The following is a 115,343-nucleotide window of genomic DNA, read 5'->3' on the forward strand; positions in this document are numbered from 1 at the left end:
CGGCGGCGAAGTAATGCACCCCAAGCTCGCGCGCCTCGTGGGTGGTCTGTTCCGAGATCTCGCCACTGACATAGGCATCCACCCCCAGGGCCGCCGCCTCGGTCAGTAGCGACTGCGCCCCGCCGGTACACCATGCGATGCGCCGGATCGGGTGATCACCGGCCTCCACGCAAAGGGCCTCGCGTCCCAGCACGTTGCTGATGTGCGCCTGCATATCCGGCGCCGATAGCGGTTGGGCGGGGGTTCCGATCTGGCCGACACCGTCCTCGCGCAGTACGCCGTCGATCGCGAACCCCAGGCGTCCCGCCAGCTGGGTATTGTTGCCGAGTGCCGGGTGGGCATCCAGCGGCAGATGGTAAGCCACCAGATTGATGTCGTGCGCGAGCAACTGCCGCAAGCGCTCCCGCTTCATGCCGGTCACCTCCTGCGGCTCGCCCTTCCAGAAGTAGCCATGGTGCACCAGGATCAGGTCGGCCCCGGTCTCCACGGCCGCCTCCACCAGCGCCAGCGACGCGGTCACCCCGCTGACGATCCGGTGGATCTCGCGCCGTCCCTCGACCTGCAGCCCGTTTGGACAGTAGTCGCGGAAGCGCTCCGGTTCGAGTTCCGCATTGAGTGCCTGCATCAGTTCGTCGCGATCGACCACGGCGGGATCCCCTGTTGAGCGATGATTCGGTATATTCGGCATATGGTGAATTTCTCCCGCTTCCTGCTGCAAGCTGCGCTGACCGGTATCGCCCTGGCGGTGGTGATCGCAGTGTTCTTCCCCGAGATCCTCGGCCGCGGCGACCCAGGTGCCGAGCTGCGGGTCGCCGAGCCGGTGGCTGCGCCTGCCGCAACCGGCGCGCCAGCCAGCTATGCCGACGGCGTGCGCCGCGCCGCACCCGCGGTGGTCAACATCATGACCTCGCGCACCATCGATCGCCCGTCCGGCTTCGGCCTGCACGAGTTCTTTGGCCAGCAACTGCCACCGGGCGAACAGGAACAGTCCAGCCTCGGCTCCGGGGTCATCATGACCGATCAGGGGCACGTGCTCACCAATCACCACGTGATCGAGGAGGCCGATGCCATCGCCATCGTGCTGCCCGGCGGCGAGGCCCATCCCGCGGAGATCATCGGCATCGACGCGGACACCGACCTCGCCGTGCTGCGCGTGCGGGTGCCGGATCTGGCCGTGGCCACGGTGGGTCACTCCAGCGACCTGCAGGTGGGTGACGTGGTCCTGGCCATTGGCAATCCGTTCGGGGTCGGCCAGACCGTGACCCAGGGCATTGTCTCCGCCACCGGACGCAACCAGCTTGGCATCAACACCTTCGAGGACTTCATTCAGACCGACGCGGCCATCAACCCGGGCAATTCAGGCGGCGCGCTGATCAATGCCCGCGGCGAGGTCATCGGCATTAACACGGCGATCTTCTCGCGCTCCGGCGGCTCCCACGGCATCGGCTTCGCGATCCCCGTGGACCTGGCGCGCAGCGTGATGACCGACATCATCGAACAGGGCTTTGTCGCCCGCGGCTGGCTGGGGATCGAGGTCCAGGCGATGAACCGCGAACTGGCCGAATCCTTCGGCCTGGATGCCCCGCGCGGCGTACTGGTGGCGGGCATCCTGCGCGAAGGCCCTGCCGAAGACGCCGGCATCCGCCCGGGGGACGTCATCACCCACCTCGACGACAGCAGCGTGAACACCCCGCGCGAGGCCCTCAACGCGATCGCCCGCACCGCGCCGGGCGCAACCCTGGACATCCGCATCCAGCGTGAGGGCGAGGACATCGAACTCTCGGCGACTGTCGTCCAGCGCCCGATCTAGGCAACACCCACCCGGGGTCTTTCTCAGCCGTTGGCCGGCGAGCTGACCGTGGTCAGTACCGCGGTCAGCAGCAGGATCAACGCCACCAGGGCACCCTCCAGCGCAATGCTGCGCCGCAGACGCCGCGGTGCTCCCGCTTCGCCGCGCTCGAAGGCCGGTACCAGCCGCCACTTGTTCGCGGCCGCCAGCAGCAGGAGCAGTGCGACGATCAGCACCTTGCCGATCAGGAACTGGCCATAGCCGGTGGTCAGCAACGGCGTGATGCCACCCAGCAACCACCAGGCGAGAACCACCCCCGCCAACACCAGCAATCCGACCCCAACCATCGCGACCTGCCCGAAACGGGCCAGGATGCGCGCGGCATCCGCACCCTCGGGAGGATGCCCGGCCAGCCGGTACAGTGGCGCCAGCGACGCAACCCAGAAGGCGGCTGCCAGCAGATGCACGATCAGCAAACCGGCCAACAGAACACGAGGCTCATCCACGGTATGGCCCACCTGCACGAAGGCGAACATCACCAACAGCACCCCGGCCAGGCTCAGGCCATAGCCCACCCCTGGCAGACGCCGGGCATCCAGCAGGATCGCCTGAACCAGTAACAACCCGGTTACCGCGAGGATCAGCCGAGTCCCCTGCGCGCCCTCGAACACCATGCGGAGCAGCATCGGATCCATCGCGGAGGCGACGTTGCCACCCCCGAGGTACCCGGCCTGCAACGGCCACTGCAACATGGCCAGGGCGATTGCCACCCAGGCCGCGACCGCCCCCATCCGGGCGAGCACCCGGCGATCCGGATCGGGCAGATCCGGAAACGCCAAGCGAAAAAGCACCGCCCCGGTCGCCAGCAGGGCCCCAAGGTAGAGCCCGGCCGTCACGAGGATCATCGCGACGGTCCAGGCCTCCACCCCGGCGAGTGCCGACATCCAGGCCATGAATCAGTCCTCCACCGTGAAGCGGAAGCCATCGGACATCATGTGCCCGTCGCGCGCCAGACCGCGCCAGCGCACCTGATAGCTACCGGCCGGAAGCGGCTCCGCAGGCTCCACGAAGTAGCGCTCGGTCGGCTCGTTGCCCGGCCGATTCGCCATCCTCACACGGCCGTTGGGGCCGGTCACGTCGAACTGAGTAATGCGCATCGCGCCATCGAACTCGATGCCGATCGCCTCCGGCGAGCCCTGCACGGTGGCGCCGTCCTCCGGCATGCTGCCCAAATCGCCCTCATGGGCCAGCAACGGCATGGCCAGGGCCAGCAGCAGGGCCGCCAGGGCGGCTCGGGTGGTGTTGTGAATCGCATTCTTGGTCTGCATGTCGTGTCCTCTTGCTGTTTAGCCGTGTGGCAAACGTTGTTTGAAACAGGTGTGGGTAACACGGAGGGTCCGACTGGACCCTCCGGCCGGTTTTCCATACCGGAGACTAGTGGTCGTGACCTCCATGCCCCCCGTGACCACCATGGCCGTTCGCGTCGCGGCTGGGGGTCGGCAGCGCATCCGAGCCCTCGCCGGCCAGCTTGCCGCGGCGAACCGGATTGCCGAAGTCCGGGTCATCGCTGACCATCCAGGCGACCTCGCCCTCCGGATGCCAGTACCAGCCCGGGTCACGGAAGTCGCCCGGCTCCAGGTCGTCACGGACCTTGATCAGGGTGAACATCCCGCCCATACCGATGCTGCCGAAGGGCCCCTGTCCCATGGCCATCGCCAGGGTGTTCTCCGGGCCGGTCATGTGACCACTGTCGGTATGCTCCTGATGATCGGCCATGCCGTGCTCGCCCATCGCCATGTAACCGGGGAGGATCGAGCGGATCTCCTCCTCGATACCGGACTGATCCACGCCTAGCGGGTTGGCAATGCCGTGGCCCATCGGGTTCATGGTGTGATGCGACATGTGGCAGTGGAACGCCCAGTCGCCCGGCGGTGCGACGAACTCGATATCGCGGGTCTGGCCGACCGCCACGATCTCGGTGGTCTCCTTGCGCCACTGGTTGCGTGGCCAGCGCCCGCCATCGGAGCCGGTCACCTCGAACGACACCCCGTGCACGTGCATCGGGTGGTTCCACATCGACAGGTTGCCCATGCGGATACGCACCCGCTCGCCGGTCTTCGCCACCAGCGAGTCGATGGCCGGGAACACCTTGGAGTTCATCGACCACAGGTCGAAGTCCACCATGATCGACGGATCCGGCGTGCGCGTACCGGGATGCAGGCCCCAGTTGTGCAACAGGATCGCGTAGTCGCGGTCCACCGGCTCGATCTCGCCATCCTTCGGGTGGATGATGAACATCCCCATCATCCCCATCGCCATCTGCACCATCTCGTCGGCATGCGGGTGGTACATGTGCGTGCCGTGCTGGTTCAACTCGAACTCGTAGACGAAGGTCTCGCCCGGGTGGATCGGCGGCTGGGTCACGCCCTTCACCCCGTCCATGCCCGAGGGCAGGTGGATGCCGTGCCAGTGCACCGAGGTGTACTCGGGCAGCCGGTTGGTCACGTAGATGCGGACACGATCGCCCTCCACCGCCTCGATGGTCGGCCCGGGGGTGGTGCCGTTGTAGCCCCAGCACTTGGCCACCGAACCGGGCGCGAACTCGTGCTCGATCTCCTCGGCCACCAGGTGAAACTCCTTCACCCCGTCGTTCATCGTGTAGGGCAGGGTCCAGCCATTAGGCGTGTGCACCGGCATGTAGCCCTGCTCGGTGCGTTCGCCCGGCGTGTGATCGCCCTCGTTGTGGTGCTCATGACCCGTTTCGGCCATCACCCGGGTCAGGGTGGTCGCCGGCAGCAGGGCGCTGGCGGCAATCAGAAAGTTACGTCGCTTCATCAGTGATGCCCTCCATGCCCGTGGTTGGAATGATCGCGATGGTCCTGATCCTGCTGACCGTGGTCATCGTGATCCATGCCCTCGTGGCCTTCGTGGCCCTCGTGGCCTTCATGGCCTTCGTGGCCTTCGTGACCTTCATGACCTTCATGGCCTTCGTGGCCTTGGCCATGATCCATATCGTCATGGGCCCCGTGATCCCCGTGGTCCATACCGGAATGCCCTTCATCGCCGTCGCCATGATCCATGCCTCCATGGCCTCCGTGATCCATGGCACCGTGATCGCCATGCCCCATGGACCCGTGGTCCATGGCCGTCGGCTCGTGCTCCAGCTGGGCGGTCGCGAAGGTTCCGGCGCTACCCGGCTCGCCGCCCGGCAACTCGCCGGCCACGGCATGCGCCAGCGCGGCGCGGGCCTGCCAGTAGTCACCCAGGGCCGCGACAGTCTTCTGCCAGGCGGCCAGCTCTTCCTGCTTGATCGCGAGCAGGTCGAACACGTCGTCGAACATGAAGTTCACGCGTTCCTGGAGCCGCTCGGTCGCCAACTCGCGAGCCGGCAGCAGGTCGTCCTGCAGCACGCCGAAACGGTTGCGGTGGTGGGCCAGGCGCTCGAAGTGCTGGTGCACATCATTGGTGACCGCCTGCACCAGCGACTCGCGCCGCGCCTCGCCGTCCGCCAGCCGGGCCTCGGCGCGGCCAATACCGGCCTGGTTCTGGTTGAAGATGGGCAGCGTGAACGAGATGCCCCCACCCCACAGGCGGGTCCCGTCACCCTCACGCTCGAACTCCAGCCCCGGTTCGATATCCCCCATCCAGCGGTAACGCCGCACTAGGGCCACGCCCTCGGTCAGCCCATCCAGGGCATGATCCAGGGCGCGCAGATCCAGGCGCTGTTCCAGCGCCTGGTCCACCAGGGCCTGACGCTCCTCGACCTCTGCCAGCGGCAGCGGCAGCTCTTTCGGAAGCTCCCAGTCATCGACCTCGCCAGGCAGCCCCATCAAATGCGCCAGACGCAGCCGCGCCTCGCGCTCGCGCTGGCGGGCATCCTCGAGCTTAAGCCGTGACTCGGCCGCCCGGATGCGCAGGTGGGCGCGCTGCAGGTCCGAGATATTGCCGGCGTCATAGAAGCGCTCGCCCAAACGTGCGCCCAGATCCGCGGCCCGGCTCTCCAGGCGTTGCACCTCGGCACGCTGGCGCGCGGCCACCGCGTCATACCAGGCGCGTTCGGTGTCACTGGCCAACGCGACCATCCCCTCGGCCAGTTGCAGACGGGTGGATTCCCAGTGAGACCGCGCCATCTCCTGGCGCGAGCCGCGCATCAGCAGCCCGGAGATCCCCCAGGCCAGGCCAACGCCGTACTCGTTGCCACCGCCACCCTCGGGGCGCATGACCGACAGCGACAGCGATGGATTGGAAAACTGGGAGGCCTCGACCACGTCGGCCGCAGTCAGATCCAGCTTGGCATAAGCCTGCTGCATGCGCGGGTTGCGCCAGATGGCCTGGTGAATGGCCTCGTCGAGCGTCAGCTCGCCGGAGGGTCGGGGCATCTCCGACTCGGGCAGGTCGATCCCCTGCACCGAGAGGTCCTCCATCAGATCGGACCGGTCCAGCTCGGGCGCGGTAACCGCACAACCGGCGAGAAACAGTACCGACACCACGGGGAGCAGCAATCGGGTTGCTCGCATCGTGAAAATCTCCTTGATTCCGTACTCGATTCCGAACCGCGCGCAAGCGCACGACACGGCCATACTGCCCGCTGCCGGGGGGCACCCAGGCAGCACACGGGCAGGAACCGGCCAAACGGCCGGCATTACGGGATCAGGAGAGGATTGGAGGGCGGTGCAACGCGGCCGTGGAAGGACCACTCTGGAAGGAATGCAGGCTTGCGCCCGGCGCTTCAGTCGCCACGACACTCATGCCGGTGATGGACGGCATGCCCTGACAGTGGCTACAGGCGGCACATGCAGCCAGACAAGCCGCATCCACGCAATCGGCATGTGCAAGCAGCTCGCTGGCCTGGGAATGTCCCGACGAAGACGCATGGTCCGAACCATGATGAGGCGACGCGGCGTGGCCCGCCCGGTCACCATGCGCATGGTGAACATGGGCAGCGTCGTGCCCGTGATCGTGGGCCCCGTGCTCGGCGTCGCCCTTGGACTGGGCACTATGCATCGTGTGCCCGGCGTGACCGTCTTCCATACCCACGGCCGCGGCCAGCGCCGGCAGGCCGGCAATCGCCAGCACCAGCATCCAGCACAGCAGTCGGTAGAAGACTCGCTTCACGTCGGTCCGAACCTCGTCTCGAGGGGCGTCGCGCCCCCTATAACCTGACATCAACCTACCACAACCCACAGCCCCCGTAGGTAGCGTGCTTGCACGCGAAGCCCCAGCCAAAGCCGGACGCGGGCAGGGGCTTCGCGTGCAAGCACGCTCCTGCATTCACCCCCAACGCGATCGGCTACGGGGCCAGCGCGCGTTCGATCACGTCGCGCAGGTCGCGCGAGAGTTCGAGTGCGGCCAGACGCTCGAGTTCCGCTCGCATCAATTCACTGCGCACGGTGTCGACCTTGCGCCAGCGGGTCAGCGGCTGGGCCAGGCGTGCGGCGGTCTGCGGGTTCATCGCGTCCAGCTTCTCGACGAAGCCGCCCATGCGGCGGTAGCCCTCGCCGTCGTCCTGGTGGAAGTGGCGTTCGTTGCGCGCCATGAACGGCCCCAGCACCGCGCGCACGCGGTTCGGGTTGGTCCAGCGAAAGCCGGGGTGCTCAAGCAGCGCGTCCAGGCGCTCGAAACCGCCGGCGACCTGGCTGCCCGCCTGCAGCCCGAAGTACTTGTCCAGCACCAGCGGGTCGTCGCGGTAGCGCTTTTCGAAGTCCGCCAGCAGCACCTGGCGCGCCTCGTGGTCCAGCTCGTTGACCGCGTTCAGTGCGCCCATGCGCATGGTCTGGCTGCGGGCCTTCTGGTACTGCGCCAGGGCCTCCGGCACCGCGGCCTGGTCGCGCGCGGCGACGCGCAGCGCCAGCAGCCGGTTGCGCAGCTGGCGCCGGCCCATGGCCTCGGCGGTGAACGCACCGTTGTCGACGTCATCCAGCTTCGGCTGGATCTGCTGCATCGCCTCGGTCAGCGGCATGTACAGGCGCTTCTCCAGGTCGTCGCGCTCGTTGCGCAGGCGCACCGGATCCACGCGCTCGAACAGCTCGGCCAGCTCGCGGGTCGGCGGCAGCTGCAGGATGGTCGCCAGCAGCACCGGCTCGATCGCCTCGTCGCGCAACAGCGCTGCCAGGGCATGCTCGATCGCCGCCTCCAGCGCGGTATCGGCCGCATCGTGCTCGATGCGTGACCGGATCGCGCGGCGGAACAGCGTCTGCGCCGCCTCCCAGCGGGCGAAGGCGTCGTCGTCATAGGCCAGCAGGTGGGCCAGCTCGTCCACGCCCTGGTTGGCGTTCAGGATCACCGGGGCGGAGAAGCCGCGCAGCCAGGAGATCGCGGCTGGCGAGTCGGACAACTCTTCGAAACGGAAGGTCTGCTCGCCCTCGCTGAGCTCCAGCACCCACTCGTCCTGCACCTCGCCACCCTTCTGGTGGGCCGTGATGCGCCGTCCTTCGGCATCCAGAAAGGCCACCCGCATCGGGATCACCACAGGCTCCTTGTGCTCCTGCCCAGGAGTTGGCGGCGTCTCCTGCGTGAGCGTGATGCGCGCCTGGCCACCGGGGCCGTCAAACGACGTCGCGGCCGTGACCCGCGGGGTGCCGGCCTGGGTGTACCAGCGCTTGAATGGCGTCAGGTTGCGCCCACTGACCTCGGCCATCACCGCCACGAAGTCGTCAGTGGTCACCGCCTGACCGTCGAAGCGCTCGAAATAGACATCCAGCCCACGGCGGAAGGTCTCGCGCCCGATCAGGGTGCGCAGCATGCGAATCAGTTCCGCGCCCTTTTCGTACACCGTCAGGGTGTAGAAGTTGTTGATCTCGGCGTAGTGGTCCGGACGCACCGGGTGCGCCAGCGGGCCGGCGTCCTCCGGGAACTGGAAGGCGCGCAGCATGGCCACGTCGTCGATGCGCTTCACGCCAAACAGGGTGCAGTCGGTGGTGAACTCCTGGTCACGAAAGACCGTGAGCCCCTCCTTCAGCGACAGCTGGAACCAGTCGCGGCAGGTCACGCGGTTGCCCGACCAGTTGTGGAAGTACTCGTGGGCGATCACCGACTCGATGGCGACGAAGTCGTCGTCGGTGGCGGTGTCGGGGCTGGCCAGCACGTACTTGGCGTTGAACAGGTTCAACCCCTTGTTCTCCATCGCCCCCATGTTGAAGTCGTCCACCGCGACGATCATGTACACATCCAGATCGTATTCGCGGCCGAAGGCCTCCTCATCAAAGCGCATCGCGCGCTTCAGCGAGGCCAGCGCGTGATCGCAGCGATCGGCGTTGTGTGCCTCCACGTACAGCTCGAGCTGAACCTCGCGCCCGGACATCGTGGTGAAGGTGTCGCGCTGGCAGGCCAGATCCCCCGCGACCAGCGCGAACAGGTACGACGGCTTGAGGAACGGGTCCTCCCACACGGCGTAATGCCGGCCACCGTCCAGTTCGCCGGCCTCGACGCGGTTGCCGTTGGCCAGCAGCACCGGGTACTGCGCCCGATCCGCCTCCAGGCGCACGCGGTAGGTGGTCAGCACATCCGGGCGATCGGGGAAAAACGTGATGCGGCGAAAGCCCTCCGGCTCGCACTGGGTGCAGAGGTTGCCGCTGGAGGCGTACAAGCCCTCCAGCGCGGTGTTCTGATCCGGGTGGCAGCGGCTGACAATCTCCAGCCGCGCGGCCTCCGGCAGGCTATGGAGCAGCAAGCCCTCGGCGTCCTGTTCCAGCAAACCCTCGGCCGGCTTGGCGCCGTCCACCGTGAACGAGACCAGTTCCACGCCATCGCCATACATGCGCAGCGGCGCATCCGGCTCCACCGCCTCCGGGTTGCGCCGCACCGCCATGCGCGTCGTCACCTCGGTGGCTGCTGCCGCCAGATCAAAGTCCAGCTCCAGGCTCTCCACCACAAACGCCGGCGGCTGATAGTCGTTCAGATAAACCGCCAGGGGGCTCGCATCACGCATTCCAAACTCCAAATCAAAAGCACTGCACAAGGTTTAACACGCCGGCGCGGCCTCAGCCCCAAACCCGGACCACCACCCCGTCATTGCGAGGCGCCGAAGGCGCCGCGGCAATCTCCCAAAACTGGCAGAGCGATCGGCCCGCCCTTCGGGCCGGCCTGCGGCCGTTCAACGCGCTTCGAGCTTTTTTGCCACGGCACCGACGGCATCTCGCAATGACAGGCCCGGGAACTGGCACCACGCGTCCAATCCGTTAGCATACCGCGCATGGAATGGATCGATATCTGCTTTAACCTCACCCACGAATCCTTCAACAAGGAACGCGACGAGGTCCTCGAACGCGCCCGCGAGGCCGGTGTCTCCTGGATGCTGATCACCGGCGCCGACGCCCACCAGAGCGAAAAGTGCCTGGAGATCGCCGACCGCTACCCGGACTGCTGCCGCGCCACCCTGGGCGTGCATCCACATCTCGCCAAACAGTGGACCGACGCGATCGCCGCCCGGTTCAGTGACCTCGCCCGCGCGGACGCCAACGTGGTCGCCATGGGCGAGATGGGTCTGGACTACAACCGTGACCACTCGCCGCGGCCGCAGCAGCGCAGCGCCTTCGAGGCCCAGCTGGAACTGGCCGCCGATCTCGGCCTGCCGGTGTTCCTGCACGAACGCGACGCCCACCACGACTTCGCCCAGATCCTGCGCCGCTGGCGCGACAAGCTACCGGCGGCCGTGGTGCACTGCTTCACCGGCGAGGCCGACGCCCTGGCCGAATACCTCGACCTCGACTGCCACATCGGCATCACCGGCTGGGTCTGCGACGAACGCCGCGGCCACCACCTGCACCCGCTGGTCCCGCGCATCCCGCGCGGCCGCCTGATGATCGAGACCGACGCCCCGTACCTGCTGCCGCGCAGCCTGCCCAAGGGCACCGGCAAGAAGATCGGCAACGGCCGCCGCAACGAACCCGCCTTCCTCCCCCACATCGGCGAATACGTGGCCAAACTGCGCGACGAAACCACCGAAGAACTCGCCGCCCACACCACCGCGACCGCCCGAGCCTTCTACAACCTTCCGCCGGCATCAGGCGAGTAATACGGTGAGAGCATCCACCCGGCCAGCTGGTGACAGGAAACACAGCCAGGAACAAGCTATAAAACAGCAACCCCTCAAGGAAGAGGATCCGACATGACCCGGGAAGACGAAACCCCGATCGTCATTTACGAAGATGATGCCGACCACATCGTGGAAGTCCGACTGGACACCGGACGCGATACCGTTTGGTTGACGCAGCGGCAGATGGCCGAGCTCTTTGACACCTCAACCGACAACGTCGGTCTGCATCTCAAGAACATCTACAAAGACGACGAACTCGATGAACCGTCAACTACCGAGGATTCCTCGGTACTTCGACAGGAAGGCGCTCGCCAGGTCTCACGACGCATCAAGCACTACAACCTCGACGCCATCATCTCGGTTGGCTACCGGGTCAACTCCCGCCGTGCTGTGCACTTCCGCCAATGGGCCACCCGCGTGCTGCGCGAACACCTGACCCGGGGCTGGACCCTCAACCGCCAGCGCTTCGAGACCAACGCCCGGGAGCTGGAAGCCGCACTGGAGCTGGTGCGCCGTACCGCCCGCAGCCCGGAACTGGGCGTCGAAGCCGGTCGTGGGCTGGTCGACATCGTCACCCGCTACGCCCAGACCTTCCTGCTGTTGCAGCGCTACGACGAGGGCCTGCTGACCGAGCCCAGGGCCGAGAGTGGGGGCACACTTCCAACACCCGACGAGGCGCGCAGCGCCCTCGCCACGCTAAAGAAAGACCTGGTCGCAAAGAAACAGGCAACCGAACTCTTCGCCCAGGAGCGCGGCGACGGCTTCGAGTCGCTACTGGGCAACCTGGACCAGTCCGTATTCGGCGAACCGGCCTACCCCACGGTCGAGTCCAAGGCGGCGCACCTGCTGTACTTCGTGATCAAGAACCACCCGTTCTCCGACGGCAACAAGCGCAGCGCCGCCTACCTGTTCGTCGACTTCCTGCATCGCAATCACCGTCTCATCAGCCCCGCCGGCGAGCCCGTGATCAACGATGTAGGCCTGGCCGCCCTGACCCTGCTGGTGGCGGAATCCGACCCCGACAACAAGGAAACGATGATCCGCCTGATCATGAACATGCTCGCGCACGAGACCGAAACCGCATGACTCATGTCGCCCCGCCTATCGCGCCAGCCGTGGGCAGCAAGGCTCACCCGTGACCTTGAATGTCTGAGCACACGCCCCGTCAAAGTCATTCTCGGGTCGCGCTGGTCACCGGCGCGGCGCGCGGCATCGGCCTCGGCATCGCCGAGCGCCTGGTGCAGGATGGCTGGAAGGTCGTGCTGGCCGATATCGATGGCCCCGAATGCAAACAGGCGGCCACGCGCCTGGGCCGCGCCGCCCGGGCCATGACCCTGGATGTCCGCAACGAGGATCAGGTACGCGCAGTGATCTGCCGCACGGATGAATGGCACAGCGGCCTCGATGCCCTCGTCAACAACGCCGGCATCAGCGACCCGCACTCCGGCCCCCTGGAAGAACTGGAGCTCGTCGACTGGCAGCGCTGGCTGGACACCAACCTGACCGGTGCCTTCCTGCTCGCCAAGCACGCCCTGTCCCTGCTGCGTCGCCGCCATGGGGCCATCGTGAACATCAGCTCCACCCGCGCCCTGCAGTCGGAACCGGATACCGAGGCCTACGCCGCCAGCAAGGGCGGCCTCGACGCCTTCACCCACGCCCTGGCCATCAGCGCCGGGCCGGACGTCCGCGTGAACGCCATCCGCCCCGGCTGGATCGACGCCCGCAGTCCCGACCATCAACAGGCCGAGCCCCTGTCCGCACAGGACCACGCCCAGCACCCGGCCGGGCGCGTCGGCCAGCCCGCCGACATCGCCGCCCTCACCGTCTTCCTGCTCGGGCCGGACGCCGGCTTCGTCACCGGCCAGATCTGGACCGCCGACGGCGGCATGACCCGCCGCATGATCTACACCGACTGACCGTTTTTTGGGCAGATACACAAACCCTAAGCCCGTAATCGACCTTCCACGCACGCCGTTTCTCCGGGATATTCGGCAATTACCGCGGCCCGACCCCGTTATGCGGCTCGCGCTGGTCTCGAGAGACTTCCACCCGAGTCAGCTCGGACCGCAGGCTGGAAGCGGGTACCTCGAAACGCTCGAGCGAAGCCCCCCAGCGCAGGTGCTCCGCAAAATCCACGTCAGTTAGCCGATAGGCCCGCCCGAATCGTTCGGTCGGCATCACCCGCTCGCCAACCTCAAGCTCGTTATCCAGCACGGCCAGAACCTGCATCAACGCGTCGCTCGTCGCGTCTCGAAATATGTAGCCCTCGCGGAAACCGAAAAGCTGACGGGCCTGCCCCTGGCTGCGCGCTTCCCAGATATCGACCGCCCGATCGACATACGCCCGGCGATGCACCGCATGCTTCGCCCGTTCCTTGGGGTCGGTCATCCCCTCCGCCTTCAGGCGATCCCGCAGCGCTTTCGTCTTCTCGCGGTGCACGAGCAACGTGCTGACCACCCCAAGGTTCTCCCAGTGGTGCCGGCCGATCTGATAGGCCCAGTCGGCAAAATATTTCCACGGATCCTGAATTTCTTGGGTCTTGGCCATCAGTACGTTTCCGGTATCAGGTGTTCCATGTGTTGGAGAAACGCCTCGACGGCCGCAGATGGCCGTACAAAACGCTTCGAGAGGTTCGGGCCGGCAATGGTCCAACGCTTCGGGCGGGGTGGATCAACACAGAGGACGTAGACCGGGTTCTTCCTTGGAGCACCGTTCTTCTTCGACTCATGCAGCCCCACACACCCCCCTTGCGGAATCACATGCCAAGGCGCGCGGGTTAGTCGAGATCCAATCACCAGGCCGGCTTCCTCAATCGCCACTTCCGGCCGCATACGGTCCAGCGGGTGAAGATCCGGGTCGTGCGACTCATCGGGAGACTTGAGCCACCCCGCATCAATGCTATCGAGCCCCAGCATCTGCTCACGTGGCCACAACTCCCCCGTTTTCACGCTCACCACGTCCGAGCGGATGTTCGACCCCCGAAAGCATCGGTGCTGATTGCGCAGAATCGACCACCCCTCCACGTACAGCACCGCGTCTTTCACGAACAGCCTCTTCGCCACCAGGTCCCGCTCGGTGATCGCGCCATGGGCGTCCTGGTACATGAAGCGTAATCGATGATCCCCCACCCACAAGTCCATTTTCGCCTCCGCACGAAACCTCGGCTCTACGCCCGAGCATGACCCGGATGTACGCCAGGGTCCACCTTCGGATTTTGAGTCGCCTTCGAGGATCAGACCTTGCCTTTTCCCTTCCAGAAAAGAACATCGGACTAGACGAGGCAACGATGGATCGATTGTGCATTCAGCGGGCCTGGCGCGCGAACGCTCCTGGCCGAACTTGGGCACCCCACCGTCCGAGCGTTGGAGGATCATTCATTCGGTACGAAACTCCCAGCGGGCGCGTTGCCTCGGGCGGCGAGGGCGCGCAGGATGATGGGTCTGTTTACGATTGGAGGGCTGTGCGTATGAAGACTTCGATCATTTTGACGGTGATTGGGCCGGACCGGCCAGGGCTGGTCAGCGCGGTGGCGGCGCGGGCGCGGGCGGCGGGCGGCAACTGGCTGGAGAGCCGCATGGCGCAGCTGGCCGGTCAGTTCGCCGGGGTCGTGCTGCTGGAGGCCGAGGCGGATGCCGCGGACCAGCTGGAGGCCGCACTGCGCGAGCTGGAGGGGGACGGTCTACAGGTCCAGATCCAGCGCGGGAGTGAGCTTCCGGCACCGCCCTGGCACCGGGTGATGCTCGATCTGGTCGGACACGACCGGCCGGGGATCGTGCAGGACATCACCGCCATCCTCTCGCGCCACGGCGTCAGCGTGGAAACCCTGGATACGGCCTGCAAGCCGGGCTCAATGACCGGCGAACCAATGTTCCACGCGCAGGCGCAGCTCGGCGTCCCCGAGGACCTGGATCTGGACACCCTGCAGGACGCCCTCGAGGCACTGGCCAACGAACTGATGGTCGACCTCGAACTCCACGACCCGCAACACGAGCCGCCCGAGGCAGCCTGACCTGGAATCCGAGCAAGCTGGATCCCCCTCGCCCGTAACGAGCGCGCCGGAAAGCCGCATCAGGGGGCGGCGCGGTGGCGACGAGCGGCGTCGAGGCGGCGGACGAAGTCCTGCATCAGGGTGGTGTAGAGGGCTTCGCCGAGGACCTTGTCCTCGATGCCGGCGTCGAGGTTGGGATTGTCGTTCACCTCGATCACCATCACGCCGCGCGGGGTCTGCTTGAGGTCGACGCCGTAGAGGCCGTCGCCGATCAGGTTGGCGGCCTTGACGGCCGTCTTGACCACCGCGGCGGGCACGTCCGCAAGGGCCTGGGTGCGAAAACCGCCTTCGCGCGGGCCGCCCTTGGCGTCGTGGTTGACGATCTGCCAGTGCTTGCGCGACATCAGGTATTGCGAGCCGTACAGCGGCTGGCGGTTGAGCACGCCGATGCGCCAGTCGAACTCGGTGTAGACGAACTCCTGGGCGAGGATCAGATCGCTCTCCTTGAGCAGGCGCCGGGCGATGGATTCCAGCTCGCCGCGGTCGTTCGCCTTGAATACGCCGCGCGAGAAGCTGCCGTCCGGGATCTTGAGCACCACGGGATAGCCGATCGACTCCTCCGCGCGCAGGATGGTCTCGCGGTTGAGGATCACCGTCTTCGGTGTGGGCACGCGATGAGCGGCCAGGCGCTCGGCCAGGTAGACCTTGTTGGTACAGCGCAGGATGGAGTCGGCATCGTCGACCACCACCATGCCCTCGGCCTCGGCCTTGCGCGCGAAGCGGTAGGTGTAGTGGTCGATCGCGGTGGTCTCGCGGATGAACAGGGCATCGAACTCCGCCAGCCGCGGCAGGTCGCGCGCCTGGATCAGCTCGACATCCATCCCCTGCTCCTGTCCAGCGCGGACGAAGCGCTTGAGCGTCGCCGGCGTGGACGGGGCCAGGGCCTCGTCCAGGTTGTGCAGGATAGCCAGCTCGTAGCGTGCGCTGCGGGCCTCGCGCCGGCGGCGCCAGGGCTTGGAGAGGTAGCGCTCCAGGGCGGCAAAGAAGGCCGGCTCCTGCTCGGGCTCGAGCGCGTTGAGCGCGAACGGGCGCAGGGCTTGGATCTGCCACCGCCCCTGCAGCCGGAACTCCACCCGGAACATCGGCGCGGGGAACAGGGCGAACAGCTGCCCGGCGATCTCCTGCAGCGCCGGCTCGGCGCACTGGCCGAACAGCACGGTCAGTTCCAGCCGTTCCGGCTGCGTGCCCTGGCGGCTGCGCCCCAGTACGCGCGCCACACGTTCATCCAGTTCTTCGGTGTCCAGGCTATAGATCGACTTGCGCGACAGGTCCTGCAGGGTGCGCACGCTGGGGATCACCCGATGCCCGCGCGCCTCCGCCAGCAACGAGCCGTAGTAGCCCGCCGACAGGTAGCGCTGGCTACGGCACAGGTTGATCACCCGCAGGTTGGCCGGGTCGTCGACGGCCGGGCCGCGCAGGTAGTCGTCGATGGCCATCACCGGCAGGTCGGGGAAGTGCGGCTTCCAGTCCGCCCGGCGCTCGACCAGGATGCGATGCTCAGGCATGCGCCACCCCTGGCGTCTTGCGTGGGCCGACGATCACCGCCGCCTGCAACCCCGCGCGCCCATAGCGCGCCATGCGCTCGAAGTCCGCGCGCGCGATCGGCATGTTGACCGAATCCAGCGCGCGCTCGCCCTGCTCGGTATCCACGAACGGGTCGTGCACGTAGACAAAACGCTCGTCGAACCCGGTCACCGTGACCCAGTGCGGGAAGCGTTCGGCATACAGCCGCACGCTGCTGATCAGCACCACCGGCACCCCGCCCTCGGCAGAACGTGCCGCCAGCTGGGCCACGTTCACCGGACCATGCACCACGGGGACCCCGAGCTGCTCCAGCTCCTCGATCATCTCTTCCTGCACCAGCTGCATGACCGCCTTCTTCTCCGCGCTGCGCACCGAATCGGCGAACGCGACGCCGCGATCGCGCACCAGCAGCTCCACCTTGAAGCCGCGATGGGCGGCCGCCAGCGCCAGCCCGTAGGGCCCGCAACCGCCGTGGCCGGAGGTCATGAATATGGTGGTGGCGTCACGCCACAGGCGCAGCTCCAGGCGCCGGTCCAGCTTGAGTTCGGGGTCGATGGCGCGCATCGCCATCATCAGTGCAGCCGGGCCGCAGGTGAACTCCAGCGTCTGTGAGTAGTACGGCGCGCGCACCAGCGCCGGATCGGGGCCGGGCGCCAGCGACTTCTGCAGCCGCAGCGCGTCCATGTGGTCTTCGTAGTAGTCGTCGAGGGTGCCAAAGTCACGGTACCCAAGCCCGCGGAACAGGGCCAGACTGGCGGCATTGTCCCGCCGCACCTCCAGGCGCAGGTCGGTCCGACCGTGCGCCCGCGCCGCGTCCTCCGCGGCCTCCACCAGGCGCCGCCCCAGCCCCTGCCCGCGCGCCCGCGCGCTAACCGCAATCGAGTACAGCCGCGCCAGCGACGTGCCCCGGCTGAACAGCAGCATCACGTAGCCCAGCAGGCCGCTACCGGTCGGGTCCTCCGCCACCAGCGTGGCCGCATGCCCGCGCGTCAACAGGTAACGAAACTGCCGCCGGGAGATACGGTCGATCTCGAACGACGCCTGCTCCAGCGCATCCAGGTCCTCCAGTATCGCCGGACGGATCAGGGGCGTTTCCGTAGCGGGCGCGACCCGTTGCTTGACCTGCTGGCTAACGCTCATCTCCCGGCGGCTGCCCGATCCCCATCGTACTCCACGGCCACGCACGGAGTGACGGCGAGCACCGAGAAAAAGACTACTCAGATCCAGCCGTTCTCACTGCCTGGAGCTGCGCGATGACCTGACGGATGCGCTGACGAACCTTGCGGTAGTCGATCTCCCCCCAGACCTGCAGCAACGGGATGAAGTCGGGATCATGGGAGGCTTCGACGAGATCCAGTAAGCGCCAGATCATCGACCGGTTGCGATCGCGCAGCATCTCCACCTCGAACGGCGGGCCACGCCGGGCGTTCTCGGCCAGCTGATCGAACAGCTCCCGAGCGCGAACCTCCCGCTCGATGGCCCAGCCGCGGTCCGTAAAGATCAGCAAGGGCAAGCGGCCGTCGTACTCGATCGCCAGCCAGCCGTCCACAATGGCCCGATCGATCCGCGCGAGGGTCGCGTCTTCGGAAAGGGAGCGGTAGAAACCATGCGCGGGGTTGTCATCCAGGCCGAGTTCCAGGACCTTCTTCGCCCGTGATCCCTTCAATACCTTAGCCAACAGGTTCCGCCCACCGGATATGATCAGGTCGTCCGCCGCGCGGAGGATGGCGCGCAACTCCTCATCCGAGAGATCATCCGGGCAAGGACGCAGTTGCAAGGAGACGCGTTGACGGGAACGGCTCATGTCGCTACACCCTCGAGAGACGCCCCGCTTCTCACCGATCTCAACCGAGCACTTTCCAGGCCACGGCCTGATCGTAAAACACACTCTTGCGGACCTCGCGGGTGCGCTCGAACGGCAGGAGGGAATCGGGCTCGTCCGGGTCGTCGCGCTCTTCGATCAGGCCGAAGGGGTGAGCAAACCGCATGAAGGTTCGAAGGGACCAGACATTGCGCAGCACCTCCTGGGCGTTGAAGGGGCCGTCATACTCATATGCCTCGTCCAGCACCATCGGGAAGGCCCGCGCGAAGGCGTCGATGTAGAACGATACGGGGCGCCACTGATCGCCATAACGTGCAAGCAGATAAAGCGAAAACATCGCCCCCTGCTGGACGGTCGGAAGGGACGGATACCCGTCCTGGTAGGCCCAGTTGAACTCGCGGCTATGCCAGCGCAGCATTTCGCGATAGATCGCCGCCCAGTCCCCACGCTCCAGTTTCTGTTGCGTCGGGCGCACCAGTTGCAGGCGTCCGCGGTATTTCCGCCCAAGCCCGCTCATCTGCACCAGCAATCGGGTCACATGCAGTTCCGGGAAGTCATCCTCCTTGCGGCGCGACCCGGGGCGCCATTCCGGTTCCAGCCCCGCGGCTTCCACCGCGGCCCACGCATCTGCCACGACTCGAAGCGGGAGATTGCCTTTTGGAGTCAACGGGATGCCGTCCTCGGCACGAATGGCATCCGACAACACGCGGAACAGCACACTCATCACGGTGATCGGGCACTCCGCTACACCCTCGGCAAAACTCACCAGATCCGGATGCTCGAACGGCGAATAGAGAAGCGCCCCCATTTGCTCGGGCGACAGACCCGAGAAATCCTCCAGCGCCCGGGCGTTCACCTCGGCGACCGCCGCGGCATCCAGGTCGGCCCCGTCGTCAATGGGCCCCTGCCCCAAAGACCGTTCGATGGCCGCAACAATGGCGTTCACTGCATCCCCACGCGGTCGGTTCGAACCGGATTTCGCCATGGATGGATACCTCGCGACCGCAGATACTGCTCGGCAGTGTTTGAATCAACCTGGAAGACCGACCCTAAACCAGATCACCCCATCCAATCACCCTCCTGATCAGCAACGAGCGTCCGCCCGTCACGGGGGTCATCCGGACGAGGTACAAGGTCCGCACCGGGCCATTTTAATCCGGGCCATTCCGGGAACACCATCTCCCCCGGTCCTGTCATCCCGGCCGGAGCGAAGCGACGAGCCGGGATCTTCCCCGTCAGTGCAACCCCACCGCAGAGACCCCGGATACCCGCTACGCAGTTTCCGGGATTACAAGGCAGGAGGCGCGGTACAACCCCCTTCAGCCGCCGGGCGCTGTACAACCGGGCCCGTACGGTACCGGGTCTGGTGGACGCTTGATGCCAATCAGGATCATCCATCCTTGCCTCGCGAATCACTCAGCGCCGCGGCCAGCCCGCCCAGACCCCGTATCGTGGTCGTGGGCGCCCCACCCCAGGGGTCGAACAGCCTCTGCGCCGACCGGTCGAGCCAGGCCGTGCGCATACCCGCGGCCTGCGCGCCGATCACGTCGAACGGGTTACCCGAGATCAGCCAGGCATCCGCCGGCAAGACATTCGCCCGCTGCAGGAAATGTCGATAGACCCGTGGATCGGGCTTGAAACAGCCGATCTCGTCCACGCTGACGACACCCTCGAAGCGATCCTCAAGCCCGGCGTGGCGCAGCAACCCACTCACCGTCTCTGCCGTCCCGTTGGAAAACGCGAACAGGCGGTACCCGTCCGCGCGCAGGCGATCCAGGGCCGGAGCCGCATCGGTAAAGGCGGGGAGTTGGCGATAGCGCTGCAACAACTCCACCTCCTGCTCAGGGTCGAGCTCGATATCCAACGCCTGGCAGCAATAGCGCAGCGCCTGCTCGGTACAGGTATCGAAGTCCGCATACGCCCCCATCAGCCCGCGCCGGAAGGTGTATTCGAGCTGCTTCTCGCGCCAGGCACGCGCCAGCACAGGTGCCCGCTCGCCGATCCAGCCTTCGAGCGTCGCCGCAATCCCCTGCGTATCAATCAGCGTCCCGTACACATCGAACGCCAGTGTAGTCTGTCGCATGGATCCCCCCTTCCTCCGGTCGCGAGCATGGCGCATCCCGTCCACCAGATGGCAGTTCTGGACATCGCTGCCTGGCGGCGAAACACTGCGCGTGTCGAGTTCAATTGTCGGGAAATATCCATGACCATGCAGGAGACCATTACCCGGAAGCTGGAGGAACGCTTTGCGCCCGAGCATCTGGAGGTGGTGAACGAGAGCCACATGCACAACGTGCCTCCGGGTTCGGAGTCGCACTTCAAGGTAACCGTGGTATCCGAGGCCTTTCGCAACCAGAAGCTGATCGCGCGGCACCGGCTGGTGAACCAGGCCCTGGCCGACGAGCTGGCCGGCGGCATCCACGCCCTGGCGCTGCACACCCTGGACCCGGACCAGTGGTTCGAGCGCGCCGGAAAGGTCGCGGATTCCCCGCCCTGCATGGGCGGCGACGGCGGCGCGAAGGCCTGAGGTCTTGTCGGTCACTGCCACCCCCACGGCCCACTCGGCCGTGGACGCCATTCTGCGCGCGCGGCTGGAATCCCCCGGGCTGATGGACCTGCTCGGCCAGATCGAGGCGAGCCTGAACGCGGCGGCCTCGCACCCGCCGCTCGCGGGTGTCTCCGAGCACCTGGGCCCGGACCGCCATATCGTGCTGTGGCTCATCGACGGCTTTGCCGCCCGTTACCGCCGCCACACGCCGCTGTTGGGCGCGGACCACGTGACCGATCTGGAGACTGTGTTTCCCAGCACTACGGCCACCGCGATCACCAGCATCCTGACCGGGCGCCACCCCGCACGGCATGGCCTGCTCGGCTGGCATACCCGCCTGGCGGCCGCCGAACGCACCCTTACGGTACTGATGGGCCAGGAGCGCGGCGCCGACGACCACCCGGCCACGCTCGGCTACCGCGAGCTGACCGGCCGCGTGCAGCCCGACCGCCTGGGCGACCGGCTTGACTGCGGCATGACCTTCATCGGCCCGGAATGGATCGGCGGCACACCCTACAACCGCATGATGAACCGCGGTGCCGACTTCATCGGCTTCGAGGACCTCTCCGAGCTGCCGACGCGGGTGGCCGCGCATGTGAACGCGACACCGGGACCCCACTTCACCTACGTCTACTGGTCGGAGCTGGACCATCTGGGCCACGAGTACGGCCCGGACAGCCCGGAGGTGGAGCGCCACCTGAAACAGCTGGACCTGGCCTACACCGCCACCTGCGCGCAGATCCAGCGCCCCGAGAGCGTGTTCCTGACCACCGCCGACCACGGCATGCGCACGGTCGAACGCCGCCTGGACCTCCGCGAGCATCCGGCGGTACAGGCCTGCCTGCGCCACCGTCTGACCGGCGAGCCACGCGCCGCCCTCGCCCACATCCGAACCGGACAGCACGCTGACTTCCTGCAGGCACTGGAGCGGGCGTTCGGTGACGACGTCCTGGCCATCCCGCAGGCCGAGTGGCTGGGCCACGGGACCCTCGGCCCCGAGCCGCAACACCCGGAACTGCGCGCGCGGGCCGGCGACTACCTGCTGCTGCCGGTCGAGGACGCCTACCTGGTGGACCCGCCGGCCGATGACGAGGGGCCGTTCTTCGTTGGCGCCCACGGCGGCCTGTCCCCGGAGGAGCGTCATATTCCCCTGTTTCTTCGGAATATCGGCCAGTCGCGGTAAACTGCCGGGTTCTGTGTCAGTCAAACCGACTGGCGCTGGCTAAACAAGACTGTCCCGAGACCCCATGAACGACACCACCGACCAGACCTACAACAACGCCGCCCAGCACCTAATCGAGCTGGCCAACCGCCTGGCGGATGACGGCCAGGCCGACGAGACCGGTGATGTTGCCGACGGCCTGCTGGCCGGTGCGATCCACTTCTGGCTGTACAGCCGCCAACCGTGCGGCGACCCGTTGTGCGAGGACTGCGCCCCGTTCGCGGATGCCGAAAGCCGGCTGGCCATGCTGCACGAGCTGATCGACGAGCTGGCGCGCGACAGCGACTACTTCCATTCCACCACCGACAGCACCGTCGGCCACGCCTGACCCGCCAGCTCGGGGCCCCAGCCGATGCCGGTCACGCCCTTTCGTCCCGCGACCGACACCTGGTTTCGCGAGGCCTTCGAGCAGGCCACTCCCATCCAGTCCCGCGGCTGGCCCGCGATCCGCGCCAGCCACCACTGTCTGCTGATCGCTCCGACCGGTAGCGGCAAGACCCTTGCCGCGTTCCTGAGTGCAATCGACCGCCTGACCGGCGAGCCGGCCCCGAAACCCCGCACCGGCTACTCGGTGCTCTACATCTCGCCCCTGAAGGCACTGGCCACCGACATCGAGCGCAACCTGCGCGCCCCGCTGACCGGCATCACGCGGACCGCCGCGCGCCTGGGCGACCAGTCGGCCCGCGAACCCGTGGTGCACATCCGCACCGGCGACACCCCGCAGGCCGAGCGCCGCGCCCAGGCGCGCGAACCCGGCGACATCCTGGTGACCACGCCGGAGTCGCTCTACCTGCTGCTGGGCTCGAAGGCCGCGGAGAACCTCGAATCCGTCCATACGGTGATCATTGACGAGGTGCACGCCCTGGCCGGGAACAAGCGCGGCGCGCACCTGGCCCTGTCGCTGGAACGCCTGGCCGAGTGCTGCGGCGAGGACCCGCAACGCATCGGGCTCTCCGCGACCGTGCATCCGATGGAGGTCGCGCGAGGCTTCCTCGGCGGCGACCGCGAGGTGGAGGTGATCGACGCCGCCGAGGCCCCACGCCTGGATCTCGAGATCCTCGCTCCGGAGGAGCCGCCAGCGGCACACGCACCTCCCACCCTCGAAGCGTCCGAAGGCGCGGAAACCATCCCGTCCGGCTCTATCCTCGGCGCGGTCTACGGCCAGGGCACCGGACCACTCCCGGGCGGGGGCGGCGACCGCGCCGCGCGCCTGGAGCCGCGCCTGCTGGCGGCGATCCTGGAACACCGCTCGACCATCGTGTTCGTCAACAGCCGCGGGCTGTGCGAACGCCTGGTCCAGCGCATCAACGACGCCTGGCGCGAACAGCATCCCGAGGACGCCAAAAAGCCCGAAGACCTGGTCGCCGCTCACCACGGCAGCGTCTCCCACGAGCGCCGCGCGGAGATCGAGGGGCGACTGAAGACCGGGCGCCTGCGCGGCATCGTCGCCACCAGCTCGCTGGAACTGGGCATCGACATGGGCGCGGTGGATCTGGTGATCATGGTCGAGTCGCCGGGCTCGGTTGCCCGCGGCCTGCAACGCGCCGGACGCGCCGGGCACGGGGTCGGCCAAGTCTCGCGCTCGCTGCTGCTGCCGCGCTTTCGCGGCGACCTGCTGGAATGCGCGGTGATCGGCGAGCGCATGCAGGTCGGCGCGCTGGAACCAATCCATGCCCCGCACAACCCGCTGGACGTGCTCGCCCAGCAGCTCGTCGCGATGGTCTGCGAACGCCCGCGCACGGTGGACGAGCTGCACGCGCTGATACGCCGCGCCGCACCCTGGCGCGAGCTGTCGCGCCCACTGTTGGAGGCGACCCTGGACATGCTCTCCGGCCACTACCCCAGCACCGACTTCGCCGACCTGCGCCCGTGGCTCGCCTGGGACCGCGCGCGCGACGAATTGACGCCGCGCCGGGGTGCGGCACTGGCCGCGCGGCTGAACGCCGGCACCATCCCCGACCGCGGCCTGTACGGCGTGCATGTCGGCGAGGGCGGCCCGCGCATCGGCGAGCTGGACGAGGAGATGGTGTTCGAACTGAAGACCGGCGAGAACGTGACTCTGGGCGCCAGCACCTGGCACGTGGAGGCGATCACCCGCGACCGCGTGCTGGTCTCCCCCGCGCCTGGCGAGGTCGGCAAGCTTCCCTTCTGGCACGGCGACGGCCCCGGCCGGCCGATCGAACTCGGGCGCGCAATCGGCGCGGCCACCGAACGCCTCGCGCGCATGGACCGCGCCGAACGCGCGACCTGGCTCAAGGAGCATGCCCCGCTGTCGGAGGCGGCGGTCGAGACCCTCGGCGACTACATCGACGAACAGCGCGAAGCCACCGGGCAGCTCCCGTCGGACAAGCGCATCGTGGTCGAGCGCTTTCGCGACGAGGTCGGCGACTGGCGCGTGTGCATCCTGACCCCGTTCGGCGCCCGCGTGCACGCCCCCTGGGCGCTGGCCCTGCAGGGGGCGCTGACCAGCACGTCCGGGTTCGAGGTGCAGGTGATGTACACCGATGACGGCATCGTGCTGCGCCTGGCGGACAGCGAGGACCTGCCCGAGCTGGACAGCCTGTTCCCCGACCCGGAGGAACTGGAGGAGACGGTCACCCGCGAGCTGGGACACTCCACCCTGTTCGCCAGCGCCTTCCGCGAGAATGCGGCCCGCGCCCTGCTTCTGGTGCGCAACCGCCCGGGCCAGCGCACGCCGCTGTGGGCCCAGCGCCTGAAGTCGCAGCAGCTGCTCGCGTCGGTGCGCGAGTACGCGAGCTTCCCGGTGGTGCTGGAGACCTACCGCCAGGTGCTGGCCGACGTGTTCGATCTGGACGCCCTGCGCGGGATCCTGCGGGGGGTGCAGGAGCGCCACATCCGGGTGCACGAGGTGGAAACGCCACGGGCCTCGCCGTTCGCGCGCAGCCTGGTGTTCGCCTACGTGGCGGCCTACATCTACGAGCAGGACGCGCCGATGGCCGAGCGCAAGGCCCAGGCGCTGACCCTGGACCGCGGCATGCTGGCCGAACTTCTGGGCCAGGCCGAATTGCGCGAGCTGATCGACGCCGATGCCCTGGCCGAGCTGGAGGCCGAGCTGGCGCACACCACCGAGGCCACACAGGTCCGCGACGCCGACGAACTGCATGACCTGCTGCGCCGGCGCGGCGACCTGACGCGGCAGGAGATCGAAGCCGCAGCGGCCGAAAACCCCGCACCCTGGCTACAGACCCTGGCCGACGGGCTGCGTGCGGTCGAGGTCCGGATCGCCGGCGAGCCGCGCTGGGTCGCGGCCGAGGACGCCGCCCTCTTTCGCGACGCGCTCGGGGTCGTGCCACCACCCGGCCTGCCCGCCGGCTTCCTCGAGCCGCCGCAACGCCCGCTGGAACAGCTGCTGCGCCGCTACGCCCGCACGCATGGGCCATTCCGCGTCGAGGACCTGGGCGTTCGCTACGGCCTCGCGCCCGGCGCGCTGCTTCCGGCGCTGGAGACGCTAGAGAGTGCCGGCGTGCTGCTGCGCGGCGAGATCCGCCCGCAGGGCCAGGGAGAGGACTGGTGCGAACTGGACATCCTGCGCCGGCTGAAGCGCCGCACCCTGGCGCGTCTGCGCGACGAGGCGGCGGCGGTGGACGCCCGCGCGCTGGGCCGCTTCCTGCCCGCCTGGCAGGGCCTGAGCGAGCCCGGGTCGGGCATCGGCACCCTGCGCGAAGTGCTCACGCAGCTCGAAGGCGTCGCCCTGCCCTGGTCGGCCTGGACCACCCATGTGCTGCCGATGCGGGTGCGCGACTTCTCGCTGGACGCGCTGGACCGCATCACCGCCTCCGGCGAGTTCGTCTGGGTGGGCAGTGGCGCGCTGGGCCAGCGTGACGGGCGCATCCGCTTCCTGCGCCGCGAACAGGCGATGGTGCTGCTGGAGCCGGACACACCCGAGGCGGAGACACCGGCCCGCGACGACCCACTGGCCGAAGCCATCCTGGAGACGCTGGACCGGCGCGGCGCCTGCTTCTACATGGAGCTGGAACGCGCAGCGCGCGAGGCGCAGCCGGACGCCCGCCAGGACATGATCGAGGCCGCGATCTGGGATCGGGTCTGGGCCGGGCAGATCACCAACGACACCTTTGCCCCGCTGCGCAGCCTGGGCCAGCGTAAGCCCAGCTCGCGCGGCCGGCGGCGCCCGGGCCAGGGCCTGGCCGGCGGGCGCTGGTCCCGGGTGGCCGACCTGATCGATCCCGGCGTGTCGCTGACGGAACGCGCCCGCGAACAGGCCGAAAACCTGCTGGCGCGCTACGGCGTAGTCAGCCGCGAGATGGCCCGCGCCGAGGGCCTGGCCGGCGGCTTTGGCCGCGTGTATCCCGTCTACCGCGCGATGGAGGACGCCGGCAAGCTGCGCCGCGGCCACTTCGTCGAGGGCCTGACCGGCGCCCAGTTCGCGCGCGCCGGCGCGGTGGACCGCCTGCGCGCGCTGGAACGCACGGCCGACGCCACCCCCGAGCCGCAGTGGCTGGCCAGCGTCGACCCGGCCAATCCCTGGGGCCAGCTCCTGCCCTGGCCGCAGCCGCCGGAGGCCGCCGAGGGCCGCCTGCGCCGCGTGGCCGGGGCCCTGGTCGCGCTGGCCGGCGGTCAGCCGCTGCTCTATCTCGCCGCCTCCGGCCGCCAGCTGTTCGTCTGGGAGGCGTTCCCCGGCATCGACACCGCGGAGGAACACGCCACCCTGGTGACCGACGCCATCCGCCAGCTCGCCGGCAGCCGCTGGCTGCCCAAACGCCGCGGCATCACCATCGAGAGCATCAACGGCGAACCCGCCCGCCAGTCCCCGTTCGCCGACGCCCTGCGCACCGGCGGCGCGATGGGCGAGGTCCGTGGCCTGCGTCTGGAACCGCCCGCCGGCCGACGCTGACACGCCTCGCCGGGAAACGGCCAGAAAAGGCTTTTTACCAGAGAGGGCACGGAGGACACGGAGAAATGCGCAGGGCTGTCAGGGGCTACCGCCGCTCTTGCGCACCGGCCCGGCAGCGCCCTCCTCGTCATCCCGGAAACCGCACAGCGGTTATCCGGGATCTCAGCGGTGTGGCCGGCCGAACACTGGAGGGCAGGATTTACGTCGGAGATCCCGGCTCTTCGCTACGCTGCGGCCGGGATGACCTCCGGTTTTCCGAGGTCGGGACAGGGTGAACGAAAACCGGACCTGGTGCCCCGCCTTCATCCGATCTCGCCGCGGCGTACGCGATGGCAAGACCCCGTGTGCGCTCCACTTAACCCGTTCCGGAAACCACTCCACGAATTTCTCCGTGCCCTCCGTGCCCTCCGTGCCCTCTGTGCACTCTGTGGTGCAACCAAAAGGCGTGGCGCCGGAAAAAACGTCAGGCGGCGAGGACCTGCCCGAGCGCGGCGAGGAAGGCGTCGTTTTCGTCGGGGCGGCCGACCGTGACGCGCAGGCAGTCCACCAGCAGCGGATGCGCGCGGCCGACGTCCTTGATCAGGATCCCGGCATCGCGCAGGGCCGCGAAGGTCGCGTGCCCCTGCCCCGTGCGCACCCGGAACAGGATGAAGTTCGCCTGGCTGGGAAAGACCTGCTCGACCCCCGTCGTCCCGGTCAGACGCTCGCTCAGGCGGTCGCGTTCCTCGACGATTCCGCGCGCCTGCGTGTCCAGCGCCTCGCGGTGCTCCAGGGCGAAGGCCACCGAGCGCTGGGTCAGGGTATTGATGTTGTACGGCAGACGCAGGCGATCCAGCGCATCGATCCAGGCCGGCGTGCCTGCCAGATAGCCAAGCCGTGCACCGGCCAGCCCCAGCTTGGAGACAGTGCGCATCACCATCAGGCCGTCATCCTCGCCGACGCATTTGAGGAAGCTGTGCGCGGCGAACGGGGCGTAGGCCTCGTCGACCACCGTGACCCCGGGGTTCTCGTCGACGATGGCCTGTACGGTCGCGGCATCGTCCAGCGTCCCGGTGGGATTGTTCGGGTAGGCGAGGAACACCAGCGCCGGGTTGTGCTCGGCCATCGCCGCGCGCATCGCGTCGAGGTCCAGGGTGAAGTCCGCGTTCAGGGGGACACCGATGAACGGCACCCCCAGCGCTCGGGCCAGCACGCCATACATCACGAAGGTCGGCTCCGGCGCCAGCACCGGACGCCCGGAACCCGCCACCGCAGTGATCAGGATCTGGATGAGTTCGTCCGACCCATTGCCGAACATCAACCCGGCAGCCTCGGGCACGCCGTGGGCGGCGCGCACCTGTGCGGCCAGACCCAGTGCCTGGGCGTCGGGATAGCGGTTCAGCTGCGGATCGCGCAGGGCCGCCAGCCAGGCGTCTTCCAGCTCCCCCGGCCAGGGATGCGGGTTCTCCATCGCGTCCAGCTTGATCAGGCCCGTCGCGTCGGCCACCTGGTAGGCCGGCTGCGCCAGCACCTCCGGGCGCATCAGGGCGTCCGGGGTCCGGGTCGCGCGGGCGGTCATCGACTGCGCAGTTCGGCGGAGCGCGCGTGGGCGGTCAGGCCCTCGCCATGGGCCAGCGCCGCGGCGGTCTCGCCCAGCTTGGCCGCGCCCTCGGCCGAGCAGTGGATGATGCTCGAACGCTTCTGGAAGTCGTACACGCCCAGTGGCGAGGAGAAGCGCGCGGTACGTGAGGTCGGCAGCACGTGGTTGGGACCGGCGCAGTAGTCGCCCAGGGCCTCGGAGGTATAGCGGCCCATGAAGATCGCGCCGGCGTGGCGCAACCCGGCATCCAGCATCGCCCGCGGGTCGGCCACCGACAGCTCCAGGTGCTCCGGGGCGATGCGGTTGGCGACCGCGACGGCCTCGGCCGAGTCGCGCACCTTCACCAGCGCGCCGCGCTTGTCGAGGCTGGTGCGGATGATCTCGGCGCGCGGCATTTCTTCGAGCAGACGGTCCATGGCCTCGGCCACGCGATCCAGGAACGCGTCGTCCCAGGACAGCAGGATGGACTGGGCCTGCTCGTCGTGCTCGGCCTGGGAGAACAGGTCGGCCGCGATCCAGTCGGGGTCGGTCTCGCCGTCGCAGACCACCAGGATCTCGGACGGACCGGCGATCATGTCGATGCCGACGGTGCCGAACACCTCGCGCTTGGCCGCAGCCACGAAGATATTGCCGGGACCAACGATCTTGTCCACCGCCGGGATCGTCTGCGTCCCATAGGCGAGCGCGGCCACGGCCTGGGCGCCCCCCACGGTAAACACGCGATCCACGCCGGCCACGGCGGCCGCGGCCAGCACCAGATCGTTCAGCTCACCGCCCGGGGCGGGCACGACCATGACCAGCAACTCGACGCCGGCGACCTTGGCCGGGATGGCGTTCATCAGCACGGAGGACGGATAGGCCGCCTTGCCCCCGGGGACGTACAGGCCCACCGAGTCCAGCGCGGTCACGCGCTGGCCGAGAACGGTGCCGTCCTCGTCAGTGAAGTCCCAGTCCCGCATGAGCTGGTGCTCGGCGTAGCGGCGGATGCGTGCGCTGGCCATCTCCAAGGCCTTGCGCTGCTCCGCCGGGATCGACTCCAGGGCGGCCTGCAAGCGGTCGTGGGGGATCTCAAGATCGGAGACTGCGGCGCGGTCGAGCCGGTCGAACTTGGCGGTGTAGCGCAACACCGCGGCATCGCCCTCGGTGCGCACCGCGCCGAGGATCTCGTCCACCGCGTCCCGCACGCCGGTGTCGGCAACGGATTCCCAGGACAGCAGGTTCTCCAGGGCCTGATCGAAATCGGGCTGCTGGGTATCGAGTCGGGCAATGGATGGCATGTCGGGCTCCTCGTTCAGGCGGGTACGGCAGCCTTGCGGCGCGCGCGCACGGCATCGGCCAGCAGGCGCAGGGTGGCCTCGCTGTCGTCCCAGCCCATGCAGGCATCGGTGATGCTCTGGCCATATTGCAGCGGCTTGCCGGGCAGGATGTCCTGGCGACCACCGGTCAGGTGGCTCTCCAGCATCACGCCCATAATGCGCCGATCGCCGCCGGCAATCTGTTCGCCCAGCACACGCGCGACCTCGATCTGCTGCTTCGGGTCCTTGCGGCTGTTGGCGTGACTGCAGTCCACCATCACCGACTCCGGCAGCTCGGCCATGCGCAGTTCCTTGCAGGCCTCTTCGATGCTCGCGGCGTCGTAGTTCGGCTGCTTCCCGCCGCGCAGGATGATGTGGCAGTCGTCGTTGCCGGTGGTGGAGAAGATTGCCGAGCGGCCCGACTTGGTCACCGACAGGAAGTGATGCGGGCGCGAGGCAGAACGGATCGCGTCGATCGCCACGCGCAGGCTGCCATCGGTCGAGTTCTTGAAACCCACCGGGCAGGACAGACCGGAGGCCAGCTCGCGGTGCACCTGGCTTTCGGTGGTGCGCGCACCAATCGCGCCCCAGGCGACCAGGTCCGCGATGTACTGCGGGCTGATCAGGTCGAGGTATTCGGTGGCCGCCGGCATGCCCTTCACCGCCAGATCGCGCAGCAGTCCGCGCGCCACGCGCAGGCCCTTGTTGATATGGAAGCTGCCATCCAGATCGGGGTCATTGATCAGGCCCTTCCAGCCGACCGTGGTGCGCGGCTTCTCGAAATACACCCGCATCACGATATGCAGCGCGTCGGAGAGCTCCTCGCGCAGGACCTTCAGGTGATCGGCATAGTCCAGCGCGGCGTCCACGTCGTGGATCGAGCAGGGGCCGACGATCACCTGCAGGCGGTCATCCTCGCCGCGCAGGATGCGATGGCAGGCCTGGCGGGCCTCGAACACGGTGTTGGCCGCCGCATCGGTGATCGGCAGTTCATCGCGTACGGTGTCCGGGGCGGACACCTCCTGGATTTCGCGGATTCGCAGGTCGTCGGTATCGGCGGTCATGGTGTTCTCGATTACGTCGTCGCGGGGGTGACGGCCTCCCGCAGGCCCTCGATGAGATTTTGAATGGTTCTATGTCGCATCTTCATGGCTGCCTGGTTCACGATCAACCGGGAACTAATGGGGGTAATCAGTTCCAGCGGTTCCAGGCCGTTGGCCTTGAGGGTGTTGCCGGTATCCACCAAGTCGACGATGTAGTCGGCCAGGCCCACCAGCGGTGCCAGTTCCATCGAGCCGTAGAGCTTGATGATATCGACCTGGCGGCCCTGCTGGGCAAAGTAGTTCTGCGTGATGTTCACAAACTTGGTGGCGATGCGCAGGCGTTGCTGCGGGTCCGGTTGCTGGCCCGGGCGCCCCGCCAGCATCAGACGACACTCGGCGATATGCAGATCCAGCGGTTCGTACAGCCCGGCCGCGCCGTGTTCCATCAGCACGTCCTTGCCGGCCACGCCGATGGACGCCGCGCCGTGCTGCACGTAGGTGGGCACGTCGGTCGCGCGCACCACCACGATCTTCACATCCTCGCGGTTGGTGTCGAGGATCAGCTTGCGCGTCTCGTCCGGATCCTCCAGCAGTTCGATCCCGGCGCTGGAAAGCAGCGGCAGGGTGTCCTTGAGGATGCGGCCCTTGGACAGGGCGATGGTCAGGGCGTTGGGATCCATCATGGGTCAGGCGTTCGTCCGGTTCCGTGTGAGTCGCAGCTTCAGACCGGCTCGCGACGAATGGTCGCGCCGATCTGGCTCAGTTTTTCCTCGATGCATTCGTAGCCGCGATCGATGTGGTAGATGCGGTCCACCTCGGTCTCGCCCTCGGCCACCAGGCCGGCGATGATCAGGCTCGCCGAGGCACGCAGGTCAGTCGCCATCACCGGCGCACCGACCAGTTTTTCCACGCCCTCGACGATCGCGGTATTGCCCTCGATGGTAATGTGCGCGCCCATGCGCTGCAGCTCCAGCGCATGCATGAAGCGATTCTCGAACACCGTCTCGACTACCGATCCGGTGCCCTCGGCCACGGTGTTCAGCACCATCATCTGCGCCTGCATGTCGGTCGGGAAGGCCGGGAACGGCGCGGTGCGCAGGTTCACCGCCTTCGGACGGCGGCCCTCCATATCCAGCTCGATCCAGTCCGGCCCGGTCTCGATGCGAGCGCCGGCCTCGACCAGCTTGGCCAGCACCGCGTCCAGCAGCTCCGGGCGGGTATTGCGGCAGCGCACGCGCCCACGGGTGACCGCGGCGGCGACCAGGAAGGTGCCGGTCTCGATACGGTCCGGCATCACGTCGTATTCGCAGCCGTGCAGGCGCTCCACGCCCTGCACCCGAATGGTGTCGGTGCCGGCACCCTGGATCTTCGCGCCCATCGCGGTCAGGCAGTCCGCCAGATCGATGACCTCTGGCTCGCGCGCGGCGTTCTCGATCAGGGTCTCGCCCTCGGCCAGGGTGGCGGCCATCAACAGGTTCTCGGTACCGGTCACGGTGACCTGGTCAAACACCACGCGGGCACCCTTCAGGCGGCCGGCGCGGGCGCGGATGTAGCCGCCTTCGACGTCGATCTCCGCTCCCAGGGCCTCAAGGCCCCGCAGGTGCAGGTTCACCGGGCGGGAACCGATGGCACAGCCGCCCGGCAGGGAGACCTCGGCCTCGCCGAAGCGGGCCAGCAGCGGCCCCAGCACCAGGATGGAGGCGCGCATGGTCTTTACCAGATCGTACGGGGCGACGCACTGGGTCAGCGTGGTCGGGTCGACCTCGATGCGCATGCGCTCGTTAACCGTAAGGCTGACGCCCATGCGGCCGAGCAGCTCCATGGTGGTGGTCACGTCCTGCAGATGCGGGACGTTGCCAATGGTCATCGGCCCGTCCGCTAGCAAGGTGGCGGACAGGATCGGCAACACGGCGTTCTTGGCCCCGGAGATCCAGACCTGACCCTCGAGTCGGCGACCTCCGGTAATGATCAGTTTGTCCATGGGATGCCCGGATTGACCGCCGAACCGACCGTGGTTCGGCGAAACGCGCCATGATAACGAATCCGCGCCGGGCTCGCCCGTTCGCCCGCCGCCGGCACGACTCAGGCGACGGAACGGGCGGCGGAGTCGGTGATAATCGACTCCAGGTCGTACAACTCCAGTAACGGGCGCAACCCCTCGGGGAGGGGCTCGAAGACCAGGGTGCGGCCCTGCTCGCGGGCGCGACGCCAGAGGATGACCAGGAACGCCACGCCGGCGCTGTCGATACGACCCGCCTGCGTCAGGTCCACCCGAGCGTGTTCCGGGAGATGCGCCGTCAGCCCGCGGGCCCGTGCCTCCAGCCCGGCCACCGTCGCGAAGGTCAGTGGCCCGTTGACGACCAGACCGCCTTCATCCGCCCGGATCTGTGCGTCGCTCACCGGTCCGCGGCGCCGTTGTCGGGGGTCACGTCGCCCACGGCATCCTCGATCAACTCCTCGTCGCCATCTTCCAGGCGCTCGATCAGCGCCTCCAGGCCATCGCGGTTAATCTCCTCGTTAAAGCGAGTGCGGAAGTTGCCGACGAAGCTGAGCCCCTCGGCCTCGACGTCGAAGACCTTCCATTCGCCGTTCACCGGACGCAGACGGTAGTTGACCTGGATGTTCGACTGGCCGGAGCCCATCACCACCTCGGTGGCGACCACGGCCATGCGCTCGTCCTGGCGCGAGCGCCGCTCGATGACGCGCACGTCCTTGTCCAGATGATCGGCCAGTTGCACCCCGTAGGCCTGCAGCAGCGTGTTCTTGAAGGCCTCGGCGAAGCGGTCTTGCTGCTCGCTGCTGGCATCGCGCCAGTGACGTGCCAGGACCAGGCGGGCCATCCCGTTGACATCCACGCCGGGCAGGATCTCCTCCTCGATCACGCCAATCACGAAGTCAGGATCTTCCTGCGCACGCGCCTCGTTTGCCCGCAGCTTCTCGTAGACCGCGTCGATCGACTGCTTGATGAGCTCGGCGGGGTTTTCTTCGGCCTGGGCGGGAGCCGCCAGGATCAGGACCAGCAGCGCCAGCGGCAGGATCAGGATTCGTTCATGCAACCATTTCATGTCTCTTGCTCCCGGTTTGGGTAGATCAGTCACTACCCATGTTGGTCATGAAGCGACCGATGAGGTTCTCCAGCACCAGTGCCGACTGGGTGAACATCAGCTCGTCGCCTTCCTGCAGGGTGTCGTAGTCACCACCCGGCTCCAGCGCGATGTACTGTTCGCCCAGCAGCCCCGCGGTGTGGATGGCGGCCTGGGTGTCCATCGGCAGGTAGTCGTGCTCCGAGCGGATCGCCAGGGTCACCTCGGCGCGAAAGCGTTCCGGGTCGTAACGGATATCCGCCACTCGCCCGATGCGCACACCCGACACCGTGACCGGGGCACGCGTCTTGAGACCCCCGATGTTGTCGAAGTATCCGCTCACCGTATAGGTGTCACGGTCGTGGTAGTCGGTCACGTTGCTCACCTGCACCGCCAGGTAGAACAGCGCCCCGATACCCAGGAGCACGAAGACACCGACCGCCAGTTCGAAGAAACGTACCTTCATTATTGCCACCTGTCCTGGGTAAACACTGTTTGGTCAGCCCGCGCCGAACATCAGCCCGGTCAGGATGAAATCGAGGCCCAGCACCGCGAGCGACGACACCACCACCGTCTGGGTCGTGGCGCGCGAGATGCCCTCGGACGTCGGCTGCGCATTGAAGCCCTGGAACACCGCGATCCAGGTCACCACGAAGCCGAACACGATGCTCTTGATCACTCCGGAGAGCACATCCTCGTTCCAGTCGGTCACCGACTGCATCTGCGAGAAATAGGCGCCGCTGTCCACGCCGAGCAGCCCCACCCCGACGAGGTAGCCGCCCATCACGCCCACGGCGCTGAAGATCGCGGCCAGCAGCGGCATGGAAAGGAACCCGGCCACAAAGCGTGGCGCGAAGATCCGGCGATAGGGGTTCACCGCCATCATCTCCATCGCCGAGAGCTGTTCGGTCGTCTTCATCAGCCCCAGTTCCGCGGTCAGCGCGGAACCGGCGCGCCCGGCGAACAGCAGCGCGGTGACCACCGGCCCCAGTTCGCGTACCAGCGACAGCGCAACCACCCCGCCCAGGGCCTCGGCCGCGCCGAAGTTCACCAGCGTGATGTAGCCCTGATACGCCAGCACCATGCCGACAAACAGCCCGGACACGACGATGATCAGCAGCGAGCGCACCCCCACCGAATACACCTGAACAAGCGTCAGGCCGAAGCGGCGAAAGACGATATCCAGGCTCGCCAGCATCCGGATCAGGAAGATAAACGCCCGGCCGAATACCGTCAGGGCATTGATCGTGGTCCGACCCAGCGCGGCAATCGAATCAGTCATCGCGGCGCTCCCCCTGCCCCAGCAGGTCATCGCGGTAGGACGCGCCCGGGTAATGAAACGGCACCGGCCCGTCCGGGCGACCCTGCAGGAACTGCGCGCTCCAGTCGGAGGCGCGCGCCTCCAGTTCGTCCGGCGGCCCGGCATCCACTACCCGGCCATCGGCGATCAGCACCACCTGATCGGAGATCGCCATCGCCTCGGTCACGTCATGCGAGACCAGCACGCTGGTGAGCCCCAGGCTTTGATTGGTCCGGCGGATCAGGCTGACGATCTGGCCCATGGTGATCGGATCGAGCCCGGTGAACGGCTCGTCGTACAGGATCAGGTCCGGGTCCAGCGCAATGGCCCGCGCCAGCGCGACGCGCCGCGCCATGCCACCGGACAGGGTCGCCGGGTCCAGGTCGCGCGCCGCGCGCAGGCCCACCGCCTCCAGCTTCAGCAGCACCAGCGCGTGCAGCACGTCCTCCGGCAGATCCGTGTGCTCGCGCAGCGGGAAGGCGACGTTCTCGAATACCGAGAGATCCGTCAGCAGCGCACCGCTCTGGAACAGCATGCCCATGCGCTTGCGCAGCGCGTACAGCCGCCGGGTGGAGAGCCTCGCCACCTCCTGGCCATCCACCCAGATGCGGCCCTTGTCCGGACGCAACTGACCGCCGACCAGGCGCAGCAGCGTGGTCTTGCCACTGCCGCTGGGCCCCATCACGGTCGTCACCTGCCCGCGCGGGATGCGCATCGACAGGTCATCGAAAATCATCTTGCGCCCGCGCCGGAAGCACAGGTTCTCGATCACGATATGCGGACTGTCTTCCACTGCCGGGTCAGCCACGCGCGCTCCTCGCCCTTAAGGAAACACGGATTAATGTACACGCTCGCGCTCGAGCCGCTTTTGCGTGCGAACAAGGCGCGGTGACCGCCGTGCAGTCAATCTGCACAAGGGAGCCGCAACGCCGTGCGCACGCCCGTTTTTGATGACAACGGGCGGCCGAGCCCCTTCGAGGTTGGCACCCCAGGTTCCCCGATCCTGCGTTGCGGCCCGAATCGGTCAAAAACGGGCCGGTAGACCCACTACCGGCTGCGCGCCGCGCCTGGGCTCGGAAAACCTGGGGTACCAACGCGAGTGTGTACATTAATCCGTGTTTCCTTAGGCCCACAGAACCCCGAAGTCTGGGCGCAGGCCGGGAGACCGTCAAACGGGCGGGTGCGGTGCTCATCCCAATCCCAGCAATGCGGCGATGGTGCGGAAATCCGACAGCCGCTCCGGACGCGCGCGCAGGAACACCGGGGTCTCGCCGCTGCCACCGGCCTGCCCGAGGGCCTCCACCAGCGCGCGCCAGCCCGGCGCATCCAGCCCTGCCTCGGGGTTGACCTGCCAGGCCCCGCCCCCGGCGGCCGACGCTGACCTCGACACCGGGGCGGGGTAAAAGCACGCCGCCTCGGCGCGCGCGATCACCCGCTCCTCGCCGGCGCCGTACACCATCAGGCGCCCCAGTCCGGCCGCCTCCAGTGCCGCGCGGATCGCCTGCACCTGCGCCGGCCCCATCGGCCCCGGCGCCACCGCCTGCAGGCCGTCGCCGACAGCCTCGGCCAGCGCGCGCGCCCGCGTCGCACCCGTCTCGAGGCCCAGCTCCACCGGCCAGTCCAGTGTCAGCCGCAGCGCGGGGGGCACGGCCTCGGCCCAGTCACCAAAGGCCGGCGCCCCGGACTCGGTCCACACCGGGGCGGGCAGCAACAAACGGCTGTGGTAATGGGTGTAGTACTCCAGCTGCCAGTCCTGCGGCAGGTCCTCGGGGAAGAAGTCGTCCCACCAGTCCTCGCCCGGAGCCGCAACCCCGGCCGCCTGCAATACCAGTGCCTCGTAATCCTGCGACATGCCCCAACCTCCACGGCGTAACCGCATCTTTGCGCGGATTGCTTGTATCACCTGCGAGCGCGCGGCACAGTTGGCGCCATGCGTTTCGACCTGTTCCACGAGCTCTCGGTACCGGACTTCCTGCAGACCTCCGAAGCGGAGGTGCTGGAGAACACCCTGCGCCTGTGGGAGCGCGCCGATCGTCTCGGCTTCGGCACCGCCTGGCTGGTGGAGCACCACCTGATGCCGGAATTTTCCCACTCCACCGCGCCGGACCTGGTGCTGGCCGCGGCCAGCCAGCGCACCAAACGCCTGCGCCTGGGGCTGGGCGTGGTCCCCCTGCCCTACCACCACCCCCTGCGGGTGGCGCAACGCGTCGGCATGCTCGACCAGCTCTCCGGCGGACGCCTGGATCTGGGCATCGGACGCGGTTTCTCGCCGCGCGAATATGCCACATTCGGGGCCGAGATGAGCGAGTCCCGCGCGCGGGTCGATGCCGGGCTGGATGCGCTGCGCCAGGCCTTCGCCACCGGCCGCATCACCCAGGACGGGCCGTTCCATCACCTGGACGACGTGCCCGTGATGCCGCGCCCGGTGCAGGCCCCGCACCCGCCGATCTGGACCGCCGCGGTCAGCCCGGAGTCCTTCACCTGGGCGGCGGAGCAGGGCATCGGCGCGCTGGCCGGGCCATTCAAGCCCTGGCAGATGATCCGCGAGGACATCCGCCTGTACCACGAGGCCTGGGACGCGACACGCACGGACGTCGCCCACCCGCCCCGGGTCGGCATGACCCTGGGGGTTCTGTGCCTGCCGGACGGCAAGCGCGCCCGGCGCGAGGCCAAGCCGGCCTTCGAGTGGTTCTATCGCCACATGTTCCAGCAGACCCTGCCGGTGCTGGAACGCCTGATCGAGGGCTACGACTATTACCGCTCGCTCGGCCGCTTCCGCCATCTGGTCAAGGCCGGGATCAACCTGAAGGTCCTCGACATGCTGGGCATGACGCTCGTCGGCACCCCCGCCGAGTGTCGTGAACGCATCGAGGGCCTGCGCGAAGCCGGGGTCGACCAGGTCCTGCTCGCCTTCGGCGCCGGGGCCGTTCCGCATGCACTGGCCGAGGAGTCCATGGACTGCTTCGCGGAAGAGGTCATGCCCGCGTTTGCCGACCCCGCCCCGGCCACCGTCGCCCGCACCGCGACCTGAGCGAAACACGGATGCACGTCGCCGTGACCGGCGCCGCCGGGCGCCTGGGGCAAGTCCTGCTGCCCGCCCTGGCACGCGCGCCGACGATTGAACACATCCTCGCTCTGGACCGGGCCGCGCCGGCGCTGCCTCCCCCCGAAAACGGCACCGTTATCGAGGCCCGGGTACTCGACCTGGCGCAGCTCCAGCCGGACGACCTGGCCGGGGTGGACACCCTGGTGCACCTGGCCTTTCAGTTGATGGGCGGTCACGGGGGACGCCGCCGGCATGACCGAACCTGGGTCCGCCAGCAGAATGTCGCCCTGAGCCAGCGGGTGTTCCACGCGGCGGTGACCGCCGGTGTACGCCACATCGTGTTTCTGTCCAGCGCGGCGGTCTACGGCCCCTGGCCGGACAGCCCGCAGCCGCTCCGCGAGGACCATCCCACCCGGCCGCGCTTCCCCTATGCCGAAGACAAGGTCGCCGTGGAGCAGGCCCTGCTCGCGCTCGCCCGGGAATACCCCGAGTGCCAGGTGACCCTCCTGCGCCCGCCCGCGATCGTCGGCCCGAACGCCCACCCGCTGTTGCTGCAGATCGCCCGCGGGCGGCTGTATCCCGCCGGGGGCGAACAGCCAGTGCAGATCCTGTGGGAGGACGATGCCGCCGCCGCGATCGTGCGCAGCATCACAACGCGCACCGCGGGGATCTTCAACCTGGGGGCCGAACCTGCCTGGTCGCTACGGGCGATGGCGCGCCACCAGCGGCGCTGGGGGATCCCGGTGCCACTGCGGCTGATCCGCACCCTGCACCCGCTGGCCTGGCGCCTGACCGCCCGCGCCGGGGACCCCGGCTGGGTCCACGGGCTGGACGGCCCGCTGGTGCTGGACTGCACCCGCGCCCGCGAGCAGCTCGGCTGGACACCTCAGGTGGCGACCGCCGAGTGTCTGGAGCGCCTGCGCCGCTGAAACCGCAACCCGATCGGCTACAATCGCGGGCCTGACCCTCGCCGGACCTGACTGTCCATGGTGCTACCCGTTGTCGCCATCATCGGCGGGCTGATCCTGCTGACCTGGAGCGCCGACCGCTTCGTGTTCGGCGCCTCGGCCCTGGCCCGCGGTCTGGGCGTCAGCCCGCTGATCATCGGCCTGACCATCGTCGCCTTCGGGACCTCGGCCCCGGAGATCGTGGTCTCGATCCTCGCCAGCCTGCAGGGCAACCCGGGGCTGGCGGTGGGCAACGCCATCGGCTCCAACATCGCCAATATCGCGCTGGTGCTCGGCGCCGCGGCCCTGGTCGCGCCGCTGGCGATCGGGCGCGGCATGGTCCGGCGCGAACTGCCGATTCTCCTGCTGGTCAGCTTCGGCGTGCTGCTCCTGCTGGTGGACGGCGAACTGGGTCGACTGGAAGGCATCGGGTTGCTGGCTGGACTGGTCGCATTCACCGTCTGGATGGCCGTCAGTGCGCGGCGCGCCCGGCCGGCCCCACATGACGACACCCCCGAGGTGGTGCGCGGCATGGTCGAGACGATCCCGGAGGGCAGCCACCTCGCCCCCGCCATCGCCTGGCTGGTCTTCGGACTGCTGTTCCTTCTGGCCAGCAGCCAGGCCCTGGTCTGGGGCGCGGTCGAGATCGCCGAGCAACTGGGGATCAGCGACCTGATCATCGGCCTGACCATCGTTGCGGTGGGCACCAGCTTGCCCGAGCTGGCCACCTCGGTGGTCGCCGCCTTCCGCCGCGAGGCCGGGCTGGCGATCGGGAACGTGGTCGGCTCCAATCTGTTCAACCTGCTGGCGGTACTGGCGGTGCCGGCCCTGATCGCGCCGCTGGCAATCGACGCCGACGTGCTGACGCGCGACTATCCGGTGATGCTGGCATTGACGGTGGCCCTGCTCCTGATCGCGCTGGGGCGCCGCGGGCAGATCCTGCGCTGGCAGGGCGCCCTTCTCCTCGTCGCCTTCGCAAGCTACCTTGTCTACCTGGGAATTACGGCTACCGCATGAACTTCAACCCCGAAACCACCCGTACACTGGCGCTGGCCGTCCTCAATGACGAGGCCGAGGCCGTGCGCAACCTCGCCCAGCGCATCGACGATCACTTCCTCGAGGCCTGCCGCTGCATCCTCGCGTGCAAGGGCCGCGTGATCGTCACCGGCATGGGCAAGTCCGGGCACATCGGCAGCAAGCTGGCCGCGACCCTGGCCTCCACCGGCACGCCGGCCTTCTTCGTGCACCCGGGCGAGGCCAGTCACGGCGATCTCGGCATGATCACCCGCGAGGACGTGGTCATCGCGCTGTCGAACTCCGGCGAGACCGACGAGATCATCACCATCCTGCCGCTGATCCGGCGCCTGGGCGTACCGCTGATCGCGATGACCGGCAACCCCGGATCGCGCCTCGGCGCGGATGCCACCGTACACCTGGATGTCAGCGTCGAACGCGAGGCTTGCCCGCTGGGCCTGGCCCCCACCTCCAGCACCACCGCGGCGTTGGCGATGGGCGATGCCCTGGCCGTCGCGGTGCTGGACGCACGCGGCTTTACCGCCAACGACTTTGCCCGCTCGCACCCCGGCGGTCGCCTTGGCCGGCGCCTGCTGGTGCATGTCGCCGACATCATGCATACCGGAGGCGCGATCCCGCGCATCACCCCGGACGCCCCACTCAAGGACGCCCTGTTCGAGATCACCCGCAAGGGTCTGGGGCTGGTGATCATCACCGACGGTGACGATCACATCCAGGGCGTGTTCACCGATGGCGACCTGCGCCGCACCCTGGACGCCGGGCACAGCCTGGACGGCCTGACCATCGGCGAGGCCATGACCACCGGCGGCTACACTGCGCAGCCCGACTGGCTGGCCGCAGAGGCCCTGGAGACCATGGAAAGCCGGCGCATCAGTGCCCTGCCCGTCACCGACGCCGAGCAACACCTGGTCGGCGTGATCAACATGCACGACCTGCTGCGCGCCGGGGTGGCGTGATGAACCTGGATGCCACCACTCTGCGCACCCACCAGCAGGCCGTTCGCCTGCTGATCCTGGACGTGGACGGCGTTCTAACCGACGGCAGCCTGTTCCTCGGCGACGGCGGCGAGCAGTACAAGGCCTTCAACAGCCGCGACGGCCACGGTATCCGTCTGGCCCTGGACGGCGGGATCGAGATCGCCATCCTGACCGGGCGCACCTCCGGGGTCGTCGAACACCGCATGCGCGACCTGGGTGTGGAGCATCTGATCCAGGGCCGCCGCGACAAGGGCGAGGCCCTGCACGAACTGCTGCAGCGCACCGGCCACGACCCCGCCGAAGCGGCCTTCATGGGCGACGACATCGTGGATCTACCAGCGATGCAGCGGGTCGGCCTCGGGATCGCGGTCGGCGACGCCCACCCGCTGGTGTGCCAGCATGCCCAGTGGGTGACCGAGGCCCATGGTGGGCGCGGGGCCGTGCGCGAGGCCTGCGAGGGCCTGCTGGCCGCGCAGGGCCGGCTCGACGCGCTGTTCGAGACCTACCTGAACGGATGAGCCGCAGGATTCGCAGCCGACTCGGATGGGCCCTGGCCGTGCTCGCATTCGCGTCCGCGCCCCTGGCGCAGGCCGAGGTAAGTCCGCCCGAGGGCGAGGTCACGCTGCAGATTGACGGCTTCACCCTGCATGCCACCGGCGACGACGGCGAACTGAGCCATCGTCTGCGCGGCACCCGCCTGCGCGAGTTTGGACGTGACGGCCCCCAATGGGTGGACGACCCGGACCTCGACCTGTTCGCCGAAGGCGGTATCGAATGGCGCTGGACTGCCCCTGCCGCGCTGCATCAACCGGCCGCCGCGACCCTGGACCTGGTGGGCCCCACCCACGGCGTACAGCCGCCCCGCGGCGAACGCGTGGAGACCATCATCGATTCGCGGGATGTTCGCGTCGCCACCGACACCATGGTCGCCACTTCGGATGCCCTTTCCACCCTGAACCAGCCGGGCCTGTTCCAGCGCGGCACCGGTCTGCGCGTGGACTCGCAAGGGGATACCATAGAGTTGTTCCATGACGTGTACTCGCTCTACAGCGAGACGAGCGAGGAGGATCCCGCGCATGACCCCGAATCCCCATAGCCTTCGCCACCGTCCGGGCCAATCGGGTGCCCGCGTGGCGGCGTTTCTGCTGCTCGCCCTGCTGGCCACGCCCGCGTTCGCCCAGCAGGGCTCGGGCCCGGCGCTGCCGGTGGAGATCACTGCCGACCGCGCGGAGATGGACGAACGCCAGGGGCTGGGGACCTACACCGGCGACGTGATCGTGATCCGCGGCGACATGACCCTGGAGGCCGACAAGGTCTACGTGCGCACCCGCGATCGCCGCCCCTACGAAATGGAGGCCCACGGCGAGCCGGCACGCCTGGAATCACCCGATCCGGAAACCGGGGAGATGCGCATAGCCACAGCGCTGCGCATCGACTACCTGCTGAACGAGGACCGCATGATCCTCACCGACCAGGCCCATGTGGTTACCGCCAGCGAAGAGGCGCGCGGCAAACGCATCACCTATGACCTGACGACCGACGTGATCGAGGCCGAACGCGGCGAAGGCGACAGCGAGCGCGTGCGCATCACCATCCAGCCGCGCGACGACGAATGAACGCCACAGCCCCCAGCCCATCCGCCACACGGGCACAAACCAACGACCGCCTGATCGGACGCGAGCTGACCAAGCGCTACGGCCAGCGCACGGTGCTGGACCAGGTGGACGTCGACCTCGCGCCCGGCGAGGTGGTCGGCCTGCTGGGCCCGAACGGAGCCGGCAAGACCACCTGCTTCTACAGCCTGGTCGGGCTGATCCGCCCCAATGCCGGGCGCATCACCCTGGGCGAACGCGATATCACCCGCGCGCCCATCCACGTGCGCGCGCGCGCCGGCCTCGGCTACCTGCCGCAGGAGGCCTCGATCTTTCGCCGCCTGAGCGTGTGGGACAACCTGCAGGCCGTGCTCGAGCTGCGCCCCGGACTCGATCGCCACGAGCGCCGGCGCATTGGCGATGCGCTGATCGAGGAGTTCCAGCTCGAGACCGTGCGCCACAGCCCGGGCATCGCGCTGTCCGGCGGCGAACGCCGCCGCGCCGAGATCGCCCGCGCCCTGGCCGGGGATCCGCGCTTCATCTGTCTGGACGAGCCCTTCGCCGGGGTGGATCCGATCTCGGTGGGCGACATCCAGGACGTGATTCGGCATCTCGCCCAGCGCGGCATCGGCGTACTGATCTCCGATCACAACGTGCGCGAGACCCTCGGCATCTGCCACAGGGCCTATATTCTGAGCGAGGGACGCCTGCTCGCCGCCGGTACACCGGACGAGCTGCTGGCCGATCCCCAGGTGCGCCGGGTCTATCTCGGCGAGAACTTCCGCCTGTGAAAGCGCCCCATATGCGGCCCGGTCGGTGCACAAACCACAAGGCAGGCTTTAAGATTCCATCAATGCCAACCCTCGCCCCGCATACCCGATGCTGAAACCCGGCCTGAATCTGCAGCTGGGTCAGACGCTGACCATGACCCCGCAACTGCAGCAGGCGATCCGCCTGTTGCAGCTGTCCACGCTCGAGCTCCAGGTGGAGATCCAACAGGCGCTGGAGAGCAACCCCATGCTCGAACAGGTCGAGGACGAAGATGCCGAGGCCGACACCGAGCGCCTGAACCAGGACGGCGAGCTGGTGGAAGGCGATCGCATGGAGGCCACCACTACCAGCGACGACGTGATCCCCGAGGAACTGACGACCGACAGCCGCTGGGACGACATCTACGAGCCGGCCCCGACGCCCAACAAGGGCGTGGATGACCGCGACCCGCTGGAAAACACCAGCGACGACGACGGTGAGGGCCTGCAGGATCACCTGCTGTGGCAGCTGCATCTGAGCCATCTGACACCCCGCGACCAGCGCATCGGGGCAGCCCTGATCGACGCCATCAGCCCCGACGGCTATCTCGAGGGTGACCTGGAAACCCTGGCCGAGACCATCAGCCGAGGCGAGGATGAAACCGTCGGCGTCGACGAGGTCGAGGCAGTGCTCCACTGGATTCAGCAGTGCGACCCGCTGGGGGTCGGCGCGCGCGACCTGCGGGAGTGCCTGGAGATCCAGCTACGCGAACTGGCCCCGGACGCCCCGGCCCGCGAGGCCGCACGGGCGATCCTGGAACACGGCATGGACAGCCTGGGCAAGCGCGACTACAAGGCCCTGCAGCGCCAGTCCGGCGTACGCGACCCGGACGAACTGGCCCGCGCACTGGACCTGATCCGCACCCTGAACCCGCGCCCCGGCGCACAGATCAGCTCCGCCACCTCGGAATACGTGGTCCCGGATGTCTACGTGCGCCATAGCGCCGAGGGCTGGCGCGTGGAGCTGAATCCGGAGATCGCACCGCGTATCCGCATCAACGACCTCTACGCCGGCATGGTGCGCCAGGTCTCGGATGCCCGCGACAGCGCCTTTATGCGCGATCAGCTGCAGGAGGCACGCTGGTTCCTGAAGAGCCTGCACAGCCGCAACGACACCCTGCTGCGGGTCGCCGAGGCGATCGTCCACCGCCAGCAGGGCTTTCTCGAGCATGGCGACGTCGCGATGCAGCCATTGATCCTGCGCGACATTGCCGAGACCCTGGAGATGCACGAATCGACCATCTCGCGGGTTACCACGCAGAAATACATGCACACCCCGCGCGGGGTCTTCGAGTTCAAGTATTTCTTCTCCAGCCATGTCGGCACGAACGATGGCGGCGAGTGTTCCGCCACCGCCATCCGTGCCATGATTCGCGAATTGATTGGCGACGAACCCCCGAACAAGCCGCTCAGCGATGCCCGGCTCGCCCAGGTCCTGTCGGACCGGGGCATCAACGTAGCGCGCCGCACCGTAGCCAAGTACCGCGAGGCGATGCACATCCCTTCATCCAGCGAACGCCGGCAGATGGCCTCGATGCCCACCGGCAGCAAGTAACCAAGGAGTCCTGACCATGCAGATCAACCTGACCGGCCACCACGTGGACATCACCGACGCCCTGCGCGACTACGTCAACGAGAAGTTCGCGAAGCTGGAGCGCCACTTCGACAAGGTCATCGACGTCCACGTCGTGCTGACCCACGAGAAGACCCGGAATCAGCACAACCAGGCCGAAGCCAATCTCCAGGTCAGCGGCAATCACATCCACGCCGAGGCCTCTCACGAGGACATGTATGCCGCGATCGACGCGCTGATCGACAAAGTCGACCGTCAACTGATCAAGCACAAGGAAAAGGTCAAGGACCACCACCGCGCCGAAGGTGCCCAGCGCAACCGCGAGCAGGCCTCCTGATCCATGACGATTGCCGAGTTGATCACCTCCGAGCGCATTGGCCTGCAACCCGAGTGCTCCAGCCAGAAACGGGCCCTGGAGGCCCTGGCGGACCTCCTCGCCGGCGGAGGTGACGGCACGGGACCGGGGAGCAACGCGATCTTCGAGGCCTTGTCCGCGCGCGAAAAACTCGGATCCACCGGTCTCGGCCATGGGGTTGCGATTCCCCATGGCCGCCTGGCCGATCTCGAGGCGCCGCGCGTGGCCGTGCTGCGCCTGGAAAAGGGCGTCGACTTCGACGCCATGGATCACGAGCCGGTCGATATCCTGATCGCACTGCTGGTCCCGGAGGCCGCCACCGGCGACCATCTCGACCTGCTGGCCCAGCTCGCCCGCGGCCTGTCTCAGCCAGACACCATCGGAGCGCTGCGCCGGGCCGGGGACGCGGCGGCCCTGGAACAGGAACTCGTGCGCCGCTTCAGCGAGGACTAAGCCCGTGGAACCCGCCGCCAGCCGCGATTCCGGCGCGCAGCGTCTGCCATGAACGAGGCGCTGGGAGAAGGCGGAATCGCCCGCGACATCAACGTGGAGAGCCTGATCCAGGCCATGGGAAACCGCCTGGATCTTCGCTTCGTACACGGCGAACACGCAGCACCCGACCGCAAGCTGGTCGGCGACGACGGGGACGACCTGCCGCTGGCCGGCCATCTCAACCTGATCCGGCCCAACCGCATCCAGATCATCGGCGACTTCGAGGCCCGCTACATCTCCAGCCTCAGCGCCACCCAATGCAACGACCTGATCCTGGAGATGGCCCGCACTGGGACCACCGCGGTGATCTTCGCCGAGGACACCTGTCCGTTCTCGGAGATGCCCGACGCCCCGCAGGAGGCGCTGCCGCTAATCCTGTGCTCCAGCACCAGCAGCCACGAGATCATCTCGCTGCTGCGCTATTTCCTGCAGCAGCGCCTGGCCCATTTCGAAGTGCGCCACGGCGTGTTCATGGAGATCCTCGGGATCGGGGTGCTGATCAGCGGTGCCTCCAGCGTCGGCAAGAGCGAGGTCGCACTGGAACTAATCTCGCGCGGGCACCGCCTGATCGCCGACGATGCCCCCGAGTTCGCGCGCATTGCGCCCGACATCGTGCGCGGCCACTGCCCGGCCCTGCTCCAGGACCTGCTCGAGGTGCGCGGTCTTGGGGTGCTCAACATCCGCGCCATGTACGGCGATTCCGCGATCAAGGGCGGCAAGTACCTGCGCCTGATCATCGACCTGCGCGATCATGGCGAACCCTCGCCGGTCCCCGATGACCGGCTGAACGGGCGCCGCGGCGAGATCGATATCCTCGGCCTGCGCGTCCCCTTGATCAGCCTGCCGATCGCGCCGGGGCGCAACATCGCAGTGATGATCGAGGCGGCCGTGCGCAACCACATGCTGCACATGCAGGGCTATATCGCTGGCGACGACCTGCGCGCACGCCAGCGCCGCCAGATGAGCGGCGAGACGGAGGAGCCGCCCTACCATCGCGCGGTGCCCGCCACTACGGTCCCCAACCCGGACCCGGAGGGCTGAATCGGCCATGCGCCTGCTAATCGTCAGTGGCCTGTCCGGGTCCGGCAAGACCGTGGCCCTGCACACCCTGGAGGATGCCGGCTACTTCTGCGTCGACAACCTCCCGCTGCCGCTGCTGCCGGACCTGATCGATCAGGTCCGGCAGGGCCACTACGACACCGAGACCGACCGCCATCTGGCCGTGGGCGTGGATGTGCGCAGCGGCCTGGAGGCCCTGGAGGGGTTCTACGATCTCCTGGCGCAACTACGGGCGGACGGGGTGCAGGTGGAGGTCCTGTTCCTGCAGGCGGCCAGCGAGGTGCTGCTGCGGCGCTACCACCTGACCCGCCGGCGCCACCCGCTGGCGCGCGACGGCGTGCCACTGGTCGAGGCCATCGACCGCGAACGCGAGTGGCTGGGCCATGTGGCCGCGGAGGCCGACCTGACGGTCGACACCTCGCGCCTGTCGATGCACGATCTGGCCCGCACCCTGCGCGACCGCATAGGCGAGCGCGGAGAACACGAGCTATCCCTGCAATTCCAGTCTTTCGGCTTCAAACACGGCGCGCCGCTGGATTCCGACTTCGTGTTCGACGTGCGCTGCTTGCCCAATCCGCACTACGAAAGCGATCTGGCCGCCCTGACCGGTCGCGACCCGCCCGTGTGCGAGTTCCTTGAGCGGCACGCGGAGGTCGCGGCCATGTTCGACAGCATCCAGGGATTCCTGTCCCAGTGGCTGCCGCGCCTGCTGGACGATCACCGCAGCTACGTAACCGTCTCCATCGGCTGTACCGGCGGGCAACACCGCTCGGTGTATCTGGTGGAGCGGCTTGCGGAGGCGTGGCAGGATCGGGAACATGTTACTGTTAGCACCCGTCACCGCGAGCTGGGGAAACAGTAACCACTGGACGCGGGACGAGGGCCTTCTGGAACCCGCAATCGGAGCAGATCCATGGGCGTTGGTCTCATTCTGATCACGCATCAAAACCTGGGCGATACCCTGCTGCAGACCGCGCAGAGCATGCTCGGGGGCCTGCCCGAGGACTGCGAGTCCATGGCGATGTCCCAGAACGACGACCCCGACGAGGTCCTGGCCCGCGCCCGCGAGCGCCTGGCGACCCTCGACAGCGGCTCGGGGGTGCTCGTTCTAACCGACATGTTTGGCTCCACGCCTTCCAACGTGGCGATTCGTGTCGCCCGGGGTGCAAATGCCCGCGTGATCGCCGGCGCCAACCTGCCGATGCTCATCCGCGTGCTCAACTATCAACACCTCCCCCTGACCGAACTGGTCAACAAGGCCCTTTCGGGCGGCCATGACGGGATTCTCCTCTGCGATCAGGAGTGCAGCGATGCCGCAGCGCGTAGTCCCCATCGTTAATCGCCTGGGGATGCACGCGCGCGCCGCGGCCAAGTTCGTCAGCCTGGCCAGCAAGTTCGCCGCGGACGTCTCCGTCTCCCGCAACCAGCAGGAGGTGAATGGCAAGAGCATCATGGGCGTGATGATGCTGGCCGCCGCCCAGGGCAGCGAGATCACCATCGAGGCCGAAGGCAAGGATGCGCCGGAGGCGCTGGATGCACTCGCAGAGTTGGTTGCCGATCGTTTCGGCGAAGAGGCCTGAACCTCCGAGTCCCGCCCGCACCGGTCAACAACCACCATCCCCCTGCGGGGCTATCCGGGCCACGCTCCCGGGTCGGAGGCCGCGTCACCCAGCCCGTCCAGGCCGACCTGCTCGAGCTTGCGCTCCGCCAGGCGCACAGCGGCCGTCAAAGCCTGCTCCGGGGGCTCCCCGGAGACCAGCGCGTGGATCAACCCGGCATTGAAGGTATCCCCCGCCCCCACGCTGTCGACCACCCGCAGTCCGGGCGTCGCTTCACAATGGTGGATCGCGCCCCGCACGGCCATCCAGGCCCCTTCGGCCCCGGCGGTCACGGTCAGGATGCGATCCGGGAAGCGCTCGGAAAGCTGCTGCAGCGCAGCCTCGGGAGTGCCCGCCACGCTCGCCGCCCAGTCGCGCGAGAGCATCAGGACATCGGCATAGTCCAGGCATGCGTCGAGCCCCGGCCGGGGCTTCTCCAGCTCCAGCGACACCGGCTGGTCAAAGATGCACTCGCGCACCGCGCGCAGGATGGACGCAAGGGCCTCCGGGTTACGCCCCTCGAAGTGCAGCCAGTCATATTCCGGCCAGGGTACGCCCGCGAGATCCTCCACCCCGAGTTCGGGCAGGTCGCGATGATGGACGATGGTGCGACTTCCCGTCGCCCTAGAGCGAAGAATATGGGAGGTCGGCGTCGCTCCGGGCCGGCGTACGCAGTGACGAACATCCAGTCCGTGGCCCTCCAGGGACTCGCTCAAGGCATCCCCGGCCGCACCCTCGGCGATGACCGCGGCCAGGCCCGGGCGGTGGCCGAACTGCGCCAGGATCGTTGCCGTGTTGGTCGCGTTGCCTCCGGGCTGGGTGGTGCTGGCGAGCGCCCGGACCTCGTCGTCCTCGGCCGGGAAGGCTGCAACATCGAGGGTGTGGTCGAGCGTGACAATGCCGGTCGCGAGGATACGTGCCATACGGGCTCCCGTGATGAATGCGCGCCATTCTGGCGGGTCGCGCCCATTACGTCATCTCGCATATTCGTCATCCGCGGATGCTCCTGCGACAATAACCCCTCTGCCTCAGGAGGCCCCGACCGGTATGGCCACGTTCCCTTCTCCCGAATCCGCCGAAGCCGCCTTTTACGCGGCCTTTCAGGCAGGCGATGCACAAGGCATGCGCGAAATCTGGCACGACAGTGCGGAGTGCGTCTGCATCCACCCAGGTGGCGAGCGCCTGCAGGGAACGGACATCATCCTGGAAAGCTGGGACGACATCCTGCCGGGGATGCGCGGGGTGATCGTACACCGGACCCAGGTGACGGCCATCCCGGGCGAAGACCTCACCCTCCACGTATTGCGCGAAAACCTGTATGTCCAGGGTGAACGGCGCGGCGTCATGCTGGCGACCAATGGCTACCGCCATGATGGGGAAAGCTGGCGCATGGTGCTCCACCACGCTAGCCCGGACCCGGAACCCACGCCGGAATGGCCCACCGGGGGCGTGCACTGATGGCGACGGATGCCGATCGCTGCGTCGAGGCGTATTACGCCGCCTTTCGTGCCGCCGATATCGAACAGATGATGCGCCTGTGGGGCGAGCGTCCCGACATCGTCTGCATCCACCCGGGCAGCCCGCGCGCCCACCGGGGCGTGGCAGAGGTGATGGAGAGCTGGCTGCTGGTCTTCGCGCGTGAACTGAATATCGGGATCGAACCGAAGATCGTGGGCCGCCACGAGACCGGGGAGATCATCAGCCTGGTCATCGAAGAGGCGATCACGCGACCGGGCGACGTCGCGCCCACCGGGACGATCCTGATCAGCCAGACCTGGCGCTGGCTGGACACGGGCTGGCGCCTGCTGTTTCACCACGCCTCGCACGGGCGCCGCTCACCGCCATCGCAGGACGGCATGTTCGTCCCCGATGGCGGCGGCAACACCCGCCACTGACGATCAACGCGACCCGGCGGGAACGACACGCAACCGGTCATACGCGGTTCACAGGAAGGCTGGAAGATCGGAAGGATGTTTTGCGGGTGATGCCGGGGGCACAGGCCCCTTGTGCGCATTTTCCGGCTTTCTGTTGGTGATTTTCTCTTCCTGACTCGCAAAGGCGTTCAGCCAGCCGCCGGGTCGTAGGATGGGATGAGCGCAGCGAATCCCATCAAGGGACGGACACGACGCGGGAACTGATGCGTTTCGCTGCGCTCCACCACACCCGACCGCAGCGGAGGGGACCCAACGCTCCCCGCGATTGGCTGAAGCCCGTGGCTAATCCGATTTGTCTTTGCCTCCTGCGTGGAGGAGCCAACTACCCGTCGGGGCGGGGCTGGCACAGGTCGGGGCGCTGCACCTGCAGGGCCGCGCATACGCCCTTGACCGCGTCGCGCACCCGCCGCCCCTTGCCCTCCAGCGTAAGGTCCGCGACCTCCTGATAGAGCGGATCGCGGACCGCGAACAACTCCTGAAGGCGGGCCTTCGGGTCCGCGGCCTCCGCAATCAGCGGGCGCTTGCGGTTGCGGCGGGTCCGCCGGAACTGCTCCTCTACCGGCACCCGCAGGTAGATCACGAACTGATCGCGCAGCTGTTCCCGGTTCTCCGGGCGTTCGACAATCCCCCCGCCGGTGGCAATCACCGCGCCCTCCTGTTGCAAGAGCGACTCCAGCATCGCCGTCTCGCGCCTGCGAAAACCGCCCTCGCCCTCGAACTCGAAGATGGTCGGGATATCCACACCGGTACGCCGCTGGATCTCCTGATCGGTATCGAAGAACGGCCGACGCAGCAGCCCCGCGAGGCCGCGCCCGATTGTGCTCTTGCCGGCCCCCATCGGGCCTACCAGTACGATGTTCTGCATGGGCGCCAAGGCTACTGGCTGGGCCACCCAAAGAAAAGCCGGGGACAGGCCCCGGCTTTCGAGATCGAACCCATCGGGGGCAAGCCCCGACGCTACACCTTGCGCTCAGTCGAGTACGCGCGGCGTCACGAAGATCAACAATTCCGCTTTGGAATTCTCCGTGGAGCGGTTGCGGAACAGGTTTCCGAGGAACGGGATATCCCCGAAGAACGGCACCTTCTCGAGGTTGGTGCGGCTGTCGATCTCGTACACACCGCCCAGGACCACGGTCTCGCCGTTGCCGACGAAGACCTGGGTCTCCACCTCGCGCTTGTTGATCCCCGGCACCCCAAGGATCACACGCTGGCTGGGCTCGTCCTTTGTCACCTTGATGTCGAGGATCACGTTGCCGTTCGGCGTGATCTGCGGCGTCACTTCCGTCGACAGTACGGCCTCGATGAACTGGGTCGAAGTCGCGCCGGATGCAGTGGCTTCCTGGAACGGGATCTCTTCACCTTGCTTGATCGTCGCCGTCTGGCCATTGGCGGTGATCACACGCGGGCTGGAGATGATCTCGCCGCGGCCTTCCACCTGCAGAGCCGAAAGCTCCAGATCCAGCAGGATACCGCTGCGCAGGATGCTGAGGCCGGCACTCCCCGCGTTACCACCAGCAGGCAGCGAACTGTTCAGACGATCGCCAAGAGCAATGCCGCCAATTCCTGCTGCACCGGGACCCGTACCTCTCCCACGGGCGCCAAGACCACCTTCCTGAAGGTCAGATTCGGTTCCTCCCGCCCCTTCTGAGGAACCCGAAACACCAAGACGAGTTCCTCTGTCTCCGCGAGTCCCACTGATTCCGAAGCGGGCGCCCAGCTCACGGTTGAAGGTATCCTCCGCGATCACGATGCGGGTCTCGATCAGCACCTGCTGAACCGGTACGTCCAGCGTCGAGACCAGGCGACGGACGTCCTCGATCCGGCTCTGGGTATCCTGCACCAGGAGGGTGTTGGTGCGCGTGTCGATGGTGATGCTGCCACGCTCCGACAGGAACTGCCCGCCTTCGTCACTCCGAATCAGGGACGCGATCTGCTCGGCCTGGGCGAAATTGATCTGCACGAACTCGGTGCGCAGCGGCTCCAGTTCCTGACGGTCGCGCTGTGCCTCCATCTCCAGGCGTTCACGCGCCGCGATCTCCTCGCTGGGGGCGACGTACAGGACATTGCCGTCCATTCGCTTGTCGAGCCCGCGGGCACGCAGGATGATATCCAGCGCCTGGTCCCAGGGGACGTTGTTCAGGCGCAGGGTGATGTTGCCACCCACCGTGTCACTGACCACGATGTTCAGATCGGTGAAATCCGCCAGCAACTGCAGAACGGAGCGCACCTCGATGTCCTGGAAATTCAGGGACAGGCGCTCGCCGGCGTACTCCTCTTCCTCCCGTGCGCGGGCCTGGCGTTCGGCCTCGGAAATCGGGGCGACCTCGAGGACGAACTGGCGATCACTCTGGTAGGAAATGATCTCGTACTCGCCGCGCGCCTCGACCTCCATGCGTACACGATTGCGCTCGGCGATGGTGTCGATCGTGTGCACCGGGGTGGCGAAATCGACCACGTCGAGGCGACGTTCCAGCGACTCGTCAACCATCGCGCGCGGGAAGGTCATCTCGATGCGGCCGGCCTGCTCGCGAACGTTGATCTCGGCGCCAGAGCGGGAGAGATCCACCTCGACGCGACCTTCGCCCTCGCTGCCTCGCCGGAAATCGATACCCGTGATCTCCATGGGTCGGGCGCTGCGGGTCGTGGCAGCGGGTTCACCCGCACGATCCACGACCTGCTGGGTGCGTGCATCCGCCTCGGAAACCCCGCGGCCCAGCGTAAGGATGAGATTATTGCCCTCGACTCGAGTCTGGTACTCGGAGGCCTGAGTCAGGTTCAGCACCACGCGGGTGCGGTTGCCCGCCTCGACCGTGCTCGCCCGGAGCACCGGGCCCACATTCAGGTCCGTCTCGCGCCGCGGCAATGCATTGCCGACATTGGGCAGATCCAACGCGATGCGCGGCGGTGAATCAATCGCAAAGGCGCGAATATCGGAGGGCGGCGTCTCCGAGAAGCGCAGGTTCACCTGCACCCGGTCACCGCTCAGACTGCCGGCCCGGATCTCTTCCAGTTCGGTGGCAGCCACCCCCTGGGACACCATGAACAGCAGGCCCGCAACGACCGTGCCTGCGAAAGCGCGCATGGAAGAACCCATGTTGAATCCCCTGTTGGTTGTGCCGACCTTGCGGCGAATGCTCGTCATCATCTTCTTCCCCCCCAACCGCTAGTCGGTCAGCGCCACCGAGTTTTCACGTTCCACGTGACCGCCGAAGGCATCCGGCACGATCTCGACCAGCCGGATCTGGGTCGGCGTGATCTCGATGATCTCCCCGTGGTTCTGGCCCATATAGTTGCCCGCAGTGACGCGCTGAACCCCTCGATCCGGGGTCCGGACCAGGGCGTAGCGCACGCCATGCTGCTCCAGCGACCCGACCATCCGCAGCGAATCCAGCGGAAAGCCCTCGAGGAACTCGCGCGGGCGGTCAGGATCAATCTCGGCGTCTCCTGGCTGCCCCTCGGCCGCGGCGAGCTCCGGCTGGGCGATCACCGACGAGTCGAAAGGCGACCGGGTATGCCCCGGATAGAGATAGGGCTCGTGCGGCTCCAGGGTGGGGATCGGCTCGATCCCGCTCCCCGGGCGCTCCTTGACCTCGGCGATGTACTGCTCGAGGTCACGGTTGTCCTGAGTACAGCCCGACAGCAGGATCCCGCCCGTCAGGACCATGGCCAGTCCCGGCCATACCGCTCGCATGGAAGAATGCCTCATCAGTTCTCCTCCAGGTAGCGATAGGTTCGGGCGACCGCATCCATCAGCAGGTCGTTGTCGGAAGCGCCCGGACGGATATGCATGTTGTGCATGGTGACCACGCGCGGCAGGGCCGAGACACCGCTGACGAACTCCGCGAGATCCTCGTAATCGCCCCGGACGCGCAGACGGATCGGGACCTCGGCGTAGAAGTCGCGGCGGTTCTCGCCGCGCGGCTCGAACAGCTCGATCTCGAGACCCGCCTGCAACCCTGTCTGCGAGACATCGACCAGCAGGCTGGGGATCTCGGCGCTGCTGGGCAACAACTCGAGCAGCGAGGCGAACATGCGCTCCATCTCCTCCAGCTGGTCCTCATAGGCCTGTAGGTTGGCAGCCCGCTGCTGCTTGTCCTCGAACTCGTCGCGCAGCTGCAGTTCGCGGCTCTCCGCGCGCTCCAGCTCTGTCCGCTGATCGCCGATGAAGAGGTAATAGGACAGGCCGAGGATGGCCAGGACAATCACGACCAGGATCAGGCCCTTCACGCCCCAGGAGGCTTCCCCGATGTTGTTGAAGTCGACCTGCTTGAGTTCATTGAGATCCATCAGGAATCCCCCTCTTCGGCATCCGGCCGGGTCTGCGTGGCATCCAGACGGAAGTCACGCACCTGGAGGCGACCCTCCTCGCGGGTCTCGATAATCTGCAGGTTGGAGCTACCCAGCCAGGGCGACCCATCGATCCGGCGCATCAGCGCGGAGATCCGGGTGTTGGACTCGGAGCGCCCGACCAGGCGCACATTCTCGCCTTCCTGGCGGACCTCGTTGAGGTAGGTACCATCGGGCAGGGTCTCGACCAGCTGATCGAAGAGATGCACGGCCTCGGGCCGCTGCGCCTGCAGGGTCTGGATGACTTCCATTCGGGCGATCAGGGCCTCGCGCTGTTCGTCGAGATCGCGAATCCGGGCGATCTGACGATCCAGTTCGCGGATCTCGCTTTCCAGCATCTGGTTGCGCGACTGCTGGTGGTCGATCAACGCGCCGATAAAACTGTAGCCAACGAAGGCAAGCAGGACGCCGACCACCGCGGCGCCACCAACCGCGGCGAAGAACTGCTTGCGCCGCTGTTCGCGTGCCTTCTCGCGCCAGGGAAGGAGGTTGATATAAATCATGACGCATACCCCCGCACGGCCAGGCCACAGGCCGTCATCAGCGCCGGGGCATCATTGGCAAAACGTTCCTGGTTGACCCTTTTGGCCAACGCCATCCCGCGGAACGGGTTCGCGATCGATACCGGCGTGCCGGCGGCCTCCTCGAGCAGTTCGTCCACGCCCGGGATGGCCGCACAGCCGCCCCCCAGGAGGATGTGATCGATGGTGTCCTGCGGGCGGGTCACGTAGAAGTACTGCAGCAGCCGCAGGATCTGGTCGACCATGGTCTGCTTGAAGGGCTCGAGGATGGAGCTTGCGTAGTCGGTCGGCAGGTCGCCACTCATCTTGGCGGAGCCGGCCTCCTGATAGTTCATGCTGTAGCGCCGCATGATCTCCTCGGTGAGCATGCGGCCGCCGAAATTCTGCTCGCGGGTGTACACCACGCCCTCGTCCTGACTGACGACATACACGGCGGTCACCGAAGAGCCGACATCCACGACCGCCACGATCGGCTTGCTCTCGCGGTCGGGGACCTGCTCCATCAGGCGCTCGGCGGTATGCTCGATCGCGTATGCCTCGACGTCGATCAGCTCGGGGGTCAACTTGGCCGCCTCGGCGATGGCCACGCGCGAGTCCACGTTCTCGCGGCGCGAAGCGACCACGAGCACATCGACCATCTCGGGGTTCTTCTCGTTCTTGCCGAGGACCTGGAAATCCAGGTTGACCTCTTCAAGTGTGTAGGGGATGTACTGATCCGCCTCCACGAAGACTTGGCCCTCGAGCTCCGCATCGCCCAGCGCGGCCGACATCTGGATGGTCTTGGTGATCACGGCGGAGGACGGCACAGCCATCGCGCAGTGCTTGAGGCGGGTGCCGGAGCGCTTGACCGCCCGGGCGAGGGCATTACCCACGGCCTCGGTGTCCTGACAGACCTTGTCGACCATCACCCCATCGGGCAGCGGTTCGACCGCGAAGGCCTCGACCCGAAAGCCCTTACCCTGTCGCGTCAGCTCCAGCACCTTGACGGCTGCCGAGCTGATATCCACGCCCAGGAGCCCTTGTTTGGATTTTCCGAGACTCAGCACACATCCCCCTGTATACCCCGACGAAAGTAACTGGTAGCGTTACAATCACGTATGCTAGCTGGTTCACAATATACACCGCGACTTCAGGGTTGCAAGTCGCTTTGAAAGCGACTTCTCATCTTGGCCTCACTTTTCTTGCTGTCATGAATCCGCTCCTTAAGATTATTACGGCGCTGTTGGCCTTGATGCTGGCAGCCGGAATCGGCCTGTCCATCGCGGCGGCCGCTCTCTATGTTTACTACGCGCCGAGCCTCCCGGAGGCCGACGCCGTGCGCGATGTGCGTCTGCAGACGCCACTGCAGGTCCGCAGTGCGGATGGCCGCCTTATGGGTGAGTTCGCGGAAGAACGACGCATTCCCGTGCCGATTGACGCGATCCCGCAGCAAGTCCGCGATGCCTTTATTGCGGCGGAAGACGAGCGCTTCTATGACCATCCGGGTGTGGATGTCATGGGTCTTGCCCGCGCCGGACTGAATGTGATCTCCACCGGCGGCGAGCGCAGCCAGGGCGGCAGCACCATCACCATGCAGCTCGCGCGCAATATCTTCCTGACGCGCGAGCGGACCTACGAACGCAAGCTGCGCGAGATCTTCCTGGCCATCCGCCTGGAACAGGAACTCGAGAAGGACGAGATCCTCGAGCTATATTTGAACAAGATCTATCTGGGACAGCGCGCCTACGGGATCGAGGCCGCCTCGCGGGTATATTTCGGCCGCTCGCTGGATGCGCTGGAACTGGACGAGGTCGCCACGCTCGCCGCCCTGCCCAAGGCGCCATCGACCACCAACCCGGTAAGTAACCCGCAACGGGCCGAGATCCGCCGCAACTACGTACTGCGGCGGATGCTGGAGACCGGGGTGATCGACGAGGATGCCTATGCCTCCGCCATCGAGCGCCCGGTGCTGTCGGAACGCCACACCACAGCCACCGAGATTGATGCCCACTGGGTCGCCGAAATGGCGCGCCAGATGGTGGTGAACCTGTGGGGTGACGACGCCTACCGTCGCGGCCTGCAGGTGCACACGACGATCGACTCCCGCCAGCAGGAAGCGGCCAACCAGGCGCTGCGCGAAGGATTGCTGGAATATGACGAGCGTCACGGTTTTCGCGGTCCCGAAATGCGGCTTCCCGACAATACCCTGGAGGACGCCGAGGCACGCGAGCGCGCGCTGATGGCCATTGGGGTGCACGGAAGGCTTCTGTTCCCGGCCGTCGTCCTGGGGCAGGGCGAAGCCGGGGTACTGCGCGTCGACGGCGGCCGCATTGGCGAACTGGAAGTCCTGCCGGAAGACCGCGAATGGGCCGGATCCCCGGCGCTTGAACGCGGCGACGTGATCCGTATACGTCCCTATACCGACGGCCGCTGGCGCCTGGCGCAAAAGCCGGAAGTCACCGGCGCCGTGATCGCCCAGGCCCCTCAGGACGGCGCCATCCTGGCACTGGCCGGCGGGTTCGACTTCTTTGAAAACCGCTACGACCGCACGACCCAGGCACAACGCCAGCCCGGATCCGCGTTCAAGCCGCTGGTCTATGCCCTGGCCCTGCGCGAGGGCCACCGGCCCGAAGGGACCGTGATCGACGCGCCGATGGTCTTCAACGACCCCGCCCTGGGGGCCGAATGGCGCCCGCAGAACTACTCGCGGCGCTTCCACGGCGAGACCACCCTGCGCGAGGCACTCGCGAATTCCCGCAACCTGGCCTCCATTCGCCTGCTCGACCGCCTGGGCACCGGAAACGTGCACCAGGAACTGACGCGCTTCGGTCTGGACCTCGAAAGGCAGCCGAACAATCTGTCCATGGTCCTGGGTACCGGCTCCCTCACCCCGCTGCAGCTGAACAATGCCTATGGCGTGTTCGCCAGCGGCGGCCGCCTGAACAGCCCCTGGATCATCGCCCGCATCGAGACGGCGGACGGCGAGACCCTGTACGAGGCACCGACCGAACGAGCGTGCCCCGCACCCTGCACAAACCCGAAGGGACAGGATCTGCCGCTGGTCGCCAGCAGTGGCCCGCTGCAGTACACCGATCCGGTACCGGTCCTGGATCCCGGTGTCGCCTGGCAGATGAGCGACATGCTGCGCAGCGTCATCACATCCGGGACCGGCCGGCGAGCCATGGAACTGGGCCGGTCCGACCTGGCCGGCAAGACCGGGACCACCAATGACTACCGCGATGCCTGGTTCGCCGGGTTCAACGCGGAGCTGGTCGCAACCGCCTGGATCGGCTTCGACGACAACCGCGAGCTGGGCCGACGCGAAAGTGGCGGTCGCGCGGCCCTGCCAATCTGGACCCGCTTCATGGGCAGCGTGCTGGCCGACCAGCCGGAGCGGCCGGTGGAGCGCCCCAACGACCTGGTGCGAGTCGCCATCCTGCCGAACGGCCAGCGCGCCCCCAGCGACGACGCCCCGGGCGCGCGCAAACAGTGGCTGCTACCCCACCAGATCCCGGAACGCGGACACGTCATTCCGGGGAACGGCGAGAACGGCAGTAGCGGAAACCAGCAACCCGAACTGGTCTTTTAAATGGCCAGCCCCTCGCGCGCGCGCCAGGAGCTGGCCCAGGAAGCCGCTCGCATCATGCTCGACGACGGCATCCGGGACTTCGGGCTGGCCAAGCGGAAAGCCGCGGAACACCTGGGCGTGGACGCCCGACACGACATGCCCGGCAACCTGGAGATCCAGGACGCCGCCATCGAACGCAGCCGGCTGTTTGCCAGCCCCGCCAGCCGCGCCGCCTACCGCGGCCGCCTGGAAGCGGCGCTGGTCGTGATGGAACGCCTGGAGCACCTGGAACCGCGGCTGGTCGGCCCGCTCCTGCAAGGGCTAGTGGAATCGCAACCGCTGATCAACCTGCATGCCTTCGCCGAGACAGTGGAAGAGGTCATCCTGGAGATGGGGGATCGGGGGATTCACTGCGAGACCGGCGAGCGCCGTTACCGCAGCCGGCAGGGGCGCGAACAGCGCATCCCCTTCCTCGCCTTCCGCGGACCGGACGACACCGATGTTGAGCTCACGGTATTCGCGCTGGACGGCCTGCGCCAGGCGCCACCGTCGCCGGTGGACGGACGCCCGATGCAACGCGCAACCCGCGCGGACGTGGAGAGGATGCTGGCGGAGGCCGGCGCCGAAGAGGCGGCGGCCACGGCGGAATAATAACCGGGCCGTACGCTCGCGCCGGCCGGACTAGCGTCGGTAGTTGGTTACGGTATCCACCATCGCGGCGACCCGCTCCGGATCGATCCCCGGATGAATGCCGTGGCCAAGATTGAAGACATGACCCGTGTCGCGGTCGAAACCATCCAGCACCCGCTGGGCCTCTTCGCGGACTACCGCCTCGGGTGCGTAGAGCACCGACGGATCGAGGTTGCCCTGCAGCGCAACGCGATCGCCGACCCGCCGGCTGGCCTCGGCGATCTCGATGGTCCAGTCCAGCCCCAGGGCATCCGCCCCGGTATCCGCCATCATTTCCAGCCAGGCGCCACCACCCTTGGTGAACAGCGTCACCGGGACGCGGCGGCCATCGTTTTCACGGATCAGCCCGTCGACGATGCGCTGCATGTAGGCCAGCGAGAACTCGCGATAGGCCCGCGGAGTAAGCGAACCACCCCAGGTGTCGAAGATCATCACCGACTGGGCGCCGGCGCGGATCTGCGCATTCAGATAATCGGTCACCGCGGTGGCGACCTTTTGCAGCAGGGCGTGCATCGCCTGCGGCTCGCCGTACATCAGACGCTTGGTCTCGGCGAAGTCGCGCGAGCCCTGGCCCTCAACCATGTAGGTCGCCAGGGTCCATGGGCTGCCGGCAAAACCAATCAGCGGGACCTGGCCGTCCAGCTCGCGGCGGATCAGGCGCACCGCGTCCATCACGTAGCGTAGCTCCTGCTCCGGGTCCGGCACCGGCAGGTTCTCGATCGCCTCCAGCGTACGCACCGGCTCGCGGAAACGTGGGCCCTCGCCCGTCTCGAAATACAGACCCAGCCCCATCGCGTCGGGGATGGTGAGGATGTCGGAGAACAGGATCGCCGCATCGAGAGGAAACCGGCGCAGTGGCTGCATGGTGACTTCGCAGGCCAGCTCCGGGTTCTGGCACAGGCTCATGAAGCTGCCGGCCTGGGCGCGGGTCTCGCGGTACTCCGGCAGGTAGCGCCCGGCCTGGCGCATGATCCAGATCGGCGGACGCTCCACCGGTTCGCGCAGCTGGGCTCGCAGCAGGAGGTCGTTCTTCAGGTTCTGGGACATCGAAAGGCTCAAACGCCGAGGTATTCAAGGATGCCTTCGGCGGCCTCGCGGCCCTCGAAGACGGCGGTGACCACCAGATCGGAGCCGCGCACCATGTCGCCGCCCGCAAAGACCTTCGGATTGCCGGTCTGGAAGGCATGCTCGCCCGCGGTCTGCACGCGGCCGCCCTCGTCGATGCCGATCTTGTAGTCGGCAAACCAGTCGGAGGGAGACGGACGGAAGCCAAAGGCGATCAGCACCCGGTCGGCCGGGATTACGTGTTCGGAGCCGGGGACCGGCTCGGGACGGCGGCGGCCACGTTCGTCCGGGGCGCCCATCTGGGTACGCACGACCTTCACGCCCTCGACCTTGCCGTCGCCGACGATCTCCACCGGCTGCACGTTGAACTCGAAATGCACACCCTCTTCGCGCGCATGCACCACTTCCTTGCGCGAACCGGGCATGTTGTCTTCGTCGCGGCGGTAGGCGCAGGTCACCGATGCCGCGCCCTGGCGGATCGAGGTGCGGTTGCAGTCCATCGCGGTGTCGCCGCCACCCAGCACGACCACCCGCTGGTCGGCCATGTCGATGAACTCGTGGCCTTCTTCCTGCGGCCAGTTCATCACCTGGCGGATATTGGAGATCAGGAACGGCAGGGCGGGATAAACGCCCGGCAGGTCCTCGCCGGGGAAACCGCCCTGCATCGCGGTGTAGGTGCCCATGCCGAGGAACACGGCATCGTATTCCTCCATCAAAGCGTCCATCGCGATGTCGCGGCCGATCTCGATATTCAGGCGAAACTCGACGCCCATGCCCTCGAGGATCTCGCGGCGGGTGCGGATCACGTGCTTTTCCAGCTTGAACGGCGGGATGCCGAAGGTCAGCAGACCGCCAATCTCCGGATAGCGGTCATACACCACCGCCTGCACGCCATTGCGCGCCAGGATGTCCGCGCAGCCCAATCCCGCGGGCCCGGCGCCGATCACCGCGACCCGCTTGCCGGTCGGGGTGACATCCGACAGATCCGGGCGCCAGCCGGCCTTCAGGGCCTCGTCGGTGATGTACTTCTCGACCGAGCCGATGGTGACCGCGCCGAAGCCGTCGTTCAGGGTGCAGGCCCCCTCGCACAGACGATCCTGCGGGCATACGCGGCCACAGACTTCGGGCAACGAGTTGGTCTTGTGCGAAAGCTCGGCGGCCGCGAACAGATTGCCTTCCTCCACCAGCTTCAACCAGTTGGGGATGAAGTTGTGGACCGGGCACTTCCATTCGCAATAGGGATTGCCACAGGCCAGGCAACGGCCGGCCTGCTGACCGGCCGTGGCGGGATCGAACTGACCAATGATCTCGCCGAATTCGTGGATCCGGATCTCGGCGGGAGTCTTCTGGGGGTCCTGGCGCGGGAGGTCCAGGAACTGCATCGGATTGGAAGCCATGGAACACTCGCTCCGACGAAATCGGGATAGGGGCCGCGATGGGCCCGGGGAGTTCGGCCGGGATCCGGCCCGTAGTCAGCCCTGCAGGGCGGCGCGGACCTTCTGGCTCACCTGGCCCATGTCCGCACGCCCGAAGACCCGGGGTTTCAGCACCCCCATGACGCGGCCCATGTCACCCGGGGCACTGGCCCCGGTCTCGGCAATCGCCTCGCTCACCAACTGGTCCAGCGCGGCGGCGTCCAGCGGCTCGGGCATGTATTCCTCGATAATGACGACCTCGGCGGCCTCGCGCTCGGCGAGGTCTTCGCGACCGCCCTTCTGATACTGATCGATGGAATCACGCCGCTGCTTGAGCATGCGATTGAGGATCGCCAGCACGGTGTCGTCGTCGGCCTCGCGCCGCTCGTCCACCTCGAACTGCGATACCTCGGCCTGAATCATGCGCAATGCAGCCAGGCGGTCCTTGGCCCGGGCCCGCATGGCCTGCTTGACGTCATCCTGCAACCGGGCCTTGAGCGACATCTTTGGGTCCTCGGGTCCGGGCAGCCACCCGGACGGGGTTCAGTACAAACGCACCCGACGAGTCATGTCGCGGGAATTCTTCTTCAGCTGACGCTTCACCGCGGCAGCGGCCTTGCGCTTGCGCTCGGTGGTCGGCTTCTCGTAGTACTCACGGCGGCGGACTTCCGCGACCACGCCGGCTTTCTCGCAGGTGCGCTTGAAACGGCGCAGGGCGACCTCGAAGGGCTCGTTCTCACGAATTCGTACGTGCGGCATACAATCTCCGAAACGGATGCAGGATCATCTCGATCAAAAATAACAAAACCGGCCGCCAAACACTCCGGGCGACCATGCAGAACTCCCTATGGTAATCCAACCGGCGCCAATTGCAAAAGTCCGTGAAGCGATCCGCACCATGCGGAATGCCCGGCTTACGCCGCCGTCGGCCCGCACGCTATGATGACGGGCATGGAAAGTCTCAACGTAGAACTGGGCGAACGCGGCTACCCGATCCACATCGGGCCGGGCATGCTGGGCGAACCGGAGCGGCTCCGGCCGGCGCTGCACGGCCGGCGCGTCGCCGTGGTGACCAACACCACGGTCGGGCCGCTGTATGGCGACGCCCTGCGCCGGAACCTCACCGCCTGCGACATCAGCAGCGACCCGCTATGGATCGAACTGCCCGACGGCGAACAGCACAAGACCCTCGCGACGGTAGAGACCATCCTGACCCGGCTGCTGGAGGCGCGCCTGGATCGCGGCAGCCGCATCGTCGCCCTGGGCGGCGGGGTGGTCGGGGATATCGCCGGGTTTGCCGCCGCGATCTACCAGCGCGGTATCGACTTCGTTCAGGTCCCAACCACCCTGCTCGCCCAGGTCGACTCCTCGGTTGGCGGCAAGACCGGTGTCAATCACCCGCTGGGCAAGAACATGATCGGCGCCTTCCATCAACCACGCGCCGTCGTCATCGACACCGACACGCTGAAGACCCTGCCCCAGCGCGAGCTACAGGCGGGCCTGGCCGAGGTGATCAAGTACGGCCTGATCCGCGACGCCGAGTTCTTCGCCTGGTTGGAGGAACACATCGACGCCCTGCGCGCACTGGAACCCGAACCGCTGGCCTACGCGATCCGTCGCTCCTGCGCCTGCAAGGCCGAGATCGTCGCCGCCGACGAGCGCGAGGGCGGCATTCGCGCCCTGCTCAACCTGGGCCACACCTTCGGCCACGCGATCGAGGCCGGCATGGGCTACGGCGCCTGGCTGCACGGCGAGGCCGTGGGCACCGGAATGGCCATGGCCGCACGCATGTCCGAACGCATGGGCTGGCTGGATACCGCTGGTCGCGAACGCGCCGAGGCCCTGATCCAGCGCGCCGGCCTGGCCCTGGAACCGCCGGGGGCGGTGACCCCGGACCGCTTCCGCGAACTGATGGCGATCGACAAGAAGGTGGCCAGCGGCCGCCTGCGCCTGGTACTGCTGCGCGGCATTGGCGAAGCCGTCCTCACCGACGCGTTCGATCAGGACGCCCTGGACGACACCCTGCACGAGCATGCCCGTGTCGCCTGAAACCATGGCCACCCCCAGCGCCGCCACACCGGGCCTGGCGCCCTACGCCTGCGACCCCGCACGTTCGCGCGGCCGCGCCCAGGCCGAGGCCGCGCCGCGTCACCGCAGCGATTTCCAGCGCGACCGCGACCGCATCGTGCATTCCAGCGCCTTTCGCCGGCTGGAGTACAAGACCCAGGTCTTCATCAGCCACGAGGGCGATCTGTTCCGCAACCGCCTGACCCACTCGCTGGAGGTCGCGCAGATCGGGCGCTCCATCGCGCGCGCCCTGCAACTGAACGAGGACCTGACCGAGGCCGTCGCGCTGGCGCACGATCTCGGCCACACCCCGTTCGGGCATGCCGGACAGCACGCGCTGAATGCCTGCATGCGCGAGCACGGCGGCTTCGAGCACAATCTGCAGTCGCTGCGCATCGTCGACCTGCTGGAGCGCCACTACGCCGACTTCGACGGCCTCAACCTCACCTACGAGACCCGCGAGGGCATCCTCAAGCACTGCGCACCCGAGAAGGCGCGCCAGCTGGGCGAGATCGGGGTGCGCTTCCTGCAGAAGGAACAGCCGAGCCTCGAGGCCCAGCTCGCGAACGTCGCCGACGAAATCGCCTACAACAATCACGACGTCGATGACGGCCTGCGCTCCGGGCTGCTCACCATGGACCGCCTCGCCGAGGTCACCCTGTTCCGCGACTGCCGCGAGACGGTCCAGGCCCGGTACCCGAACCTGGACCCGCGTCGCATCCAGCACGAGACCGTCCGGCGCATGATCGACGCCCTGGTCGGCGACCTGATCGAGACCAGCCAGGCCGCGATCGACCACCAGCGCCCGCAAACCCCCGACGACGTGCGCCGCGCCGGCGAGGCACTGATCCGCTTCAGCCCGCAGATGGCGGAACAGGCGCGCGAGCTCAAGGGCTTCCTGCGCGAGAACCTCTACCATCACCACCAGGTCCACGGGGTAATGCACAAGGCCCGCCAGCTGATCCACGATCTGTTTGCCGCGTTCGAGTCGGAGCCACGCCTGATGCCCGAGCACTACCAGCGGCATGCCGACGAGATGGCCACCCACGACGCGCACGGGCCGCAACGCGCCATCGCCGACTACATCGCCGGCATGACCGATCGCCACGCCATCCGTGAACACCACCGCCTGTTCGACCTGGGCACGCTGACCTGAAAAGGAATTCGATGGCGCTTTCCGAACAATGCCTGGAACACCTCGGCCTGCACGCGCCGCCGTTTGACGACGCGCCCGACGAGACCTTCATCTACAGCGACCCGCTGCTGGATGGCCTGCTCGAGTCCGCGCGGGCTGCCCTGAACGGCCCCGGCGCAGTCGTGCTGATGACCGGCGAGAACGGTTCCGGCCGCAGCCTCCAGCTAATGCGACTGCTGGCGATGCTGCCCGACCCGTTCGAGCTGATCGCCTTCCGTGCGCGCATCAACACCCAGTTCGAGTCGGTGGACAACACCATCCGCAATTACCTGCGCTCGCAGAACGCGGACGATCCCGACCGCCCACTGACCGAACTCCTCGGCGACCGCGTCGCCGAAGGCGTCGACCCGGTTATCGCGATGGATGACGCGCACCTGGTCGGCACCGACATCGTCAACAACCTGATGCGCATGCGCAGCGAGATCCTTGCCAGGCAGGGCCGCGCCCCGCGCATCATCCTGGTCGGTTCCAGTGGGCTACTGCGCCGCCGCCTATACCTGCCCGACCCCTCCGACGAGGACCAGGTCACTCGCGTCAGCCTGCGCGCGTTCAACCTGGAGCAGACCGCGGCCTACCTGCGCCACCGCCTGCAGGCCGCGGGCCTGGCCGACCCCGATCGCCTGTTGGATGCAGACGCCATCCATCACCTGCAGACCACCAGTCAGGGCCTGCCCGGCAACCTCAACCGCGAAGCCAACAGCTTCCTCGAACGCCAGTGCCGCAGCGAGCGCCGGACCGTCGCCGCAGCCACAGCCGCCGGCAGCACTGCCCCGGGGGTGGCCGCGGGCGAGGCGGCCGAGACAGACACCGACATCGAACCGCAAGACGGGGAGCCCGCGCTCACCCCCTCCACCCGCGAGGCCGAGCCGGCGAGCGAAACGCCCCCGGAGACGACGATCCGCGCCAGCCGCGACCCGGACGACGACCGCTTCACCCCGGCGGCCGAGGCTCTTGCCGCGTCCACTCCGCGACCCGACCCGCCCCGCGCGACAGCCCCCGAGGCGCCGCCGGGCGAGCCGGGCGGCATCGACGCCGATCACCGCATCCCGGAGCCGCCGGCGGCGGAGAACGTCGCCTTCTGGAACCAGCGCTGGTTCGTCCCGGCGGTAGCCATCACCGTGGCCCTGGGCATCGCCGCCCCGGTCGCCTGGCAACTGCTGGAGACGGAATCCGCGCCGACCGATACCGAGATCATCGAACTACCCCTGCCCGAGCCGCGCATCACCGAGGCCGAGCCGGAACCCGCGCCCGAGGGGCCGGCAGCCATCACCGACGACGAGGTCGTCGTGGCCGCCCCCCTGGACCTGCCCCCTCCGGCCGAAGCCGAACCGACCGAGCGGGAGACCGCCCCCCAGGACCCGGCCGCGGACGAACCCGAGACGGCGGCGGAACCCACGGAGACGGCGCCCGCATCCGAACCGCCGGCCGAGCCAGAAAGCACTCCGGAACCGGAGCCTGAACCGGCACCCGAACCCACGCCCGAGCCGGAAGCCGCCACCGAAGAGCCGGCCGCAGAGGATGCCGACGCCGAGCGCCTGCGCAACGACCGCGCCTGGCTGAACGACCAGGACGGAGGCGCCACGACCATCCAGCTGCTGGCCGCGCCGAACATGGGGGCCGCACGGGCGTATGCCGATCAGCACGACCTGGGCGGGATCCGCTATATCCCAACGCGCGTCAACAACCGCGAATTCGTGGTCATCCTGGCCGGAGTCTTCCCCGACCGGGCCGCCGCCCAGCGCGCCGCGGAGGACCTGCCCGCCGCCGTGCGCCGCGACGAACCCTGGATCCGCTCCATCGGCTCGGTCCAGAACGCCGTGCGCGACTGATCCCCGCGCTGCTTGGTCACCACGACTTAACCTGCGTCGATGTCGTGTCTTCTTGACCGGCCCCGGTTTGCCGGGAGAATAACGGTTCGGCTATATTCCTGCGCCTTTTTCCGTGTTCTTTTTCCAGGGACGGCCCTGACCAACGTACCGCGCCCGCGTATGGCCCCGCGCGCTGCGACCGGAGTTGACCGATGCGACAGAACCAACTGAACGGCACCCTCTACCGCCCCGAATTCGAGCGCGACAACTGCGGCTTCGGCCTCATTGCGCACATGGACGGCGTAGCCAGCCACTGGGTGGTCGACACCGCGATCAAGGCCCTGGAACGCATGACCCACCGCGGCGCGATCGCCGCCGACGGCAAGACCGGTGACGGCTGCGGGCTCCTGATGAAGACCCCCGAGGCCTTTCTGCGCACCCTCGCCTCCGAGTCGAACATCGAACTGGCCGAGCGCTTCGCCGCCGGCATCGTGTTCATCAACCCGGCAAAGATCGCCGAAACCCGCGCCGCCGTGGAGAGCGCCATCGAGCGCGGCCCGCTCCGGCTTGCCGGCTGGCGCGAGGTGCCGGTCAATCCGGAAGAGGCCTGCGGCGCCGAGGCGATGAAGAGCCAGCCGCACATCCTGCAGGTGTTCATCAATGCCCCGGCGGAGATGGACGCGGCCGACTTCGAACGCGCGCTGTTCGTGGTGCGCCGCCGCGCCGAGATCGCGATGGGCGACGACCCCGTGTTCTACGTGCCCAGCCTGTCGGCGCACGTGCTCTCCTACAAGGGTCTGGTGATGCCGGCCAACCTGCCGGTGTTCTACCCGGACCTGAAGCGCCCGGAACTGGAGACGGCAATCTGCGTGTTCCACCAGCGCTTCTCCACCAACACCTTCCCGCAGTGGGGCCTGGCGCAGCCGTTCCGCTTCCTCGCCCACAACGGCGAGATCAACACCGTGCAGGGCAACCGCAACTGGGCGATCGCGCGCCAGCACAAGTTCGCCACCGAGAAGCTGCCGGAACTGGCCGAGCTGGAACCGCTGGTCAACCTGGCGGGCTCCGACTCGCAGAGCCTGGACAGCATGCTGGAGGTGCTGCTAGCCGGCGGTATGGATCTGTTCCGCGCGATGCGCCTGCTGGTCCCGCCGGCGTGGCAGAACGTCGCGCACATGGACTCCGACCTGCGCGCGTTCTACGAATACAACTCCATGCACATGGAGCCCTGGGATGGCCCGGCCGGCATCGTGCTGACCGATGGCCGCTACGCCGCCTGCACCCTGGACCGCAACGGCCTGCGCCCGGCGCGCTACGTGATTACCAAGGACCGCCACATCACCCTGGCCTCGGAGATCGGCGTGTACGACTACGCCCCCGGGGACGTGGTCGCCAAGGGGCGCCTGAAGCCCGGGCAGATGCTGGCCGTGGATACCGAGTCCGGCGAGCTGCTGCAGCCCGAGGACGTCGACCGCATCAACCGCACCCGCCAGCCCTACCGCCAGTGGCTGCGCGCGCACGTGAAGCACCTGAAGAGCCAGCTGGACGACAACCAGCTGTTCTCCGGCGAACCGATGCCGCCCGAGCGCCTGGAGACCTACGAGAAGCTGTTCGACGTAACCTTCGAGGAACGCGACCAGATCCTGCGCGTGCTGGCCGAGGCCGGGCAGGAGGCCGTGGGCTCCATGGGCGACGACACCCCGTTCGCAGTGCTCTCCAGCCACACCCGTTCGCTGTTCGACTACTTCCGCCAGCAGTTCGCCCAGGTGACCAACCCGGCGATCGACCCGCTGCGCGAAAGCATCGTGATGTCACTGGAGACCTGCTTCGGCCGCGAACAGAACCTGTTCGAGGAGACCCCGGACCACGCCCACCGCCTGGTGTCCGACTCCCCCGTGCTGTCCGAGGCCAAGTTCCGCGAGCTGTGCAACCAGACCGAGGACGCCTTCCGCGTCGAGCGCATGGACCTCAACTACGACGTCCATTCCGGCTCGCTGGAGAACGCCGTGAAGGCCCTGACCGAGCACGCGGTCGAGGCCGTGCGCGACGGTGCCGTGGTGCTGGTCCTGTCGGATCGCGGCATCGACCCGGAACGCCGCCCGATCCCGGCCGCGCTGGCCGTGGGCGCGGTTCACCATGCCCTGATCGGCGCCAAGCTGCGCACCGACGCCAACATCGTCGCCGAGACCGCCACCGTGCGTGATCCGCACCACTTCGCGGTGCTGCTGGGCTACGGCGCCACCGCGATCTATCCGTACCTGGCCTACTCCGCGCTGCATGGCATGTGCCAGTCCGGCGAGATCCCGAACGCGGACCCGCTGACCCTGGCGCAGAACTACCGCCGCGGCATCAACAAGGGCCTGTTCAAGATCCTGTCCAAGATGGGCATCTCCACCATTGCCAGCTACCGCGGCGCGCAGCTGTTCGAGATCGTCGGCCTGTCCGACGAAATCGTGGAGACCTGCTTCAAGGGCACCACCAGCCGCATCCAGGGCACCCGCTTCGCCGACATTCAGGCGGATCTGGAGACGCTGTCGAAGCGGGCCTGGAACCCGCGCAAGAGCGCCGGCCAGGGCGGTCTACTGAAATACGTCCACGGCGGCGAGTACCACGCCTACAACCCGGATGTGATCCAGACCCTGCACCGCGCGGTGCAGTCCGGCGACTACGGGATCTACAAGGAATACGCGGACCTGGTGAACGAACGCCCGGTGACCGTGCTGCGCGACCTGCTCAAGGTGCGCGACGACATCGAGCCGATCGAGCTTGACGCGGTCGAGCCCGAGGCCGACATCCTGCCGCGCTTCGATTCCGCCGGCATGAGCCTGGGCGCGCTGTCGCCGGAGGCCCACGAGGCCCTGGCCACCGCGATGAACCGCCTCGGTGGACGCTCCAACTCCGGCGAAGGCGGCGAGGCCGTCTCGCGCTACGGTACCGAGCGCATGTCCAAGATCAAGCAGGTGGCCTCCGGCCGCTTCGGCGTGACCCCGCACTATCTGGTCAACGCCGAAGTCCTGCAGATCAAGGTCGCCCAGGGCGCCAAGCCCGGCGAGGGTGGCCAGCTGCCGGGGCACAAGGTCAACAAGATGATCGCGGAGCTGCGCTTCTCGAATGCCGGCGTGGCCCTGATCTCGCCGCCGCCGCACCACGACATCTACTCCATCGAGGACCTGGCGCAGCTGATCTTCGACCTCAAGCAGGTCAACCCGGATGCGCTGGTCTCGGTGAAGCTGGTCTCCGAGGCCGGGGTCGGTACCATCGCCGCCGGCGTGGCCAAGGCCTATGCCGACTTGATCACCATCTCCGGTTACGACGGCGGCACTGGCGCCAGCCCGCTGACCTCGGTGAAGTACGCCGGCACCCCGTGGGAGCTGGGCCTGTCCGAGACCCACGCGACCCTGCGCGGCAACGACCTGCGCGACAAGGTGCGCCTGCAGACCGACGGTGGCCTGAAGACCGGCCTGGACGTGATCAAGGCGGCCATCCTGGGCGCCGAGAGCTTCGGCTTCGGCACCGGCCCGATGGTCGCGCTGGGCTGCAAGTACCTGCGCATCTGCCACCTGAACAACTGCGCAACGGGTGTGGCCACGCAGGACAAGGTGCTGCGCATGAACCACTTCATCGGGCTGCCCGAGATGGTCATGCACTACTTCCAGTTCGTCGCCCGCGAGACCCGCGAATGGATGGCGAAGCTGGGCGTGCGCAGCTTGACCGACCTGATCGGCCGCACCGACCTGCTGGAGATCCTGCCTGGCGAGACGCCCAAGCAGCAGCACCTGGACCTGAACGGCCTGCTGGCCAGCGGCGACCTGGCCGACAAGCCGCGTTTCTGCAAGGCGCCGAAGAACGAACCGTTCGACAAGGGCGAGCTCGCCGAGAAGATGGTCGCGGAGATGCTCCAGGCCATCGAGAGCAAGGCGGGTGGCGAATACCACTTCGACGTGGCCAACACCGACCGCTCGATCGGCGCGCGACTGTCCGGCGAGATTGCCAAGCGCCACGGCAATCAGGGCATGGCGGACGCCGCGATCACCGTGCGCATGAAGGGCACGGCCGGGCAGAGCTTCGGCGTGTGGAATGCCGGCGGTCTGCACCTGTACCTGGAGGGTGACGCCAATGACTACGTCGGCAAGGGCATGACCGGCGGCAAGCTGGTGATCCGGCCGCCGGAGGGCTCCGGCTTCGCCAGCCAGGACACCACCATCATGGGCAACACCTGCCTGTATGGGGCGACCGGCGGCAAGCTGTTCGCGGCCGGCCAGTGTGGCGAGCGCTTCGGCGTGCGCAACTCCGGCGCGATCGCCGTGGTGGAAGGCATCGGCGACCACGGTTGCGAGTACATGACCGGCGGCGTAATGGTGGTGCTGGGCAATACCGGCATCAACTTCGGCGCGGGCATGACCGGCGGCTTCGCGTTCGTGCTGGACCGGGAGAACGACTTCCCGGACCGCATCAACAACGAGCTAATCGACCTGCACCGCCTCGACACCGAGGAGATGGAGGCGCACCGGAACTACCTGGAGGAACTCGTCACGGAATTCGTGCACGAGACCGACAGCGCCTGGGGCCGTGAAATCCTTGAGCGCTTCGACGACTACCAGGGCTCGTTCTGGCTGGTGAAGCCCAAGGCCTCGGAACTCCGGGGCCTGCTGGCCAACCTGCGCCAGGCCGCCTGACCCGCCATCCGGCAGCACCGCGATTCGGGCCCCTCACGGGGCCCGTTTTGTTTGGACCCGCGAAAATGCGTCATTGCGAGCGCAGCGAAGCAATCGGTTGATGAGGGCAAGCAGTGGGGATCGGGTGACTGGCCATGGAGATTGCTTCGCTGCGCTCGCAATGACGGAGTTGATGAGCTCGGACTGGCGTGAAGGGATCGATGCCCTGACGACCACCGGGCCCTCCGGGCTATCATGCGAACCCAACCACCGGCACGACTCCGAGGAACACGAAGCGACCCCATGGCAGGCCTCATCCCACAGGCGTTCATCGACGATCTGCTCGAACGCAGTGACATCGTCGAGATCATTCAGCGCCGCGTCAGCCTGAAGAAGGCCGGGCGCGAGTTCGCGGCCTGCTGCCCGTTCCACGGCGAGAAGACGCCATCGTTCTACGTCTCCCCGCAAAAGCAGTTCTATCACTGCTTCGGCTGCGGGGCGCACGGCACGGCCATCAGCTTCCTGATGGAGTACGAGAACCTGAGCTTTCCCGAGGCGATCGAGCAGCTGGCCGAACAAGCCGGGCTCGAGGTTCCGCGCGAGGCCGGGGACGACGACCGCCGCGAGGCCCATGCCCCGCTGTATGACGCGCTGGACGCGGCCGCCGAATGGTACGTACAGCAACTGCGCCAGACCCCCAGGGCAGTCGAGTACCTGAAAAACCGTGGCATCGACGGCGCCACCGCGCGCAACTACCAGATCGGCTGGGCCCCGCCCTCGGGGCTGATCGAGGCGCTCAAGCCACGTTTCACTCCGCAGCAACTGGTCGATGCCGGCCTGGCCGCGCGCCGCGACGACGGCGGTATCCGCGAGCGCTTCCGCGCGCGCATCATGTTCCCGATCCGCGACCGGCGTGGGCGCATCACCGGCTTCGGCGGGCGCCTGATCGAGGACGGCGAACCGAAATACCTGAACAGCCCGGAGAGCGAGGTCTTCCACAAGGGCCAGGTGATCTATGGCCTGTTCGAGGCGCGCAAGGCCGGCACCCGGCTGGACGACATCGTGGTGGTCGAGGGCTACATGGACGTGGTCGGCCTGGCCCGCGCCGGGTTCCACCGCGCGGTGGCCTGCATGGGTACCGCGCTCACCCGTGCCCACCTGGACAGCCTGTTCCGTCAGGTCTCGCGCATCACCCTGTGCTTCGATGGCGATGCCGCCGGCCGCCGCGCCGCCTGGCGCTCGCTGGGCGAGGCGCTGCCCGCGATCCAGGGCCTGCGCGAGGTGCGCGTGCTGTTCCTGCCGGAGGGCGACGACCCGGACAGCCTGGTCCTGCGCGACGACCTGGCCGGCTGGGAGGAGCGCCTCGCCGGCGCCCTGCCCTTGTCCGAGACCCTGATGCGCCTGCAGCGCGAGGAGCACCCCACCGACACTGCCGAAGGCCGCACCCGCTTCGCCCACGCGGCGATGAAGCTGGTCGCCACCGCCCGCGATCCGCTGTTTCGTGACCAACTCGTCGAACGCATCGGACAGGAGACGGGGCTCAGCCAGGAGCGACTGGAACAGGTCCTGTCGGAACAGCCACCCCAGCCTGCCCGCAACCCTGAACCGGGCCCGGGTCACGAGCTCCCCGCCACGCCCGGCGGCCGTGCGCCCGCGCGCGGCGAGAGCGCCCCGGCCTTGTGGGGTGCCCTGCTCGCCCGCGTCCTGCAACACCCCGAACTGGACTGGTCACAGCCCGAGTTCCGCCAGGTCGTCGAGCTGCCCGGAGCGGCCGCCGAGACCCTGCGTAATGTCCTCGCGGCCCTGGACGAGAGCCCTGGACGCCACACGGCCGGCCTGCTGGAGCGCTTTCGCGATCAACGCCACTTTCAGCGACTCATGGCCCTGGCCCACCAGGAGCTCAACGACGGCGAGCCAGCGGTCACCCGCCAGACGGCGCTGGACTGCGCCCGCCAGCTCCTGCGTCAGCACTATCGATTGCGAATTCGTGAACTGACTCGCCCCGGTTCCGAACTCGGAACGGAACAACGCGCCGAGCTCGCCCGTCTTACCCAGCAGTTGCAGCGGTTCGACCTGCCCAAATAGCGCCGCCGGGGGCTTGAAGCGCCCGGATTCGCCCTCAACATAGCGGTCAAGGAGGTCTCCCCAGAGCCGGGTCGCGACCCAGCCTTGACCCGAGAATCCATCAGGCCACCGGCAATATAAGAATCTTCTGCTACAATGTAGGATTGTTTTTTCTGCGTCCCACTTTCCTTGAGCCGTCTTGCCACGGCTCAAACAAGCACCTCGGAGTACGACCGCAATGAATCGTGAAGAGCAGCAATCCCAGCTCAAGGAACTGATTGCCAAGGGCAAGGAGCAGGGATACCTCACGTATACCGAGGTGAACGACCACCTGCCCGACTCCATCATCGACTCCGACCAGGTCGAGGACATCATTGCGATGATCAACGACATGGGCATCGCGGTGCATGAGCAGGCCCCGGACGCCGACAGCCTTCTGCTGTCCGACGGTTCGGTCTCGGCCGACGACGACGCCGAGGACGCCGTCGCGGCGCTCGCCTCCGCCGACAGCGACTTCGGCCGCACCACCGACCCCGTGCGCATGTACATGCGCGAGATGGGCACGGTCGAGCTGTTGACCCGAGAAGGCGAGATCCGCATCGCCAAGCGCATCGAAGAGGGCCTGATGCAGGTCCTGTTCGCGCTCGCCCACCATCCGGGCGCGATCGAACGGCTGATCCGTGAATACGACCGGATCGTCGAGAACAATGGCCGCCTGACCGACCTGGTGGTCTCCTTCATCGACCCGAATGATCACGCCAACGGTGAGGCCGTGGCCCGTGGCCTGGTGACGCCGGAACAGGCCCAGAAGGCCCAGGACGAACAGAAGGCGGCCGCGGCGGCCGCCGCCGAGCAGCAGGCCAGCGCCGAACTGGATGCCATCGTCGACGAGGTGGAAGACGCCGAGGAAGACGAAGAAGCCGCCGAGCCGGTAGACACCGGCCCGGATCCGGAAGAGGCGCGCGAGCGCTTCGAAAAGCTGCGCAAGCTGCACGCCAAGGCGCACAAGGCCTTCGAGAAGGGCAACCGCGAGGCCTACGCTGTAGCGCGCGAGGCCACCGCCAAGTACTTCATGGAGTTCAAGCTGATCCCGCGCATGGTCGACCAGCTGACCACCCAGCTGCACGGCAGCATCGACCACGTCCGCCGCCACGAGCGCCGCATCATGGCGCTGGCCGTCGAGCAGGCCCAGATGCCGCGCAAGGCCTTCATCGACAGCTTCCCCAAGAACGAGACCAATCTCGACTGGATCAAGGAAGCCTGCAAGGCCAAGGGCAAGTACACCAACGCCCTGGCCCAGCACGAAGAAGAGATCGTGCGCCTGCAGAAGAAGCTGGCCGAGATCGAGCGCGAGGCCAGCCTGAACATCGCCGAGATCAAGGAGATCAATCGCCGCATGTCCATCGGCGAGGCCAAGGCCCGCCGCGCGAAGAAGGAGATGGTCGAGGCCAACCTGCGCCTGGTGATCTCCATCGCCAAGAAATACACCAACCGCGGCCTGCAGTTCCTCGACCTGATTCAGGAAGGCAACATCGGCCTGATGAAGGCCGTGGACAAGTTCGAATACCGCCGCGGCTACAAGTTCTCGACCTACGCCACCTGGTGGATTCGCCAGGCGATCACCCGCTCCATCGCGGACCAGGCGCGCACCATCCGCATCCCGGTGCACATGATCGAGACGATCAACAAGCTCAACCGCGTCTCCCGCCAGATGCTGCAGGAGATGGGCCGCGAGGCCACCCCGGAAGAGCTGGCCGAGCGCATGGAGATGCCCGAGGACAAGATCCGCAAGGTGCTGAAGATTTCCAAGGAGCCGATCTCCATGGAGACCCCGATCGGCGACGACGAAGACTCGCATCTGGGCGACTTCATCGAGGACGAGAAGGTCGCCTCGCCGTCCGACTCCGCCGCACAGGAGAGCCTCACCGAGGCCACCCGCGAGATCCTGTCGACGCTGACCCCGCGCGAGGCCAAGGTCCTGCGCATGCGCTTCGGCATCGACATGAACACCGACCACACCCTCGAGGAGGTCGGCAAGCAGTTCGACGTCACCCGCGAGCGCATCCGCCAGATCGAGGCCAAGGCCCTGCGCAAGCTGCGCCACCCGACCCGCGCCGAACTGCTGCGCACCTACACCGACGCCGAGTAACCGGCGTCCCGGCCGCGCGGCCGGCCCCTGCCTCACGCTGCGGCGCCATCCCTGCCTTTCCGGGTAGAATGGCGCCGCAGTCGTTTGTACCCTCCCCGAATACGGGCCTGTAGCTCAGTTGGTTAGAGCAGGGGACTCATAATCCCTTGGTCGTCGGTTCGAGTCCGACCGGGCCCACCATTCGCTTCGCTCTTGTTGGGCGGGTCGGACTATCCCAGTCGCGCGCCTCCCGGCGCACGCCGTTCCGGCCTCGCGAAGCCAGGCTACGCGGCCGGCCTCCACCCAACCGGGCCCACCCCTCCCATCCGAGACTTACGGCACAAGGCCGTCCCTGAAACGAGCCGGCATGCATCCATGCCCATCTGCACGGGCAATCCCTGCTGCGGCGGCGACCCCGCACGGGACGTTTTGCTCAGGGCGCCTCGGCGGTGATGAGACCGCGCTGGAGGTCGACGGTGATCCGCTGTCCCTCGATGACCGTGGCGCTGGCCAGCAGGAAGATCTCCACGAACTCGTTGCGCTCCTCCTCGGGCATCTCCGAGGAGGCACCGGAGGCATTAAAGGTGCCGAACATGGTGTCGTGGGCTCCGGCCGAGTACAGGATCAGTCGCTGCATGGCGGTCTGGTCGTCCGGCGATGGTGCAGCAGTATCCAGGACCGGTTCGCCCAGCTTCTGCTTGATGGTGGAATAGAGATGAAACAGGTATTCCGCCGCGCTTTCGCGCCCGCGCCGATCCTGCAGAGTGAAATTGGCGGAGACCGCCTGGCCACTGCGGGCACGTAGCACGATGCGCTTCGACTCGGGCTGCTCGTCGGCGTACGGATTCAGGATGGTGGCCACGATGTCTCCAGAGCGGAATGGATGAGCCGGGGAGACTACGAGACCCCCTTTGAGATTGCCACGGCGGCCCCGTCAGTCGAGGGGTTATCCATGCGGGCGGATATGCGATGGGGGCCAAGTCGCCCTCCGGTCAATGATGCACCTGATGAGCCACGAGGTTCGGCCAGATCCTGGGGCCGCGCGGGCCCGGGTGCGTACAACACCCGACGGTCGAAACGCGCCCCAGGGCTCCACGCGCCTCCTGCTTCCTCATCCCGGAAACCGCGCAGCGGTTATCCAGGATCTCGGCGGCTGGGGTTGCCCCGACGGGGGAGATCCCGGCTCTTCGCTTCGCTCCGGCCGGGATGACAGTGCAGGGGCTTGTATGCGTCGAGTTGCGCAGAATTGGGGCGACCATGTTCGGTTGGTCTCGGGCTCAGACGGCCTCGGCAGGCAGGCCGGAACGAGCTCGGTGATGAGTAGCTCCTCGGGCTGCGGGAGAGGCAGATTCACGTGCAGGGGGCGCCCATCGGGCCGCCGCGGAGGCACACAACAAGTGCCTGCCGAAGCGATATATCGGGCAAGTATCTGCTTAAACGGCATAGACCCCCGATTCACGGGACCCCAGCGCGTTAACGAGGGGGTAACGGGGTGCCTTCCACGGCGTTCATTCATCACTATTCTTGGGCAGAAGGGAGCCCTCCGGACGACAGGGGTTCTGGCACGGACGGGTCGCCTATGTTCGGCACCGCACGGACCCAGTTCTCGTTCTTCCACTAGATTTTCTCCGTGATCAGGTTCCCGGCGGACACCCCCACTCGCCGCCTGACCGTTCCCGGCGCCCGCAACCCTTGCAGGGCACCGACCCGGTCACCCCGCCCATCGATGGAGAAACAAACCCATGACGCTTGCATACGGAAAGTCCCGACTCCTGCTACCAGCCCTGCTGGCGGCGTCAATCGGCCTGATTGGCTGCGGTGGTGGTGGTGGCAGCGGCGGCAGTGGCAGCACACCGGAAACCCGGATCACGGTGATCCCGGAGCGTTTCGATTTCGGGACCATTACGGAAGGCAACGAGGATCAAGCGCTCCCTCGACAATTCATCATCCGCAACGAAGGAACGACGTCCTACAACATCGAAGACATCAGGGTTCGCCGGGATAACTTCGATGCGTTTTTCCTTGACAGATCGGGCGGCAGCGCCCCCTGCGGAACGCGCCCATTTGACCTCGCACCCGGCGACAGCTGCACCGTTGTGGTCGAATTCAAAACACAGCATTTACCACTGCATGTCGGCAAGTTCGACGGCTTATTGATCGCGGAGAGCGATAACCCCAACATCCGCACGGTCGGGAGCACTCTGGCCGGCACCTACGAACCAATCAAGTCGATCCACGTCACCGTCAACCAGGTCAATGACTGCGCCCTTCCCGCCCCTCAAGCTTTTCAAGCCTTTGTGTCCGTCACCGACCAGGCGCAATTCCCAATCTCGCACTTGGCTGAAAAGCATTTCACTCTTGTGGAGCTCGAATCCGGGCCAGCGTCGAACCTGCTCGACGTCATAGACGTCGGACAGGTCGGCGACATCAACCTCTCTCTCAGCATCGCGATGGACTACAGCGGCAGTATTACCGACTTCCCCGATGCTGTAGGCAACATGGAGGCGGGCGCGACGTCGCTGGTGGACGCGATGAAGGACGACGATGACGCGGACATCATCAAGTACGCCGACGACGTCCAGCCCATGACGACCGAATTCACTTCCGACAAGGACATACTGAAGGCCGCAATCAACAATCCGCCCGCCCTTGACAGGGACACCGCGTTCTACGACGCAACCGTGGAAGCCATCAAGCGTTTCGATACCGCAAACAGCACCCACGACAGGAAGGCGGTCATCGCCTTGACCGACGGCGAAGATACTATTGTTGACGACACGGAGGCCGCGCTGGGAGGCGCTATCGATCAGGCCCTAGGGGCGGATATCCCCGTCTTCACCATCGGGTTCGGGGAATTCCTTCAGGAAGCTCAGGAAGATGAACTACAAAGACTCGCGGACGGCACGGGTGGCTTGTTCTACGAGTTGGCGAGTGATGCCAACCTCCAGCAGGTCTTTCAGCAATTGGCCAGCCTGCTCTTCAAGTATCAATATGTAATCGACTTCGACGGCCTCTCAGGTAAAGAAGGCTCCTCACTTGAGGTCACCGTAGAGTATGTCGATAAGTACGGTGAGACGCTCAAGGCAGACGGGGACAAGCCCATTCAGGCTTGTTCGGTACCGTAATTGCGGCATTCGCCCGAAAGCCATTTTCGGTGCGGGGACGGCGCTCGTTGCGGAAGCCGACGATATCGGCGGTGATGTCCGTCAACCAGGCCGCGTTCGGACACGATGGATGGAGCCTCCGGTCCAGGTGGCTCCATCCACCGGCCGGCGCGGCCTCATCCCATGGTCGTCACGACGAACGCCCGCTTCCAGACCGGGCGCAGCCCCTGTTCCCGAATCCGATGGCAGCCCCGGCAGCGGCCGGCATCCAAACGTGGACTTCACCAGGAGAAATCGACTTGGGAGCCGCAAGACACGACACCTTCGCGCCTCCGGGGCGTTCGCCTCCGCGCACGGGCACGGGGCGTCTCGGGAAAACCGGAAGCCGCATGGCCCGGGACTCGACCCCACTTGGCGAAAGCGGCATGCTGAACCATGCAGGATCGGGGAATCAGGGGCATCCACGCGAACGGGTACATTAAACCGTGTTCCCGCCAGGCCCTATTTCAAGACGCGATCCGACTCGACCTAGCGAGAACCGCCGGGGCCAGCCAACCGAATAAACCGCGAACGCCGTTGACGATGCCACCTTCGCCCCGACTTGTGCGATTACTCCCGCTCTGGATCCTCAGTGCCGGGCTGCTGGCGGTCACGGCATGGCTGATCGCGGGTCTCGTCTGGTCGATCGCCGTTCCGGGGTACACCTACCCGCCGGGCACCACGGCCCACGCAGAACGGGCAACCGCCAGTCGCCCCAGCACGTCTCCCGCAGCCGATGCCACACCTCGGTCCGGCTTTACCCGAAGCGCCGAGTTCTCCCCCTTCGGCACCCCCCGGGAAACCGCGCCACAGGCCGTCGAGAACGCGCCGGAGACCCGCCTGAGTCTGGAGCTCCTCGGCGTTCTGGCGACCGGCCAGGGCAACGGTAGCGCGATCATTTCCGCAGGGAGGGCCAATGTCGAGCTCTACCACGTGGGCGACACCATCGGGAACCAGCTGGCGACGCTGCACCAGGTACACGCGGACCGGGTCATCCTGGAGCGCGAAGGTCGACTGGAGACGCTGCGGCTCCCGCGGGGCGACGAACTGCGAGTCGATGGCAGCCGCTCCGATACCGATCAGCGGTCGTCACAAACCGCTGCCTCCCCCGCGCCGATCACGGCCAACATCAGCCGATCCCGCTGGCTCGAGGACCCGCAGCGCGCCATGAATTCGCTGCGCGCCCAGCCCGTACTGCGGGATGGTGCCCTGCTGGGGATTCGAGTCACCCCGACGCGCAACGAACGTGAATTCGAGCGCGCCGGTCTTCAGGAAGGCGACATCATCACCTCGGTGCAGGGCCAGCAGATTCGCGACATCGAAGACCCCGAGCAAATCCTCGCTGGACTCGGCAACACCGACCGGGTGAACATCACTATAGAACGTGACGGGCAGACCCTGCCGCTGACCATCGAGTTAACCGAATGAGCCTCCGACTCCGCCTTTTTGCCCTCGCACTGTCCCTGTTCTGCGCAGCGGGGTCCGTCGCGGCGGATGAGCTGACACTCAATCTTCGCGACACCAGCATCAGCAACCTGATCGATCTTGTGTCCGAGGAAACCGGGACCAATTTCATCGTGGACCCACGGGTGCGCGGCAACATCACGGTCATTTCCAGCCGCCCCGTGCCCCGGGACGAGCTGATGGATCTGTTCCACGACATCCTCAAGATCCACGGATTCGCGGCCATTCCGGGCGAATCGTCCACGCGCATCGTGCCCGACGCGCAGGCCAAGCAGGATACGCCCACAATCCTCGACATCGAGGCAGAACCGGACGCCGCCGTGCGGGGCGGGAGCATCGTCACCCACGTGATCGCGTTGCGACACGTTTCTGCCGCCCAACTCGTTCCCGTCCTTCGCCCGCTGATCCCGCAGGGGGGGCACCTTGCGGCGGCCACCGAGCCCAATACGCTGCTGATCTCGGATACGCGCAGCAACGTGCATCGCATCCGCGCCCTAGTCGAACGCATGGACCGGCCATTCGCGGACGATTTCGAAGTCATCGAGCTCCGGCACGCCCGCGCCGGGGAACTCGCCGAGCAACTGCAGATCCTGGCCCGGGAGGGCACGGGAGAGCTCGCCACACCCCAGGTCCTGGCGGATCGTCGCAGCAACGCCATCATCCTCTCCGGGCGCGAGGAGTCTCGCTTGCGCCTGCGCGGGCTCATTGCCCAGCTCGACCGAGAGATGGAAGAAGGGAACGCGCGCGTGCACTACCTGAAGTATGCGCGGGCCGAGGAGGTTGCCGAACTGCTGCGCAACATCGCCGAGAAAAGCCCGGATATCGACCCCGATGCACGGGGCGGAAGCGGGATCCATATCGAGGCCCACGAGTCCACAAACGCCGTGGTGACCTACGGCCCCTCCGACTTCATCCGCGACTTCGACATCATCGTGGATCAGCTCGATATCCGCCGGGCGCAGGTCCTGGTCGAAGCCGTCATCGCGGAGGTCTCGTCGGATCGCGTGCGGGATCTCGGTGTGCAGTGGGGCGCGATCGGAAACAGCGGTGCCGGAGTCCTCAACTTTTCCGGCCCCGGTTCACGCGGGATCCTCGAACTCGCGGCGGGCGTGGAAGGATTCCTGGACGGGAGCGTGTCCTCTCCCCCGGACATCGGGGACGGCCTGACCGTCGGGGGCGTGGGGTCCACCGGAAGCACGCGGATCGCGGCACTGGTCAACATGCTGCAACGCGACACCTCCAGCAACATCCTGTCCACCCCCAGTCTTCTGACGCTGGACAACGAGGAAGCCGAGATCGTGGTGGGCCAGAACGTACCGTTCATCGTCGGGCGCTCGATCGAGGATTCGGGCCAGGCCTTCGACACGATCCGTCGCGAGGATGTCGGGGTGAAGCTTCGCGTGCGGCCTCAGATCAACCAGGGCAATGCCGTACGCCTGGAGATCGAACAAGAGGTGTCGCAGCTGGCGCCGGGTACTTCCGACGCCGCCGACCTCATCACCAACACCCGCACACTGAAGACCCACGTCCTGATCGATGACGGCGACATGCTGGTGCTCGGCGGGCTGATTGAAGAACAGCAAACGGACAGCGAGGCGCGCGTCCCGGGGCTGGGGAGCATCCCCGGAGTCGGACGACTGTTCCGGGCGGATCGCAACCAGACCGAGAAGCGGAATCTGATGGTGTTCCTGCATCCACGCATCGTCCGCGACAGCGCCCGCGGCGCCGAACTGACCAGCGAGAAGTACAGCTTCATTCGCGGCGAGCAACTGCGCGAGCAGGCGCGCACCCAGCAGCGCGCCAGCCCGGTCCTGCCGGAATGGGAGCGCCTGACCCAACTCCCGCCCAGCTTCGAAGATGTCCATGGCCGTCGCGACTGAATGGCCGAGGGACCCCAGGCCATGAGTGCGGGGGCGATTCGGGAACACGCGCCAGACGTCCCGAACGCGTCCGGGACGCCAGTGGGCGGCACGTTCGCAGTGAGCTACACCTTCGCCCGTCGGGTCGGCGCCGTGCCCGGCAATCTGGTCGCGGGCAAGCGCCAGATTTTCCTGCGCCACGACGCTGATCCGCAAGGACTCCTGGAACTGCGCCGGCGCAGCCCCGAGCCGCTGAACCTGGAAACCGTCGATGACAAGACCTTCGAGCAGCGGCTGCGCGAGCGCTACGAATCCTCCAGCTCGCGGGCCATGCAATCGATGGAGGAGCTGGATGGCAACCTCGACCTGTCGAGCGTGGCGGAATCCCTCGCCGAGCCGCAGGACCTCCTGGAGGCCGAAGACGATGCCCCGATTATCCGGCTCATCAATGCGCTGCTGACGGAGGCAGTACGGGAAAACGCATCGGACATTCACATCGAGCCCTTCGAGAGCCGCCTGGCCGTCCGGCTGCGCGTGGATGGCGTCCTGCGCGAGATTCTGACCCCGCCCGCGGGGCTTGCATCGCTTATCGTCTCGCGCATCAAGGTGATGGCGCGGCTGGACATCGCGGAGAAGCGACTGCCGCAGGATGGACGCATCTCCCTCAGGGTTGCCGGACGCGCGGTGGACGTGCGCGTCTCCACCCTGCCCTCGGGCCACGGAGAACGCGTGGTGATGCGACTGCTGGACAAGCAGGCCGGTCGCCTCGACCTCACCCACCTGGGCATGGATCCGGATACCCGTGACACCCTGGAACGGATTGTCACGCGGCCGCACGGTATCGTGCTGGTCACCGGCCCGACCGGGTCGGGCAAGACGACGACGCTGTACGCGGCGCTGACTCGGCTCAATGACCGCAGCCGCAATATCCTGACCGTCGAGGACCCGATCGAGTACTACCTCGACGGGATCGGACAGACCCAGATCAACAGCCGTATCGACATGACCTTTGCCCGCGGGCTGCGGGCCATCCTGCGTCAGGACCCGGATGTGGTGATGGTCGGCGAGATCCGCGATGTCGACACCGTCCAGATCGCGGTGCAGGCGAGCCTGACCGGGCATCTGGTGTTTTCCACCCTGCACACCAACTCAGCGATCGGGGCCATCACGCGCCTGCGCGATATGGGCGTGGAGCCCTTCCTGCTCTCCTCGACCCTGAACGGGATTCTCGCCCAGCGGCTGGTACGGGTCCTGTGCAAGGATTGCCGCGAACCGCACCCGGCATCGTCACGGGAATGCGAACTGCTGGGCGTCGCTTCAACGGAACCTCCCACCCTCTACCGTGCGCACGGCTGCCCGAACTGCAACGACCTCGGCTATCGGGGCCGGACCGGCATCTATGAGCTGGTGGAGGTGAACGAACGCCTGCGCACACTGATTCATGACAACGCCAGTGAACAGGCCATGGTGCGGGCCGCGCGCGAGAACAGCGTGAGTCTCCGCGCCGATGCCTGCCGGCGGGTTCTCGACGGCACGACCAGCCTCGAGGAAATGCTGCGCGTCACCGAGGCGGGTTAGGGCCATGCCGGCCTTCGAATACCAGGCGCTGGACGCAGCCGGCCGGACCCACAAGGGCGTGACCGAGGGGGATACCGCCCGCAGCGTCCGGTCCCAGCTGCGCAGCGAAGGCCTGACCCCACTGGATCTGCTCGAAATCGGCGAGTCCTCGGCCGCCACCCGGGGTACCCGAACCCCCTCGGGACGCGGCGGGGCCGGCAGCATCGGTGCCCTCGACCTCGCGCTTGCAACACGCCAGATGGCCACGCTTGCGCGCGCCGGCCTGCCGGTGGAGGAATGGCTGGCGACCGTCGCACGCCAGTCCGAAAAGCAGAAGGTGCGCAACATCCTCAGTGCCGTGCGCACCCGGGTCATGGAGGGGCACTCGCTGGCCCAGGCGCTGGGCGCATTTCCGCGCGCGTTCCCCGAGATCTACCGCAGCACCGTCTCGGCCGGCGAGGCCTCCGGGCATCTGCACCTGGTACTGGAGCGCCTGGCCGAATACCTCGAGAATCGCCACGCGTTGCGGCAAAAGGTCATGCTCGCCCTGATCTATCCGGTCATCCTGACCCTGGTGGCCCTGGGCGTGACCGTGGGCCTGGTCGTCTATGTCGTGCCCGAAGTGGTCCAGGTCTTCGAGGGCCTGGACCAGCAGCTGCCGACACTGACCCGCATGCTGATCAGCACCAGTGATTTGTTGCGAACCTATGGCCTGTACGCGCTGATCGCCCTGGGCGTGCTCGTGGCACTGCTCGCCCACTGGCTGCGCAAACCCGGGCCGCGCATGCGCTTCGACCGGCTGGTCCTGCGCCTCCCGCTCGTGGGGCGCCTGGTCCGGGGGCTCAACACGGCCCGGTTTGCACGCACCCTCAGCATCCTGTCCGCCAGCGGGGTGTCGCTCCTGGATGCGCTGCGCACCGGCGCCGAGGTCATCGACAGTCGGCCCATGCGCGCCGCGGTGGAGGATGCCTCGCTGCGAATCCGCGAGGGCCGCAGCATCGGTCAGGCCCTGGAAGAGACGGGATACTTCCCGCCGATCACCGTACACTTGATCCGTAGCGGCGAGTCCAGCGGACGGCTCACCGAGATGCTGGAACGGGCCGCCGAGACCCAGGAACAGGAGGTCGAATCCCGCATCAGTATCAGCATGGGGCTGTTCGAGCCCTTGCTGATCCTGACCATGGGCGGCATCGTCCTGACCATCGTCCTCGCCATCCTGCTCCCGATCTTCGAACTCAACCAGCTGGTGAATTGAACATGCAAGAACCCCGCTCTGCCTGCCTTGCGCGTACCGGATTCCGCGGTGCCCGAGGTTTCACCCTGATCGAGATCATGGTGGTGGTGGTCATCCTCGGCATCCTTGCGGCCATCGTGGTCCCTCGCGTGATGGATCGCCCGGACGACGCCCGGATCACCAAGGTCAAGCAGGATATCCGCACCCTGGAAAGCGCCCTGAATCTCTACCGTCTGGATAATTTCCGGTACCCGACCACCGACCAGGGACTGGATGCCCTGGTGGAACGCCCGCGCAGCGGGCCGGAAGCCCCCCAGTACCGCCAGGGCGGCTACATGGACCGTCTGCCGAGCGACCCCTGGGGCAACCCGTATCAGTACCTGAACCCCGGGCGACATGGCGACTTTGACGTCTTCAGCTATGGCGCCAACGGACGCCGCGGTGGCGAGGGCATCGAGGGCGAGATCGGCAACTGGAACATGGACGAGTTCTGAGGACGCCAATGGCGACCCGCCGCGCATGCCCCTCCGGCTTCACCCTGCTCGAACTGCTGGTCGTGATGTTCATCATCGGCGTGGTGGCCAGCATCGGCGTGCTGTCCATGAGCCAGCTGGGCAGCCGGAGCCTCGAACAGACCGCCCGCCAGCTGGCGGGCCAGATCGAACTCGCCCGGGAACACACCCTGTTGACCGGCCAGGCGCTATCCATCGGCATTGGTACGGAGGGGCTGGTCATTCTGGAGCGCCAGTGGATCGACGATGCCCAGGTCACCTGGACACCGATCGAGCGGGGGCCGCTGGGTCCGCGGGACTTTCGGCAACACGGGCTGCAACCACGGCTTTATGTGGACGGGCGGCGCAGCAGCCTCCGCGAAGGGCCGGAGCATAACCGCATCGCCATCAGCAATAGCGGCGACATCGAACCCTTTGAATTGGTGCTGGAACACCCCGACGGGCAAAGCGGTCTCGTGCTTCGGATCGAACGGGGGCAACCCATCCAGGCCTTCGAACACCCGCCACCGGTACGCGGCGAGCCGCGCCACTTGCTGATGGCCCGTCCGGCACAGCCCAACTAGCCATGCTGGCACGCGGCGCACGGCGCGGATTCACGCTACTCGAGGTCCTGATTGCCCTGGTCGTGCTCGGCGTCGCCCTCGGGGCTCTCATCAAGGCCGGCAGCGAACACGCGCGCAATACCGCCTACCTGCAGGAACGCACGCTGGCCGGATGGGTGGCCAGCAACCTGCTCGCCGACTACGAGGCCGGGTTGCGGCGAGTCGATGTCGGTACCGAGCGCATTCAGTCCACCCTCGCGGACCGCGAATGGGAGGCCCGCATCGAGATCACCGATACGGTTATCGACGCCCCGCTGGAGCTGCCGGCGGTTCGCCGTATCGAGGTCCGGGTGTGGCCGCTCGATGGCGACCCCGACCATCCTCTCGTCCAGACGACCGGCTATGCATTGCCCTGACGTGCCGGCACATCGGTCATGTTCTGTCGGCGCCTCTCGCGGTTTTACCCTGCTGGAGCTGCTCGTAGCCGTGGCCGTGTTCGCGACCGTTGGCGTGCTCGCCATTGGTGGACTGCGTGCCGTGCTGATGGCGGACCATGCCACGCAAGCACAGAGCCAGCGCCTGGCGGAGCTGCAGGTCACGCTGGCCGTGCTGGAACGCGATCTGCGCCACAGCATCGAGCTGCACCCCCGCGACGGCTACGGCGATCGCCTCCCCGCCCTGCGTTACAGCCCGGTCACGGACCCGCGACAACTGGAACTGGTACGCGCGGGAAGCGGGGAACACGGCCGCCTGGCGCGGGTCGCCTGGAGAGTCAGTGACCGGGGGCTGGAACGGGTCACCTGGCCGGTGCTGGACGGCGCCCTGCCGGAATCCGAGCAGGTGCGCTTGTTTCTGGGCCGGGATGCACACGCCGGGCGAGCGTCCACGACGAACGGCCGGATGGCGCGGGACACGGGCGATGAACTGGAGATCCACTTCGACTTTGTCGATGGCGACACCCAGGAGGTCACGGACAGCTGGCCACCGCTGGATGGCGGCGACCGCCGACCGGCGCAGGTGATCGTCCGCCTGGTCGTGCCGGGACTCGGACCCGTCGAGCGCCGCATTGCCCTGCCGGGGGCCCAGTGAAGGGGAGAACTTCAGGTGCCGCGCTGATCACCGCCCTGCTGGTGGTTGCGATCGCCAGCGTAACGGCAGTCACCATGACCATGCGCGACAGTCAGCAGGTGTTCCGCGCGGCCACCATCCAGGACCAGGATCGGGCGCGGCACCTGACCCAGGGGGCCGAAACCGTCGCCCTGCACATGCTGGAGAGGCTGCCCAGTTACGAAGATCTTCCGTGGGAGGGCTGCACCTCACCCGCATTGCCGCTAGAGCTCGAGGGTGTCGGCGTGCGCGCTCGCCTGGAGAATCTTCACTGCCGCTTCAACCTCAACAGCCTCGGGCGCGCCGATGACCCGCCCCTTGAGGCCTTCGCCGGCCTGATCGAACAGGCCCTCGCGGCAACCGAGGGTCAATCGGGTAACGCCCAGCGCCTGGCGGTCGCCGTACACGACTGGATGAACCCGGAAACGGACGACCCGGTATACCGCGGCCTGGAACCGCCCCGGCTCAGCGGCAACCGTCCGATGCGCCTCGCGTCGGAATTGCTTCAGGTACACGGTTTCGATCCGGAGCTCTGGCAGGCACTGGCGCCCTGGGTTGTGGCCCGGCCGGGCACGGACAACGCCATCGACATGGAGCGCGCCCCGGACCCCGTCCAAACCGCAGCGCTGGGTCAGGCGACCGAACAGAGCCGCGACATTCGCTATTTCCGTCTGCAACTGGTTGTCCGCATCGCCGGACGGGATTATTTTCACTGCGCGATCCTCGATGGCCCCAACGGGCGTACCATTATTCGCGAACACGCCCCCTGCGAACCCTGAACAAGAAAGCCGGATGCCTGCAGACGCCTTTCACTCACCGGACCCCGCATGAACTGGTTCCTCTTCCAGCTGCCAGAACCCGAGATGCTCGGCGCGGATACGCCGCTTCGGCTGCGCTGGCTGCGGCTGCGCAGGAACGGCGCGCTCGCGGATCAAGGCGAGGCGGCACCGGACGAGCTGCGCGCCCTGCTCGCCGCGGACGACCATGCGGTTGCGCTGCTCCCCGGGGAACGCGCGCCTCTCCATCGGGTGTTCGTGCCCGGGAAGTCGGGCCGCGTGCGTCGCCGCGCGCTTCCGTTCGCCCTGGAGGACCGTCTCAGCGAGGACCTGGAACAGCTCCGGATCGTTGCCGGCCCTCGCCACGGCACCGACACCCTGGCCGGCGTGGTCGCGCATCGGGACCTGGACCGCTGGCAAGACTGGCTTCGCGAGCACGGCATCCGCGTATCGCACATGATCCCGGATATTGCGCTGCTGCGAAGCCTGGACCCGGGCGATCAGGTCTTCCTGTTGTCGGGAACACAACGCAGCATCGTGCTTTCGCCCGAGGCCGAACCCCTCGCGATGCCCCGCGAGGTTGCCAGCTGGTGGTTGCAACAATGCTCCGCCGCCACCACGGCCTCCGATGACACCAGCGCCGACGAAACGCAGTCTCCCCAGGCTGCGGTTCATGTGGTGGATCCGGCCGCCGAACCCGACCCACGCGCACCCCTCCAGCCCCCACCCGAATGGTCCGGCGACGTCCTCGAGCTCCTGCTGGCCGGGGTGCAATCGGGGAGCCTGCCGCCACCCGAGCTGCAGCGCGCCGTACGGGCTGCACTGGCCTTCGACTTCGCATCCTCCGCCGAAAGCCCGACCTCGCTCGGCGCCCTTCCCGCACCATGGCGCGCACCGGCGGCACTGGCGCTCGTGCTGGTGGCAGTCTGGCTTGGGTCCGTGTGGCTGGAGGCCTGGCAGCTCGAGCGAGAATACCGGGCGACCGAACGGGACATCGCGGCCCTGTTCGAGGAAACCCTGCCGCAGGCCCGCATGGTCGACCCCGTGGGCCAGTTCGAGAGCCTGCTAGGGCAGGCCGCGCCAGGCGCGTCGACCCCGACCGTACACAACCCCCTCGGCGAAGCCCTTGCCAGCATCATGGAGGGCCTCGCCCCGCGCGACCTCACCCTGCAGCGTCTGCGGGGCGACCCGGATCGCCTTGAACTCGAACTGGAGGGCAGCGGAATCGCGGAGCTGGAACAGTTGCGCGAGGCGCTGCGCGAAGCCATGTCCGCGCGTGTGCGGATCGTCTCGGCCGAAACCGGCGAGCAGGGTGTCCGGGCACGCATGACCATCGAGAAGGAACCATGAAGGCCTACTGGGACGCCCTGCAGACGCGCGAACAACGGATCCTGCTGGCAGGCGGCTTGGTCCTGCTGATCGCGGTGGCGTTCCTGGGCGTCGTCGAGCCCCTGCTGGAAAGCCGGGAACAGTCGCGCGACCGACTCGCCGAGGCGCGCGCGGAACTGGCCTGGATGCAAGCCAATGCCCCCGAGGTCACGGCTGCCCACAGCCGCGAACCGACACAGGACAATCGACGTCCGCGCCTTGAAGGCCGCTCGCTGATCGCCCACGTGGATGCCTCCGCGCGGGCCTTCGGCCTGGGCGAGCACTTGGCGCGCGCCCGCCCTGGCGAGACCGGCGTCACCCTGCACCTCGAAGGGGCGCCCTACAGCGACCTGATGCGCTGGCTCGGCGAACTGGAACAAGAAGACGGCGTCGTGCCCGGACGCATCTTGCTGGAACGCGTCGTCGAACCGGGGCGCATCAATGCCGAACTCTTTCTGACCCGCGAGTCGTAGCGTGACCGTCACCCCCGACAACCGCGTCGATGAACGGCTGCGGGATCGCCCTGCATGGTTCTCGCTGGGGGCATTTTTTGTTCTCGCCCTGGTGCTTGCGCTGGTCGTGCGCGCGCCCGCCTCCGTCGCGCTGGCGGGTGCCGAGCGGTGGGCCGGCTTGCCGGACACGATCACCTGGGAACGGGTGCACGGATCGCTCTGGCAGGGTAGCGTCGAGGGGGTTCAATCACCGGTGGGGCCGATGGGCCGACTGCACTGGAATGTACGACCCGGCGAGCTTCTGCGCGGGGGGCTGGGCGCCGACATCCACTGGGCCCCGCCCGGCGGCGGCGATCTCCGTGGGGGCCTGCGGCTCGGCCTCGACAGCGTGCAGCTCTCCGGGCTCGAAGGGACCCTGCCCGCGGCCGCCCTGCATCAGTGGGAGACGGGCATCCCCCTCGTTCTGGACGGCCGGTTGCAGACCAGCGGCCTGCACCTCCGGGTCCATCGGGACGGAACGGTGGAACACGCCTCGGGGCGGGTCAACTGGCAGGAAGCGGCCGCGGGCCTCCCCCGCCCCTTGCCCCTGGGCGAGCAACGCGCGACCCTGCGCGAAGAGGACCAGCGCCTGGGGATCGATCTGGATGCCTCGCCAGATGCCGAACTGGGCATCACCGGCACGATTCGCCTGGACCTGCGCACGGATCCCCCGGGCATGGATGCACGGGTTTTGCTGGACCCGCGCGCCCACGCCGATGCCAGCATCCAGCGCCTACTCGAAAACAATCTCCGCCGTGACGACCAGGGACGGTATCTATGGACCGCAGGATCAGCCCCGTGACACCCGAACCAAACCCGATAACGCCCCGCCGGTTCCGGCTTGCGACCCCGACCGCCGCGCTGACCGCCAGCGCACTGTTCGGCCTGATGCTGGCGGGTTGTGCCACCACCCCGCCAAACGGGTCCGAGCCCCCGCCAGAGGATATCCGCTATGCCCTGGAACGCGGGGACTGCCGTGCGGCTTACAGTGCGCTGGATTCTGCCGACGCACCCGCCTCGGTTGACGTCCGCCTGTCGGTCGCCCGGGTATGCCTGCAGCGCGGGGAATTCGCGCGCACCCGCAACCTCACCGATACCATCCGCCAGGAGAACCCGGATCATCCGGATATCGACTACGCCGCGTATCTCGGTGCCCTGGCGCATCTGGGAACTTGGAACCGGGCCACGTCCGCGCCGCCGAAGCAACGCAGCGAACAGGGCCGCCAGGTCTTCCTCCAGCTGGCCGCCTTCCTCAACGACTACCCCATGTCGGAGTACGCGGAGTCCATTGCCCCACGCCTGGCCCGTATGCGCGAGAACCTGGCCAGCATCGAACTGGAGATCGCTGACCGATCCGCCGCGGCCGGGCACGCAGACGAGGCCCGCGCACGAATCGAGTACGTGCGCGACTACTATCCGGGTACCACCGCTGCGCAAACCGCCGCCGAGAGACTCGAGGCACGCCAAGCCGACAAAGACGATGCCGAGAACTAACCGGCCAAGCGACATACCCTGACATGCCGGCATGGTCCGTCGGGTCTACCAAACGTCGGTAACCGGCCCCGCCATCATGCAGAGTTTCCCCCTTCCTTCGTTGCGAGGGTCAAGAACGGGTCACCAACCTTCGCCATCGCTCCCGTTTGCAGAACCGGCATCGCCGGACGACCCGCCACAGTGTGGCGCCACGACAACTCCTACAGCCGCGAGGCCATGCCTCCCTTGCGGCCGTTCTCGCTTGCAGTCTTCACCCTTGAACCTGTGCGAATGAATCAGCCCCCCGAGGAAACAACCACGGATTCAATCCGTGGCCGCGCGTACAGACCGCATCCGGTCGGAAGGCCACTCTTGAAATACCGCATTGGGCAGGGGTTGACGGCCACATACCGTTCGAACCTGCGATTCTTGATCGATCTCAGCAAATTCCTTTTCGCGTCTGCGGTCCGCGGGGAATGAGGGACCGATTGCGGGTCGAAATCGCCGATGTCCCCGAATATTCTGGTCATCTGGAGGAGCTTTGGAGTGAAGCGGTCATTGCGCCCATCAAATGGCGACTTGCTTCGCCATGAACCAGCGCGATCGATGCGGCAGGTCTTCGCATGGATTGCACTGGCGTTGTCTTCGGCGCTTCTGGCGGTCGGGTGTGGGGGTGGGGGCGGCGGATCATCCAGTAGGGGTTTCGTCGTTTCCGGGAGCATCGAGGTGCAGGCCTTGCATCATGTCGATTCCGATACGAACGACCCGGAAAGCCGGATCTCCAGCAACAACGGCCTCGCCAGTGCGCAGGCGGTACGCATGCCCGCCATCATCGGCGGATTTGTGGCCAGCCCCCTGACCGACAGCCGCTTCGGCTCGGCCGGAGACCCGGATGACATATTCGTGGCCGAGTTCGAGGCCGGCGACCAGGCCTTGCTGGAGTTCCCGGATCCCGCACGGGCCGATCTCGACCTGTACCTGATTGATGAAGACGGGATGCTAGTGGATGCCTCCATCGGGATCGACGGTTTCGAACGCGTCGTCGCACCCGAGGCCGGGCTTTACTATGTCCGGGTATCGGCCTATTCGGGCCAGTCCGCGTACCACTTGCGACTCGACTCGTCGCAGATGCTGGACCCCGCGCATGCGGCAAGCCTGCGTGTGGCGGATGACTTTGTGCCGGGCGAGATCATCGTGCGCAGCGCGGACGAGATGCGCCCCTTCGCACAGAGAAAGACCCCGGCCGACATGGGCCTGAAGAGGGCCTCCGGGGCTCCGGGACGCGAGCAGCTCTGGCGCATCCCCGAGGGTCATGCGGAGGCAGTCATCAGTACGCTGGGCCTGCATACGCCCTCGATCTCGCCGGCAGTGGCCTGGCGCACCCCGGAACACGCCGCTCGCCATGACACCCTGCGCGTGATCAAGGCGCTGCGGGGGCAGCCGGATATCGTCTCGGCATCGCCCAACTACCGGATGACTCCCCTGCGGACGACGCCCAACGACCCACACTGGGGAGATCAATGGTTCCACGAAGCCATCAACCTGCCGGAAGCCTGGGACATCACCACCGGCCAGGAAGCAGACGAAGAGGTTGTCGTGGCCGTCATCGATACCGGCGTCTACCGCGAGCACGAAGACCTGGACGCGGACCGGCTGTTCCCGACAAAGCGGTTTGTCTGCGATCCGGCAGACAGCACCTGCGATGAAGAGCGTTCCTGGCATGGCACACACGTCACCGGAATCATCGGGGCGGCAACCGACAACAGTCTTGGCGTCGCCGGCGTCTCCTGGGGAGTGGACATCCTCCCCGTCTGGACCCTGAACGGCACCGGAACCCTGAACGACACGCTACAGGGGATACGCTACGCAGCCGGTCTGCCGAACGACTCCGGCACCGTCCCCGAAAAGACGGCCGACATCATCAACCTCAGCCTCGGGGGTGGTGGATACAGCGCGGAGGCCGATGAACTCTTGCAGGAGGTCCGCGAGCTCGGAATCCTGGTGGTCGCGTCCTCGGGCAACGATGGAACCAGCACGGTCGGTTACCCCGCAGCCTACGAATCGGTACTTGCAGCGGGCGCCACGGACCGCAACGCCGAACGCGCCTGGTACAGCAACTACGGCCCCCGTCTGGACCTGGTGGCGCCCGGGGGCGTCATGATTCACCCCGAAGACGGCATCCTGAGCACCTGGGTCAATGACACGGGCGAAACCCTTGCATCGGACTACGCATTCCTTCAGGGCACTTCAATGTCCACAGCGGTCGTTTCCGGCGTCCTTGCACTGGGCCGCGCGGTGAATCCGGAGCTCTCCCCGGGGTTGCTGCTGGAGCTGCTCGAATCGGGCGCGCTCACCAACGACCTGGGACCCACCGGTTGGGACCCGGAAACCGGATGGGGCGAGATCGACGCGTATCAGGCGGTCCAGGCGTTCGCGGAGCGGACCGACACGGGAGAGCTGGCGCCCCGGATCTCGGTCACCCCACAATTCCTGAACTTCGGCTTTACCGGAACGAGCCTGGATCTGCGGCTGCGCAACGGGGGCGATGGCAGCTTGCAGATTGAAGACATCGCCACGCCCGCGACATGGCTGACCGTGGAACCACACAACGTCACCGAAGACGGCCTGGGGCTTTATCGCTCATACGGACAGCGCGATGCACTGAGCCCGGGCGACTACGAGTCTCGCTTGCGCATCACTGCCGACAACGGCGACCAGCGCGACATTCCGGTCGGCATCCGGGTCGCCGAGCGCGACCCGCAACGCGATACCGTGGGACGGGTCTACGTACTACTGCTCGACCGCGATGATCGCGTCGTGGCGCAAACGGCCCTGGAACCCGAGTACGGGACCTACCGCTATCGCTTCGAAGGGGTGCCCGCCGGGGATTATCGCCTGGTCGCCGGCACCAACATCGCGGGCGATGGCCGGATTTGTGCCGGCGCCGAGGCCTGCGGAGCCTGGCCGCAATATGAAGCCCGCGAGACCTTCCGGGTGGATCGCGACCGTACCGGACTCGACTTCGGAATCGCCTGGCGGCCGTTCACAGACGGTGGTTTTGCCCTGTAGCCCCGTTGGCCAGCGCCTGGGGTGAACTGGATCACCGGGCCTCGCAACCGGGATACGGGGACTGATTCACCCCCACCAACAGAAGGGGCGCTGAGTGAAAACCCGGCGCCCCTGTGGCTTCCCCTACTGCAGGGCAGCGGCCCAAAGCCGCAACCCACTCGGACGATCGATACTAGCTATCCGGGAAATTCACTTCCGTCGTCTCACCCGCCTCGACTTCGGCGTTGGCCTGATCGACGAACTCGATGGGAGTGGCCTCCTCCGGATCGTCCTCGCCCGCCTCGAAGGTCAGGGCCACCGTGTAATCGCCCGCCTCCAGGAATCCTGCGGTGTAGCGGTACTCCCAGTCACCGGTCGCCTCGACATGGCGGTAGTGCACGTTGGCCGTGGTCACCGCATCGTCATCGTCGTCGCGGAGATCACGCGGCTCACGGTCAGGGCCCTCGAAGACATAAACCGCCGCGCCCGGGCAGGCGTACAGCCCCGGTTCGCGCTCTTCGCAGGTGAAATCCGCGGGGAGCAGCCCGGGATCCACTGTCCCCGTAATGGCGCCCGCTTCACGGTTATCCACCAAACGCAGCGAACGCCGCATGCGATGGTAGCCCTCAAAGCGAGTGTCTTCGCGGATCGCTTTGCGCAGATCAAAGTCCACGGTGAACGAGGCCTCTTCGTCCTCCGCAATGCTGAAGCCGCTGGATAGCTGCAAGCCCGCCTGCAACCCACCCGGGATGATCAGGTTCTCGCTGTAGCCATCCACGAACTCGATGAACGAGCTGGTCGCGAAATTGGAGAGCGGCGGCGCACTGACACCCTCTTCGCGCTCCAGATGAAAACGGATCCAGTCGTAATCGCCTGCCGGGACTTCTGCGTCCTCGAACAGGAATTCAGAGTCTTCGCCTTGCAACGCGAGCAAATCGATCTCGCGAACGGATTCGTCCTCACCCAGATCGATGCGAATGCGTTCGCCGTCGGAGGGCTGGAGCTCGATATAGGTGAAGCGGACCACGACCCGGCTGGCCGAATCGACAGGGGCATCCGTCACGGCAAGGCTCATCTGTCCGGTCCCGCCACCGCTGCTCCCGCCGCCGCCACAGGCGACGAGCCCCGCACTCGCAATCCCCAAACCCACCAAACGAGTCAAATTGCCAATCTTGTGCATCACGGTCTCCCTCTAGCCAGAAACGTCCTTTGCAAGCCTAGGCAGTTTGCCAGGCCCAATGACGCACAAAGCCGCATGGACCGCGGAAAGGCTGGAAAACCAGAAGCGCATCACACGAAACGAACCGCACGGAGCCGCTGTCGGGGCGAGTCCCGCGTCGCGAATGGGCGGGGTCGACTTGCGATTTCGGCGAGAACGCGGCAGGCGTCGGCCCGTCGCGCAGGTGCTCGCCTCAGGCAACCAGGACCGTCAGAAGCGGTCGAGGCTGGCGAGGGGGCCCGACAGATCGCGGATGCGCATCCAGGAGGCGATGCTGGCGCGCCAGCGGCGGGTAGGCAGGACGGCATGGGGTACGGTCTGACTGAGGAACATCACCAGCGTCCCCGCGCGTGGCTGGATGCGGCGGATCTCGCGCCCTTCGCTGTCGTAGATTGCGAGCTGGCCGCCGTCGCGTTCGCGCCAGTGACGGTTCAGGTAGAACACCAGCGACAGGCGGCGGCAGTTGCCGGCCTGGAAGGCGTCCACGTGCCGGGCGTAGTGCGTGCCAGGCGGATAGAGGGCGAAGTGGGACTCGGTCTCGAACAAACCCGGAATCAGCGCCCGGCTCGCCTGCAAACGAATCTCGTCGAGGCGCGCCATGAACGCCTGCTGCGCGGGACTCGCGCCATCCAGCCAGTGAATCCAGTCGCCGCGGGTCGCCCGGTCCCGATGGCGCTCGCCGGCGCGGCCGATCCGCGCCTGCGCCAGTTGCGCCGCATCACGCAGCGCATAGACCTCCTCTCGCAGGGCGTCGACGATCTCCGGCGGCTGGAAATCGGGCCAGACGAGCAGATGCTCGCGCGCCAGCGCATCCAGCCAGCCGTCGGGCGCGCAAAATTCGGAGGAGGAGTCGGCCACGACCGGCGCCAGGGTCGGCGCGGCGGTCTCGGCGGCTTCCAGCCATTCGGGGCCAAGGGCAGGCAGGTTCACGTACTCGGGTCTTCCATTCGGGCCGCGATCGCGGCGCGCAGGCGGGCGCCTGTCAGGCAGACGCCCAGATCAGCGTCTTCCCCACAGGATATATACCGGGAACGCCGGGGTGCGCAAGGGCTTTATAGCACCGTTGCCCTGCCAGGAGGCTGCAGACTAGTACGCCAGAAAACCGCCGGCGATCAGGTGCTGGCGCAAGGCGGCCTGGGCCTCGGTGACGCGGGCGCGGGCGCCACGCAGGCCCAGCTCGACCTGCGGCGCCTGGCGGTCCATGCGCGGGAGACAGGAGATACGCAGGTCGGGGAACGCGGCCTCCATGGCCTCGAGCACCGGGACCAGGCGGCTCTCGGTGACATTCTCCAGGCGCAGGACCTCTTCCACGGCACCCGCTGCCGCATCGCGGTCGGGGAAGCGCTGCTCCAGGACCCAGCGGGCCATGGGCTCGGCCATGGCCGGGAAACCGGGTACGCAGTGATGCTGCGCACAGCTAAAGCCGGGGATGCCGTTGACCGGGTTCGGGATCAGGCTGGCCCCCTCGGGGAGCTCGGCCATGCGTACGCGGTGGGGCCAGGCGTCGGCACCGAAGCGCTCCTCGAGGATGGCCATGAACTCGGGATGAGGCGCCAGCGGCTGGGCCAGTGCCTCGGCCAGGCAGGCGCGGGTGCGATCATCCGGGGTCGCGCCGATGCCGCCGAAGCTGAACACCTCGGCGCCGCTCACCAGCGTCTCGCGGAAGGTTTGCGTCAGCAGGCGGGCGTTATCACCGACGATACGGATCCACGCGAGTTCCAGCCCCCTTTCCGCCAGCGCCGCAGTCAGGTGCGCCTGATGCCGATCGCGGCGCTTCCCGCTCAGGAGCTCGTCGCCGATGATCACGGCGCCGATCTCGATCGTGTGCGATCCCCGGACGTCCATCGTGGGTCGATCCATCGCCGATCTACTGCTTGGCACCCATGGCCAGCGCGCGCTCGCGCGCAGCCGCACGCGCCTCGGGGGCGTTGTCCGGATCGTCGAGCCACGGCGCCAGGTGCTGCTGCAGCAGCCCGGCCAGGAAGTCGAGATGATCGGCGCGGTCGTTCAGCGCCGGGATGTAGTGGAAGCGCTCGCCGCCGGCCTCGGTGAAGATCTCGCGGTTTTCGTCGCCGATCTCCTCGATGGTCTCCAGGCAATCCGCCGAGAAACCGGGGCAGATCACGTCCACCGAGCGCACGCCCTGCCCCGGCAAGGCCTCCAGGGTCTTGTCGGTGTAGGGCTGCAGCCATTCCTCGCGACCGAAGCGCGACTGGAAGGTGACCTGCCACTGGTCGTCGTTCAGCCCCAGCGCCTGCGCCAGCTTGTGCCCGGTGGCGTGGCACAGGCAGTGGTAGGGGTCGCCCTGCAGCAGGTAGCGTTTGGGGATGCCGTGGAAGGACATCATCAGGCGATCGGCCTGACCATGCGCCTGCCAGTGCTCGCGCACACTGTTGGCCAGGGCCTCGATGTAGCCGGGCTGGGCGTCATAGGCGGCGATGAACTGCAGATCGGGCACCCAGCGCCAGCCCTTGAGCACGTCGGCCACGGCATCGAAGGTGGAGCCATTGGTGCTGGCCGAGTACTGCGGGTACAGCGGCAATACGACCACACGACGCACGCCCTGGCGGCGCAATTCGTCCAGGCCGGATTCAATGGACGGGTTGCCGTAGCGCATGCCCAGGGCGACCGGGACATCCTCGCCGACCTGCGCGGCCAGGCGCTCGCGCACACCGGCGGCCTGGCGTTTCGAGATCGCCAGCAGCGGCGAGCCCTCGTCGGTCCACACGGTTGCGTACTTCGCCGCCGAGCGCTTGGGCCGAATGTTCAGGATCACGCCGTTCAGAATCAGCCACCAGATGGGTCGCGGGACCTCGACCACGCGCGGGTCCCAGAGGAACTCCTTCAGGTAGCGCCGCAAGGCGGGCGCGGTGGGTTCGTCCGGCGTCCCCAGGTTGGTCAGCAAAACGCCGACGCCGCGCGCCTGGCCATGGCGATAATCCGCTTCTCCGAAATACTTCATGGGGCTCCTTGCAGGCATGGGGGACGGTGACTCCCTGTCGGAGTCACGGAGCGTCGCTTTGGTTCACACGCCAAGGATACCCGCGGGCACGAGTGGGCGCGCGCCCGGGACGGATCAGACGCTACGACCCCGCAACGGGCTGGTACGCGGGAAGTGCGCCTGCAGGAACTCCATCTGGTCGGCCAGCACGCGCTTGCCCTTGAGGAAGATGTATTCCGCGTGGGTGGGCGTGAACGGGATGGCGAGCAACTGCATCCCGGCCTCTTCCGGCGTGAACCCTGCCTTGTGGTTGTTGCAGCGCTTGCAGGCGGTGACCACGTTGGTCCAGGTGTCTTCACCGTCCTGGCTGATCGGGGTCACGTGGTCGCGGGACAAATCGCGTTCGGGGAACGCGTGACCGCAGTAGAGGCAAAGGTGGGCATCGCGGCGGAACAGGGTGGTGTTATTGAGCGGGGGGATGTAGTCGTTGAAGCGGGACTTGCGGGTGCCGTGAGTGGCGATGATCGAGTTGACCTCGACCCGTGACTGCAACCCGGTGCGCGCGTTGATGCCGCCGCGCATGCGATATAGCGGGCTGCCACAGGTGTAGGCCACCTGCTCGGTGTAATAGAGCCGCACGGCCTGCTCCAGGCCGATCCACTCCAGCGGCATGCCCGCGGCATCCGTGCGCAGGACCTGATGCTCATTCGGCAACATGACCCCGTCCCGTCTCAAGGAAACACGGATTTGCTCACGCGGCGTAAGGGTGAACAAATCCATGCCGCCTTCGATACCCGAAAAACAATAAACAGCCTTCAGGAACAAAGCAATTACAACGCCATGACCCGCGGTATCGTAAGCTCGCCCAACCTGACGGGCCCGGCAACGAGGGTGGACACGGTTTAAGCACGAGGCCGGATCCGCTACACTCGCGGGTCGTTTTTTGTGCGGCACGCCCGAATCACGCGTGCCGCATCCGATTTCACCACCCGCGAGCGCGGCTGATCGTCCCATAGGGAATACGGGAACGCTTGGCCCGGGGAGAGAGCGCATGGCAATCAAATTATCCGTTCCCAGGGAATCCGCCAGTGGCGAGCGCCGCGTGGCCCTGGATCCGTCGGTAGCGGCCAAGTTCAGCGATATGGGCATCACGGTGCAGCTGGAAAAGGGTGCCGGTTCCGAGGCCCATTTCCCGGATGCGGCCTACGAGAAGGCCTCCGTGGTCGACACCGAGACCGCCTACGGCCAGTCGGATCTGATGGTCCGCGTGGCACCGCCGACAGTCGAGGAGATCAACCAGCTGCCGGAAGGCTCGACCGTGGTCAGCCTGTTCCACGCTCACCGCAACCCGGATGTGGTCAAGGCGATGCAGGAGCGCAAGATCCTGAGCTTCGCGATGGAGCTGATCCCGCGCATCTCGCGCGCCCAGAGCATGGACGTGCTGTCCTCACAGGCAGCCGTGGTCGGCTACAAGGGCGCGATCATGGGCTCCGACCTGTCCTGCCGCTTCTTCCCGATGCTGACCACCGCGGCCGGCACCATCCGCCCGGCCAAGGTCATCGTGATCGGCGCCGGCGTGGCCGGACTGCAGGCGATTGCCACGGCCAAGCGCCTGGGCGCGATGGTCGAGGCCTATGACGTGCGCTCCGCCACCAAGGAGCAGGTCGAGTCGCTGGGCGCGAAGTTCCTGGATCTCGGCGTCTCCGCCGAGGGCGAGGGCGGCTACGCCCGCGAACTGACCGCGGAAGAGAAAAAGCAGCAGCAGGATGCCCTGGGCGAGTACATCGCCAAGGCCGACGTGCTGATCACCACCGCCGCGATCCCGGGACGCGATGCACCCAAGCTGATCCCCAAGATCATGGTCGAGGGCATGAAGCCGGGTGCGGTCATCATCGACCTGGCGGCCGAAGGTGGCGGCAACTGCGAGCTGAGCAAGCCCGGCGAGACCCACGACCACAAGGGCGTGATCATCCATGCCCCGTTGAACGTGCCCTCGCAGGTCCCGCTGCATGCCTCCGAGATGTATGCCAAGAACCTGCTGAATTTCCTCACGCCGATGATCGCCGAAGGCGGCGAATTCCAGCCCGACTGGGATGACGAGGTCATCGCCAAGAGCGTGCTGACCCGCGATGGCGAGATCGTGCACGAGGCCACCCGCGAGGCCCTGAAGGGAGCTCAATCATGATCATCGAAGGCTTTATCGCGCTGTACATCTTCATGCTCGCGGCCTTCACCGGCTACGAGATCATCTCCAAGGTCCCGGTCATCCTGCATACCCCGCTGATGTCCGGTTCCAACTTCGTCCACGGCATCGTGCTGGTCGGGACCATGGTCGCGCTCGGCCACGCCACGACCCCGCTGGAACAGGCCATCGGCTTTGTCGCCGTGATCCTGGCCGCGGGCAACGCCGTGGGTGGCTATGTCGTCACCGAACGCATGCTGGAGATGTTCAAGACCAGCAAGAAGGACGACAAGAAGGGAGATAACGCATGAGTCTGATTATCAACCTCGCCTACTTTGCGGCGGCGGTCCTGTTCATCGTCGGCCTCAAGCAGATGTCTTCGCCGACCACCGCGCGGCCGGGCATCATGTGGGCCGGCGTGGGGATGGTGCTCGCCACGCTCGTGACCTTCGTGCATCCGGAAGTCTCCGGGGGCGTGAACTACACCCTGATCGTCCTGGGTATCGTCATCGGTGGCGGTCTCGCCTGGTGGAGCGGCAAGAAGGTCGCCATGACCGACATGCCGCAGATGATCGCGCTGTACAACGGCATGGGCGGCGGCGCCGCGGCCGGCATCGGTGCGATCTACCTGCTGCAGGCCACCCCGGAAAGCGTCACCAATACCGGCCTGGCAATCGCCACCACCGGCTCGCTGATCGGTGCGGTGGCCTTCTCCGGTTCGCTGGTGGCCTACGCCAAGCTGCAGGGCCTGATGAAGAAGACCTTCCACTTCCCGGGCCAGCAGGTGGTGAACATCGCCATCTTTGCTATCACCGTGATCCTCGGCTTCATGCTGGCGACCGGCGGCGGCGAGATCGGCTCGGCCACACTGCTGCTGTTCTTCGTCCTGTCGCTCGCCTTCGGCATCCTGATGACCCTGCCGATCGGCGGCGCCGACATGCCGGTGGTCATCTCGCTGTACAACGCCCTCACCGGCCTGGCAGTCGGCCTCAAGGGCATCGTGCTCGACAACCCGGCCCTGATGATCGCCGGTATCGTCGTCGGCGCGGCCGGTACGCTGCTCACGCAGCTGATGGCCAAGGCGATGAACCGCCCGATCAAGAACATCCTGTTCAGCCAGTTCGGGGGCAGCAGCGGGGGTGCCGAGGAAGCGATCGAGGGCACCATGAAGGAGATCCAGGCCAACGACGCCGGGATCATGATGGCCTTTGCCGAGAAGGTGATCATCGTGCCGGGCTACGGCATGGCCGTGGCACAGGCACAGCACAAGATCTGGGAATTCACCCAGCTGCTGCAGAAGCGCGGCGTGGACGTGAAGTTCGCGATCCACCCGGTCGCGGGCCGCATGCCCGGGCACATGAACGTGCTGCTGGCCGAGGCCGGCGTGCCCTACGACATCATCTTCGACCTCGACGAGATCAACGAGGAGTTCAAGACCGCGGATGTCGCCATGGTCATCGGCGCGAACGACGTCGTGAACCCGGTGGCCCGGACCAATCCGGACTCGCCGATCTACGGCATGCCGATCCTCAACGCGGACCAGGCGCACAACGTCATCTGCGTGAAGCGCGGCAAGGGCTCCGGTTTCTCGGGCATCGAGAACCACCTGTTCTATGCCGACAACAACCAGATGTTGTACGGCGACGGCCAGAAGGTGGCCGCCGAACTGGTGGCATCGGTCAAGGCCCTCGGCTAGTCGGCCCACCCCACTCGCGGGGCCCGGACACCGGGCCCCGCAACCGAAACCCGGCCACCGTTTTGCGGTGCCGGGTTTTTTTTGTTGCTCACCCAACGGGCCAGGATTGAAACCCGAAATCTGTACGTTTCCTGTACAAACTACCCACAAGGGCCGGGGTCAAACCCCGGTTAGCACACACAGCGCGCACTCGGTTTCACATAGCGATCATAACTCGCTGTTTTCCATATATTAAATGGATATGGTCGATTTTTGCCCAATCCAAGTTGCCCTTAGCAGTAACAAGCATTTAGGGATGTTCATACCGATTCACCCACAGAGTTATCCACAGCTTTTGTGGATAACCCCCTCCCGAAGTGCGGCGGCCACTCCCCCTCCCCGGGGTCCGACACAGTAGACTGTGCGCATGCCTGCCGCGCCCCGAATCGCCTGCATCGCGCTGGATCGCCCTCTGGACCGGCTGTTCGACTACAGCATCCCCGAGGACCTGACGCTTGCACCCGGCCAGCGGGTGCGCGTGCCCTTCGGGCGCGGGTCGACCATCGGGGTCGTGGTCGAGCTGGCATCCACCAGCGAGGTTGCACCCGGCCGCCTGCGTGCGATCCAGGAAGCACCCGAGGCAGAACCGATCCTGGGGCCCCGCCTGCTGGAGCTGCTGCAGTTCGGAGCCCGGTACTACCACCACCCCCTGGGCGAAGCCCTGCTGGGGGCACTTCCCCCGGCCCTGCGCCATGGCGACCCGCTCCCCGCCCTGACCCCGGAGACCCTGTGGCGGATGACACCCGCGGGCAGCCAGGCGCTGGCCGACGGTGACGCCCGCGGGCGACGCCAGCAGGCCGTCCTCCGCACGCTGGCCCACCCGAATACCACACCGCATGCCTCACCGGCCCTGGATCGCGCCACCCTGGCCGCCGCCACCGGGCTGCAACTCGCCCCGCGCGAACTGCGCGCGTTTGCGGAACGCGGCTGGCTGGAGGCGACCACGCCCGACCCGAAACAGCCACCGCCCCCGAACACCAGCGACCACACCCTGACCGCCGAACAACGCGCCGCCGTCGACGCCCTGACCCCGGATACTGGCGTACCCCTCCTGCTGGAGGGTGTCACCGGCAGCGGCAAGACCGAGGTCTACCTGCAAATGGCCGAACGCGTGCTGGCACGCGGGCGCCAGGTCCTGTTCCTGATCCCCGAGATCGCCCTGACGCCACAGCTGAGCGCGCGCATCCAGCAGCGCTTCCCCGGGCAGGTTGCCCTCCTCCACTCCGGGCTGTCCGAGGGCGAGCGCCTGCGCGCCTGGGAGTCGGCCCGTCAGGGGCAGCGACGCATCGTCGTCGGCACCCGTTCGGCGCTGTTCACGCCCCTGCCCGATCTCGGCCTGATCATCGTTGACGAGGAGCACGACAGCGCCTTCAAGCAGCAGGACGGCTTTCGCTACAACGCCCGCGACCTGGCCATCAAGCGCGGCCAGCTGGAACAGGTCGCGGTGGTCCTGGGCTCGGCCACGCCGACCCTGGAGACCCTGCATGCGGCGACCACTGGCCGCTACGCCCATGCCCGACTGGCGACGCGCCCGGACGGCTCTCAACCGCCCGCCGTCGAGGCCATCGACACGCGTGTGCACACCCCGGACGAGGGCCTCACCGCCCCGCTTTTGGATGCCATGCAACAGACCCTCGCCGCCGGCCACCAGTGCTTCCTGCTACTGAACCGGCGCGGCTTCGCCCGCGTGCTGGCCTGCGACGCCTGCGGCTGGGTCGCCGAATGCCCGGACTGCGATGCGCGCCTGACCATCCACGCGCACAACCCGCGTGCCGTCTGCCACCTCTGCGGTCACCAGGAACCGCGCCCCCAGCGCTGCCCGCAATGCGGCGAGGCCCTGGCCCAGCGCGGTCTCGGCACCCAGCGCCTGGAACAGGCCCTGGCCCGCCACTACCCGACCACTCCGCTGATCCGCCTGGACCGCGACAGCATCCGCCACAAGGGGGCGCTCGAGGAGGCGCTGGACCGTATCCGCCAGCTGGATGCCGCCATCGTCGTCGGGACCCAGATGCTGGCCAAGGGCCACGACTTCCCGCAGGTCGGACTGGTCGGCGTGATTGACGTCGACCAGGGCCTGTTCAGCGTCGACCTGCGCGCGACCGAAAACACCCTGCAGCTGATCGTGCAGGCCGCCGGGCGCGCCGGACGTGGTTCCGGCGGCGGCCGCGTCCTGCTGCAGACAGGGCATCCGGACCACCCCCTGATCCGCGGCCTGAACGCCGCGGACTACCCGGCGATGGTCGCGCCCCTGCTGGAGGAGCGCGCTGCCGCCGAGATGCCACCCCACGGCCACCTGGCCCTGGTCCGTGTCGAGGCGGGCGATGCCGAGACCACCCGCCGCCACGCCGAGCGCGTCGCCACCCACCTGCGCAACGCCGCCGCCGAAGGCCTGCGCGTACTCGGCCCGGCCCCCGCACCGCGCCACCGCGTCAATCGCCGCTTCCGCGAACAGATCCTGCTGCAGTCCACCCAGCGCGGCCCACTCCATCGGGCCCTGACCCGCGCCCGCCACGCCTGGCAGACCGACGACCTCCCGCGCGGCACCCGCATCGCGATCGACATCGACCCGGTCTCGCTGGCGTAAACCGCCGCCCGGTTCCCTTCGAGCGCCCCGTACCGGGGCGGCACGACCAGCGCTTCCGGGTTAGAATGCGGCCCTTTTTACCCGACGGATCGAGCTTCCCTTGAAAGACACCCTGACCGAGGCCCTGGCGGCCGCACTGGAGACCCTGGTGGCCGAAGGCCGCGTACCCGCCGACCACGGTGTCGAGGTGCAGGTCACGCGTGCGCGCGACCGCGAACACGGCGACTTCGCCGCCAACATCGCGATGCAGCTCGCGCGCCCGGCGAAATCCAAGCCACGCGATCTGGCCGAGGCCCTCAGCGCAGCCATGCCCGAGGTGCCCGGCCTCGCCGCCACCGAGATCGCCGGCCCCGGTTTCATCAACTTCCGCCTGGCCGCGGATGCCCGCACGCTGGTGCTGGGCCGTGTCGCCACCCAGGGCAGCGACTTCGGCCGCTCCAGCGTGGGCGGCGGACGCCCGGTGCAGGTGGAGTTCGTCTCCGCCAATCCCACCGGGCCGCTGCACGTCGGCCATGGCCGCGGCGCGGCCTTCGGCGCCACTGTCGCCGACTTGCTGGATTTCTGCGGCTTCGATGTCACCCGCGAGTACTACGTGAACGACGCCGGGCGGCAGATGAACATCCTCGCTGCCAGTGTGTGGCTACGCTACCTGGAGCAGCACGGTGTCCAGGTGCCGTTCCCGGCCAATGGCTACAAGGGCGACTACATCCACCCGGTCGCCGAGACCCTGACCGCGCAGATCGGCGAACAGGGCGTATACCCAGCCGAGGCCGTCACCCGCGACCTTCCGGCGGACGAACCGGACGGCGGCGACAAGGAAACCTTCATCGACGCGGTGATCGCCCGCGCCCGCGAGCTCCTGGGCGAGACGCTCTACCGCAAGGTGTTCGACTGCGGCCTGAACGCGATCCTCGATGACATCCGCGACGACCTGCGCGAGTTTGGCGTCGAGTACCAGTGCTGGTTCTCCGAGCGCAGCCTGGCCGACTCCGGCGCGATCGACGCCGCGGTGGAGGACCTGCAGGGGCGCGGCGCGCTGTACGAGCAGGACGGGGCCCTGTGGTTCCGCTCCACCGACTACGGCGACGACAAGGACCGCGTGGTGCGCCGCGAGAACGGCGACTACACCTACTTCGCCTCCGACATCGCCTACCACCGCGAGAAGTTCCAGCGCGGCTTCGAGCGCGTGATCAACATCTGGGGCGCTGACCACCACGGCTACGTCCCGCGCGTGCGCGCCGCGCTGCAGGCCCTGGGCCTGGACCCCGGCCGCCTCGACGTGCTGCTGGTGCAGTTCGCGATCCTCTATCGCGGTGGCGAGCGCCTGCCCATGTCCACCCGCGCCGGACAGTTCGTGACCCTGCGCGAACTGCGCGACGAGGTCGGCTCGGATGCCGCGCGCTTCTTCTACGTGCAGCGCCGCTGCGACCAGCACCTGGACTTCGACCTCGACCTCGCCAAGTCGCAGTCCAACGACAACCCGATGTACTACATCCAGTACGCCCACGCGCGCATTGCCAGCGTGCTGCGCACCGCCGCCGAGCGCGGACATGCCCCGGCCGCCGCCGACGCCGCAGGCCTCAGCACGCGCCTGACCGAACCGCAGGAGGATGACCTGCTGGATCGCCTGGACCGTTTCCCGGAAGTGATCGCGGCGGCCGCCGAGGCCTGCGAACCGCACCAGATCGCCCAGTACCTGCGCGAGCTGGCCGCCGGCTTCCACGCCTACTACAACGCCGTGCCCTTCCTGAACGCGGACGACCCCGACGTGATCGGCGCGCGCCTCGCGCTGCTGACCGGCGCCAGGCAGGTGCTGCACAACGGCCTGCGCCTGCTGGGCGTGACCGCCCCGGAACGGATGTAGACCATGGCCCAGGCGCGCAAGACCCGTCGCAAGTCCGCCCCACGGAAGGCCTCGCGGCCGATCCCCGGCTGGGTATGGATGTTGCTCGGCCTGCTGATCGGCCTGGGGCTTGCCGCCGTGCTGTACCTGCAGGGTGCCGACCGCTCGCCGGATCTGGGCGCGCTGTTTGGTGACCCGGATCCCGCGACCGAGACGGCCGCCCCGACCCCGGCACCGGTGGAGCGGGACACCGTTCCCTCGGACGACGAGCCCCGCTTCCGCTACTACGAGCTGCTGCCCGAGGACGAGATCCGGGTGCCGGAGTCCGAGCGCGACGCGCCCGCCCCGGCTGTGCCACCGGCCGTATCGCCCAGTGAAGGCGATCCGGTCGTCCTGCAGACCGGCTCGTTCCGCCGCTTTGCCCAGGCCGACGAGATGAAGGCACGACTGACCCTGCTCGGTCTGGACCCGAAAGTGCACGAGGTCGAGATCCAGGGCGAGACCTGGTACCGCGTCTACCTCGGCCCGTTCAGTGACGAGGACCGCGTGCGCCAGGCGCTGGAGCGCCTGCGCACGGAGAATATCGAGGCCCTGCGTCTGCGCTACCAGGGCTGAGCGTGAAACCGGCCCCCGCACCGGATCTCGACGCCCTCGCGGCCCGCATCGAGGCGTTGCCTGCCGGCGGCGAACGCAAGGACCTCGCGGACCTGCTGCGCCGGGCCCGCCAGCGCCAGCGGCGCGGGCAGCCGTGCGACCGCATGGCCCGCACCCTCGCCGAACGCCTGGCCACCACCGAGGGGGCCGGCCCCCAGGCAGGCAGCGACGAGCGCGCCCGCCTGCGCCCGCAACCCGTCTACGCCGGCGACCTGCCGATCCACGCCGAGCGCGAACGCATCGTCGCCGCCATCCGCGAGCACCCGGTACTCGTGCTGTGCGGCGAGACCGGCTCCGGCAAGACCACCCAGCTGCCCAAGCTGTGCCTGGAGGCCGGGCGCGGCGAGGCCGGGCTGATCGGTCACACCCAGCCGCGCCGGATCGCCGCGCGCTCGGTGGCCAGCCGCATCGCCGAGGAACTGGGCACCACCCTGGGCGGCAACCGGGACTCCACGGTCGGCTTCAAGGTGCGTTTCTCCGACCAGACCGGGGCAAACAACTGGATCAAGCTGATGACCGACGGCATCCTGCTGGCGGAAATGGCGCATGACCCGGAGCTACGCGCCTACGACACGCTGATCGTCGACGAGGCGCACGAACGCAGCCTGAACATCGACTTCCTGATGGGCGTGCTCAAGCGTCTGTCGAAGAAGCGCCCCGAGCTGCGCATCATCATCACCTCGGCCACCCTCGACCCCGAACGGCTGTCGGCGTTCTTCGACGACGCCCCGATCCTGACGGTGGCCGGACGCACCTATCCGGTAGAGCTCCGCTACCGCCCGATCGAGCCGGAGGATGCTGGAGACGAGAGCGACGAGCAGGGGCGTGGTGAACGCGACCTGTTCGACGGCATCCGCGACGCGGTGGCCGAGTGCGAGCGCGCCGGGCCCGGCGACGTACTGGTATTCCTGCCCGGCGAACGCGAGATCCGCGACGCCCACCAGGCCCTGCGCGGCCAGGTCCGCGCCGACACCGAGATCCTGGCGCTCTACGCACGCCTGTCCGCGCGCGAGCAGTCGCGGGTATTCCAGTCACACAGCGGCCGCCGCATCGTGCTCGCAACCAACGTCGCCGAGACCGCGCTGACCGTGCCCGGCATCCGCTTCGTGATCGACTCGGGGCTCGCGCGCATCTCGCGCTACTCCTGGCGCTCGCGGGTACAGCGCCTGAGCCTGGAGGCCATCTCGCAGGCCGCCTGCGACCAGCGCGCCGGGCGCTGCGGGCGGCTGGGCCCCGGCATCTGCATCCGGCTGTTCGCGGAAGACGACTTCAACCTGCGCCCGCCCTTCACCGACCCGGAGATCCAGCGCTCCAACCTCGCCTCGGTGATCCTGCAGATGGCCGCGCTCAAGCTCGGCCAGCCGCGCCAGTTCCCGTTCCTCGACCCGCCCGACCCGCGCCTGGTCAAGGATGGCTACCACCTGCTCGACGAATTGGGCGCAGTAGACGACCGTGGCCGGATCACCCGGCGCGGGCGGCAGCTCGCGCGCATGCCCATCGACCCGCGCCACGCGGCGATGCTGCTGGCCGGCACCGAGCACGACTGTGTCACCGAGACCGCCACCATCGCCGCGTCCCTGTCGCTGCAGGACCCGCGCGAGCGCCCGGCCGAGGCCACCCAGGCGGCGGACCAGGCCCACCGCGAGTTCCAGGTCGAGGGCTCCGACTTCATGGGCATGCTGCGGCTCTGGGACGCCTGGCACACCGCCCGCGAGGACCTCGGGTCCAGTGCCCTGAAGCGCTGGTGCCGCGAACACTTCCTGAATTTCCTGCGCATGCGCGAATGGCAGGAGCTGCGCGTACAACTCCTGCGCCTGGCGCGCGAGATGGACCTGCACCCGAACCAGCAACCGGCGGACGCCGAGGCGGTGCACCGGGCGCTGCTGACCGGGCTGGTCAGTCAGGTCGGGCAGAAGACCGAGCGCGGCGACTACCTGGGCGCGCGCAACCGCCGCTTCCAGATCCACCCCGGCTCGGTGCTGGCGAAGAAGAAGCCGGCCTGGGTGATGAGCGCGGAGATCGCCGAGACCACGCGTGTCTACGCCCGCGACAACGCACGCATCGAGCCCGACTGGATCCTGACCGCCGCCCCGCATCTGCTTAAGCACCACATCTTCGAGCCGCACTTCCAGGGCCGCAGCGGGCGCGTCGGGGCCTTCGACCGCATCACCCTGTACGGCCTGGTCGTGGCACCGAAAAAGCCAGTGGACTTCGCCAAGCACGACCCGGCCGAGGCACGGCGCATCCTGATCCGCGAGGGCCTGGTCGGTGGCGAGCTGCGCTCGCGCTCCAACGGCGTGCGCGCCAACCGCGAGGCGGTGGCCGAAATCGCCGAACAGGAGGCGCGCGGGCGCCGCCGCGATCTGCTGGTGGAAGAGGAGCGCCTGTTCGACTTCTACGACGCCCGTCTGCCGGCCGCGATCACCGACGGCACGACCTTCGAGACCTGGGCGCGCAAGACCGAAAAACACGATCCGGAGGCGCTGAAGATCGACCGCGCCGAGCTCCTGAACGAGCCAGAGGCCACGCTCCCGGAAGGCGCCTATCCCGACCATCTGGAGCTCGAGGGCCTGCGCCTGCCACTGGCCTACCGCTTCGAACCCGGCCAGCCGGACGACGGCGTGACCGTCACCATCCCCATCGCCGCGCTGAACGCGGTGCCCGACTGGCTGGGCGACTGGCTGGTGCCGGGGCTGCTGGAGGATCGCGTGACCGCCCTGCTGCGGAGCCTGCCGAAGGCCCTGCGCCGCCAGTTCGTGCCCGCCCCGGACTTCGCCCAGGCCGCCCTGGCCCGCATCGAACACCGCCAGGGCCCATTGATTCCCGCACTGGCCGCAGCCCTGCGCGCCATGACCGGCACCGACATCCCGCTGGATGCCTGGCGCCCGGAGACCCTGGAGCCGCACCTGGTGATGCGCTTTCGCATCCTCGACCCGGAAGGGAAGGAAGAGACCAGCGGCCGCGACCTGCCCGCGCTCAAGGCACGGCTGGGCGGGAGCGCCGAGGCCCACTTCGACGCCAGCCGTCCGGACGAGATCACCCGCGAGGGCATCACGGAGTGGGATTTCGGTGCGCTGCCGGAGAGTGTCGAATTCGACCACCAGGGGGCACAGCTGCGGGCCTTCCCGATCCTGGTCGATCGCGGCGATTCCGTCTCGCTGGAGCTGGAACCCGACCCGGCCAAGGCCGAACGCGCCCACCGCGCGGGCCTGCGCCGGCTGTTCCTGCTCGGCGCCCGCAAGACCGCGCGCGATCTGCGCCGCCAGCTCCCGGAGATCGAACGCGCCTGCCTGAACTACTCGACGCTGGGCAGCTGCGAGGCCCTGCGCGACCAGATCCTGGAGGCCGCTGCGGACCGCGTGTTCCTGGCCGAGCCCTGGCCACGCGCCGCCGAGGCGTTCGCCCAACGACTCAACGAGTCGCTGCCGGCGTTCTCGCCCACCGTAATGGAGCTCTCGCGCCTGACCGCCGAGATCCTGCGCCGCTGGCACGACCTGCGCACCCGGCTGCAGGGCGACCTGCCGCTGTCCTGGATCGAGGCCGCGCGCGACATCCGCGGGCAGCTGGACGCGCTGGTCCCGGCGGATTTCCTGCTGCGCATCCCGCATGATGTCCTGCCCGAACTGCCGCGCTACCTCGAGGCGATCGACAAGCGCCTGGAGCGTCTGACCCAGGCCCCGGACAAGGACCGCGCCCGCCGCGTCGCCGTGGAGCCGCTGTGGCAGCAGGCGCAGGAACTGATCGCCCGCGCCCCGGACCACCCGGACGTCCTGGCCTTTCGCTACCGCATCGAGGAATTCCGCGTCTCGCAGTTCGCCCAGGAACTGGGCACCCGCGAGAAGGTTTCGCCCAAACGCCTGGAACGCGAATACGCGACACTGATCCAACGACTGGCCAGTGGCACATGAGCCACGACAACGGAAGGACCAACGGATGCGCGTAGCGGTCATCGGCGCCGGGGTGATCGGTGTCACCACAGCCTGGTACCTGCAGGAGGCTGGAGCCGAGGTCGTGCTGCTGGACGCCGCTGCGGCGCCGGCCAGCGGATCCAGTTTCGCCAATGGCGGCATGCTGCATGCCAGCCATGCCGAACCCTGGAACGCCCCGGGCGTGGGTCTCGACCTGCTGCGCTATCTCGGGCGCCGCGATTCGCCACTGCTGGTGCGCCCGCACGCCATACCGGGACTGATCGGCTGGGGCCTGCGCTTTCTCGGCAACAGCCGCCGCGCGCGCTTCGAGGAACACACCCGGCTCAATGCGCGCCTGGCGGCCTTCTCCCTGAAGGAGATCGACCGCCTGCAGCGCGAGCTGGCACCCGAGGGGCTGGACTTCGACTTCCGCCGCAGCGGCATCCTCAAGCTATTCCAGGACCCGGCCAGCCAGGCCCGCAATCGCACTGCCAGCGAGGACATGACGGACGCCGGCGTGCGCTTCGAGGACTGGACCGTGGAACGCATCATCGCCGAAGAGCCGGCGCTGGCCCCCGTGCGCGATCAATTGTGCGGCGGGCTCTACTTTCCCGACGATGCCATCGGCGATGCCGCCCGCTTTACCGCGGCCCTGCTGGCCATCGCCCGCCGCCGCGGACTGACCTATTGCCCGGGCGTGGCGGTGCGCCGCCTGCGCACCTTCCGCGGCCGCCTCGATGCGCTGGAGACCTCGGAAGGCCCGATCGCCGCGGATGCCTGTGTCGTTGCCAACGGCTACCACGCGCCCGATCTGCTGCGCCCACTCGGGATCCGGCTGCCCGTGGCACCGGTCAAGGGCTACTCGCTGACCCTGCCGATGAACGCCGGAACCCGGATTCACCTGCCGCTGATCGACGACGCCAACAAGGTCGTGATGACCCCGCTGGGCGATCGCCTGCGCCTGGCCGGCACCGCGGAGTTCGCGGGTCGCGACGGCAGCCTGAACCCGCAGCGGGCCGCCAGCGTACTGGATCATTGCCGGCGCACCCTGGCCAGCCTGCCCGAGCAAATGGATGCCGAGACCATGGCCCCGTGGACCGGCCTGCGCCCGATGAGCGCACGCGGCACCCCGATCCTCGGAGCGACCGCGGTACCCGGCCTTTATCTCAACACCGGCTCCGGCCACCTCGGTTGGACCTTCGCCTGCGGCGCCGCCGCGCTGGTGCGCGACAGCGTGCTGGGCGAACCCCCGGCGTTGCCGATGGAGGGCCTCACACTCTGATTTCGCACGGTTTGGGGAGCGACACGCCCTGGTTGATGCGTTTCGCGGTGCTCAACGCATCCTACGGGGGCGATGTCCAGCCGCGCGGTGTCGTTGCGGAGCTTTGTAGGATGCGTTGAGCACCGCGAAACGCATCATGGAGTAGCCCCCGACCCCGCCCGCACTGGCTTCAGGACGCGGAAAAAACCATGCGGATGCGTGCGCCGTGGAGCTCCGGGGCCTGCTCGATGAACAGCTTTCCACCATGGTCGATGACCAGGGTGTGGATGATGCTGAGCCCCAGCCCCTGCCCCTCGGCGCGACCATCATCCTGGTCGCCGCGGGTATCCGCGCGCTGGCCGCGTTCCAGCACCCGGGCGCGGTCGGCCGGCGGGATGCCAGGCCCATCATCGTCGATGATTAGCATCACCTCGCCGGGCTGGCAGCGAGTGGTAATGCGCACCCGCGTGGTCGCATGGCGGATGGCATTGTCCAGGGTATTGCCGAGGAGCTCGAAGATCGCCCCGCTGTCCATGCGCAGGACGCAGCCCGCAGCCAGATCGGTCTCCAGCGCCACCCCTTCCTGGGCCGCAAGCCGTCCCAATGCCTGTCCGGTACGCTCGATGATCGGCCCCAGCGGCTCGGCAGCCTGGAACGGGGCCGGCCCAAGCCGCTGGGCCTGGTTGAGCTGATGCTGGACGATGCCCTGCAGCCGGTCGACCTGGCGCTGCATGTCGTCATTATCCGGTCGCGCGCTCTCGAGGTTCAGGCGCAGGGCGGAGATCGGGGTCTTCAGGCTGTGAGCCAGATCCGCGAGGGCATTTTGCTGGCGCGCCAGGCGGGCGCGTTCGAACTCGACCAGGTCGTTGATGCTGCCGGTCAGGGCGCGAACCTCGGTGGGATAATCGCCCGCCAGATGCGCATGGTCGCCGTGGCGCAGGGCATCGAGGTCACGCCGGACCTGGCGCAGCGGGCGCAAGCCCCAGAACCACAACGCCAGCGAGAGGACCAGGATCATGGAGAGGGTCATGGTCATCAGCCCCTGCCAGAGGCTGGTGCGGTACTGCTCGACCTGTTCGCTGAAGGCCTCACGGTCCTCCAGCATCTGGAAGGTCAGGCCGACCTGACCGCCGTCCAGCTCCCACTGCACCGGCAGGCTGAAGCTGAAGTAGTCGTCTTCCGTCCAGCCGCGCAGGGAGACGCCGACCGCCGACGGCGAGCGCCACAGGGTCTGCCCCTCCTCGCCCAGGATGCGCGCGTAGAGCCCGCTGACTGGCAACTGCAAACGGCTCTCGGGAAGCATCTCGGGGACGCGCACATCGGCCGGGCCGACCACCTCGGCCAGCCCCATCAGCAGCAGGACTTGCGCCTCGAGGCGGGTTTCTACCGCATCCGCCGCATTGTCGCGGAAGGCGGCCTCCAGCACCCAGGCGGTCAGCAACGAGAAGATCAGCACGGTGATCGCCGTGACCCCCGCCAGGCGCAGGACCAGACTCCCACGCAGCTTGCGCAGGGCCGCTGTCATGCGGACCCGGCAGCCTCGCGGCAGGTCATCGGGTGCTTTCCGACTCGTTTTCGGGCGCAGCGTCAGGTTCGCGGGCGAAGCGGTAGCCGCGTCCGCGCAGGGTCTCGATCAAACCCAGGCTGCCGTCGGCATCCAGCTTGCGCCGCAGGCGCCCGATCAGGACCTCGATCACGTTGCTTTCGCGGTCCTCGTCGTGATCGTAGAGGTAGTCCGCCAGCGCATCCTTGCTGAGCACCCGGCCCGGCTGGCGGACCAATGTCATCAGCAGGCGGTATTCGAATGTGGTCAGGGTGACCGGCTCGCCATTCAGCCAGACCTCGTCACCTGCGGTGTCGATCACCAGCGGCCCGAACGCCAGCCGCTCCTGGCCCGACTGCAGGCTGCGGCGTGCCAGGGCGCGCAGCCGCGCCAGCAATTCCTCGATGTGGAACGGCTTGGCCAGGTAGTCGTCAGCCCCGGCCTCCAGGCCCTCGACCTTGTCCTGCCAGCGGTCGCGCGCGGTCAGGATCAGGATCGGCAGGCGCGGCTTGGACTCGCGCGCCTTGCGGATCACGTCCAGCCCATCCATGCCCGGCAGGCCCAGATCCACCACCGCGATGTCGCAGTGGTACTCGGTCAGCAGGTAAAGCCCGGTCTCGCCGTCCGAGGCGGTATCCACGCGGCAGCCACTGCGGTCCAGCTCCTCGCCAATCTGGTTGCGCAGCGCCACGTCGTCTTCAATCAGTACCACGCGCAGGTTCATTCCGGGAGCTCCACTTCGGTGCCTTCCTCGATCCGGAGGGTACGCACTTGTTGATCGTTGGTCAGGATACGGATGATGAACAGACGCGCCCCGAAC

Annotated in this window: 103 protein-coding genes and 1 tRNA gene (2 of these 104 cut by a window edge); 59 read left to right on the forward strand and 45 right to left on the reverse strand. The window is 67.4% G+C overall.

Annotation, left to right across the window (positions count from 1 at the left end; genetic code table 11):
• A protein-coding gene (locus tag G333_RS0101395) for a Nif3-like dinuclear metal center hexameric protein (protein WP_018952167.1) crosses the window boundary here: on the reverse strand, positions 1-646 show its 5' portion. Its footprint begins 104 nt before the window's first position; 646 of the gene's 750 nt are visible here — the first part of the coding sequence; it begins with the start codon at positions 644-646; its stop codon lies beyond the left edge, outside the window.
• 42 nt (positions 647-688) lie between these two features.
• Here G333_RS0101395 and G333_RS0101400 point away from each other — a divergent pair, with 42 nt between their 5' ends.
• The gene (locus G333_RS0101400; protein WP_018952168.1) at positions 689-1,810 is read left to right on the forward strand and encodes a S1C family serine protease; all 1,122 of its coding nucleotides are present in this window, start codon (positions 689-691) and stop codon (positions 1,808-1,810) included.
• 23 nt (positions 1,811-1,833) lie between these two features.
• Here the strand turns inward: G333_RS0101400 and G333_RS0101405 are convergent, their stop codons facing one another.
• The 5 genes from G333_RS0101405 to G333_RS15135 all read right to left on the reverse strand — a co-directional run bounded on the left by G333_RS0101405 (position 1,834) and on the right by G333_RS15135 (position 6,820).
• A complete protein-coding gene (locus G333_RS0101405) occupies positions 1,834-2,742 on the reverse strand; it encodes a CopD family protein (RefSeq protein ID WP_019627456.1) in 909 nt (302 codons plus the stop codon).
• A gap of 3 nt (positions 2,743-2,745) precedes the next feature.
• Positions 2,746-3,117: a copper resistance CopC family protein gene (locus tag G333_RS0101410; RefSeq protein WP_019627457.1), complete on the reverse strand. Its 372-nt coding sequence runs from the start codon at positions 3,115-3,117 to the stop codon at positions 2,746-2,748.
• Positions 3,118-3,223: 106 nt separating this feature from the next.
• Positions 3,224-4,624: a multicopper oxidase family protein gene (locus G333_RS0101415; protein WP_018938181.1), complete on the reverse strand. Its 1,401-nt coding sequence runs from the start codon at positions 4,622-4,624 to the stop codon at positions 3,224-3,226.
• Complete coding sequence (locus G333_RS0101420; RefSeq protein ID WP_019627458.1) at positions 4,624-6,291, reverse strand: TolC family protein; 1,668 nt, start codon at positions 6,289-6,291, stop codon at positions 4,624-4,626. The genes G333_RS0101415 and G333_RS0101420 overlap by 1 nt, the downstream gene beginning before the upstream one ends.
• Before the next feature lie 148 nt (positions 6,292-6,439).
• Positions 6,440-6,820 (reverse strand): hypothetical protein, encoded by a 381-nt coding sequence (locus tag G333_RS15135; RefSeq protein ID WP_369772992.1) that lies wholly within the window; start codon positions 6,818-6,820, stop codon positions 6,440-6,442.
• On the opposite strand from G333_RS15135, the gene G333_RS15350 reads away from it, so the two are divergent.
• Positions 6,710-6,952: a hypothetical protein gene (locus G333_RS15350; RefSeq protein ID WP_338065499.1), complete on the forward strand. Its 243-nt coding sequence runs from the start codon at positions 6,710-6,712 to the stop codon at positions 6,950-6,952. The genes G333_RS15135 and G333_RS15350 overlap by 111 nt on opposite strands.
• Before the next feature lie 127 nt (positions 6,953-7,079).
• Here the strand turns inward: G333_RS15350 and pepN are convergent, their stop codons facing one another.
• Complete coding sequence (pepN, locus tag G333_RS0101430) at positions 7,080-9,716, reverse strand: aminopeptidase N (protein ID WP_018938183.1); 2,637 nt, start codon at positions 9,714-9,716, stop codon at positions 7,080-7,082.
• A 264-nt stretch (positions 9,717-9,980) separates the two neighbouring features.
• On the opposite strand from pepN, the gene G333_RS0101435 reads away from it, so the two are divergent.
• From G333_RS0101435 to G333_RS0101445, 3 genes are all read left to right on the forward strand, one after another.
• The gene (locus G333_RS0101435; RefSeq protein ID WP_018938184.1) at positions 9,981-10,802 is read left to right on the forward strand and encodes a TatD family hydrolase; all 822 of its coding nucleotides are present in this window, start codon (positions 9,981-9,983) and stop codon (positions 10,800-10,802) included.
• A 93-nt stretch (positions 10,803-10,895) separates the two neighbouring features.
• Positions 10,896-11,909 (forward strand): RhuM family protein, encoded by a 1,014-nt coding sequence (gene rhuM / locus G333_RS0101440; RefSeq protein WP_018144494.1) that lies wholly within the window; start codon positions 10,896-10,898, stop codon positions 11,907-11,909.
• Positions 11,910-11,968: 59 nt separating this feature from the next.
• Positions 11,969-12,739, forward strand: coding sequence for an SDR family oxidoreductase (locus tag G333_RS0101445; RefSeq protein ID WP_018938185.1), 771 nt, complete (start codon positions 11,969-11,971; stop codon positions 12,737-12,739).
• A 79-nt stretch (positions 12,740-12,818) separates the two neighbouring features.
• Here G333_RS0101445 and G333_RS0101450 read toward each other — a convergent pair whose 3' ends face one another.
• Complete coding sequence (locus tag G333_RS0101450; protein ID WP_019627459.1) at positions 12,819-13,370, reverse strand: hypothetical protein; 552 nt, start codon at positions 13,368-13,370, stop codon at positions 12,819-12,821.
• On the reverse strand, positions 13,370-13,927 hold the full coding sequence (locus tag G333_RS0101455) for a hypothetical protein (protein ID WP_231373002.1): 558 nt from the start codon (positions 13,925-13,927) through the stop codon (positions 13,370-13,372). The genes G333_RS0101450 and G333_RS0101455 overlap by 1 nt, the downstream gene beginning before the upstream one ends.
• Before the next feature lie 362 nt (positions 13,928-14,289).
• Here G333_RS0101455 and G333_RS0101460 point away from each other — a divergent pair, with 362 nt between their 5' ends.
• The gene (locus tag G333_RS0101460; RefSeq protein ID WP_018952148.1) at positions 14,290-14,832 is read left to right on the forward strand and encodes a glycine cleavage system protein R; all 543 of its coding nucleotides are present in this window, start codon (positions 14,290-14,292) and stop codon (positions 14,830-14,832) included.
• A gap of 59 nt (positions 14,833-14,891) precedes the next feature.
• Here the strand turns inward: G333_RS0101460 and G333_RS0101465 are convergent, their stop codons facing one another.
• The 5 genes from G333_RS0101465 to G333_RS0101485 form a co-directional block, all read right to left on the reverse strand.
• The gene (locus G333_RS0101465) at positions 14,892-16,376 is read right to left on the reverse strand and encodes a RimK family alpha-L-glutamate ligase (RefSeq protein WP_019627460.1); all 1,485 of its coding nucleotides are present in this window, start codon (positions 16,374-16,376) and stop codon (positions 14,892-14,894) included.
• Positions 16,369-17,535 (reverse strand): GNAT family N-acetyltransferase/peptidase C39 family protein, encoded by a 1,167-nt coding sequence (locus tag G333_RS0101470; protein WP_019627461.1) that lies wholly within the window; start codon positions 17,533-17,535, stop codon positions 16,369-16,371. Before G333_RS0101470 ends, G333_RS0101465 begins: the two co-directional genes overlap by 8 nt.
• Positions 17,536-17,608: 73 nt before the next feature.
• The gene (locus tag G333_RS0101475; protein ID WP_026340854.1) at positions 17,609-18,199 is read right to left on the reverse strand and encodes an RQC-minor-1 family DNA-binding protein; all 591 of its coding nucleotides are present in this window, start codon (positions 18,197-18,199) and stop codon (positions 17,609-17,611) included.
• A 40-nt stretch (positions 18,200-18,239) separates the two neighbouring features.
• Positions 18,240-19,163 (reverse strand): hypothetical protein, encoded by a 924-nt coding sequence (locus G333_RS0101480; RefSeq protein ID WP_196800514.1) that lies wholly within the window; start codon positions 19,161-19,163, stop codon positions 18,240-18,242.
• A gap of 444 nt (positions 19,164-19,607) precedes the next feature.
• Positions 19,608-20,300, reverse strand: a complete 693-nt coding sequence (locus G333_RS0101485) for a haloacid dehalogenase type II (RefSeq protein ID WP_019627463.1) — start codon at positions 20,298-20,300, stop codon at positions 19,608-19,610.
• Between the two features lie 120 nt (positions 20,301-20,420).
• Here G333_RS0101485 and G333_RS0101490 point away from each other — a divergent pair, with 120 nt between their 5' ends.
• The 4 genes from G333_RS0101490 to G333_RS0101505 all read left to right on the forward strand — a co-directional run bounded on the left by G333_RS0101490 (position 20,421) and on the right by G333_RS0101505 (position 26,860).
• A complete protein-coding gene (locus G333_RS0101490; RefSeq protein ID WP_018938193.1) occupies positions 20,421-20,744 on the forward strand; it encodes a BolA family transcriptional regulator in 324 nt (107 codons plus the stop codon).
• Between the two features lie 4 nt (positions 20,745-20,748).
• The gene (locus tag G333_RS0101495; protein WP_018168261.1) at positions 20,749-21,948 is read left to right on the forward strand and encodes an alkaline phosphatase family protein; all 1,200 of its coding nucleotides are present in this window, start codon (positions 20,749-20,751) and stop codon (positions 21,946-21,948) included.
• 64 nt (positions 21,949-22,012) lie between these two features.
• Complete coding sequence (locus tag G333_RS0101500; RefSeq protein ID WP_018144508.1) at positions 22,013-22,315, forward strand: hypothetical protein; 303 nt, start codon at positions 22,013-22,015, stop codon at positions 22,313-22,315.
• A 24-nt stretch (positions 22,316-22,339) separates the two neighbouring features.
• The gene (locus G333_RS0101505) at positions 22,340-26,860 is read left to right on the forward strand and encodes a DEAD/DEAH box helicase (RefSeq protein WP_019627464.1); all 4,521 of its coding nucleotides are present in this window, start codon (positions 22,340-22,342) and stop codon (positions 26,858-26,860) included.
• Between the two features lie 463 nt (positions 26,861-27,323).
• On the opposite strand, the gene hisC is transcribed toward G333_RS0101505, so the two are convergent.
• The 11 genes from hisC to G333_RS0101560 form a co-directional block, all read right to left on the reverse strand.
• Positions 27,324-28,418 carry a histidinol-phosphate transaminase gene (hisC, locus tag G333_RS0101510; protein WP_019627465.1) on the reverse strand — a complete coding sequence of 365 codons (1,095 nt, stop codon included), beginning with the start codon at positions 28,416-28,418 and terminating at the stop codon, positions 27,324-27,326.
• Positions 28,415-29,716 carry a histidinol dehydrogenase gene (gene hisD, locus G333_RS0101515; RefSeq protein ID WP_019627466.1) on the reverse strand — a complete coding sequence of 434 codons (1,302 nt, stop codon included), beginning with the start codon at positions 29,714-29,716 and terminating at the stop codon, positions 28,415-28,417. Before hisD ends, hisC begins: the two co-directional genes overlap by 4 nt.
• Before the next feature lie 14 nt (positions 29,717-29,730).
• Positions 29,731-30,798 carry a 3-deoxy-7-phosphoheptulonate synthase gene (locus G333_RS0101520; protein WP_019627467.1) on the reverse strand — a complete coding sequence of 356 codons (1,068 nt, stop codon included), beginning with the start codon at positions 30,796-30,798 and terminating at the stop codon, positions 29,731-29,733.
• An 11-nt stretch (positions 30,799-30,809) separates the two neighbouring features.
• Positions 30,810-31,460, reverse strand: coding sequence for an ATP phosphoribosyltransferase (gene hisG, locus G333_RS0101525; RefSeq protein ID WP_018144513.1), 651 nt, complete (start codon positions 31,458-31,460; stop codon positions 30,810-30,812).
• 38 nt (positions 31,461-31,498) lie between these two features.
• Positions 31,499-32,758 carry a UDP-N-acetylglucosamine 1-carboxyvinyltransferase gene (murA, locus tag G333_RS0101530; RefSeq protein WP_019627468.1) on the reverse strand — a complete coding sequence of 420 codons (1,260 nt, stop codon included), beginning with the start codon at positions 32,756-32,758 and terminating at the stop codon, positions 31,499-31,501.
• Positions 32,759-32,859: 101 nt separating this feature from the next.
• Positions 32,860-33,177, reverse strand: a complete 318-nt coding sequence (locus G333_RS0101535; RefSeq protein WP_018144515.1) for a lipid asymmetry maintenance protein MlaB — start codon at positions 33,175-33,177, stop codon at positions 32,860-32,862.
• Positions 33,174-33,842, reverse strand: a complete 669-nt coding sequence (locus G333_RS0101540; protein WP_019627469.1) for a phospholipid-binding protein MlaC — start codon at positions 33,840-33,842, stop codon at positions 33,174-33,176. Before G333_RS0101540 ends, G333_RS0101535 begins: the two co-directional genes overlap by 4 nt.
• 25 nt (positions 33,843-33,867) lie before the next feature.
• Complete coding sequence (gene mlaD, locus G333_RS0101545; RefSeq protein ID WP_018144517.1) at positions 33,868-34,326, reverse strand: outer membrane lipid asymmetry maintenance protein MlaD; 459 nt, start codon at positions 34,324-34,326, stop codon at positions 33,868-33,870.
• Positions 34,327-34,359: 33 nt separating this feature from the next.
• Positions 34,360-35,142 carry a lipid asymmetry maintenance ABC transporter permease subunit MlaE gene (gene mlaE / locus G333_RS0101550; protein ID WP_018144518.1) on the reverse strand — a complete coding sequence of 261 codons (783 nt, stop codon included), beginning with the start codon at positions 35,140-35,142 and terminating at the stop codon, positions 34,360-34,362.
• Positions 35,135-35,968 (reverse strand): ABC transporter ATP-binding protein, encoded by an 834-nt coding sequence (locus tag G333_RS0101555; protein WP_026313092.1) that lies wholly within the window; start codon positions 35,966-35,968, stop codon positions 35,135-35,137. The genes mlaE and G333_RS0101555 overlap by 8 nt, the downstream gene beginning before the upstream one ends.
• A gap of 381 nt (positions 35,969-36,349) precedes the next feature.
• On the reverse strand, positions 36,350-37,012 hold the full coding sequence (locus G333_RS0101560) for a hypothetical protein (protein WP_019627470.1): 663 nt from the start codon (positions 37,010-37,012) through the stop codon (positions 36,350-36,352).
• 78 nt (positions 37,013-37,090) lie between these two features.
• On the opposite strand from G333_RS0101560, the gene G333_RS0101565 reads away from it, so the two are divergent.
• The 15 genes from G333_RS0101565 to G333_RS0101635 all read left to right on the forward strand — a co-directional run bounded on the left by G333_RS0101565 (position 37,091) and on the right by G333_RS0101635 (position 48,625).
• The gene (locus G333_RS0101565; protein WP_019627471.1) at positions 37,091-38,191 is read left to right on the forward strand and encodes an LLM class flavin-dependent oxidoreductase; all 1,101 of its coding nucleotides are present in this window, start codon (positions 37,091-37,093) and stop codon (positions 38,189-38,191) included.
• An 11-nt stretch (positions 38,192-38,202) separates the two neighbouring features.
• Entirely contained in the window at positions 38,203-39,135 is a 933-nt protein-coding gene (locus tag G333_RS0101570; RefSeq protein ID WP_019563238.1) for an NAD-dependent epimerase/dehydratase family protein, read from the forward strand.
• Positions 39,136-39,192: 57 nt separating this feature from the next.
• On the forward strand, positions 39,193-40,170 hold the full coding sequence (locus G333_RS0101575; RefSeq protein WP_019627472.1) for a calcium/sodium antiporter: 978 nt from the start codon (positions 39,193-39,195) through the stop codon (positions 40,168-40,170).
• Positions 40,167-41,144, forward strand: coding sequence for a KpsF/GutQ family sugar-phosphate isomerase (locus G333_RS0101580; RefSeq protein ID WP_019627473.1), 978 nt, complete (start codon positions 40,167-40,169; stop codon positions 41,142-41,144). The genes G333_RS0101575 and G333_RS0101580 overlap by 4 nt, the downstream gene beginning before the upstream one ends.
• Entirely contained in the window at positions 41,144-41,683 is a 540-nt protein-coding gene (locus tag G333_RS0101585; protein ID WP_019627474.1) for an HAD family hydrolase, read from the forward strand. Before G333_RS0101580 ends, G333_RS0101585 begins: the two co-directional genes overlap by 1 nt.
• The gene (lptC, locus tag G333_RS0101590; RefSeq protein ID WP_369791815.1) at positions 41,680-42,261 is read left to right on the forward strand and encodes an LPS export ABC transporter periplasmic protein LptC; all 582 of its coding nucleotides are present in this window, start codon (positions 41,680-41,682) and stop codon (positions 42,259-42,261) included. Before G333_RS0101585 ends, lptC begins: the two co-directional genes overlap by 4 nt.
• Positions 42,242-42,781, forward strand: a complete 540-nt coding sequence (gene lptA / locus G333_RS0101595; RefSeq protein ID WP_019627476.1) for a lipopolysaccharide transport periplasmic protein LptA — start codon at positions 42,242-42,244, stop codon at positions 42,779-42,781. The genes lptC and lptA overlap by 20 nt, the downstream gene beginning before the upstream one ends.
• A complete protein-coding gene (gene lptB, locus G333_RS0101600; protein WP_019627477.1) occupies positions 42,778-43,548 on the forward strand; it encodes an LPS export ABC transporter ATP-binding protein in 771 nt (256 codons plus the stop codon). Before lptA ends, lptB begins: the two co-directional genes overlap by 4 nt.
• Positions 43,549-43,636: 88 nt before the next feature.
• Positions 43,637-45,121, forward strand: coding sequence for an RNA polymerase factor sigma-54 (locus G333_RS0101605; RefSeq protein ID WP_019627478.1), 1,485 nt, complete (start codon positions 43,637-43,639; stop codon positions 45,119-45,121).
• Positions 45,122-45,137: 16 nt separating this feature from the next.
• Positions 45,138-45,476 (forward strand): ribosome hibernation-promoting factor, HPF/YfiA family, encoded by a 339-nt coding sequence (gene hpf / locus G333_RS0101610; RefSeq protein ID WP_018144530.1) that lies wholly within the window; start codon positions 45,138-45,140, stop codon positions 45,474-45,476.
• 3 nt (positions 45,477-45,479) lie between these two features.
• Positions 45,480-45,947 carry a PTS sugar transporter subunit IIA gene (locus G333_RS0101615; protein WP_018168278.1) on the forward strand — a complete coding sequence of 156 codons (468 nt, stop codon included), beginning with the start codon at positions 45,480-45,482 and terminating at the stop codon, positions 45,945-45,947.
• 48 nt (positions 45,948-45,995) lie between these two features.
• The gene (gene hprK, locus G333_RS0101620; RefSeq protein WP_018144532.1) at positions 45,996-47,027 is read left to right on the forward strand and encodes an HPr(Ser) kinase/phosphatase; all 1,032 of its coding nucleotides are present in this window, start codon (positions 45,996-45,998) and stop codon (positions 47,025-47,027) included.
• A gap of 7 nt (positions 47,028-47,034) precedes the next feature.
• The gene (rapZ, locus tag G333_RS0101625; RefSeq protein WP_019627479.1) at positions 47,035-47,907 is read left to right on the forward strand and encodes an RNase adapter RapZ; all 873 of its coding nucleotides are present in this window, start codon (positions 47,035-47,037) and stop codon (positions 47,905-47,907) included.
• Positions 47,908-47,958: 51 nt separating this feature from the next.
• Positions 47,959-48,384, forward strand: a complete 426-nt coding sequence (locus G333_RS0101630; protein ID WP_018168280.1) for a PTS sugar transporter subunit IIA — start codon at positions 47,959-47,961, stop codon at positions 48,382-48,384.
• Positions 48,356-48,625, forward strand: coding sequence for an HPr family phosphocarrier protein (locus G333_RS0101635; RefSeq protein WP_018144535.1), 270 nt, complete (start codon positions 48,356-48,358; stop codon positions 48,623-48,625). The genes G333_RS0101630 and G333_RS0101635 overlap by 29 nt, the downstream gene beginning before the upstream one ends.
• A gap of 50 nt (positions 48,626-48,675) precedes the next feature.
• Here G333_RS0101635 and G333_RS0101640 read toward each other — a convergent pair whose 3' ends face one another.
• Positions 48,676-49,566 (reverse strand): PfkB family carbohydrate kinase, encoded by an 891-nt coding sequence (locus G333_RS0101640; protein WP_019627480.1) that lies wholly within the window; start codon positions 49,564-49,566, stop codon positions 48,676-48,678.
• A 124-nt stretch (positions 49,567-49,690) separates the two neighbouring features.
• On the opposite strand from G333_RS0101640, the gene G333_RS0101645 reads away from it, so the two are divergent.
• Positions 49,691-50,101: a nuclear transport factor 2 family protein gene (locus G333_RS0101645; protein ID WP_019627481.1), complete on the forward strand. Its 411-nt coding sequence runs from the start codon at positions 49,691-49,693 to the stop codon at positions 50,099-50,101.
• Positions 50,077-50,538 (forward strand): nuclear transport factor 2 family protein, encoded by a 462-nt coding sequence (locus G333_RS0101650; protein ID WP_018168283.1) that lies wholly within the window; start codon positions 50,077-50,079, stop codon positions 50,536-50,538. Before G333_RS0101645 ends, G333_RS0101650 begins: the two co-directional genes overlap by 25 nt.
• A gap of 361 nt (positions 50,539-50,899) precedes the next feature.
• Here G333_RS0101650 and G333_RS0101655 read toward each other — a convergent pair whose 3' ends face one another.
• From G333_RS0101655 to G333_RS0101680, 6 genes are all read right to left on the reverse strand, one after another.
• Complete coding sequence (locus tag G333_RS0101655) at positions 50,900-51,442, reverse strand: shikimate kinase (RefSeq protein ID WP_019627482.1); 543 nt, start codon at positions 51,440-51,442, stop codon at positions 50,900-50,902.
• A gap of 105 nt (positions 51,443-51,547) precedes the next feature.
• On the reverse strand, positions 51,548-53,722 hold the full coding sequence (gene pilQ / locus G333_RS0101660; RefSeq protein WP_026340855.1) for a type IV pilus secretin PilQ: 2,175 nt from the start codon (positions 53,720-53,722) through the stop codon (positions 51,548-51,550).
• 18 nt (positions 53,723-53,740) lie between these two features.
• Positions 53,741-54,268 (reverse strand): pilus assembly protein PilP, encoded by a 528-nt coding sequence (locus G333_RS0101665; protein ID WP_018650534.1) that lies wholly within the window; start codon positions 54,266-54,268, stop codon positions 53,741-53,743.
• Positions 54,269-54,282: 14 nt separating this feature from the next.
• Positions 54,283-54,864 (reverse strand): type 4a pilus biogenesis protein PilO, encoded by a 582-nt coding sequence (locus tag G333_RS0101670; RefSeq protein ID WP_018650535.1) that lies wholly within the window; start codon positions 54,862-54,864, stop codon positions 54,283-54,285.
• Positions 54,864-55,427, reverse strand: coding sequence for a PilN domain-containing protein (locus G333_RS0101675; RefSeq protein ID WP_018650536.1), 564 nt, complete (start codon positions 55,425-55,427; stop codon positions 54,864-54,866). Before G333_RS0101675 ends, G333_RS0101670 begins: the two co-directional genes overlap by 1 nt.
• Positions 55,424-56,491 carry a pilus assembly protein PilM gene (locus tag G333_RS0101680; RefSeq protein WP_038037860.1) on the reverse strand — a complete coding sequence of 356 codons (1,068 nt, stop codon included), beginning with the start codon at positions 56,489-56,491 and terminating at the stop codon, positions 55,424-55,426. The genes G333_RS0101675 and G333_RS0101680 overlap by 4 nt, the downstream gene beginning before the upstream one ends.
• Positions 56,492-56,634: 143 nt before the next feature.
• Between G333_RS0101680 and G333_RS0101685 the strand changes: the two genes are divergently transcribed.
• Together G333_RS0101685 and G333_RS0101690 are read left to right on the forward strand one after the other, a co-directional pair.
• Complete coding sequence (locus G333_RS0101685; RefSeq protein WP_019627485.1) at positions 56,635-59,013, forward strand: penicillin-binding protein 1A; 2,379 nt, start codon at positions 56,635-56,637, stop codon at positions 59,011-59,013.
• Positions 59,014-59,643, forward strand: coding sequence for a hypothetical protein (locus tag G333_RS0101690; RefSeq protein WP_018168287.1), 630 nt, complete (start codon positions 59,014-59,016; stop codon positions 59,641-59,643).
• A gap of 30 nt (positions 59,644-59,673) precedes the next feature.
• Here the strand turns inward: G333_RS0101690 and hemE are convergent, their stop codons facing one another.
• The 4 genes from hemE to rpsU form a co-directional block, all read right to left on the reverse strand.
• Positions 59,674-60,729: a uroporphyrinogen decarboxylase gene (hemE, locus tag G333_RS0101695; RefSeq protein ID WP_019627486.1), complete on the reverse strand. Its 1,056-nt coding sequence runs from the start codon at positions 60,727-60,729 to the stop codon at positions 59,674-59,676.
• An 8-nt stretch (positions 60,730-60,737) separates the two neighbouring features.
• Positions 60,738-62,144 carry an FAD-dependent oxidoreductase gene (locus tag G333_RS0101700; RefSeq protein WP_018144548.1) on the reverse strand — a complete coding sequence of 469 codons (1,407 nt, stop codon included), beginning with the start codon at positions 62,142-62,144 and terminating at the stop codon, positions 60,738-60,740.
• A 75-nt stretch (positions 62,145-62,219) separates the two neighbouring features.
• Positions 62,220-62,666 carry a GatB/YqeY domain-containing protein gene (locus G333_RS0101705; protein ID WP_018176191.1) on the reverse strand — a complete coding sequence of 149 codons (447 nt, stop codon included), beginning with the start codon at positions 62,664-62,666 and terminating at the stop codon, positions 62,220-62,222.
• A gap of 39 nt (positions 62,667-62,705) precedes the next feature.
• On the reverse strand, positions 62,706-62,921 hold the full coding sequence (gene rpsU / locus G333_RS0101710; RefSeq protein WP_018144550.1) for a 30S ribosomal protein S21: 216 nt from the start codon (positions 62,919-62,921) through the stop codon (positions 62,706-62,708).
• Between the two features lie 180 nt (positions 62,922-63,101).
• Between rpsU and aroB the strand changes: the two genes are divergently transcribed.
• From aroB to G333_RS0101745, 7 genes are all read left to right on the forward strand, one after another.
• The gene (aroB, locus tag G333_RS0101715; RefSeq protein WP_019627487.1) at positions 63,102-64,211 is read left to right on the forward strand and encodes a 3-dehydroquinate synthase; all 1,110 of its coding nucleotides are present in this window, start codon (positions 63,102-63,104) and stop codon (positions 64,209-64,211) included.
• A gap of 4 nt (positions 64,212-64,215) precedes the next feature.
• Positions 64,216-65,385 carry a deoxyguanosinetriphosphate triphosphohydrolase gene (locus tag G333_RS0101720; protein ID WP_018144552.1) on the forward strand — a complete coding sequence of 390 codons (1,170 nt, stop codon included), beginning with the start codon at positions 64,216-64,218 and terminating at the stop codon, positions 65,383-65,385.
• Positions 65,386-65,396: 11 nt separating this feature from the next.
• Entirely contained in the window at positions 65,397-67,253 is a 1,857-nt protein-coding gene (locus tag G333_RS0101725) for an SPOR domain-containing protein (protein WP_019627488.1), read from the forward strand.
• Between the two features lie 191 nt (positions 67,254-67,444).
• On the forward strand, positions 67,445-71,908 hold the full coding sequence (gene gltB / locus G333_RS0101730) for a glutamate synthase large subunit (protein WP_019627489.1): 4,464 nt from the start codon (positions 67,445-67,447) through the stop codon (positions 71,906-71,908).
• Between the two features lie 282 nt (positions 71,909-72,190).
• The gene (gene dnaG, locus G333_RS0101735; protein ID WP_019627490.1) at positions 72,191-73,972 is read left to right on the forward strand and encodes a DNA primase; all 1,782 of its coding nucleotides are present in this window, start codon (positions 72,191-72,193) and stop codon (positions 73,970-73,972) included.
• 178 nt (positions 73,973-74,150) lie between these two features.
• Entirely contained in the window at positions 74,151-76,100 is a 1,950-nt protein-coding gene (rpoD, locus tag G333_RS0101740) for an RNA polymerase sigma factor RpoD (protein WP_255346797.1), read from the forward strand.
• 103 nt (positions 76,101-76,203) lie between these two features.
• Positions 76,204-76,280 (forward strand) — tRNA-Ile (locus tag G333_RS0101745).
• Positions 76,281-76,512: 232 nt separating this feature from the next.
• Here G333_RS0101745 and G333_RS0101750 read toward each other — a convergent pair.
• Positions 76,513-76,941: a hypothetical protein gene (locus G333_RS0101750; protein ID WP_019627491.1), complete on the reverse strand. Its 429-nt coding sequence runs from the start codon at positions 76,939-76,941 to the stop codon at positions 76,513-76,515.
• Positions 76,942-77,821: 880 nt separating this feature from the next.
• Here G333_RS0101750 and G333_RS0101755 point away from each other — a divergent pair.
• The 15 genes from G333_RS0101755 to G333_RS0101825 all read left to right on the forward strand — a co-directional run bounded on the left by G333_RS0101755 (position 77,822) and on the right by G333_RS0101825 (position 94,674).
• Complete coding sequence (locus tag G333_RS0101755; protein WP_019627492.1) at positions 77,822-79,204, forward strand: VWA domain-containing protein; 1,383 nt, start codon at positions 77,822-77,824, stop codon at positions 79,202-79,204.
• Positions 79,205-79,786: 582 nt separating this feature from the next.
• Complete coding sequence (gene gspC, locus G333_RS0101760; protein ID WP_019627493.1) at positions 79,787-80,650, forward strand: type II secretion system protein GspC; 864 nt, start codon at positions 79,787-79,789, stop codon at positions 80,648-80,650.
• Positions 80,647-82,566 carry a type II secretion system secretin GspD gene (gene gspD / locus G333_RS0101765; protein WP_019627494.1) on the forward strand — a complete coding sequence of 640 codons (1,920 nt, stop codon included), beginning with the start codon at positions 80,647-80,649 and terminating at the stop codon, positions 82,564-82,566. The genes gspC and gspD overlap by 4 nt, the downstream gene beginning before the upstream one ends.
• On the forward strand, positions 82,567-84,123 hold the full coding sequence (gene gspE, locus G333_RS0101770) for a type II secretion system ATPase GspE (RefSeq protein WP_026340856.1): 1,557 nt from the start codon (positions 82,567-82,569) through the stop codon (positions 84,121-84,123).
• Between the two features lie 4 nt (positions 84,124-84,127).
• Entirely contained in the window at positions 84,128-85,357 is a 1,230-nt protein-coding gene (gene gspF / locus G333_RS0101775) for a type II secretion system inner membrane protein GspF (protein ID WP_019627496.1), read from the forward strand.
• 2 nt (positions 85,358-85,359) lie between these two features.
• The gene (gspG, locus tag G333_RS0101780; RefSeq protein WP_019627497.1) at positions 85,360-85,830 is read left to right on the forward strand and encodes a type II secretion system major pseudopilin GspG; all 471 of its coding nucleotides are present in this window, start codon (positions 85,360-85,362) and stop codon (positions 85,828-85,830) included.
• A gap of 8 nt (positions 85,831-85,838) precedes the next feature.
• Positions 85,839-86,411: a Tfp pilus assembly protein FimT/FimU gene (locus tag G333_RS0101785; RefSeq protein WP_019627498.1), complete on the forward strand. Its 573-nt coding sequence runs from the start codon at positions 85,839-85,841 to the stop codon at positions 86,409-86,411.
• Between the two features lie 2 nt (positions 86,412-86,413).
• Positions 86,414-86,806 (forward strand): type II secretion system minor pseudopilin GspI, encoded by a 393-nt coding sequence (gene gspI, locus G333_RS0101790; protein ID WP_019627499.1) that lies wholly within the window; start codon positions 86,414-86,416, stop codon positions 86,804-86,806.
• The gene (gene gspJ / locus G333_RS0101795; protein ID WP_026340857.1) at positions 86,793-87,479 is read left to right on the forward strand and encodes a type II secretion system minor pseudopilin GspJ; all 687 of its coding nucleotides are present in this window, start codon (positions 86,793-86,795) and stop codon (positions 87,477-87,479) included. The genes gspI and gspJ overlap by 14 nt, the downstream gene beginning before the upstream one ends.
• Positions 87,476-88,276 carry a general secretion pathway protein GspK gene (locus tag G333_RS0101800; protein ID WP_019627501.1) on the forward strand — a complete coding sequence of 267 codons (801 nt, stop codon included), beginning with the start codon at positions 87,476-87,478 and terminating at the stop codon, positions 88,274-88,276. The genes gspJ and G333_RS0101800 overlap by 4 nt, the downstream gene beginning before the upstream one ends.
• A 48-nt stretch (positions 88,277-88,324) precedes the next feature.
• Positions 88,325-89,623, forward strand: a complete 1,299-nt coding sequence (gene gspL / locus G333_RS0101805; protein ID WP_019627502.1) for a type II secretion system protein GspL — start codon at positions 88,325-88,327, stop codon at positions 89,621-89,623.
• A complete protein-coding gene (gene gspM, locus G333_RS0101810; protein ID WP_019627503.1) occupies positions 89,620-90,114 on the forward strand; it encodes a type II secretion system protein GspM in 495 nt (164 codons plus the stop codon). Before gspL ends, gspM begins: the two co-directional genes overlap by 4 nt.
• Before the next feature lies 1 nt (position 90,115).
• Positions 90,116-90,934, forward strand: a complete 819-nt coding sequence (gene gspN / locus G333_RS0101815) for a type II secretion system protein N (protein WP_019568078.1) — start codon at positions 90,116-90,118, stop codon at positions 90,932-90,934.
• A complete protein-coding gene (locus G333_RS0101820) occupies positions 90,931-91,626 on the forward strand; it encodes an outer membrane protein assembly factor BamD (protein WP_019627504.1) in 696 nt (231 codons plus the stop codon). The genes gspN and G333_RS0101820 overlap by 4 nt, the downstream gene beginning before the upstream one ends.
• Before the next feature lie 705 nt (positions 91,627-92,331).
• On the forward strand, positions 92,332-94,674 hold the full coding sequence (locus tag G333_RS0101825; RefSeq protein WP_019627505.1) for a S8 family serine peptidase: 2,343 nt from the start codon (positions 92,332-92,334) through the stop codon (positions 94,672-94,674).
• Positions 94,675-94,846: 172 nt separating this feature from the next.
• Here the strand turns inward: G333_RS0101825 and G333_RS0101830 are convergent, their stop codons facing one another.
• From G333_RS0101830 to G333_RS0101850, 5 genes are all read right to left on the reverse strand, one after another.
• The gene (locus G333_RS0101830; RefSeq protein WP_019627506.1) at positions 94,847-95,833 is read right to left on the reverse strand and encodes a DUF4382 domain-containing protein; all 987 of its coding nucleotides are present in this window, start codon (positions 95,831-95,833) and stop codon (positions 94,847-94,849) included.
• Between the two features lie 249 nt (positions 95,834-96,082).
• Positions 96,083-96,802, reverse strand: a complete 720-nt coding sequence (locus G333_RS0101835) for a 2OG-Fe(II) oxygenase (RefSeq protein WP_019627507.1) — start codon at positions 96,800-96,802, stop codon at positions 96,083-96,085.
• 156 nt (positions 96,803-96,958) lie between these two features.
• Positions 96,959-97,717 carry a molybdopterin-binding protein gene (locus G333_RS0101840; protein WP_019627508.1) on the reverse strand — a complete coding sequence of 253 codons (759 nt, stop codon included), beginning with the start codon at positions 97,715-97,717 and terminating at the stop codon, positions 96,959-96,961.
• A gap of 22 nt (positions 97,718-97,739) precedes the next feature.
• On the reverse strand, positions 97,740-98,834 hold the full coding sequence (gene hemH, locus G333_RS0101845) for a ferrochelatase (RefSeq protein ID WP_018144579.1): 1,095 nt from the start codon (positions 98,832-98,834) through the stop codon (positions 97,740-97,742).
• A 114-nt stretch (positions 98,835-98,948) separates the two neighbouring features.
• The gene (locus tag G333_RS0101850; RefSeq protein WP_018168316.1) at positions 98,949-99,530 is read right to left on the reverse strand and encodes an HNH endonuclease; all 582 of its coding nucleotides are present in this window, start codon (positions 99,528-99,530) and stop codon (positions 98,949-98,951) included.
• A 334-nt stretch (positions 99,531-99,864) separates the two neighbouring features.
• Between G333_RS0101850 and G333_RS0101855 the strand changes: the two genes are divergently transcribed.
• The 8 genes from G333_RS0101855 (at position 99,865) to G333_RS0101890 (ending at position 113,001) form a co-directional block, all read left to right on the forward strand.
• Positions 99,865-100,998 carry an NAD(P) transhydrogenase subunit alpha gene (locus tag G333_RS0101855; protein ID WP_038037866.1) on the forward strand — a complete coding sequence of 378 codons (1,134 nt, stop codon included), beginning with the start codon at positions 99,865-99,867 and terminating at the stop codon, positions 100,996-100,998.
• Positions 100,995-101,306, forward strand: a complete 312-nt coding sequence (locus G333_RS0101860) for an NAD(P) transhydrogenase subunit alpha (RefSeq protein WP_017942675.1) — start codon at positions 100,995-100,997, stop codon at positions 101,304-101,306. The genes G333_RS0101855 and G333_RS0101860 overlap by 4 nt, the downstream gene beginning before the upstream one ends.
• Positions 101,303-102,691, forward strand: coding sequence for an NAD(P)(+) transhydrogenase (Re/Si-specific) subunit beta (locus G333_RS0101865; RefSeq protein WP_018938248.1), 1,389 nt, complete (start codon positions 101,303-101,305; stop codon positions 102,689-102,691). Before G333_RS0101860 ends, G333_RS0101865 begins: the two co-directional genes overlap by 4 nt.
• Positions 102,692-103,097: 406 nt before the next feature.
• The gene (locus G333_RS0101870; protein WP_019627509.1) at positions 103,098-105,314 is read left to right on the forward strand and encodes a primosomal protein N'; all 2,217 of its coding nucleotides are present in this window, start codon (positions 103,098-103,100) and stop codon (positions 105,312-105,314) included.
• A gap of 100 nt (positions 105,315-105,414) precedes the next feature.
• Positions 105,415-107,178, forward strand: a complete 1,764-nt coding sequence (gene argS, locus G333_RS0101875) for an arginine--tRNA ligase (RefSeq protein ID WP_019627510.1) — start codon at positions 105,415-105,417, stop codon at positions 107,176-107,178.
• A 3-nt stretch (positions 107,179-107,181) separates the two neighbouring features.
• Positions 107,182-107,772 (forward strand): SPOR domain-containing protein, encoded by a 591-nt coding sequence (locus G333_RS0101880; protein WP_019627511.1) that lies wholly within the window; start codon positions 107,182-107,184, stop codon positions 107,770-107,772.
• A gap of 2 nt (positions 107,773-107,774) precedes the next feature.
• The gene (gene hrpA / locus G333_RS0101885) at positions 107,775-111,719 is read left to right on the forward strand and encodes an ATP-dependent RNA helicase HrpA (protein WP_019627512.1); all 3,945 of its coding nucleotides are present in this window, start codon (positions 107,775-107,777) and stop codon (positions 111,717-111,719) included.
• Positions 111,709-113,001: an FAD-dependent oxidoreductase gene (locus tag G333_RS0101890; RefSeq protein WP_369791816.1), complete on the forward strand. Its 1,293-nt coding sequence runs from the start codon at positions 111,709-111,711 to the stop codon at positions 112,999-113,001. The genes hrpA and G333_RS0101890 overlap by 11 nt, the downstream gene beginning before the upstream one ends.
• Before the next feature lie 169 nt (positions 113,002-113,170).
• On the opposite strand, the gene G333_RS0101895 is transcribed toward G333_RS0101890, so the two are convergent.
• The 3 genes in view from G333_RS0101895 to G333_RS0101905 are tightly spaced (at most 25 nt apart) and all read right to left on the reverse strand, a layout consistent with a single transcriptional unit that may run on beyond the window.
• Entirely contained in the window at positions 113,171-114,505 is a 1,335-nt protein-coding gene (locus G333_RS0101895; protein WP_019627514.1) for an ATP-binding protein, read from the reverse strand.
• A 25-nt stretch (positions 114,506-114,530) separates the two neighbouring features.
• A complete protein-coding gene (locus G333_RS0101900) occupies positions 114,531-115,247 on the reverse strand; it encodes a response regulator transcription factor (RefSeq protein ID WP_019627515.1) in 717 nt (238 codons plus the stop codon).
• A protein-coding gene (locus G333_RS0101905; RefSeq protein WP_018938253.1) for a PepSY domain-containing protein crosses the window boundary here: on the reverse strand, positions 115,244-115,343 show its final stretch. Its footprint extends 230 nt past the window's final position; 100 of the gene's 330 nt are visible here — the last part of the coding sequence; its start codon lies off the right edge, out of view — the gene reads right to left on this strand; its stop codon occupies positions 115,244-115,246. The genes G333_RS0101900 and G333_RS0101905 overlap by 4 nt, the downstream gene beginning before the upstream one ends.

This window comes from Thioalkalivibrio sp. AKL10 (genome assembly GCF_000381845.1).
In the GTDB taxonomy this organism is placed as follows: domain Bacteria; phylum Pseudomonadota; class Gammaproteobacteria; order Ectothiorhodospirales; family Ectothiorhodospiraceae; genus Thioalkalivibrio; species Thioalkalivibrio versutus.

Coding starts and splice junctions, on each gene's coding strand:
- G333_RS0101850 (WP_018168316.1), bottom strand. CDS start 99,530: ATGTTGCCGAATGAGCATCAGGTCCTGCGCACGGATGCCGCGGGCATG.
- G333_RS15135 (WP_369772992.1), bottom strand. CDS start 6,820: ATGGAAGACGGTCACGCCGGGCACACGATGCATAGTGCCCAGTCCAAG.
- G333_RS0101785 (WP_019627498.1), top strand. CDS start 85,839: ATGGCGACCCGCCGCGCATGCCCCTCCGGCTTCACCCTGCTCGAACTG.
- G333_RS0101645 (WP_019627481.1), top strand. CDS start 49,691: ATGGCCACGTTCCCTTCTCCCGAATCCGCCGAAGCCGCCTTTTACGCG.
- G333_RS0101415 (WP_018938181.1), bottom strand. CDS start 4,624: ATGAAGCGACGTAACTTTCTGATTGCCGCCAGCGCCCTGCTGCCGGCG.
- mlaD (WP_018144517.1), bottom strand. CDS start 34,326: ATGAAGGTACGTTTCTTCGAACTGGCGGTCGGTGTCTTCGTGCTCCTG.
- hemE (WP_019627486.1), bottom strand. CDS start 60,729: ATGTCCCAGAACCTGAAGAACGACCTCCTGCTGCGAGCCCAGCTGCGC.
- lptB (WP_019627477.1), top strand. CDS start 42,778: ATGAACGCCACAGCCCCCAGCCCATCCGCCACACGGGCACAAACCAAC.
- G333_RS0101565 (WP_019627471.1), top strand. CDS start 37,091: ATGCGTTTCGACCTGTTCCACGAGCTCTCGGTACCGGACTTCCTGCAG.
- murA (WP_019627468.1), bottom strand. CDS start 32,758: ATGGACAAACTGATCATTACCGGAGGTCGCCGACTCGAGGGTCAGGTC.
- G333_RS0101570 (WP_019563238.1), top strand. CDS start 38,203: ATGCACGTCGCCGTGACCGGCGCCGCCGGGCGCCTGGGGCAAGTCCTG.
- G333_RS0101560 (WP_019627470.1), bottom strand. CDS start 37,012: ATGTCGCAGGATTACGAGGCACTGGTATTGCAGGCGGCCGGGGTTGCG.
- hisG (WP_018144513.1), bottom strand. CDS start 31,460: ATGATGGATCCCAACGCCCTGACCATCGCCCTGTCCAAGGGCCGCATC.
- gspF (WP_019627496.1), top strand. CDS start 84,128: ATGCCGGCCTTCGAATACCAGGCGCTGGACGCAGCCGGCCGGACCCAC.
- lptA (WP_019627476.1), top strand. CDS start 42,242: ATGACCCCGAATCCCCATAGCCTTCGCCACCGTCCGGGCCAATCGGGT.
- G333_RS0101675 (WP_018650536.1), bottom strand. CDS start 55,427: ATGATTTATATCAACCTCCTTCCCTGGCGCGAGAAGGCACGCGAACAG.
- G333_RS0101630 (WP_018168280.1), top strand. CDS start 47,959: ATGGGCGTTGGTCTCATTCTGATCACGCATCAAAACCTGGGCGATACC.
- G333_RS0101575 (WP_019627472.1), top strand. CDS start 39,193: ATGGTGCTACCCGTTGTCGCCATCATCGGCGGGCTGATCCTGCTGACC.
- G333_RS0101455 (WP_231373002.1), bottom strand. CDS start 13,927: ATGTACCAGGACGCCCATGGCGCGATCACCGAGCGGGACCTGGTGGCG.
- G333_RS0101435 (WP_018938184.1), top strand. CDS start 9,981: ATGGAATGGATCGATATCTGCTTTAACCTCACCCACGAATCCTTCAAC.
- gspM (WP_019627503.1), top strand. CDS start 89,620: ATGAAGGCCTACTGGGACGCCCTGCAGACGCGCGAACAACGGATCCTG.
- G333_RS0101410 (WP_019627457.1), bottom strand. CDS start 3,117: ATGCAGACCAAGAATGCGATTCACAACACCACCCGAGCCGCCCTGGCG.
- mlaE (WP_018144518.1), bottom strand. CDS start 35,142: ATGACTGATTCGATTGCCGCGCTGGGTCGGACCACGATCAATGCCCTG.
- G333_RS0101755 (WP_019627492.1), top strand. CDS start 77,822: ATGACGCTTGCATACGGAAAGTCCCGACTCCTGCTACCAGCCCTGCTG.
- G333_RS0101470 (WP_019627461.1), bottom strand. CDS start 17,535: ATGAGCGTTAGCCAGCAGGTCAAGCAACGGGTCGCGCCCGCTACGGAA.
- G333_RS0101505 (WP_019627464.1), top strand. CDS start 22,340: ATGCCGGTCACGCCCTTTCGTCCCGCGACCGACACCTGGTTTCGCGAG.
- G333_RS0101650 (WP_018168283.1), top strand. CDS start 50,077: ATGGCCCACCGGGGGCGTGCACTGATGGCGACGGATGCCGATCGCTGC.
- G333_RS0101655 (WP_019627482.1), bottom strand. CDS start 51,442: ATGCAGAACATCGTACTGGTAGGCCCGATGGGGGCCGGCAAGAGCACA.
- gspJ (WP_026340857.1), top strand. CDS start 86,793: ATGCATTGCCCTGACGTGCCGGCACATCGGTCATGTTCTGTCGGCGCC.
- G333_RS0101615 (WP_018168278.1), top strand. CDS start 45,480: ATGACGATTGCCGAGTTGATCACCTCCGAGCGCATTGGCCTGCAACCC.
- hprK (WP_018144532.1), top strand. CDS start 45,996: ATGAACGAGGCGCTGGGAGAAGGCGGAATCGCCCGCGACATCAACGTG.
- G333_RS0101460 (WP_018952148.1), top strand. CDS start 14,290: ATGAAGACTTCGATCATTTTGACGGTGATTGGGCCGGACCGGCCAGGG.
- G333_RS0101540 (WP_019627469.1), bottom strand. CDS start 33,842: ATGAAATGGTTGCATGAACGAATCCTGATCCTGCCGCTGGCGCTGCTG.
- G333_RS0101720 (WP_018144552.1), top strand. CDS start 64,216: ATGGCCACCCCCAGCGCCGCCACACCGGGCCTGGCGCCCTACGCCTGC.
- G333_RS0101485 (WP_019627463.1), bottom strand. CDS start 20,300: ATGCGACAGACTACACTGGCGTTCGATGTGTACGGGACGCTGATTGAT.
- G333_RS0101475 (WP_026340854.1), bottom strand. CDS start 18,199: ATGAGCCGTTCCCGTCAACGCGTCTCCTTGCAACTGCGTCCTTGCCCG.
- G333_RS0101855 (WP_038037866.1), top strand. CDS start 99,865: ATGGCAATCAAATTATCCGTTCCCAGGGAATCCGCCAGTGGCGAGCGC.
- G333_RS0101900 (WP_019627515.1), bottom strand. CDS start 115,247: ATGAACCTGCGCGTGGTACTGATTGAAGACGACGTGGCGCTGCGCAAC.
- G333_RS0101880 (WP_019627511.1), top strand. CDS start 107,182: ATGGCCCAGGCGCGCAAGACCCGTCGCAAGTCCGCCCCACGGAAGGCC.
- G333_RS0101870 (WP_019627509.1), top strand. CDS start 103,098: ATGCCTGCCGCGCCCCGAATCGCCTGCATCGCGCTGGATCGCCCTCTG.
- G333_RS0101465 (WP_019627460.1), bottom strand. CDS start 16,376: ATGCCTGAGCATCGCATCCTGGTCGAGCGCCGGGCGGACTGGAAGCCG.
- G333_RS0101605 (WP_019627478.1), top strand. CDS start 43,637: ATGCTGAAACCCGGCCTGAATCTGCAGCTGGGTCAGACGCTGACCATG.
- rapZ (WP_019627479.1), top strand. CDS start 47,035: ATGCGCCTGCTAATCGTCAGTGGCCTGTCCGGGTCCGGCAAGACCGTG.
- G333_RS0101685 (WP_019627485.1), top strand. CDS start 56,635: ATGAATCCGCTCCTTAAGATTATTACGGCGCTGTTGGCCTTGATGCTG.
- gspG (WP_019627497.1), top strand. CDS start 85,360: ATGCAAGAACCCCGCTCTGCCTGCCTTGCGCGTACCGGATTCCGCGGT.
- G333_RS0101725 (WP_019627488.1), top strand. CDS start 65,397: ATGGCGCTTTCCGAACAATGCCTGGAACACCTCGGCCTGCACGCGCCG.
- hpf (WP_018144530.1), top strand. CDS start 45,138: ATGCAGATCAACCTGACCGGCCACCACGTGGACATCACCGACGCCCTG.
- lptC (WP_369791815.1), top strand. CDS start 41,680: ATGAGCCGCAGGATTCGCAGCCGACTCGGATGGGCCCTGGCCGTGCTC.
- G333_RS0101840 (WP_019627508.1), bottom strand. CDS start 97,717: ATGGACGTCCGGGGATCGCACACGATCGAGATCGGCGCCGTGATCATC.
- G333_RS0101640 (WP_019627480.1), bottom strand. CDS start 49,566: ATGGCACGTATCCTCGCGACCGGCATTGTCACGCTCGACCACACCCTC.
- G333_RS0101635 (WP_018144535.1), top strand. CDS start 48,356: ATGCCGCAGCGCGTAGTCCCCATCGTTAATCGCCTGGGGATGCACGCG.
- G333_RS0101490 (WP_018938193.1), top strand. CDS start 20,421: ATGACCATGCAGGAGACCATTACCCGGAAGCTGGAGGAACGCTTTGCG.
- G333_RS0101665 (WP_018650534.1), bottom strand. CDS start 54,268: ATGCGAGCGGTATGGCCGGGACTGGCCATGGTCCTGACGGGCGGGATC.
- G333_RS0101865 (WP_018938248.1), top strand. CDS start 101,303: ATGAGTCTGATTATCAACCTCGCCTACTTTGCGGCGGCGGTCCTGTTC.
- rpsU (WP_018144550.1), bottom strand. CDS start 62,921: ATGCCGCACGTACGAATTCGTGAGAACGAGCCCTTCGAGGTCGCCCTG.
- gspL (WP_019627502.1), top strand. CDS start 88,325: ATGAACTGGTTCCTCTTCCAGCTGCCAGAACCCGAGATGCTCGGCGCG.
- G333_RS0101445 (WP_018938185.1), top strand. CDS start 11,969: ATGTCTGAGCACACGCCCCGTCAAAGTCATTCTCGGGTCGCGCTGGTC.
- gspI (WP_019627499.1), top strand. CDS start 86,414: ATGCTGGCACGCGGCGCACGGCGCGGATTCACGCTACTCGAGGTCCTG.
- dnaG (WP_019627490.1), top strand. CDS start 72,191: ATGGCAGGCCTCATCCCACAGGCGTTCATCGACGATCTGCTCGAACGC.
- hisC (WP_019627465.1), bottom strand. CDS start 28,418: ATGACCGCCCGCGCGACCCGGACCCCGGACGCCCTGATGCGCCCGGAG.
- G333_RS0101895 (WP_019627514.1), bottom strand. CDS start 114,505: ATGACAGCGGCCCTGCGCAAGCTGCGTGGGAGTCTGGTCCTGCGCCTG.
- G333_RS0101700 (WP_018144548.1), bottom strand. CDS start 62,144: ATGGCTTCCAATCCGATGCAGTTCCTGGACCTCCCGCGCCAGGACCCC.
- G333_RS0101405 (WP_019627456.1), bottom strand. CDS start 2,742: ATGGCCTGGATGTCGGCACTCGCCGGGGTGGAGGCCTGGACCGTCGCG.
- G333_RS0101670 (WP_018650535.1), bottom strand. CDS start 54,864: ATGGATCTCAATGAACTCAAGCAGGTCGACTTCAACAACATCGGGGAA.
- G333_RS0101500 (WP_018144508.1), top strand. CDS start 22,013: ATGAACGACACCACCGACCAGACCTACAACAACGCCGCCCAGCACCTA.
- gspD (WP_019627494.1), top strand. CDS start 80,647: ATGAGCCTCCGACTCCGCCTTTTTGCCCTCGCACTGTCCCTGTTCTGC.
- pepN (WP_018938183.1), bottom strand. CDS start 9,716: ATGCGTGATGCGAGCCCCCTGGCGGTTTATCTGAACGACTATCAGCCG.
- aroB (WP_019627487.1), top strand. CDS start 63,102: ATGATGACGGGCATGGAAAGTCTCAACGTAGAACTGGGCGAACGCGGC.
- G333_RS0101705 (WP_018176191.1), bottom strand. CDS start 62,666: ATGTCGCTCAAGGCCCGGTTGCAGGATGACGTCAAGCAGGCCATGCGG.
- G333_RS0101830 (WP_019627506.1), bottom strand. CDS start 95,833: ATGCACAAGATTGGCAATTTGACTCGTTTGGTGGGTTTGGGGATTGCG.
- gltB (WP_019627489.1), top strand. CDS start 67,445: ATGCGACAGAACCAACTGAACGGCACCCTCTACCGCCCCGAATTCGAG.
- pilQ (WP_026340855.1), bottom strand. CDS start 53,722: ATGATGACGAGCATTCGCCGCAAGGTCGGCACAACCAACAGGGGATTC.
- G333_RS0101860 (WP_017942675.1), top strand. CDS start 100,995: ATGATCATCGAAGGCTTTATCGCGCTGTACATCTTCATGCTCGCGGCC.
- gspE (WP_026340856.1), top strand. CDS start 82,567: ATGGCCGAGGGACCCCAGGCCATGAGTGCGGGGGCGATTCGGGAACAC.
- G333_RS0101400 (WP_018952168.1), top strand. CDS start 689: ATGGTGAATTTCTCCCGCTTCCTGCTGCAAGCTGCGCTGACCGGTATC.
- hisD (WP_019627466.1), bottom strand. CDS start 29,716: ATGCCATCCATTGCCCGACTCGATACCCAGCAGCCCGATTTCGATCAG.
- G333_RS0101690 (WP_018168287.1), top strand. CDS start 59,014: ATGGCCAGCCCCTCGCGCGCGCGCCAGGAGCTGGCCCAGGAAGCCGCT.
- G333_RS15350 (WP_338065499.1), top strand. CDS start 6,710: ATGCGCATGGTGAACATGGGCAGCGTCGTGCCCGTGATCGTGGGCCCC.
- hemH (WP_018144579.1), bottom strand. CDS start 98,834: ATGAAGTATTTCGGAGAAGCGGATTATCGCCATGGCCAGGCGCGCGGC.
- G333_RS0101450 (WP_019627459.1), bottom strand. CDS start 13,370: ATGGCCAAGACCCAAGAAATTCAGGATCCGTGGAAATATTTTGCCGAC.
- G333_RS0101520 (WP_019627467.1), bottom strand. CDS start 30,798: ATGACCGCCGATACCGACGACCTGCGAATCCGCGAAATCCAGGAGGTG.
- rhuM (WP_018144494.1), top strand. CDS start 10,896: ATGACCCGGGAAGACGAAACCCCGATCGTCATTTACGAAGATGATGCC.
- G333_RS0101585 (WP_019627474.1), top strand. CDS start 41,144: ATGAACCTGGATGCCACCACTCTGCGCACCCACCAGCAGGCCGTTCGC.
- G333_RS0101580 (WP_019627473.1), top strand. CDS start 40,167: ATGAACTTCAACCCCGAAACCACCCGTACACTGGCGCTGGCCGTCCTC.